Consider the following 84,362-nt stretch of genomic DNA (forward strand, 5'->3'; position numbering starts at 1 on the left):
ATTCAGGCCTTCCACGCGATATCGACGGTGGACGGGTCGAAGTAGGAGCTGCCCGGCGTCCAGCCGCGCGGCCGGCCCTTCCGGGTCCGGTGGACCGTCACCGTCATCAGCGTGTCGATGACCGCCCGGCGCCGGTGTAGGTCGAGCCCTTCCCACGCCGTGCCGGGGTCTGTCGCACCGACCAGGCCGGCCAGGGCGTTGCCGCGGCCGGCGGTGGCCAGCTGGTCCTCAACTGCGGCGAGGCGGGCGCGTAGCCTCTCGGAGCCCTCGCGCAGCTGCCGGACGTCGATCGCGCCGTCGGCGTACGCGGCGGCCAGGCCGTCGAGTCGTTGGCGCAGCCCGGCAGCGTCGAGCTGGAGCGCGCCGGTGTTGGGGCCGCCGGTCGCGCTGAGCAGCTCGGCGACGTCCGGCCGGGACAGCCGCTCGACGACCACCGCGCCGATGTACGCGTCCAGCTCTTCGGCGTTCCGGCTGACGCACCGCTGCGCCTTGCAGGTGTACGACGGGACGCCGCGGCGAGCGCTGTTCTGCAGGGTGGCGCGCATCGGCTCGCCGCACACCCCGCACACCGCCAGCCCGCTTAGCAGCCATCGGCGGGCCGACGACCACTGCGTACGGCGGCCGGGGTGGGTCAGCGCGGACACCAGCGCCCGCCACCGGTCCTCGTCGACCACTGGCGGCCACGCGGCCGGCCCGACGATTTCGCCACGATGCTCCCGTAGGCCAGCGTTCCGGGCGCGCAGCAGCACCTTCCGCAGCTCGGTGGCTGTCCACGGCCGCCCGGTCGAGGTGAGCAACCCCCGGGCGTTCATCTCGGCCGCCTGACCGCGCAGGCTCCCGCCGGACAGGATCGCGTCGGTGGCCTCGGCAACCGCCCGGGCCTCCTCCGGCCGCAGGGTGACGCCGTCAGGCTCGTACCCGTACGGCCGCCGGCCGCCGCCCCATCGCCCATCGGCGGCGGCCTGGAGCTTTGCCCGCTGCTGCCGCTCGATCTGGTGCTCAATCTCGTACCGGGCCACCGCGCCGAGCTGCCGCGCCACCATGCGGCCGCTGGGGGTGCTCAGGTCGAGCGGGCCGGCCTTGACGGTGAAGGTGGGCAGGCCGCGCGGCTCGCAGGCTGAGATGTACTCCTCCAGCTCGGTGGGGGAGCGGTGGAGCCGGTCGGTGTGCCAGGCCAGGACGGCGTCGATGCGGGCGGCGGCGATGTCATCGAGCATCCGCCGGTACGACGGGCGCGGCTTGCCGCTGTAGGCGGATAGGTCGTTGTCGCTGTAGAGCTTCGCTACGGTCAGCCCGTGCCGCTGGGCCAGCTCCCGGCAGTCGGACTCCTGGCGGGCCACGCCGAGCCCGCCTCCCTCGCGGTCCCGGCTGATCCGGACATAGATGGCGGCTCGCGTCACGGCGCTGAGTATGGCATGACTTCACCTTCGTAGTTTCGAGCGCGGAGCCGTACTTGGGCGCGTCGGTCGAGAGTAGCTGAGGGGTGCGATGGCCGTGCGGACGCGTCCCGGGCCTCGTGTAGCGCGGTGTCGGGCAGGCCGGTGATCACCACGCCGGGCAGCCCGGGGGCCAGGTCCGCCTCGACCTCCACCACGTGCTCGGCCGTCCCGACCAGGCCCACGCAGAGCACCCTGGCGTAGCTCATGTCAGAACGCGCTCCTCAGGTGCTCGCCTGGGCCAGCCGGCGACCGGAAGCCGGACCGCGAGGACGTCGAAGTGGACCTCCTCGGCGGCCGTGCCCGTCGCGGCGAGCCAACGGGCGGCCAGCCCGCGCAGCCGGCGCGCCTTGGCCCGCACGACCGCCTCGGCCGGGCTGCCGAACTCCTCCGTACGCCGGGTCTTCACCTCGCAGAAGGCGAGCACCGGCCCGTCCCAGGCGATGATGTCGATCTCCCCTTCGGGGCACCGCCAGTTGCGGGCGACCGGGCGCAGCCCCGCCTCGATCAGGTGCCGGACCGCGCACCGCTCGCCGTACGCCCCGACGGCCTGGTTCCGCTTCGTCATGCCGGCCAGCGTGGGGCGGTCGGACCGGCGGCGGGTCCCGAGCGGGGCGCCCTGTGGACGACGGGCCGCCCTGTGGACGGACCGACGATCATGCGTTCGCTGTGCTAGCGCCTGATCGGCCAGTCACCGATGACCCGGCTGCGCGGCGATGACCAGCGGCGAGGTTCCGGGCGGCCCGGATGGCGCGCGTGGTGGCGGTCGCATACGGTGCCGGTCGTGGACGGACGACGGAGCTTTCCCGAGGATCAGCAGGGGTCGCACTGGGGTGACCGCGGGCACGAGGCGGAGTGGCGCGCCGCCGGCGAGCCGCGCTACCGCGACGACGACTTCCGTGCCCCGGAGCAGCGCACGGGCGAGAACCCGTACGGCGATCCGGGCCGGTTCGGGACCGCCGACCCGCTGAGCGACGACACGGACAGTTGGCGGTCGCGCCGGCCGGCCGACCCGGTGGAGACCTCCGGCGAGTTGCCGGGGGAGCGCGGCGGCCGGCGGGCGGCCCGCGAAGCCGCCGAACCGCTCGGCGCGGCGCCGCACAACGCCGGCGACCAGTTCGCCGGTGTCTCCCGCAGCAGCGTCGAGGCGTTCGGCGCGGGCCGGCTCGGCGCGGACCGCGTCGTCGACCCCCCGCGTCCCGCCCCGCTGGGCGGCTACCCGGTCGTGGAGTCGGGGCGTCCCGTCGAGCCGGCCCACGCCGGCCTGCCGCCGACCGGTCCCGGTGCGGCGACCCCGCTGATCGTCGGGGAGCGCCCGGGTGTCCCCGCGCCGGAGACGGCGGCCGGGCCGAATCCGCACCCGCTGGAGATGCCGACCGGCCCAATGCCGTCGGTCGCGCCCCGGTTCGACGGTCCGCCGCCCGGCGACGGCGTCTACCGGACCCGCCGTCCGGCCCTCGCGGTGCTGCTGGCGGTGATGGTGCTGGTCCTGGAGGTCCCCGCGCTGCGGGTGCTGCTGCGTGGCCTGGTCGGTGACCCGGTCTCCACGTCGCACGTCGTGGTGGGCACGTTCCTGGTGGTCGGGTTGCCGATCTTCGGCACCGGCCTGTACGGGCTGCGCACCGGAGGGTTGGCGCTCGCCGACGGCAGCCGCGGCTGGCTCCGCCCGCCGACCGCCTACCTGACCGTCGGGCTGGTGCTCTTCCTCGCCGCCGCCCTCGCCGCCCGCTGACCGTCGGCGGCCGGACCCCCCGCCCGCACCCGCCACTTTCGGCCGTCTCCGACCCGTCAACTCCAGGGGATGGCGGCGAGGGTGCCCTGAGGCGTCCGGAAAGGGTAAGGATGGGGGGTTCCCGAACCCCGGGACCGGGGGGAGGTGCAGGGGCGTACACTGGTCGACTGGCGACCGCCTTGCGCGGTCGACCTCGCGCGCCCTCTCCACGGACCTCTCGTGGAGCGACGGCCTCCCTGGTCCCGATCTTGATCGGGCCCACCCTGGCCGACGACCGGGCGCCAGGCGTCCGGCCGCCGGCCGGACGGGACAACCAGGGATGAACAGGGAGTACCCACCATGGCCGTCGTGACCATGCGCCAGCTGCTGGAAAGCGGTGTCCACTTCGGGCACCAGACCCGGCGCTGGAACCCGAAGATGAAGCGCTTCATCTTCACCGAGCGCAACGGTATCTACATCATCGACCTGCGCCAGACCCTCGACTACATCGAGAAGGCGTACGAGTTCGTGCGCACCACGGTGGCCGGGGGCGGCAGCATCCTCTTCGTCGGCACCAAGAAGCAGGCCCAGGAGGCCATCGCCGAGCAGGCGACCCGGGTCGGCCAGCCGTACGTCAACCACCGCTGGCTCGGCGGCATGCTGACCAACTTCCAGACGGTGTACAAGCGGCTCCAGCGGATGAAGGAGCTGGAGGCTCTGGGTGACCTGAGCGGCACCGCCGCCGGTTACACCAAGAAGGAGACCCTTCAGCTCTCCCGCGAGAAGGTGAAGCTGACCAAGACCCTCGGCGGCCTGCGCGACATGCAGAAGCTTCCGGCCGCGGTCTGGATCGTCGACACCAAGAAGGAGCACATCGCCGTCGACGAGGCCCGCAAGCTGGGCATCCCGGTGATCGCCGTGCTCGACACCAACTGCGACCCGGACGAGGTCGACTTCCCGATCCCGGGCAACGACGACGCGATCCGCTCGGCCGAGCTGCTGACCAAGGTCGTCGCCGCCGCCGTCGCCGACGGTCTGATCGCCCGCTCTGGTCGTGGCCGTGGCGGCGACGAGAAGCCCGAGCCGGGCCAGGTCGGCGCCGACGAGCCGCTGGCCGAGTGGGAGCGCGAGCTGCTCGAGGAGCCGAAGAAGGCCGACGAGCAGCCGGCGACCGCCGCCGAGCAGCCGGCGACCGCCGAGCAGCCGGCGACCGCCGAGCAGCCGGCGACCGCCGAGCAGCCGGCGACCGCCGCCGCGGAGTGATCGCGCCGTCGCGTCCCCACCGTCCAATTTCCCGGCCGGTGGGGCGCGACGGGTACGCCGGGCAGAACCGGGCCGGATCCGGGTAACCGGCAGCCAGACCATCCCACGCAGTCTCAAACACCGAAGAGAGAGTCATGTCCAACTTCACCGCCGCGGACGTCAAGAAGCTCCGCGACCTCACCGGCGCCGGCATGATGGACTCCAAGAAGGCGCTGACCGAGGCCGAGGGCGACTTCGACAAGGCCATCGAGATCCTGCGCGTCAAGGGTGCCAAGGACGTCGGCAAGCGGGCCGGGCGCACCGCCGCCAACGGCCTCATCGCCCACGCCGGCCAGGCGCTGCTCGAGCTCAACTGCGAGACCGACTTCGTCGCCAAGAACGACGCCTTCATCGCGCTGGCCCAGCAGCTGGTCGAGCACGGCGTGGCCAGCGGCGCGACCAACGCCGAGGAGCTGCTCGCCAGCACCATCGACGGCAAGAGCGTGGCCGACCTGATCCAGGAGCAGTCCGCCAAGATCGGCGAGAAGCTGGTGCTGAACCGCTTCGCCAAGCTCGAGGGCACCACCGCGGTCTACCTGCACCGCAAGAGCCAGGACCTGCCCCCGGCGGTCGGCGTTCTGGTGCAGTACTCCGGCAAGGCGGACGAGGCCGGCGACGCGGACGCCCGCGGCGTGGCCATGCAGATCGCGGCCATGCGCCCGAAGTACCTGACCCGCGACGAGGTTCCGGCCGAGACGGTCGAGTCGGAGCGGCGCATCGCCGAGCAGACCGCCCGCGAGGAGAACAAGCCCGAGGCGGCGCTGCCGAAGATCGTCGAGGGCCGGGTCAACGCGTTCTTCAAGGACTTCGTCCTGCTGGAGCAGGCGTCGGTCGCCGACAACAAGAAGACGGTGAAGCAGCTGCTGGCCGACGCCGGCATCGAGGTCACCGGCTTCGTGCGGTTCGAGGTCGGCCAGGCCTGAACCGCCGCGCCGGACGCATGACGCGCCCGGGCGCAGGGAAAACTTCGACGAGGAGGCCGCCGGTGTATGTGACAGGCACCGCGGCCTCCTCGTCACATAGGGTCTGCAGCGGCAGGTACGCGGTTCGCGGCGCCCACGAGGTGCGCGACGGAAGGGGCGGGGCGGATGACGCAGGTTGTGAGTGACCGGAGCCTGGCGGCGGATGATCCGACCGCCCCGCCGCCCGGTCGGGCCCGCCGGGTGGTGCTGAAGCTCTCCGGTGAGGTCTTCGGTGGCGGCGCCATCGGCGTCGACCCCGACGTCGTGCAGGCCATCGCCCGGCAGATCGCCACCGTGGTGCGGCGCGGCGTGCAGGTCTCCGTGGTGGTCGGTGGCGGCAACTTCTTCCGCGGCGCGGAGCTGCAGAAGCGCGGCATGGACCGGGCCCGCGCCGACTACATGGGCATGCTGGGCACGGTGATGAACTGCCTGGCCCTCCAGGACTTCCTGGAGAAGGAGGGCATCGAGACCCGGGTGCAGAGCGCGATCACCATGGCCCAGGTCGCCGAGCCGTACATCCCGCTGCGGGCGATCCGGCACCTAGAGAAGGGGCGCGTGGTCATCTTCGGCGCGGGCGCCGGGATGCCCTACTTCTCCACCGACACGGTCGCCGCCCAGCGGGCGCTGGAGATCCGCGCCGACGTGGTGCTGATGAGCAAGAACGGCGTGGACGCCGTCTACACCGCCGACCCCCGGATCGACCCCACGGCGAGCAAGCTCGACTCGATCACCTTCTCCGAGGTGCTGCGCCGCAACCTGCGGGTGGCCGACGCCGCGGCGTTCAGCCTCTGCATGGAGAACGGCCTGCCGATGCTGGTCTTCGGCGCCCAGGGCGACGACACGATCGTCCGTGCCGTCAGCGGTGAGAAGATCGGCACGCTGATCACCGCCTGACCGGCCTCCGCCGAGCCGGCAGCGGTCCTCCGACCCACCAGCACCAGCACAGCCCACGACGAGCGACAGAAGGAGGCGAGGAGACCGGTGATCGACGACACCCTCCTCGAGGCAGAGGAGAAGATGGAGCGTGCCATCGAGCACGCCAAGGAGGAGTTCGGCGGCATCCGCACCGGCCGCGCCAACGCCGCGATGTTCTCCCGGATCGTGATCGACTACTACGGCAGCCCGACCCCGCTGCCGCAGATGGCGTCCATCGCCGTGCCGGAGCCGCGCATGGTGATCATCAAGCCGTACGACAACTCGCAGATCAACGCCATGGAGAAGGCGATCCGCGACTCGGACCTCGGGGTGAACCCGAACAACGAGGGCAACCAGCTGCGCATCGTGCTCCCGCAGATGACCGAGGAGCGGCGCCGCGAGATGATCAAGGTGGCCCGGCACAAGGGCGAGGAGGCGAAGGTCGCCGTCCGCAACATCCGCCGCAAGGGCAAGGAAGAACTGGACCGCCTGGTCAAGGACGGCGAGGTCGGCGAGGACGAGGGCCGGCGCGCGGAGAAGGAGCTGGACGACCTGACCCAGCGCTTCGTCGCCACCGTGGACGAGCTGGTCAAGCACAAGGAGAACGAGCTGCTCGAGGTCTGAGCGCCCGCATACCCGCCACGGCACCGGTGTGCCGCCGCCCGCCACGGGTGGCGGCCCGGTGCCGTCGTCGTGCCGGGCGGCGTCCGCCGTGCGGGCTTCCCGGGTGCAGTAGGCTCGGCACGATTCCGCCCACCACCGGGTGAACGGCGGGGATCGGCCGGCCGTCGGGTCGGTCAACCGGAACGGCTCGCGGCTGTAGGGGATGGTCTTGGTCTTGCGTCATGTGGTGGCTCCCGTACCGCCTGCCGGTGCGTGATGTCCCACCCCGACCCCTACGGCAACGCCGAGCCGCGCGGCTGGGACCGCCCGGCCCCCTCGCTGCCCTGGCCGGAGACCGACCTGGAGCCCGGGCCCTGGCGTCGGCCGGGCGCCGGCCCCGAGGCGTACGCGCGTCCGCCCGGCCGCCCCGCCGCCGACCCGTACGCCCGGCCGGGTGACGGCTACGACGGGCCGCGCGGCCGCCGGCCGTACGACGGACCCCCGCCCCCCGAGCGGAGCTGGCGCGACGAGCCGGCGCCCCGCGGCCCCGGCCACCTGGACGCCGGTCCCGGCGGTCGCCGGCCGACCCGGGGCGCGGAGCGCGACCCGTGGGAGCGCGACCCGCACGAGCCGGGCTACGGCCCCGACCCGCGCGACTCGGGCTACGGCCCCGACCCGCTCGACTCGGGCTACGGCCCTGACCCGCGAGAGCCGGGCTACGGCCCCGCCCCGCGCGAGCGCGGGTTCGGCCGGCCCGACGACGAGTACCCGACCGCCCAGATCGCTCCGGTACGGGACGAACCGACCACTCAGCTCGCGGCGGTGCGGGACGAGCCCGCACCGGACCCCGAACCGTCGGCCGGCCGCCGGTCGAGGGGCCGGCGACGGGCCAGCGCGGACCGTCCCCCGACCGTCCAGCCGAAGACCTCCAAGGCGGGCCGCAACCTGCCGGCCGCGATCGGTGTCGGGTTGGCCCTGGGCGCGGCGATCGTGCTGCCGCTCTTCTTCTACCTGCCGGCGTTCCTCGCCGTGATCGCCGCCGCGGTGGCGATCGGCTGCTGGGAGATGGCCCGCGCGGTACGCCGCAGTGGCGCCCACCCGCCGCTGGTGCCGCTGATGGCCGGTGGCGTGATCACCATCGGGCTGGCCTGGTTCGCCGGGCCGGACGCACTCTGCCTCGGGCTGCTGGTCACCGTGCTGGGCACGATGATCTGGCGGCTGGGCGACGGCCCCGGCAACTACCAGCGCGACCTCACCGCGGCCACCCTGATCGCGGTCTACGTGCCCTTCCTCGGCGGTTTCGCGGCGATGCTGGCGGCCGCTCCCGACGACGGGCACCTGCGGGTGCTGGTCACCCTCGTCGCCGTGGTGCTCTCCGACACCGGCGGCTACGCGGCCGGCGTCGCCTTCGGCAAGCACCCGATGGCCCCTACGATCAGCCCGAAGAAATCCTGGGAGGGCTTCGCCGGCTCGGTGACCGCGTCCGCGGCGGGCAGTGCCCTGCTGCTCTGGCTGCTGCTCGACGTGGCCCCCTGGTGGGGCGCGCTGTTCGGGGTGGCGATCTCCGGCGCGGCGGTGCTCGGCGACCTCGCCGAGTCGATGATCAAGCGCGACCTCGGGGTCAAGGACATGAGCAACCTGCTCCCCGGGCACGGCGGCCTGATGGACCGGCTCGACTCGATCCTGTTCGCGGTGCCGACCGCGTACCTGCTGCTGGCGCTCTTCGTGCCGATGGCGGGCTGAGTCGTGAATCACGTGGGTGGCGCCCCCTCGGCCGGCCGGCCGGGGCCGATTCGGCACCCACGGACAGGTGCGTCCCGCGTTCGGCGTGTCAGACTGGACGCGCCATGACGAGCCTCCCGCTGATCTCCGTAGACCCCGACGCCCGCGGCCGCCGGCCCGCGATGCCACCCCGTCACCTCGCCGACCTGGACCTGCCGGGCCGGCAGGCGCTCGTCACCGAGCTGGGGGAGCCGGCGTTCCGCGCCAAGCAGGTCTCGAACCACTACTTCGGCCGCCTGGTCCGCGACCCGGCCCAGATGACCGACCTGCCGGCGGCGACCCGCGAGCGGCTGGCGGGCACGCTGCTGCCCACCCTGCTCAACCCGGTACGCGAGATGGCCTGCGACGACGGCGCCACCCGCAAGGCGCTCTGGCGGCTGCACGACGGCTCGCTGGTGGAGAGCGTGCTGATGGGCTACCCGGACCGGGTCACCGTCTGCATCTCCAGCCAGGCGGGCTGCGGCATGGCCTGCCCGTTCTGCGCCACCGGCCAGGCCGGGCTGACCCGCAACCTCTCCACCGCCGAGATCGTCGACCAGGCCGTCTACCTGGCCGGGGTGGCCGCGTCGGGGGCGGTGGCTGGCTCCCCGCCGCGCCTGTCGCACGTGGTGTTCATGGGCATGGGCGAGCCGCTGGCCAACTACTCGCGGGTGGTGGCGGCGATCCGCCGGCTGGTCGCTCCGGCTCCGGAGGGGCTCGGCCTGTCCCAGCGGCACATCACCGTTTCCACAGTCGGCCTGGTCCCGGCCATCCGCCGACTGGCCAGCGAAGACCTCTCAGTGACTCTTGCGTTGTCGCTGCACGCCCCCGATGATGAGCTGCGCGACGAACTCGTGCCGGTCAACCAGCGCTGGAAGGTGTCCGAGGTGCTGGACGCGGCGTGGGACTACGCGGACACGACGGGGCGTCGCGTGTCCATCGAGTACGCGATGATCAAGGACGTGAACGACCAGCCGTGGAGAGCCGATCTGCTCGGGCGGCTGCTGGCCGGCAAGCTGGCCCACGTGAACCTGATCCCGCTCAACCCGACTCCGGGCAGCCGCTGGGACGCCAGCCCGAAGCCGGTCGAGCGGGAGTTCGTCCGGCGGTTGCGCGATGCCGGGGTGTCCACCACCGTGCGGGACACCCGGGGTCGCGAGATCGACGGGGCGTGTGGGCAGCTCGCCGCCGCCGAGGACAGGGACAGCGACCCACGCGCCGCAACGGCGTGACGGCGTAGCGGTAGAGACCAGGAGACATAGTGGCGAGTCAGGGTCAGCGTTTCCGGCGTAAGGCGCTCCGCCGGGGATACAAGGTCGACGAGGTGGACGCCTTCCTGGACCGGGTGGAGGCGACACTCGCCGGCCAGCCGGTCGGCGCGCCCGTGGCCTCCCAGGAGGTCCACGACGTCGTCTTCCGGGTCCGTTTCAACGGCTACGACGAGTGGCAGGTCGACCTGCACCTCGACCGGGTCGAGCGGCAGCTCGCCGAGCTGGAGGAGCGCGGTGGCGCCCCCGGCGGGCGCGGTGGCGACCCCCGGATGGCCGACCGGCTCGGCCCGCCCATGCGCGACGACCGCGGCCTCTCGCCGGTGCCGCAGCCCCCGATGCCGCCCCGGCCGATGCCCGCGCAGGCCGGTCCGCCCGCCGATCGCTACGGCAACCGCTACGACGAGCCGACCGGGGCGTTCGCCGGCGGCTACGACGGCCCGCGCGGCGGCTACGACGCACCCCGCGGCCCGGGCGCCCCGGGTGGCCCCGGCCCGATGGGCCCGGGCGCCCCGATGGGGCACGGCGGCCCGCCGTCGCGCGGCCTGCCCCCCGGCCCGGGCGGCTACGGCCAGGACGAGCGGTTCGACGGCTTCGAGGCCGGCCGGCACGGCCACGCCGACATGACCGCCGAGTTCCGGATGCCGGAGCGGGACCTGCGCGACCCGCGCGGCCGTGGCCCGGCCGGCCCGCCGCCGCTGCCGCAGCAGGGCTACGGCCCGGACCAGGGTTACGGCGGCCCGGAGCAGGGCTACGGCGGCGGCCCCGGCATGCCCGGCCCGCCGATGGCCGGCCCGCCGGTCGGTGGCCCGCCCATGGTCGGCCCGCCGATGGCCGGCCCGCCCGGCAGCGACCTCTACCGGGTGGACCAGATCCGCCGCAGCTTCCAGGTGCGCCGGTTCGGCAGCGGGTACGACCCGGACCAGGTCGACCGGTTCTTCGAGACGCTGCTCGGCGGCATGCAGGGCCGCAACCCGATGCCGGTGAACCCGAAGGACCTGGACACCCTGCGCTTCGGGCTGGTGCCCGGCGGCTACTTCGAGGCAGAGGTCGACGCCGCGCTCAAGGACGTGCAGGACATCCTGCTCGGCCGCTGAGCCCGCGCACGACGACGAAGGGCCCGTCCCCGATCGGGGGCGGGCCCTTGCGCGTACCGGCCGAGTGGGCGCCGGTCAGGACCGCAGGCCGTTGCGGCGCAGCACGGCGTCGCCGATGACGATGGCCAGCAGCAGGGCCGCGAGCCCGAACAACCAGATGTTCTCCACGTTGCCCTCGTGGTTGCCGCAGAGCGCCATGAGCACCAACACCGCCGCCGACAGCACCGCCCCGATCCGTCCGGACTTGCGGTGTCCGGGCCTGTGCTGGTCTGGCGCGGTTACCGGCTCGCTTCCTGCCACTGTCGGTCCTTCCCTCGCGATCGGATCTCCGGTTAGTCTGGCACGCCCCGTGCCGGGCCCGGCGCAGGGTCCGGCCTGATGGGGGACGCATGACCCGCGAGGACGATCGGAAGCTGCTCAAGGCGGCGTACGAGGCGTGGGACGCGGAAGACTGGGCGATCGCCGGGGAGCGGCTGGAGCGGCTGGTGCGGCGGCACCCGGACCATCGGCGGGCGCCGGTCTGGTGGTACGACGCGGCGCTGGCCCACAAGTTCCTGCGCAACTGGGCGAAGGCGTACGAGCTGGGCCGGGAGGCGGCCGCGCGGGCGAAGCGGGGTGCCGAGGACCCGGCGTTCTGGAACCTGGGCATCGCGGCGACGATCATGGAGGACTGGGCGACGGCGCGGGAGGCCTGGCGCGGCTACGGGCTGACCGTGCCCGACGGTGACGGCGAGATCGTGGGCGACTTCGGGGTCACGCCGGTCCGGCTGAATTCGGCTGCCGGGGGAGAGGTCGTCTGGGCCCTGCGGCTCTGCCCGGCCCGGGCCCGGGTGCTGAGTGTGCCGACGCCGGAGTCGGGTCGCCGGTTCGGCGAGGTCGTGGTGCACGACGGGGCCCCGAACGGCGAGCGGACGGTCGACGGACAGGTGTTCTCCGTCTTCGACGAGCTGTTGCTGTTCCGGGGCTCCGACCTGCCCACCGCGACCGTCGAGGTCGCCGCCGCCACGCCGGAGGACGTCCGGGCGCTCTCCGCGCTCTTCCACGAGCAGGGGTACGCGGCGGAGCCGGCCAGCGGCGTCCGGCCGATCTGCGCCTGCTGCAGCGAGGGCGGCCTGGATCAGCATCCCGACCACCAGGTCGCCGGTGGGCAGCAGGTGTACGTCGCGGCGCCGGCCGACCGGATCGCCGGACTGATGGACGCCTGGTGCGCCGCCGAACCGGAGCGCCGGAGCTGGTCGGGATCGGTGCGGGCCTGACGCCCGGGCCGTTGGACCTGCCCGCCCGGGGCGGAAGGTCACTACCGGCGTCGCGGAACGGTGACCACACTGCCTCCGGTAGCGTCTTGACGTACGCCTGATGTCTTTTTGAGGGGGACTGCGGTGCGAGTGACCGGTACGGGCCATGCCAGCATGCGGATCGACACGGCCGCGGGCAGCATCCTGTGCGACCCGTGGGTCAATCCCGCCTACTTCGCCTCCTGGTTCCCCTTCCCGGACAACTCCCAGCTCGACTGGGCGGCCCTCGGCCAGTGCGACTACCTCTACGTGTCGCACCTGCACCGGGACCACTTCGACGCCAAGCACCTGCGGGACCACATCTCCAAGGACGCCACCGTCCTGCTCCCCGAGTTCCCCACCTCGGAGATGGAGGACGAGCTGCGGGAGCTGGGCTTCACCAAGTTCCTGAAGGCCCCGAACGAGCAGGTCGTGGAGCTGCCCGGCGGTCTGAAGATCATGATTCAGGCGCTGACCAGCCCGACCGACGGCCCGATCGGCGACTCCTCGCTCTGGGTCGAGTACGACGGAGTCCGGCTGCTCAACCAGAACGACGCCCGCCCGACGGACCTGAGCGTCTTCGCCGAGCTGGGCCACGTGCACGCCCACCTGCTCCAGTTCTCCGGCGCGATCTGGTACCCGATGGTCTACGAGCTGCCGCAGGCGGCGAAGACCGCGTTCGGCAAGCAGAAGCGCGACCGGCAGTTCGACCGCACCTGGCGCTACATCGACGACCTGAAGGCCGACCACGTCTTCCCGATCGCCGGGCCGCCCTGCTTCCTCGACGACGAGCTGTTCCAGTTCAACGACGTCTTCGGCGACGAGGGGAACATCTTCCCCGACCAGTCGGTGTTCCTGGCCGAATACGCCAAGGTCGGCGGCACCAACGGCATCGTGCTGCTGCCGGGCAGCGTCGCCGAGGTCACCACCGAGGGCGCGACCACCACCCACCCGGTGCCGGTCGAGGAGTTCTTCGCGAACAAGCGCGCCCACCTGGACGAGATGCGGGAGCGCAAGCGCCCGATCATTGAGGCGGAGAAGGCGTCCTGGCGGCACCCCGAGGTGGACGTGCTCGGCGAGATGAAGCGCCGGATCGAGCCGCTGCTCGACGAGTCGATCTACCTGGCCAAGGGTGTCGGCGGCCCGGTCCGCTTCGACCTGGTCGGCTACGACGGCGAGAGCGTCGAGTCGATCGTGGTGGACTTCCCGGGCAAGGAGGTCCGGCCGTACGCGGACGAGAAGGTCCGCTACCGGTTCCGTACCGAGCGGGCGCTGGTCGAGCACCTGCTGCACATCGGCGAGGTGGACTGGGTCAACTCGCTCTTCCTCTCCTGCCGGTTCTCGGCGGCCCGGATCGGCCAGTACAACGAGTTCGTCTACGCGTTCTTCAAGTGCCTCTCTGAGGAGCGCCTCCAGTACGCCGAGGGCTGGTACGACGAGCACGAGCGGGCCGTCGACGCCGAGGACATCACCATCGACGGCTGGGTGGTACAGCGCCGCTGCCCGCACCTCAAGGCCGACCTGAGCCGGTTCGGCATCGTGGAGGGCGACCAGCTCACCTGCCAGCTGCACGGCTGGAAGTTCGACATGCCGAGCGGCCGCTGCCTCACCAGCGTCGGGCACAAGATCCGCGCCCACCGGGCGGACGCCGACACCCCCGCCCCCGCGGGCGAGGCCGTCAGCTGAGTTTCCCCCGCACGCCGCCCCCGCCAGGTGACCATCAGGTCGGGAAGGGGGCGGCGTGACGGACGCGGACGCGAGGGAGAGGAACTACCGCTACCGGCGTGACCGGGAGATGGACCGGGACGCCTCCCGGGTGGAGACGTTCAGCGACGGCGTCTTCGCGGTCGTCCTGACGGTGATGGCCGTCGAACTGCTCCAGAACGGCCCGGCCCGGGATCCCGGGAGGGAACTGCCGGAAGCCCTCGTCCACGCCTGGCCGACCTACCTGGCCTACGTGATCACCTTCGGGATCGCGGGCCAGATCTGGCTCGGCCATCACAACATGTGGCGGTACGTGGTCCGGGTCGACCAGGTGCTGCTCATGTTCAACCTGCTCGTGCTGCTCTTCGTGGCGGCGATCCCGTTCACCGCCGACCTGCTGTCGGACAACCTGCGCGGCAGCGCCACCGAGCAGCGGCTGACCGCCGCCCTCTACCTCGGCACTGTGCTGGGCGAGTCGCTCTTCTTCAACCTGAGCTGGTGGTGGGCCCGCCGGCACCGGCTGCTCCACCCCGACCTGGACCCACAACTGGCCCGGGCGGTCTCGCGGCGGCTGGTGGTGCGCCCGCTGCTCTACACGATCGCCTTCGCCTTCGTCTTCGTCGACCCGATCTTCAGCCTGCTCCTCTACCTGCTGCTGCTCGTCGGCCTCTCCCTCGTTCGCCGCCCCGGCGACCTGCCCCGTTTCCCCGCCGAGGCCGGCGGCGAGGTCAGCGACCGAGGTCGCTGAGGATCCGCTGAGCGGCGTTGTGGCCGGCCGCGCCGATCACGCTGCCGGCCGGGTGGCAGCCGGCGCTGCCCGCGTAGACGCCGTCGATCCCGGTGGCGTAGGGCATCCGATCGGTGAACGAGACGGTGTTGTCGACGTGGTGGATGTGCCCGCCGGTGATGCCGAAGTGCGCCTCGATGCCCGGCGGGGGCAGCGGCACCGCGTCGGCGATCAGGTCGCGGGTGCCGGGGGCGTACCGCTCGCAGATGTCGATCAGGCGGTCGACGTAGCCGGGCAGCGCCGCGTCCCAGGTGGTGCCGGCCAGCTCGTAGGGGACCGACTGGACGAAGAGCGCCGACGAGTGGTGCCCGGCGCCGTCGGAGAGCGACGGATCGACCGTGGTGTGCAGGTACCACTCGATGGTCGGTTCCTCGGGCAGCCGCCCGGCCTGCACGTCCGCCCACATGGCGCGCAGCGCGGCCATCGGCGGCTCGCCGCCGGCGCCGACCAGCGAGGCCGAACCGGGGAGCAGGTGGATGGTGGAGCCGAACGGGCTCGGCGCGTCCGCCGGCAGGCAGCCGAACCGGGGCAGGCCGGTGAGCGCCAGGTTGAGCTTGAGCGTGGTGCCGGGCCGGCGGACCGCCGCCATCCGGGCGTCCAGCTCCGCCGGGAGCGCGCCGTCGGGCAGCAGCTCCATCAACCGGTACGGGTCGCAGGCCCCGAGCACCACGGAGGCGGCCACCTCCCGCCCGTCGGCCAGCACCACCCCGCCAGCCGCACCGCCGTCGAGGGTGACCGCGGTGACCGGCGCGCCGGTCACGATGCGGGCGCCGGCCGCGCGGGCGGCCTCGGCGAAGGTCCGGGAGACCGTGCCCATGCCGCCCTGGGCGATCATCCAGGTGCCCTCAGAGCCGGGCAGCCGGCACATGTTGTGCACCAGGAAGTTGTGCCCGGTGCCCGGGTCGTCCGGGCCGGCGTTTAGCCCGGAGAGGCCGTCGGTGACCGCGTACATGCTGACCAGCAGCTCGGAGCGGAAGTCGAAGCGGGCCAGGTAGTCGGCCACCGAGCCGCGGACCAGGTCGACGAAGACCTGCCGGAGGGCGGGCCGGACGTACCGCTCGGCGGTCTCCGCCACCGGCAGCGGCTCGGCCAGCCAGGCGGGCGCCAGGTCCTCCCGGAGCTGGGCCAGCTCGGCCTGGAGCGCGTCGTCGGCGGCCACGTCCGCGGGGGAGAAGAACTCCGCGAGCTGCCGTCGGGTGCTCGCCGTGTCACTGCCGAAGAGCAGGTACGGCGAGCCGAGCCCGCCCGGGGTGGGCAGGAAGTAGTGCGGGTCGCGGCGCAGCACCGGGATCGTCACGTCGAGGGTGGCGAGCAGCTCCGGCGGCATCAGCCCGAGCAGGTACGAGCCGGTGGAGTGCCGCAGCCCAGGCACCTTCGGGAACGGGTTCTCCGTGCGGGTGGCCCCGCCGATCACCTCGGCCGCCTCCAGCACCAGCACGTCGAGGCCCGCGCGGGCCAGCAGGATCGCCGAGACCAGGCCGTTGTGCCCGGAGCCGACCACGACGACGTCGGCGCGGGACGGCAGCTCACTCGCTTCGCTCATGCCCGAGCAGCCTAGTGCGGTTCGGTGGCCGGCGGGAGGGAGCCGCTGATCGAGCTGTCGGCCGGCCCGCCGCCGGTCAGGCGCGGGCCGCGAGCCGGGCGGCCCGCCACCGGCTCAGCGCCAGGGTGGCCGAGTAGCCGGCCAGCACGATCACGTGGAACAGGTAGAGCCAGAGCAGCACGGCCACCCCGCCGCCGATCTCGTCGAACCCGCCGAACGGCGCCCCCAAGTCAAGGGGCAGCGAGCAGAACAGCACGAAGCCGTGCAGGAAACCGGAGAGGTTCGCCGCGGTGAACGAGCCCAGGCCCAGTGTGGCGAGCCAGTCCGGGGAGGTCGGCCCGACCACCCGGAACAGCCAGACCAGCACCGGGGTGAGCACCAGCCAGGTCGCCAGGAAGGAGAGCACCACACCGAGCGCCCCCAACCAGCCGCCCTGCCTGACCAGGTGGGTGGTGAGCGGCAGCCCCAGCAGGACCGACAGCAGCAGCGCCGGGGCCGGGGCGAGCAGCGGGAGCAGCAGCAGCCGACCCCGCCAGCCGACCAGGGTTTCCGCCTGGCCGGGTGGGGTGGCGACCGAGACGAACGCCCGGCGCAGCCCCTCACCGTAGAGCGACGCCGGCAGCAGCGAGGTCAGCGCCAGCAGCGGGGTCAGGCCCAACCCGGCCTCCACCAGCGCCGCCACCGCCCGGTTGGCGCCGATGTCGGTGGGCAGCGTGTCGATCGCGTACGTGGCGAGCCGGCGCACCCGCTCGTCCCCGGCCACCAGCCCGGTGAGCCAGATCGCCAGCAGCGCCACCGGCACCACGGCGATCGCCCCGTAAAAGGTGATCGCGGCGGCGTGCAGCGAGAGGTCCCGCCCGCGTACCGGCCGGAACGCCGCGCCGGTGATCCGTCTCGACCGCTGCCACCGCTCGCCCATCGCACCCTCGTTCCCCCTGGGGCGACCCGGCACGCATTACGATCCGGCGTGTGATCACCTCGACCGAGCGGCTGGTCGTCCGCGACTGGACGGAGTCGCCGGACGACCTGGCCCGGATCTACGACATCTACTCCCGCCACGAGGTGATGCGCTGGCTGGGCGGCGGCGCCGGGCGGATGACCGACCCCGCCGAGGCGCGCGAACGGGTGCACTCCTGGCGCGAGCGCTACGCGCCGTACGCCGGCCGCTGGGGTCTCTGGGCGATCGAGCCGCGCGAGGCCGGCCGGGCCGTCGGCAGCGTCCTGCTCAAGCCGCTGCCCGGGCGCGACGGGGTCACCCCCACCGACGACATCGAGGTCGGCTGGCACCTGCACCCCGACGCCCAGGGGCACGGCTACGCCACCGAAGCGGCCCGGGCCGTGCTGGAGCGCGAGTTCGCCACCGGCACCCGGCAGGTCTACGCCGTGGTGATGGCCGGCAACGAGCCGTCCATGGCGGTGGCCCGCCGACTCGGCATGACCCACCTCGGCACCCGCACCGACTGGTACGGCGGCGCGGACCTGGAGACCTTCGTGCTGGCCCGCCCGGCGTAGCCGTCCGGCGAGCGGCGGCCGTATCGTGTCCGCTCGTGCTGATCACCTTCATGACGCAGCCAAATCGGAGGCTGCTCGGCGTCGCGCTTCGCCGGGCCTTCCGCCGGACCCTGCTCCTGTACTGGGTCTGCGCCGGCGTGACGGCGCTGCTGGCTCTCCTGGCGTGGTCCGTGGGTGACACCCCCGGGGTGGTGATCGCAAGTGCCGGTTCCGTCGCGCTCGCGCTGATCGCCTGGTGGGCCGACCGCCGCACGGTCAGCATCAACTGGAAGGTCTACGGCCGCCCCATCCTCTGGGCTGTCGGCGACGAGGGGGTGCGCTACGACGGCGAGCTGATGGACTGTCTGGTCCGCTGGCCCGCCGTGGAACGGGTCGAGCCCGTCCCGTACCACCTGATCTTCCGGATCGGCCGTTACCAGGTGCTCCCCGCCCGGGTCGACGGGCTGGACGCGGAGCAACGCGACGAGCTGCTCGCCTTCCTGCACGCACGGGGCCTGCTCGGCCAGCCGGCGGAGGAGGCCGCCCGTCGCATCGCCGCCGCCGGGTAGGGCGTGCCGGATCTTGGAGACCTACCGTTCGCCACGAACGGCAAGTCGCCGCCGTACCGCGGCACCGGTATCGCGCTCTGCCTCCTTGCCGTGGTGCAGCTGATCCCGGAGCGGCTGCCTGTAGCCCTGATCCTCGCCGCGACCGTCGCCTGAACTCGTCGGTAGCGGACAGGCTGTGCGATCCGGCTCTGAGCGGGCAGCGCCGCTGCTGCGGTTCTCCGGTGGTGGCCGGTCCGCAGTCGACGTGAGCCAGGCCGTCATGCTCGGGGAGATCGTGTCGCCCGGCAACCGGCGCAAGGACGTCATCGACCGGCCGCGGGAGTACGCCGCCGCCGGCGTGCCGTTCTTCCTCCGGGTCGATCTACGTAACCGGGTGCCGGCGCTTGCCCTCTACGAGTTGGCCGAGGGGGAGTACCGGCCCCTCGCCGCCGCCGCGGCCGGCGCCACCTTCGTCATGCGGCAGCCGTTCGAGTTCAGCGTCGACCCGGCCGACCTGCTCGACGAGGAGGCGCCGGCGGAGGAGGTCGGACGCGGGGGAGTGAGGCTCCCAGCGGGCGCTCAGGAGGGCTGGGGAAGAATGGGCGGGTGACGTCTCCCCGATCCCTCGTCCTGCTCGGCTCGACCGGCTCGATCGGCACCCAGGCCATCGACATCGTCCGGCGCAACCCGGACCGGTTCCGGGTGGTGGCCCTCGGCGCCGGCGGCGGCAACGTGGAACTGCTCGCCGCGCAGGCGCTGGAGCTGGGCGTGGAGGCGGTCGGGGTGGCCCGGGCGTCCGCCGCCCAGGATCTCCAGCTCGCGTTCTACGCCGAGGCGAGCCGGCGCGGCTGGGCCACCGGCGACTTCAAGCTCCCCAAGATCGTGGCCGGGCCGGACGCGATGACCGAGCTGGCCGGGTGGCCCTGCGACGTGGTGCTCAACGGGGTGGTCGGCTCCCTCGGGCTCGCGCCGACCCTGGCCGCGCTGCGCGCCGGGCGTACCCTCGCCCTGGCCAACAAGGAGTCGCTGGTGGCCGGGGGCCCGCTGGTCAGGGCCGCGGTGACGCGGCCGGGGCAGATCGTCCCGGTCGACTCGGAGCACTCGGCGCTGGCGCAGTGCCTGCGCGGGGGCACCCGGGGTGAGGTGCGCCGGCTCGTGGTGACCGCCAGCGGCGGGCCGTTCCGGGGCCGGCGGCGCGACGAGCTGACCGAGGTCACGCCGGAGCAGGCGCTCGCCCACCCGACCTGGAACATGGGGCCGGTGGTGACGATCAACTCCGCCACCATGGTCAACAAGGCCCTCGAGGTGATCGAGGCGCACGAGCTGTTCGACGTGCCCTACGCCGACATCGAGGTGATGGTCCACCCGCAGTCGGTGATCCACTCGATGGTCGAGTTCGCCGACGGCTCCACCCTGGCCCAGGCCAGCCCGCCGGACATGCGGTTGCCCATCGCCCTCGGCCTCGGCTGGCCGGACCGGGTGCCCGGGGCCGCCGCCGCGGTCGACTGGACAAAGTCCCACAGCTGGGAGTTCTTTCCGCTCGACGACGCCGCCTTCCCGGCGGTGGCGCTGGCCAAGGCGGCCGGCGAGGCCGGGCGCTGCCGGCCGGCGATCTACAACGCGGCGAACGAGGAGTGCGTGGCGGCTTTCGTGGCCGGCCGGCTGCCCTTCCTGGGCATCGTCGACACCCTCGAGCGGGTGTTGGAGGACGCTCCGGACTTCGCCGAACCAGGTACCGTCGAGGACGTGCTCGCCGCCGAGTCGTGGGCACGGGCGCACGCCCAGACGATCATCGTCGGGTCGCTGGAAGGAGCCTGATGGCAAACCTGCTCGGGGTCGTGCTGTTCGCCGTGTTCATTCTCGTCTCGGTGAGCCTGCACGAGGCGGGGCACATGATCACCGCCAAGGCGTTCGGGATGAAGGTCACTCGCTACTTCGTCGGCTTCGGCCCGACGCTCTGGTCGTTCCGGCGCGGCGAGACCGAATACGGCGTGAAGGGCGTCCCGCTCGGCGGCTTCTGCAAGATCGTCGGCATGACCCCGCAGGACGACGACGTCGAGCCGGGGGACGAGAAGCGCGCCATGTGGCGCTACCCGGTGTGGAAGCGGACGATCGTCATGTCCGCCGGCTCCATCACCCACTTCGCCCTGGCTCTCGGCGCGCTCTGGGTGATGGCGGTCTCGGTCGGGTTGCCCAACCCCAAGGCCCCGACCACCTCCGAGGGTCTCAAGACCGAGCCGGCCGTGATCGTCCTGGCCCCGTGCGTGGTGGTGGAGAACGCCAACCGCACCTGCCAGGCCGGCGACCCGGCCAGCCCCGCCAGCAAGGCCCAGCTCAAGGACGGCGACCGGATCACCGCCGTGAACGGCAAGCCGGTCTCCACCTGGGGCGACATGCTTGACGTGGTCCGCACCACCCCGCCCGGCCTGGCCACCATCGACTACGTCCGGGACGGCGCCCCGGCCACCGCCAAGGTCGACCTGGCCGCGGTGCAGCGCCCGCCGCTGAACGACCCGAAGGGGGCCACCTCGCCGGTCTCTGCGCTCGGCGTCATGCTCCAGCCCACCACCCCCAGCCGGATCGAGTACGGGCCGGTCGCCGCGTTCGGCGCCACCGCCGACTTCACCGGCAACATGGCGGTGCAGACCGCGCACGCCATGCAGCGGATCCCGCAGAAGGTCCCCGCCCTCTGGACCGCTGTCACCGGCGGCGAGCGGGACATGGACACCCCGATCAGCGTGGTCGGCGCCAGCCGGCTCGGTGGCGAGTTCGTGGCGAACGACGCCTGGTACGGGTTCTTCATGCTCTTCGTCTCGCTGAACTTCTTCATCGGCGTGTTCAATCTGCTGCCGCTGCTCCCGCTGGACGGCGGCCACATCGCCATCGCCTGGTTCGAGCGGGCCCGCTCCTGGCTCTACGCCCGGATCGGTCGTGCCGACCCGGGCCGGGTCGACTACCTCAAGCTCATGCCCCTCACGTACGCGGTGATCCTCATCGGTGGCGCGTTCACGCTGCTGACCGTCACCGCGGACGTCGTCAACCCCATCACGCTCTTCTCAAGGTGAGTGCCTGAAGTGACCGCTGTCAGTCTCGGTATGCCCCCTGTACCGCCGCCGCCGCTCGCCCCGCGCCGGGCCAGCCGCCAGATCATGGTCGGTTCGGTGCCGGTCGGTGGGGGCGCGCCGGTCTCGGTGCAGTCCATGACCACCACCCTGACCGCCGACGTGAACGCCACCCTCCAGCAGATCGCCGAGCTCACCGCGTCCGGCTGTCAGATCGTCCGGGTGGCCGTGCCGTCCCAGGACGACGTCGAGGCGCTGCCCGCGATCGCCAAGAAGTCGCAGATCCCGGTGATCGCCGACATCCACTTCCAGCCGAAGTACGTCTTCGCGGCGATCGACGCCGGCTGCGCCGCGGTCCGGGTGAACCCGGGCAACATCCGGCAGTTCGACGACAAGGTCAAGGAGATCGCCCGGGCGGCCGGCGACGCGGGCGTGCCGATCCGGATCGGCGTGAACGCCGGCTCGCTGGACAAGCGCCTCCTCGCCAAGTACGGCAAGGCCACCGCCGAGGCGCTGGTCGAGTCGGCGCTCTGGGAGTGCTCGCTCTTCGAGGAGCACGGCTTCCGCGACATCAAGATCTCGGTCAAGCACAACGACCCGGTGGTGATGATCCGGGCGTACCGGCAGCTCGCCGAGAAGTGCGACTACCCGCTGCACCTGGGTGTGACCGAGGCCGGCCCGGCCTTCCAGGGCACCATCAAGTCCGCGGTGGCGTTCGGCGCGCTGCTGGCCGAGGGGATCGGCGACACCATCCGGGTCTCGCTCTCCGCCCCGCCGGTCGAGGAGATCAAGGTCGGCACCGCGATCCTGGAGTCGCTGGGCCTGCGCGAGCGGGGCCTGGAGATCGTCTCCTGCCCGTCCTGCGGCCGCGCCCAGGTCGACGTCTACAAGCTGGCCGAGGAGGTCACCGCCGGCCTGGAGGGGCTGCCGGTGCCGCTGCGCGTCGCCGTCATGGGCTGCGTGGTGAACGGCCCGGGCGAGGCCCGCGAGGCCGACCTCGGCGTCGCCTCCGGCAACGGCAAGGGCCAGATCTTCGTCAAGGGCCAGGTCGTCAAGACCGTGCCCGAGGGTCAGATCGTGGAGACGCTGATCGAGGAGGCGCTGCGGATCGCCGACGAGATGGGCGCCGAGATCCCCGAGGAGCTGCGCGGCCTGGTGCCGGGCGCCACGGTGACCGTGCACTGACGCACCCGCTCCACCGACACCGTGCGGCCGTCCCCACCCGGGGACGGCCGCACGTGTCGTCTCAGGCCCGCGCCGCCGGCCTGGGCACGGCGGCGAACTCGGAGAGTGTGAACCACCGGGGCAGGGCCCGCCGGCTGACGGCGGCGCCGGCCGGGGTGGCGGTCCCGTGGCCACCCCGGCCGGCGAACGCTACGCGCGGACTCACTCGGATTCGGCGAGGATCGCGTACAGCTTGCGCCGGGTCTCGTCGAGCACCTGGGCGGCGCGCGCCCGCTGGTCGTCGGTGCCGGTCATCATCACCTGCCGCAGCGCGTGCATGGCCTGCGCGCCGGCGTCGCGGATGTCGTGCCAGCTGTTCACGGTCTGCTCGGCGAACTCGCCCCAGGGCGGGGTCTGTGCCGCCTCGGCGGCCTCGGCCTGCCCCTGGTCGGTGAGGGCGAAGCGCTTCCGCCCGCCGTCGGAGTCCGCGGCGGCGGCGATGACGCCCTCATCCTCCAGCAGTTGCAGCGTCGGGTAGATCGAGCCGGGGCTAGGGCGCCAGGCCCCGCCGGTCCGGGAGTCGATCTCCTGGATCATCTCGTAGCCGTGCATCGGCCGCTCGGTGAGCAGGGCCAGCACGGCGCCGCGCACGTTGGGTCGGCGGCCGCGCCCGCGGCCCCGCCCACCCCGGCCGTGGCCGTGACCGTGCGGTCCGGGCGGGAACGGCGGCGGGCCGGGGGGTACGGGCGGGAAGCCGAAGCCCCGCATCCGCATCTCGTCGTGCACGGCGTGCATCCGGCGGTGGAAACCCATCGGGTCCTCCCTCTGTCGTCGTATCGCTGATGCATCAACGATATATCGGCAATGCATCGTCGACAAGACAGAATGTGGGACGAGGAGGGAAACCGTACGTACGTCTTGCTAGGGTCTGGGCGTGCGCCTGCTTCCCGAACCGGGTCCGTCCCGGACCCTCGCCCTCTCCACCCTGATCAACACCGTCGGCCGGGGCACCTGGCTCACCGCCAGCGCGCTCTTCCTCACCCGCTCGGTCGGGCTCACGGTGGCCCAGGTCGGCCTCGCTCTCACGATCACCGCGCTGGTGAGCCTGGTGACCAGCACGCCGATGGGCTACCTGGCCGACCGGCTCGGCCCACGCGGCCTCCAGCTGACCGCGCTGCTCGCCTCCGCCGGTTTCACCGCCGCCCTGGTGGCCGTCCGTTCCTTCGCCGGGTTCCTGGTGGTCGGGATGCTGATGGCGGTCGCCGACTCGGCGACCCGGGGCGCCCGGGGCGCGCTGATCGCCGGCGCGGTGCCGCCGGACCAGCGGGTACGCACCCGGGCCTACCTGCGGGCGGTCACCAACGTCGGGATCTCGGTCGGCACGGTGCTGGCCGGCTTCGCCCTGGCCGCCGACACGCGGACCGCGTACGTGTCACTGATCCTGCTCGACTGCGCCACCTACCTGCTGGCCGCGGCGGTGCTGCTCCGGCTGCCGCCCGTGCCGCCGGTGCCGGCGCCCACCCACGGGCCGCGGCTGATCGCCCTGCGGGACCGCCCGTTCCTCGCCTTCACGGTGCTCGACGGGCTGATGTCGATGCACTTCAGCCTGATCAACATCGCCCTGCCGCTGTGGATCGCCGGGCACACCACCGCGCCGCGCTGGCTGATCTCCGCCTGCCTGCTGGTCAACACCGTGGTGGTGATCCTCTTCCAGGTCCGCGCCTCGCGGGGCACGGAGGACCTCACCGGGGCCGGTCGGGCGGCCCGCCGGGCCGGCGCGCTGATCGCGGTCGCCTGCGCGCTCTTCGCGGCCGGCGGGGGCGTGCCCGTCGCGGTGGCGGTCCCGCTGCTGCTCGGCGGCGCGCTGGTGCACGTGGTGGGGGAGTTGTGGCACGCGGCAGCCGGCTGGGGTATCTCGTTCGGGCTCGCCCCCGCGCACGCGCAGGGTCAGTACCAGGGCGCGTACGGGATGGGCATGCAGCTCGGCTCGATGGTCGCCCCGGTGGTGGTGACCACCCTGGCGATCGGCTGGGGCGTGCCGGGGTGGCTGCTGCTCGGCGGGATGTTCCTGGTGCTCGGGGTGCTGGTGCCGCCGGTGGTGCGCTGGGCCGCGCGGACCCGGCCCGCCGTGCCGGACGCGGAACCGGTTCCGGTCGGCTGAGCCGCCACTCACCACCGATCGTCCGGCGTCTTCAGGTCGGCCCGCGCGGGGCCGGGTGCATCTGGCAGGCTGGTATCCGTGCTCACGCTGCCGGTACGCCAACTCGGGGAGTCCGAGCGCCGTGCGGTCGAGCGGCTGCTCGACCTCGACCCGTACGCCGGCGCGCAGGTCGCCGAGCGGGTGGCGGCGCGCGGGCTGGCCTGGTGGCGGGCCGAGGGGCGGATCCTCGGCTACGGCCCGCGCCGCAACCTGGAGTCGATCTGCTGGCTCGGCGGCAACCTGACGCCGGTGCTCGCCTCGGAGGCGGCGGTGGCCGCCTTCGCCGAACAGCTGAGCGCCGAGGAGCGGCTCTGCTCCTCGATCGTGGGCCGCGCCGACGCCGTGCTGGGGCTCTGGGACCGCCTCGCCGCCTACTGGGGGCCGGCCCGGGACGTACGCCCGAACCAGCCGCTGCTGGCCACGGACGCGCTGCCCGTCGTGGCGCCCGACCCGGAGGTCCGCCGGGTGCGCGGCGGTGAGGTCGACCGGCTCTTCCCGGCCGCGGTGGCGATGTACACCGAGGAGGTCGGGGTGTCGCCGCTGCTCGAGGACGGCGGGCGCGGCTACCGGCGGCGGGTGGCCGACCTGGTCCGCGCGGGCCGGGCCTACGCCCGGTTCGTGGACGGCGAGGTGGTCTTCAAGGCCGAGTTGGCCGTGGTCACCCGGCGCACCGCGCAGGTGCAGGGGGTCTGGGTCGCGCCGGAGTGGCGGGGCCGGGGCATCGCGACCGCGGCGATGGCGGCGGTGGTGCGGGACGCGCTGGAACGGGTCGCGCCCACGGTGAGCCTCTACGTCAACGACTTCAACCTGCCCGCCCGCCGGGTCTACGAGCGCTGCGGCTTCCGAGCGGTGGGCACGCTCGCCACCGTGCTGTTCTAAGGCCCCGGCCTCCCTCGACGACCCGGCATGGCCGGGATCACGTCCCCTCTGATTGCGCCGAACCGGACAACCGACGCTATGCTCGGCATGTTTTTGTACTGACCAGTCAGTCTAGATGTCGGGACACGGTGCGATGAAGATCGTCGAGGCCAGCGGGCTGGGGCTGCGCACCCGCCGCGGGTGGGTCTACCGGGATGTCGACCTCAGCGCCGAGGCCGGCGAGCTGCACGCCGTCACCGGACCGCCGGGCAGCGGGCGCACCTCGCTGCTGCTCGCCCTGGCCGGGCGCTTCCCGCACACCCACGGGGAGCTGCGCCGCCGCGGACCGGCCGCGCTCGGGCAGGTGGCCGGGGTGCACGAGCCCGATCCCACCCTCACCGTCGCCGAGCACATCCAGGAGCGGCTGCTGCTGCTCGGGCCGGTGCCGCGCCGCCGCCGGCAGCTCGTCCCGGTCGCCGCCGTGCGGGCCCGGCGGGCCTACCGGCGGGACGCCTTCGCCGCCGCGATCGCCGGCGCCGGCTTCACCGACGCCCCGCTCGACCCGGACCGGTACGGCCGCGACCTCACCCCCGTCGAGCGGCAGGTGCTCGGCCTGGTGCTGGCCAGCCTCGGCGGCCCGAACCTGATCGTCGCCGACGACGTGGACGCCGGCGCCGACGCGCCCGAGCGGGCGTGGATCTGGGCCGCCCTGGCCCGCCTCGCCGACCAGGGGTACGCCGTGGTCGCCAGCGCCCGCGCCGTCGATCCGGCCGCGACCGCCATCGTGCACCGGATCGGTGACCCGTCCCTGCCCAGCCCGGCCCTGACCTCCGAGGTGACCGCATGAGTGTCGTTCGACTCGCGCTGTTCGAGCTGCGCCGGATGACCCGGGGCCGGCTGCCGCGCGCCGCGCTCGCCGTCCTCACCGTCATCCCGCTGCTCTACGGCGCCCTCTACCTCTACGCCTTCTGGGACCCGTACGGGAACCTCGACCGGATCCCGGTGGCCCTGGTCAACGCCGACCGGCCGGCGAAGGCCGGCGACGGCAGCGAGGTGCACGCCGGCCGGGACCTCACCGACGAACTGCTCGACCGGAAGGTCTTCGGCTGGACGGTGACCGACCAGGACGACGCCACCGAGGGGCTCCGCGACGGCCGCTACCACCTGGTCTTCTCCATCCCGGCGGACTTCTCCGCCACCCTGGCGGCCAGCCCGGAGCCCGATCGGCCGGCCCGGCGGGGCGAGCTGAAGGTGGTCAACGACGACGCCACCAACTACCTCTCCGGGCTGCTCGCCCGCTCCGCCTTCAGCGAGATCCGGGCCGCCGCCGCGGAGAGCACCGCCGCGTCGTACTTCGACCGGATGCTGATCGGGTTCACCGACGCCAAGGCCGAGACCGGCCGGGCCGCCGACGGCGCCGGCCGGATCCACGACGGGCTCGGCACCTCCCAGCAGGGCGCCGGGCAGCTCGCCGACGGGCTGGGCACCGCCGAGGACGGCGCCGGGCAGCTCGCCGGCGGGCTGAACACCTCCGTGCAGGGCGCCACCAGGCTGGCCAACGGACTGGACCAGCTCTACACCGGGGCGGCCCAGATCGCCGACGGCGCCAACCGGGCGGCCACCGAGACCCGCGCCGCCGCGAAGCAGGTCGACGCGGCGGCGGACAGATACGAGCCGCTGCTCCGGCGCAACGCCGCCGACATCCAGCGGGCCGCCACGCTGGTCGCCGAGGGCGCGCAGGCGCTCGCCGACGGCCTCGACGCGCTGCCGGCCAGGGCCGACGAGGTGGTCGGCCAGGCGGAGAAGGTGCGCGACCGGCTCGACGCGCTGGTCGAGGAGCACCCGGAACTGGCCGACGACCCGAACCTGGTCGCCGCGCGCAGGGCCGCCGACCAGGCGGTAACCGCGGCCCGGGCCGTGGTCGCCGCGTTGGACAGGACCGACCTGGCCGCGCTGAAGAAGCAGATGACCGAGGTCGCGCAGACCGCGCGGGAGGTGGCCGCCGCCGCGCCGCACCTGGCCGACGACGTCGCCACGGCCCGGACCAAGGTCGACCAGCTGGCCGGCGGCCTGACCACCCTGGCCCAGGGCAGCGCAAAGCTCCGCGACGGGCTCGGCGACGCCGCGGACGGCGCCGACCAGCTCCGCGGCGGCCTCTACCGGCTCGCCACCGGCGCCCGGCAGCTCGACGGTGGCCTGGCGCAGCTCAGCAGCGGCAGCAACCGGCTCGCCGACGGGCTGACCAAGCTGGAGGGTGGCGCCGGTGACCTCGCCGACGGGCTCGCCGCCGGGGAGAAGAAGCTGCCCGGGTACGACGACGCGGACAGCCGCGCCGACGTCCTCGGCGACCCCGTCGGGCTGATCCGCCACTCCGACCACCCGGCCGGGTCGTACGGGGTCGGCTTCGCCCCGTACTTCCTGGCCCTGGCGCTCTGGGTCGGCGCGATGATCACCTACATGCTGCTGCGGCCGGTGAACCGGCGGCACGTGATGTCCGGCGCGCCCGGCTGGCGGGTCGCGCTCGCCGGCTGGCTGCCCGCCGCGGCGATCGGGCTGGCCCAGGTCGCGGTGCTCTACACCGTTGTCACCCTGGCCCTGGGCCTCGACCCGCGGCACGGGCCGGCCACCTTCGGGCTGCTCGCGCTCACCTCGCTGGCGTTCACCGCCATCATGCAGCTGCTCGGCGTGGCGCTCGGCCCGGCCGGCCGGCTCGCCGCGCTGGCCCTGCTGATGCTCCAGCTCACCTCCTCGGGCGGCACCTACCCGGTGCAGACCTCGCCCGGCTTCTTCCAGGCCGTCCACCCCTGGCTGCCCATGACGTACGTGGTGGGTGGCCTGCGGCACACGATCAACGGCGGGCCGTCCGGGCCGGTGGTCACCTGGGCGTTGGTGCTGCTCGCCTTCGGGGTGGGTGCCCTGGCGCTCACCGTCGGCGCGGCGCGCCGGTCCCGCCGGCTCACCCCGGCCAAGCTGCACCCCGAACTGACCATGTGAGGATGGGCGGGTGACGGACGGACGGACCCGCCGGCGGGAGGACACCCGCCAACGCCTCTTCGTGGCGGCGGTGGAGCTCATCGCCGAGCAGGGTTTCTCGGCCACCACCGTGGACGACATCGCGGCCCGGGCCGGGGTGGCGAAGGGGACCGTCTACTACAACTTCGAGTCCAAGACGGTCCTCTTCGAGGAGCTGCTGCGGCACGGCATCGGCCTGCTCACCGCCGACTTCCGGGCCGCCGTCGCCGGGTTGCCGCCGCGCGAGGCGCTCGCCGCGCTGGTCCGCGCCGAGCTGGAGTACATCCGCCGCTACCGGGCCTTCGCCCAGCTCCTGCTCTCGGAGATGTGGCGGACCAACCGGGAGTGGCAGCAGACCCTGCGGCTGCTGCGCGGCGAGGCGATCGAGGTGATCGCGGAGACCGTACGGGCCGGGGTGGCCAGCGGGGACCTCCCCGCCGACCTGGACGTGCGCACGGCCAGCTCGGCCCTGTTCGGCGTCGGGCTGGTGGTGGCCGTCGACTGGCTGGTCTTCCAGCCGGACCGGCCCATCGAGGACGTGCAGGAGGCGCTGCTCGGCATCGTCCGCCGGGTCGCCCAGACGTGACGCCCCGCCGGTAAATCGTTTGAGTGGCCGGGGCCGCCCGGGTGAGGCTGGGGGCACCGCCCCACCGACCCGAGTCCGGAGGACTGTCCATGCGCCTGCTCCGCGATCTCCGGGCCACCGCACCACGCCGGATGACGCTCGTCCTGCTGCTGATCGTGCTCGGGGCCGGGGGCCAGGCGGCCGCCTCGGCGCTGGCCGGGCCGGTGCTGGTGCACCGGTCGCCCGGCTGGTTCACCGCGCTGGCCGTGGCGCTGGTCGCCGCCGTCGTGTCCGACCTGCTCATCGGCCTGCTGATGGCCGGCCTCACCGCCGACTGGTCCGCCGACGTCCGCCGCCGGCTCTGCCGGGTCGCGCTCGGGCAGGACCTGCCCACCCTGGAGACCACCCCGGTCGGCGAGCTGCTCGACCGGATCGACAACGACGTCTACCAGGTCGCCGCCGAGATGCGGAACACCGGCGTACGGCTCGTCCAGGGGGTCGCCGTCTGCCTGCTCGCCACGGTCAGCGCGCTGGTCGTCTGGTGGCCGGCCGGTGTCGGGATGATCCTGCTCATCGCGCTGCTCGGCGTGGCGCTGCGCCGCCCCACGGCCCGGATCGCCCCGGCCCGGATGGTGGAGGAGGAGGCCTGGTCCGACCTGGCCGCCGTGATGGAGGAGGCGGTGCACGGCCAGGACGACGTGCGCACCAGCCTGGCCCGCCCGTACGTGCTGCGCCTCTACGCCCGGCGGGCCGCCGAGGTGATCGCCCGGGGCGGCCGGGTCTTCCGGCTCTCCGCCCGGGTCACCGCGCTGGCCGCCGGCGGCGTCCGGGTCGGCATCGCCGCCGTGGTCCTGGCCGGGGCGTGGGCGCTCGCCACCGGCCGGGTGGACGCCGCCCGGCTCACCGCGATCTGGCTGCTCGCCCTCGCCTTCGGCGCGACCGTCGAGCACATCGCCCGCTGGGTGCCGCACCTGCAACAGGCGCTCGGCGCGTGGGCGCGGGTGCAGTTGCTCGCCGACTCCCGGCAGGAGCCGACCGGCGGCGCCGTCCCGGTCGAGGGGGACCTGACCATCCGGGGGCTCACGTTTCGCTACCCCGCCAGCGGCGAGGAGCGCGGGCCGGCGCTGCGCGACGTCACGCTCGCCTTCGCCCGCGGCCGGTCCTACGCCCTGGTCGGCCGGACCGGATCCGGCAAGTCGACGCTGGCCAAGGTGCTCACCCGGGCCGTGGACGTGCCATCCCGCACCGTCTTTCTCGGCGACACCGACCTGGTCGACCTGGACATCGAGGCGCTGCGCCGGTGGATCGCCGTGGTGCCCCAGCGCACCGAGATCCTGGCCGGCACCCTCGCCGAGAACGTCGCGCTCTTCGACCCGGACCTGCTCGGCGACGCCACCCGGGCGCTGGAGGAGCTGGGGCTCGCCGGCTGGATCGCCGAACTCCCCGACGGGGTGCACACCCGGCTCGGCGAGGGCGGGCACGTGCTCTCCGCCGGGCAGGAGCAGCTCGTCGCGTTCGCCCGGATCCTGGTCCGCGACCCGCACGTGGTGATCCTCGACGAGGCCACCGCCCGGCTCGACCCGGTCACCGAGAACCGGGTACGCCAGGCCACCGAACGACTGCTCACCGACCGGATCGGCATCGTCATCGCGCACCGGCTCTCCTCGGTGCGCCGCTGCGACGAGGTCGTGGTGATGGCCGACGGCGCGGTGCTGGAGGCCGGGCCGCTGCGCGAGTCGGCCCGATTCGCCGAACTGCTCGCCACCAGCCACGCCAGCGCCTACGCGGGCGCGAGCGCCCGCCGGGGCGGGGTGGAGCTGCTGGACGGCCCCGACGGGTGGCCCGACGAGCCGGCCGAGCCGGCCGCCGCGACCACCGCGCCGCGCCAGGTCGCGGTGCCGCGCACCGACCCGCCGCCGCTGCCCGACCCGCCGCCCGCGCGGACCCTGCGGGAGATCCTCCGGCTCGGCACCAACGACCCGCGGTACGGGCTGCTCTCCGTCTGCCTGTTCGTCGTGATGACCCTGCTCGGGCTGGACGGCTCGGTGCTGCCCTGGCTCTGGGCCGAGGTGGTCGGCGGGGGAGACCCGTGGCTGCCGGCGCTGGGCATCGTCGCCGCGCTGCTGGTCGTGCTGCCGCTGCCGTACCTGACCAACCTGTGGTTCCCGCAGTGGTGGATCCGGCAGATGCTGCGGATCAGCGCGCGGCTGGTGCACGGCCAGACCGGGGCGCGCCGGGTCAGCGGGCACACCCCGGCCGAGGTGGTGGCCCAGGGCGGCGACACCGACCGGGTGGTGCAGCTCGCCGACAACCTGATGGACCAGTTCATCTCGCTGGCCATCGTGATCACCATGACCCTGGTGACCGGCAGCTTCGTACCGGCGCTGTTCTTCGTCGGGACGATGGTGGTCTCCGGGCTGGCGGCGACCCTGTTCGGCCCCCGGCTGGAACGCACCGCCGGCGGCACCGTCAAGGCCCGCGCCGCCTTCGCCACCGCCCTGGTCTCCTCGCTCTCCGCCGCCCGTACGGTGAAGCTGGCCGGCGCCACCCGCCCGGTGCTGGACCATCTGGCGAAGCTGGACACGGTCCGCAGCGACCGGCAGCGGCGGGAGATCGCCATGCAGGTGTGGGCCCGGTCCACCCCGTCGATCGCCAGCGGCCTGCTGCCGATCGGCGCGTGGGCGCTCTACCTGGCCGGCGGCCTCTCCGCCGGGGCCACCCTGGTCGCGGTCTCCACCCTCGGCGCGGCCCGCTGGTTCGCCTGGACCACCGCCTCGCTGGTCTCGCACTACCCGTCCGCCCGGGTGTGGACCAGGCGGACCGTGGCGATGAGCGGGGTGGCCACCTACTCGGCGACGGTGCCCGGGCTGGACCTGGCCGCCGGCACCGCCCCGGCGCCCGAACCGCCGCTGCGGCACCCGCTGCGCCGGCTGGAGCTGGCCGGCTTCGGCGCGCTGCACTCGGACGGCACCCTCGCCGTCCGGGACGTCGACCTGACCGTCGAACGCGGACAGTTGGTGCTGGTGGTCGGGCCGGTCGGCGCCGGCAAGTCCTCGCTGCTGCGGGCCCTCGCCGGGATCGTGCACCACACCGGCACGCTTCGCTGGAACGGCGAGCCGGTCACCGAGCCGGAGCTGTTCCTCCGCCCCAACCAGGTCGGGTACGTCGGGCAGCTGCCCCGGGTGCTCTCCGGCACGGTGGCGGACAACATCGCGCTCGGCCACCAGGTGGACGCCGCCGACGCGGTGTCGACCGCCCAGCTGGACCACGACCTGGCGGCGGCCGGGGGCGGGCTCGGGCTGCTCATCGGGCACAAGGGCACCCGGCTCTCCGGCGGGCAGCTCCAGCGGCTGGCGCTGGCCCGGGCGCTCGCGCCGCGTACCGAGCTGCTGGTCGCCGACGACGTCTCGTCCGCGCTGGACGTGACGACCGAGCTGGCGCTCTGGGCGGCGCTGCGCGATCACGGGGTCACGGTGGTCGGCTCGACCGCGAAGCGGGCCGCGCTGGTCCGCGCGGACCACGTGGTGGTGCTGGTCGACGGCGCGGTGACGGCCCAGGGCCCGTGGCCCGACCTGGAGCCCCGCTGGGGCCACCTGGCGGGCTGACCCCTCACGCCCGCCCGCCCCCAGGCAAGGCGGGGCAGGCGGGCAGGGCAGGGGGTCAGGAGGCTCGGGCGTACTGGTTGGGCCAGGTGGGGTTCTGGGTGAGCTTGGCGGCGGCGCGGTGGGGCCAGTAGGGGTCGCGCAGGAGTTCGCGGCCGAGGAGGACCAGGTCGGCCTCGCCGGTGGCGACGATCTGCTCGGCCTGCTCGGGTTCGACGATCAGGCCGACGGCGCCGGTCAGCACGCCCGCGTCGCGGCGGATCCGCGCGGCCAGGGGCACCTGGTAGCCGGGGCCGACGGGGATGCTCGCGGCGGCGGAGGCGCCGCCGGAGGAGGCGTCGACCAGGTCCACGCCGGCGGCGGCCAGCTCACCGGCGAGCACCACGCTGTCCTCGATGGTCCAGCCGCCGTCCGTCCAGTCGGTGGCGGAGATCCGGGTCAGCACCGGCACGGCCTCGCCGACCGCGGCGCGCACCGCCCGGGCCACCTCCAGGGTCAGCCGCATCCGGCCGGCCCGGTCGCCGCCGTAGCCGTCGGTCCGGTGGTTGGTGAGCGGGGAGAGGAACTCGTGCAGCAGGTAGCCGTGCGCGGCGTGGATCTCCACGGCGGCGAAGCCGGCGTCGAGCGCCCGGCGGGCGGCGGCGGCGAACGCCTCGACCACTGCGGCGATGCCGGCCTCGTCCAGCGCCGTCGGGGTGCGGTAGTCGGGCACGAACGGTTCGGCGCCGGGGCCGACCGGGGTCCAGCCGCCCGCGGCGTCCGGTACGCCGCCCCGGTGCTCGGCCCACGGCCGGTACGTGGACGCCTTGAATTCGGCGTGCGCGAGCTGCACCGCAGGCACCGCCCCCTGGGCCGCGATGAACGCGGTGATGGGCCCCCACGTGTCGACGTGCGCCTCGGACCAGAGCCCGGTGTCCTGCGGGCTGATCCGCCCCTCGGGGAGCACGGCGGTCGCCTCGGTGATGATCAGTCCGGCGCCGCCGACCGCGCGGGAGCCGAGGTGGACGCGGTGCCAGTCGGTGGGCAGGCCGTCCGGCCCGGCGCTGTACTGGCACATCGGGGCGAGCGCCACCCGGTTGGGCAGGGTGACGCCGCGCAGGGTCAGCGGGGTGAAGAGGGCACTCATGTGGTCATCCTTCAACAGGCGTCGGGGGGAGGGCCGAAGCCCTCCCCCCGGGAACGAAGTGCTCAGACGGCTACCGGAGTGAGCCGCTCGCTCTCCGGAGCGTCGACAGCGTCGACCAGGTCACGCCTACCGGCCGAGTCGTACGCGGCGCGGTCGAGGGTGCCCTCACGGGCGGCCACGACGGTCGGCACGAGGGCCTGACCGGCCACGTTGGTGGCGGTGCGGATCATGTCCAGGATCGGGTCGATGGCCAGCAGCAGGCCGGCGCCGGCCAGCGGCAGGCCCAGCGTGCTCAGGGTCAGCGTGAGCATCACGATCGCGCCGGTCAGGCCGGCCGTGGCGGCCGAGCCGACCACCGAGACGAAGGCGATCAGCAGGTAGTCGGTGACGCCCAGGTGCACCCCGAAGACCTGCGCCACGAAGATTGCGGCGAGGGCGGGGTAGATGGCGGCGCAGCCGTCCATCTTCGTGGTGGCGCCGAACGGCACGGCGAAGGAGGCGTACTCGCGGGGGACGCCGAGGCGCTCGACCGAACGCTGGGTCACCGGCATGGTGCCCACCGAGGAGCGGGACACGAAGGCCAGCTCGATGGCGGGCCAGGCGCCGGCGAAGAAGCGCAGCGGGTTGAGCCGGCCGGCGGCCACCAGCACCAGCGGGTAGACCACGAACAGCACGATGGCGCAGCCGACGTAGACGGCGGTGGTGAACTTCGCGAGCGGGGCCAGCAGGTCCCAGCCGTACGAGGCGACGGCGTTGCCGATGAGGCCGAGCGTGCCGATCGGGGCGAGCCGGATGACCCACCAGAGCGCCTTCTGCACGATGGCCAGCACCGAGCGGTTGAGGCTCACGAACGGCTCGGCGGCCTCGCCGATGAGCAGCGCCGCGGCGCCGACCACCAGGGCGAGGAAGACGATCTGGAGGACGTTGCCCTCGACGAACGCGCCGACCGGGTTGGTGGGCACGATGCCGGTGAGGAAGTCGGTCCAGGAGCCGGTCTTCTTCGGCGCGGTGGCGCCGGCCACGTCGAGGGTGACGCCCTTGCCGGGGTCGGTGAGCAGGCCGAGGCCGATGCCGATGCTCACCGCGATCAGCGCGGTGATGCCGAACCAGAGCAGCGTCTTGAGCGCCAGCCGGGCGGCGTTGGCCACGCCGCGGAGGCTGACCACGCTGACCACGATGGCGGTGAAGACCAGCGGCGGCACGGCCAGCTTGAGCAGCTGGACGAAGAGGCCGCCGACGGTGTCGAGGGTGCTGGTCAGCCAGGCGAGGTCGTTGGCGCGGGCCAGGAAGCCGAGCGCCACGCCGAGGACGAGGCCGAGCAGGATCTGCACGGAAAAGGGGAACTTGCGCAGGGCGGAAGCCATGGGGATCTGTCCAAGGTCTGGTGGTGGGTGAACGGGGCAGCGTCAGGAGAGCGGCTGCGCCGGACAGATGCCGCTGGCCTGCCGTCGGAGGTCGACGTACAGGCGCACGGTGAGGTGCCAGACGTTGGTCATCGCCTGCCGACGCTACTCCCGGCCGGCTCCTGGCTGGAAGGAGTGCCGGGCGTGACGATCCTTACAGGCAGGGTTCACGCCCGGATGATCCGTTCGTCACGATCGGCGGTGCGCCAAGCCCAGGACCGCGGCGGTGGCCAGGCCCCACCCGGCGGCCACCGTGAGGAGCAGCCGCTCCAGCACCCCGACCACGCCGCCGCGTCCGACCAGCAGCATGGCCAGCCCGATCGCCCCGGAGAGCGGCAGCGCCAGGGCCGCGCCGACCGCGGCGACCCGGCGCAGCGCCCGGCCCGCCGCCGGGGAGAGCAGCACCGCCACCATGGCGAAGACCACCGCGGCGGTGGCCGCGATGCTGGCGCCGCCGTGCACGAGGTCGGCCACCGTGGCGGCCTCGAACGGCGGCAGCGGGCAGCCGGTGGAGCAGGTCACCGCCGCGGAGAGCCCCGTGCCGGCGGCGCCGGCCACGAGCAGCGCGGCCGCCGTCCGCAGCGCCGGGGGCAGCGCCGCGGCGAGCAGCAGCAGCGCCGCCGCCAGGGCGAGGACCCCGATCCGGTACGCCCCGGCGTAGCGGCTGTCGGTGACGCCGGCCTCGCTGACGTACCCGGTCAGGCCCGGACCGGGACCGGCGGCCACGGCGACCGTCACGGCCACCATCCCGGCCACGGTGCAGCCGGCCGCGGCGGACGCGGCGGCGGCCCGCAGGACGTTCCGGTCAGCCACGCCCGTGCGGCGTGGTCCAGCCGGACAGGTCCGGACCGAGCGGCACGATCCGGGTCGGGTTGATCATCTCGTGGGTGGCGTAGTAGTGCCGCTTGATGTGGTCGAAGTCCACCGTCTCGCCGAAGCCCGGGGTCTGGAACAGGTCCCGCGCGTACGCCCAGAGCACCGGCATCTCGGTGAGCTTCTGCCGGTTGCACTTGAAGTGCCCGTGGTACGCCACGTCGAAGCGGACCAGCGTGGTGAAGAGCCGCACGTCGGCCTCGGTGATCTGCTCGCCCATCAGGTAACGCCGCCCGGACAGCCGCTCCGACAGCGCGTCCAGCCGGGCGAACAGCGCCGTGTACGCCTCGTCGTACGCCTCCTGGGAGGTGGCGAAGCCGCACCGGTAGACGCCGTTGTTGACGTCCCGGTGGATCTCCGCCATCAGCGCGTCCATCTCCGGGCGCAGCTCGACCGGGTAGAGATCCGGTGCGCCCGGCTTGTGGAACCGCCGCCACTCGGTGGAGAAGTCGAGGGTGAGCTGCGGATAGTCGTTGGTGACCACCCGGCCGGTCAGCGTGTCGACCAGCGCCGGCACGGTGACCCGGCCGGTGTAGTCGGGGTCGGTGGCCAGGTACGCGTCGCTGAGGTACCCGATGCCCAGCACCGGGTCGAAGCCGTCCTGGTCGAGGCTGAACCGCCAGCCCCGCTCGTCCCGGATCGGGTCGACCGTGCCCAGCGAGATCACCTCGTCCAGCCCGAGCAGGCCGCGCACGATCCGGGCCCGGTGCGCCCACGGGCACGCCCGGCACCAGATCAGCCGGTAGCGGCCCGCCTCCAGCGGCCAGCGGCCCTGGTCGTCGGGGCCGCCACCCTCGGGTGAGGTGGAGTGCGGGGTGACCTGACCGGTGAAGCGGTTGGGCTGGCGGACGAAGGCGCCCCCGCCGGCGGTCTCTGCGCTGAACTGGGCCCGGGCCATGCGGCCAACCTATCCGTTCCGGGCGCGGATATCCTGGCGCCGGGCGTCCCCGTGACCCGGCGGGCGACCCGCCACCCCCGCCCACCCCCGAAGGACTGAGCGCCGATGACCGTCGCATACCTCGTGGCCGGTGTCCGCACCCCGATCGGCCGGTACGCCGGCGCCCTCGCCGGGGTGCGCCCCGACGACCTGGCCGCGCACGTGATCCGCGAGCTGGTCGCCCGCCACCCCTCGGTGGACTGGGCCCGCACCGACGACGTGATCCTGGGCTGCGCCAACCAGGCCGGCGAGGACAACCGCAACGTGGCCCGGATGGCCGCGCTGCTCGGCGGGCTGCCGGAGGAGGTCCCGGGCAGCACGGTCAACCGGCTCTGCGGCTCCGGCCTGGACGCCCTGGCCACCGCGGCCCGCGCCGTCGTGGCCGGCGAGGCCGACCTCCTGGTCGCCGGCGGGGTGGAGAGCATGAGCCGGGCACCCTTCGTGATGCCGAAGGCCACCACCGCGTTCGCCCGCACCGCCGAGGTGTACGACACCACCATCGGCTGGCGGCTGGTGAACCCGCTGATGAAGAAGCAGTGGGGCATCGACTCGATGCCGGAGACGGCGGAGAACGTCGCCGCCGACTTCGGCGTCGACCGCGCCGCGCAGGACGAGTTCGCGTTCCGCTCCCAGCAGCGCGCCGCCAAGGCGCAGGCCGACGGCCGGCTGGCCGAGGAGATCGTGCCGGTGACCGTGCCGGCCGGCAAGCGGGAGACGAAGCTGGTCGAGGCCGACGAGCACCCCCGGGAGACCTCGCTGGAGAAGCTCGCCGCGCTGCCCACGCCGTTCCGCGAGGGCGGCACGGTGACCGCCGGCAACTCCTCCGGCGTCAACGACGGCGCGGTGGCCCTGCTGGTCGCCTCCGCGGCGGCCGTCGACCGGTACGGCCTCACCCCGCTCGCCCGGGTGACCGGGGCGGCGGCGGCCGGCGTGCCGCCGCGGATCATGGGCATCGGGCCGGTCCCGGCCACCCGCAAGCTGCTCGACCGGCAGGGCCTGGGCCTGGCCGACCTCGACGTGATCGAGCTGAACGAGGCGTTCGCCGCCCAGTCGGTGGCGGTGCTGCGCGAGCTGGGGCTGCCCGAGGACGCCGAGCACGTCAACCCGAACGGCGGGGCGATCGCGCTGGGACACCCGCTCGGCGCCAGCGGAGCCCGGCTGGCCCTCACCGCCGCGCTGGAGCTGCGCCGGCGGGGCGGGCGGCGGGCCCTGGCGACCATGTGCATCGGTGTCGGGCAGGGCATCTCGCTGCTGCTGGAGGCGGCCGGCTGACGGCCGGCGGGCCGGCACCGTCGAAAGTGGATGTCCCGTTCGCGGGTGTGCGCGCCTAGAGTGGTGTGGACCACACGAATTCCTGCGGGTCGCCCGCGTCGGGCTCCCCGCGGACAGCGGCGACGACCTGGGGGACCGAGCGATGCAGACGCCGGACGGACTTCCCGCCGAGATCGACCTGAACCGGCCGAGCGCGGCCCGGGTCTACGACTACTTCCTCGGCGGCGCGCACAACTTCGAGATCGACCGGCAGCTCGCCGAGCAGATCGCCGCCATGACGCCGAACCTGGCGGCCACCATGCGCTCCGGGCGGGAGTTCCTGCGCCGGGCCGTGCGGGTGCTGCTCGACGCGGGCATCGACCAGTTCCTCGACATCGGCTCGGGGATCCCCACGGTCGGCAACGTGCACGAGGTGGCCCAGGCGGCCAACCCCGAGGCCCGGATCGTCTACGTCGACATCGACCCGGTCGCCGTGGCGCACAGCCGGGAACTGCTCGCCGGCAACGACCGGGCCACCGCGATCCTCGCCGACCTGCGGGAGCCGAAGCTGATCCTGGACCAGGCCCGGGCCAGCGGCCTGATCGACTTCGACCGCCCGGTCGGCATCCTGCTCGCCGGGGTGGTGCACTTCATCCCCGACCAGGACCGGCCGGGCGACATCCTGGCCACCCTGCGGGCCGCCGCGGCGCCCGGCAGCTTCCTGGTCATCTCGCACTCCACCTTCGAGGACCAGCCGCAGGAGATGCTCGACGCGCAGCGGCTGTCGGCGCGTACCGCCACCGAGATCACGCTGCGCTCGCGGGCCGAGATCACCGGTTACTTCGGCGACTGGATGGTGCTCGAACCAGGCGTGGTCCACATGCCGCTCTGGCGACCCGACTCGCCGTCCGACGTGGACGAGCACCCCGAGCGGTTCGGTGCGTTCGGTGGCGTCGCCCGGTACGACCGCACCGCCGGCTGACCCGACATGCGCGCCCCGGACCCCGACGGGGGCGACCTCAGCCGGCCGGGCGCCGCGGCGTACGCCGCCGAGTGGGCCCGGGCGGTGCGGCGCATCGGGTTCGTGCCGCTGAGCGCGGCCGAGACCGAGCGGCTGCTGCTGGCGCACACCGTCCGGCTCGGCCAGGCCCTGCTCGCCCCGGCGTTCTCCGCCCAGCCGGCCGAGGACGCCGGGCGGGCCCTGGTCGAGGCGCACCTCACCGAGCCCGGGGTGCTCGACTGGTCGGTCCGGGCGCTCGGCGACCGCTTCCTGTCCTGGGTGCTGCCCGGCCGGGTGGAGCTGCCCGAGGTGCGGGAACGGATCGCCGCCATGCAGGGCGCCTTCGCCGCCGGCTTCGGCCGGGCGCTGCGCGACCGGGTGTTCAGCCAGCAGGAGCGGATCGCCCGCTCGGCCTGGCAGGCCCGGGACGCGGTGGAGCAGGCGCTGCGGGACAGCGAGGCGCGGTTCCGGGCGGTCTTCACCGGGGCGGCGATCGGCATCGGCATCGCCGGGGTGGACGGGCGGATCATCGAGGTCAACCAGTCGTTCGCCGACATGCTCGGCTACACCGCGGCCGAGCTGCGGGAGCTCACCGTGGACGGGCTGTTCCACCCCGACGACGCCGCCGGCATGTGGGAGCTGTACCAGGAGCTGATCGAGGGCAAGCGGGACAGCGCCCGGATGGAGAAGCGCTACTACCGCAAGGACGGCACCGTGGTCTGGACCGACCTCGCCGTCTCGCTGATCCGCCACGACGACGGCCGCCCCCGGTTCACCGTGGCGATGATCGAGGACATCACCGAGCGCTACCAGCTCCAGCAGCGGCTGCGCTTCCAGGCGCTGCACGACCCGCTCACCGGCCTGCCCAACCGGACGCTGTTCTTCGAGACGTTGGGTCAGGTCTTCGACACGGCCGCGCCGGAGCAGCGGGTGGGGCTCTGCTTCATCGACCTGGACGGCTTCAAGGCCATCAACGACAGCCTCGGCCACGATCTCGGCGATCGGCTGCTCAAGGTGATCTCCCGGCGGCTGGCCGACTGCGTGTCCGGCCGCGGCCACCTGGTGGCCCGGATGGGCGGCGACGAGTTCGTCATCCTGGTCGACTCCGACGGCGGCCTCGACGACGCGGTGGAGGTGGCCGAGCTGGCCCTGGCCGCGGTCTCCGCCCCGGTGCACGTCGGCGACCAGCAGCTCGCCGTTTCGGCGAGCATCGGCATCGTGGAGTGCCCGGCCGCCGAGACCAGCGTCTCGGAGCTGATGAAGGCTGCCGACACCACGCTCTACTGGGCCAAGGCCGAGGGGCGGGGCCGCTGGGCGGTCTACGACCCGGAGCGCAGCGCCGCCGACATCGCCCGCTCGGCGCTGGCCGCGAACCTGCCCGCCGCGCTGGACCGGGGCGAGTTCGTGCTGCACTACCAGCCGATCGTCTCGCTGCTGGACGGCTCGATGGTGGCGGTGGAGGCCCTGGTCCGCTGGCAGCATCCGGAGCTGGGCCTGATCGGCCCGGACCGGTTCATCGGGCTGGCCGAGGAGACCGGCCTGATCGTCCGGCTCGGCGCCTGGGTGCTCCGGCAGGCGTGCCGGGACGCCGAGAGCTGGCGACGGGCGTACCCGGAGGTGCGGCTGGTGGTCAGCGTCAACCTGGCCGCCCGGCAGGCCGACGACCCGGCCATCGTGGAGACCGTCGCCGAGGCGCTGCAGCACACCGGGCTCCCCGCCGAGCTGCTGCAACTGGAGCTGACCGAGAGCGCCGTGATGGGCAGCGCCGGAGAGCCGCTGCGCGCCCTGCACCAGCTCGCCGACCTCGGGATCCGGCTGGCCATCGACGACTTCGGCACCGGCTACTCGAACCTGGCGTACCTGCGGCGGCTGCCGATCCACTGCCTGAAGCTGGCCGGCCCGTTCGTCGAGGGGATCCGGGCCGACGGCACGGACGCCGCCTCCGACCACCGCGACGAGCGGATCGTCGACGCGCTGGTCCGGCTGGCGCACGCGCTGGAGCTGTGGGTGACCGCCGAGGCGGTGGAGACCGAGGTGCAGGCCGAGCGGCTGCGGTCGCTGCGCTGCGACACCGGGCAGGGCCGCTGGTTCGGCTCCCCGATGCCGGCCCGGCAGATCTTCGAGCGGCTGGGCGGTGGGGAGGCGGCGTGAGTCTCACGGATTCGCAGGCGGTGGTGTCGGTGGTGGCGGCGCTGGCCATCCTGGCCGGGCTGGCCGGGGTGGTGGTGCCCGGGCTGCCGGCGCTGCCGCTCTGCTGGGGCGGGGTGCTGGTGTGGGCCCTCTTCGGCGACGCCGGGCCGGGCCGCTGGGCGGTGCTGGCCGCGGCCACCGTGGTCGCCGTCGGCGGCGGCGTGGTCAAGTACCTCTGGCCGGGCCGGAACCTGAAACGGACGGGCGTGCCCACCTCGTCGCTGCTGGCCGGTGGGCTGCTCGGCCTGGTGGGCTTCTTCGTCATCCCGGTGATCGGCCTGCCGATCGGCTTCATCGGCGGGATCTGGGGCGCGGAACGGCTGCGGCTGGGCAGCAACCAGCTCGCCTGGCCGGCCACCGTGCAGGCGCTCAAGGCGGCCGGGCTGTCCATGCTGGTCGAGTTCCTGGCCGGCCTGGTCATCGCGGTGCTCTGGGTGGCCGGACTGCTGTTCGCCTGAGGCGTGAGAGCGGCGGCGCGGGAGCGTCCGGGGGTACGGCGAATCGCCGTACTTCAGTGAGAGAGAGGTGGACGCCCCGCGCCGCCGCGGTCCGGGCGTTGCCGAGCGCCCGGCGGTTGGCCCGTCGCGATCGGGCCTGGTCACGGGCTCAAGGATGCCCGGAACGGGCTCGCGCGGCAACGCAATTAGCCGTGCCGGCCGTGAGATTCCCACGCCTGTCGTATTGACCGTCTTGATCGACGGGATCACACTTTGCCCACTCGCAACCGGGGAACCACCTCGAGGAGGTGTGCAGTGGCCACGACGCCCGCGCCGACCGCCGAGCAGCCGATGGACGACGACGCCCGACGACTCGCAGAACTCGGCTACAAACAGGAGCTGCACCGCAAGTGGAGCGGCTTCTCCAACTTCGCCATCTCGTTCTCGATCATCTCGATCCTGGCCGGTTGCTTCACCACCTTCGGTCAGGCGTGGAACAACGGCGGTCCGGTCGCCATCTCCTGGGGCTGGCCGCTGATCTCGCTGTTCATCCTGATCATCGGCTTCTGCATGGCCGAGCTGGTGTCCGCCTACCCGACCGCCGGCGGGATCTACTGGTGGGCCGCGACCATGGGGCGGCCGGTGCACGGCTGGTTCACCGGCTGGCTCAACCTGATCGGCCTGGTGGCGGTGACCGCCTCGGTCGACTACGGCTGCGCCACCTTTCTCAACCTCACCCTCTCCGCGCTCTTCGACGGCTGGGCCGGCACCGCGCACCAGACCTTCGGGCTGTTCGTGGTGATCCTCGCCCTGCACGGGCTGATCAACATCTACGGGCACCGCGTCATCGACATCCTCCAGAACGTCTCGGTCTGGTGGCACGTGGCCGGCGCGGCCGCGGTGGTGCTCATCCTGGTCCTGGTCCCGGACGACCACCAGAGCTTCAAGTTCGTCTTCACCGAGCGGTTCAACAACTCCGGCTTCGGCGACGGTGACAGCGGTGGGCTCACCTTCTGGTTCTACGTGCTGCCGCTGGGCTTCCTGCTCACCCAGTACACGATCACCGGCTTCGACGCCTGCGCGCACGTCTCCGAGGAGACCCGGGGCGCCTCGAAGGCCGCCGCCCAGGGCCTCTGGCGGTCGATCTTCTATTCGGCGGTGGGCGGCTGGATCCTGCTGCTCGCCTTCCTCTTCGCGGCCACCGACGTGGACGCGATCAATTCCGCGGGTGGCTTCTCCGGGGCGATCTTCGAGTCCGCGCTGACGCCGTTCTTCTTCAAGGCCGTCATCATCATCTCCACCATCGGCCAGTTCTTCTGCGGGATGAGCTGCGTGACCTCGATGTCCCGGATGGCGTACGCGTTCAGCCGGGACCGGGCGGTCCCGGGCTGGCGGCTCTGGTCGCGGGTGGACCGCAACGGCACCCCGGTCAACGCGATCATCGCGGCCACCCTGGCCGGGCTGGTGCTCACGCTACCCGCGCTCTACCAGAAGGCCGGCGTGCCGGTCGCCTTCTACGCGGTGGTCTCGGTCGCGGTGATCGGGCTGTACCTGTCCTTCCTCATCCCGATCTTCCTGCGGCTGCGGATGGGGGACCGGTTCGTCGCCGGCCCGTGGACGCTGGGCCGGAGGTACAAGCTGCTCGGCTGGATCGCGGTGATCGAGATCGCGATCATCTCCGTCTACTTCGTGCTACCGATCGTGCCGGCCGGCGTGCCCGGCAACGCCGAGTTCAGCTGGACGGCGGTGAACTACGCCCCGCTCGCCATCGGCGGCGTGCTGCTCGGCGTGGCCATCTGGTGGTACGCCTCGGCCCGGAAGTGGTTCACCGGCCCCCGCCGTACCGTCGACGTGCCGGAACAGCGCCCCGCGCCGGCCGACGAACCGGCCTGATCCCTCCCCGCCGGCGCCGGATCACCCGGCGCCGGCGGGGAGGGCCGGGGGCCGGGGCTGCCGCGGCCCGGCCGGGAAGCGGAGGATCCGGTCGTCGTCCGCAGCCGGGCTGCCGCGGCCGTCCCGGTTGCTGGTGGTCACCCACAGGGCGCCGTCCGGGGCCCGTTCGACGGTACGCAGGCGGCCGTAGGCCCCCTGCAACACGGCGGTGGGGGTGCCGACCCGACCGGCGGGATCGACGGGTACGGCCCAGAGCCGCGCTCCCCGCAGCGCCGCGACGAACAGCGTGCCGGCGGCGAAGGCAGCCCAGCTCGGGGACGCCTCCGCGGGTGACCAGACGACGACCGGGTCGCGGAACCGGGGATCGCCGCTGCGGCCCTCCACGACCGGCCAGCCGTAGTTGCCGCCCGGCACGATCCGGTTCACCTCGTCCCAGGTGCTCTGGCCGAACTCGGTGGCGAACAGCCGCCCCCGTCGGTCCCAGGCGAGACCCTGCACGTTGCGGTGACCGTAGCTGTAGACCAGCGAGCCGGGGAACGGGTTGTCCGCCGGCACCCGGCCGTCCGGCCGCATCCGCAGGATCTTGCCGTTCCGGCTGGCCAGGTTCTGCGCGTTGGCGGGGACGACGGCGTCACCGATGCCGGCGTAGAGCATGCCGTCCGGGCCGAACGCGATCCGGCCGCCGTCGTGGGCGGCCGCCCGGGTGACACCGCTGAGGATCACCTGGAGGGACTGTGGCGCGTACAGCCGGAACCGCGCGATGCGGATGTCCGAGGCGGTCGTGTAGCAGACGTAGACCAGCCGGTCGCGCCGGAACGTGGGGGAGACCGCCAGCCCGAGCAGGCCCGCCTCCCCACCGGCGACCACGCCGGGGATCCGGGCGACCTCACGGGGCGCGGCGCCGGGCCGGACCCGTACGACGGTGCCCCGGTTGCGCTGGGCCACCAGCGCGCTGCCGTCGGGCAGGAAGTCGAGCCCCCAGGGCACCTCCAGCCCGGTGGCGACCACCTGCGGGTTCGCGAAGTCGAAGCGGGCTGTGGCGGGTGGTTGTCCCCGCCCGGCCGGCGGCTGCCGGTCCGCCCGGGCGTCGGTGACGCCCATCCCGACGGCGAGTAGGGCGGCGACCGCGGCGACGATCCGACGCATCTGGACTCCTCGGGGCTCGTCCCGGACCGCGCCGCGGAAGTGACGGTGATCCGGTTTCCCGGTCGACCCTCGGGTGCGGCCTCCTGCTGGGCAAAACGCCCCTGACCTGGGAAGAGTTGCGGGTCACCCCGGCCCAACTCGCCAGGGTCCCGACCCCGGTGGGAATGGCCGAAAGTACGACGCCTCGGGCGCCGGTGTGGACTTGTGGCCGAGGGGCCGGGACCGTCGCTCGGCCAGGCTCGGGGCATGTCATGGAACGGTGTGGGAGACGTCGGCACGATCGACGGCAATCGGCCGCGATCCGCCGTGCCCCGGGCGCGGCAGCGCATCGTGGCGCTCGATGTGCTTCGGGGCTTCGCCCTGTGCGGGATCCTGCTGGCGAACGTGAAGCCGATCGCCCACCGCGGCGGCGAACTCGGTACCGCGCACCTGGCGGAGACGACCGCGGCGACGGTGCTGCATCTGCTGGTCGACCAGCGATTCTTTCCGATCTTCTCGTTGCTGTTCGGCGTCGGCTTCTCGCTGTTGCTGGAGTCCGCGCAGGCGCGGGCCCGGCAACCGCGAGTGGTGCTGCTCCGCCGGATGCTGGCGCTGCTGGCCGTGGGTCTTCTCCACTTCCTGCTGTTGTGGAAGGGCGACATCCTCACCGTGTACGCGGTGCTCGGCCTGCTGGTCCTGCTGCCCTCCACGTGGCTGCCGCGTCGCGTCGTGGCGATCGCCGCCGGGGTGCTCATCGTGCTGTCGGTGGCCCTGCTCGGCGGCGGGTACACGGTGATCCCCGGCCTGTTCCTGCTCGGTTCGGCACTGACCAGGTACGGGGTGGTCAGAAGCATCGGCTCGGGTCCCCGTACCACGGCGGTGTCGGGGTTGGTCCTTGCTCTTGCCGCCGTGCCCGCGACGGTGATCCAGTTGCGCGCGGGCACGGGCAGCGCGGCGGCGAGGATCGCCTATCCGGCGGCCGGGCTGCTGACCGCCGGCGCCTACGTGTGCGGGCTGTTGCTGCTGCTCAGGACTCGGCTGGCCGGGCCGTTGACCGCCGTGCTCCGGCCGCTCGGACGGATGGCGCTGACGAACTACCTGACCGCGACGGTCCTCGTGCTGGCGATCTCCGGTGTGGTCGGCGACGCGGACCGCTGGTCGGTCGGCGCGGTGGTCGCGGTCGCCGCTGCGGTCCTCGTCGTCCAGTGGGGCTGGTCGGTAGTCTGGCTGCGCCGGTGCCACCAGGGGCCGGTCGAGTGGCTGTGGCGTTGGGTGACGTGGTGGCAGCGGCCGCCGCTGCGGCGTTCCGGACGACGAGGCGCCGCGGCGGACCGGGCATGAGAGGCATCATGATTCTCGCTGGCAGGCGCATCGCCCTGCGCCGGCCCGGCCTGCCGGGCGTGCTGGTCGAGGCCGCGTTCGGCGTGCTGCTCGCCGCCGGTGTCGCCCTCGAGACGGCGGCGGTGCTGAGTCGCCGCCCGGCCTGGCCGGTGGGTGCCGTGTTCGTGCTGATCACGGCAGCGGTGTGCGGGGTGGCGCTGCTGCGACGACGGTTCCCCGGTCGGGCGGCGGCGGTGGCGATCGTCCTGTGCGGGGTCGCCGAGCTGGTCGACTGGCGGAACGGCCGGCAGGGCCAACCCGCCCCGATCGCCTGCCTCGCGCTCCTGGTGGTGGTCGCCTCCGCGGTGCGTCACCTGCCCGGTCCGGCGGGCGCCGTCGCGGTCGCCGCCGGCTCCGGGGTGGTCGCCGCCGGCACCATCGAGCGGTACGCGACCTACCTGACCCAGGACATCCCGAACGCGACAACGGGCACGAAAATCATGGTGTCCGGCTGGGCGGTCGCGGTCGCGGTGGGCCTGTGGCGGCGGCTCGGCGACGCGCGGCGGCGGGCCCTGGTCGACGGGATACGGCGTACCGAACGGCTGGCCCTCGCCCGTGACCTGCACGACGTCGCGGCCCATCACCTGACAGGCCTGATCATCCAGGCTCAGGTCGCGCAGCTCGCCACCGATGCCGACCCGCCCACGACCCGGGCCACCCTCACCGGGATCGAGACGGCCGGCGCGCAGGCGCTCGCCTCCCTGCGGCAGGTCGTGCGGCTGCTGCGGGACGACGAGCCGGAGATCGCGCCCGTGCCGGATTCGCTGGCCGAGCTCATCGAGCGATTCGACGGCACCGGCATCCGCGCGAACCTCCACCTGCCGAACGGCCCCGTGCCGGCCGACTGGCCGTCGGAGACCACGGTCGGCATCTACCGGCTCGTGCAGGAGGCGCTGACCAATGTGGCCCAGCACGCGCGCGACGCCCGTACCGTCACCGTGACGCTCGCCCACGACGGGCGGACCATCCGGCTCCGCGTCGCCGACGACGGACAGCCCGGCCGCGCCACCCGCCCCGCCGGCCACGGCCTGCTCGGCATGCGCGAGCGAGCCGCCGCCCTCGGTGGTGAGCTGAGCGCCGGTCCGGGCACACCGGCCGGCTGGACGGTCGAGGCCACCATTCCCGCACCGGGAGGGTCATGACCATCCGCGTGCTCGTCGCCGAGGACCAGGCGATCGTCCGCCGAGGTCTCCGGCTGCTGCTGGAGAGCCAGCCCGACATCACGGTGGTCGGCGAGGCCGGCGACGGCCCGGAGGCCATCAGCCTTGCCCGGGACCTCCGCCCGGACGTCTGCCTGGTGGACCTCCAGATGCCACGACTGGACGGCGTCGACGTGACCCGCGCGCTCGCCGGCGCCGCCGTACGCGACCCGATGCGGGTCGTGATCATCACGACCTTCGACCTGGACGAGTACGTGTACAGCGCGCTTCGGGCGGGAGCCGTCGGGTTCATCCTCAAGGATTCCGGGCCGGCCCTGCTGGCCGAGGCGGTGCGGGCGGCGCACGCCGGTGACGCGATGATCTCGCCGTCGATCACGATGCGGCTGCTGAAGCAGTTCGGGCCGATCGCGGTCCCATCGCCGCGCCGCCCTGCCACACCGCTGACCGACCGGGAGATCGAGCTGATCAAGCGCCTGGCCCGGGGACGCACCAACCAGGAGATCGCGCAGGAGCTGTTCATCTCGCTGAGCACGGTGAAGGCCCACGTGGCCAACATCCAGGACAAGCTGCAGCTGCGGAACCGTACCGAGATCGCCGCCTGGGCCTGGGAGAACCGACTGGTGACGGAGACCTGACCGACGCGGGCGGCTGGACCCGGTCGAGGCGGTCGGAGCCGGGAGAGCGGAAAGCGCCTCGCCCACCGCGGTGTTGACGCACGGCCCGGGGTGGTCGGTCGATCGCGTTTGCCACGGTGTCCGCAGGGGGCATTGACGGTGATCCGGTTCTGCCAGTAGACCTTGGTGATGGAGGCTCGCCGATGAGGAAAGCTCCGCTCACGCTCGAAGAACTGCGGGTCGCCATCCGGGGCGGCGAGATCGACACGGTGGTGCTCGCCCTGACCGACATGCAGGGCCGGTTGCAGGGCAAGCGGTTCCACGCGCCCTACTTCCTCGACGAGGTGGTCCGGCACGGGAGTGAGGGCTGCAACTACCTGCTCGCCGTCGACGTCGACATGAACACCGTCGACGGGTACGCCATGTCGAGCTGGGAACGCGGCTACGGCGACTTCGCCATGCGGCCCGACCTGGCCACCCTGCGCCGGGTGCCCTGGCAGCCGGGCACCGCGATGCTGCTGGCCGACCTGGAGTGGCTGGACGGCTCCGGCCCGGTGGTCGCCTCGCCCCGGCAGATCCTGCGCCGCCAGCTCGACCGGCTTGCCGCACACGGGCTGACCGCGTACGCCGGCACCGAGCTGGAGTTCGTGCTGTTCCGTGACTCGTACGAGGAGGCGTGGCGGCGCGGCTACCGCGAGCTGACCCCGGCCAACCAGTACAACGTGGACTATTCACTGCTCGGCACCGCCCGGGTGGAGCCGCTGCTGCGCCGGATCCGCACCGAGATGGCCGGCGCCGGGCTGACCCCGGAGAGCGCCAAGGGTGAGTGCAACCTCGGCCAGCACGAGATCGCCTTCCGCTACGACGAGGCGGTGGCCTGCGCCGACCACCACGTCATCTACAAGAACGGGGCGAAGGAGATCGCCGCCCAGGAGGGCATGTCGATCACCTTCATGGCCAAGCCGAACGCGCGGGAGGGCAACTCCTGCCACATCCACTTCTCGCTGCGCGGCGCCGACGGCCGCTCGGCCATGCTCGGCGACGGGCCGGCCCACCTGTCGCCCACCGGGCAGCGGGTGCTGGCCGGGCTGCTCGCCAGCATGCGCGAGTTCAGCATCCTGTTCGCCCCGAACGTCAACTCCTACAAGCGCTACCAGCCCGGCTCGTTCGCCCCGACCGCGCTGCGCTGGGGCACCGACAACCGCACCTGCGCGCTGCGGCTGGTCGGGCACGGTCAGGGGATGCGGGTGGAGAACCGCGTGCCCGGCGCGGACGTCAACCCGTACCTGGCGATCGCCGCGCTGGTGGCCGGCGCGGTGCACGGCATCGAGCGGGAGCTGGAGCTGGGCGAGGAGTGCGCCGGCAACGCGTACGACGACGGGGACGCCGAGCGGGTGCCCTCGACGCTGCGCGACGCCCTGACGCTCTGGGAGGGCTCGCCTCTGGCGAAGGAGGCGTTCGGCGCCGAGGTGGTCGCCCACTACGCCAACAACGCGCGCGTCGAGCTGACCGCCTTCGACGCCGCCGTGACGGACTGGGAGCTCATCCGTGGCTTCGAACGCCTCTGACCTCCGCGCGATCTTGCACTTTCGGCCCGCGGTCAGCGCCGATGAGCGGTTTTTGTCCGGGCAGCAACTGCAAGATCGGCGAGGAGAGGGAGGGCGGAGCGCGTGAGTGAGGTGCGGAACCCGGCGACGGGGGAGGTCGTGGCGAACGTCGCCGCGACCTCGCTCGCGGAGACGGACGCGGCGATCGGGCGGGCGGCGGCGGCCTTCGAGACGTGGCGGGCGGTGGGGCCGGGGGACCGGGCGCGGTTGTTGCGGCGGTTCGCCGCCGTGGTGGACGCGCACCGGGAGGAGCTGGCGCTGCTGGAGGTGCGCAACGCGGGCCACACCATCGGCAACGCGCGCTGGGAGGCCGGCAACGTCCGGGACGTGCTCGACTACTACGCGGGCGCGCCGGAGCGGCTGACCGGGCACCAGATCCCGGTGCCCGGCGGGCTCGACGTCACCTTCCACGAACCGCTCGGCGTGGTCGGCGTGATCGTGCCGTGGAACTTCCCGATGCCCATCGCCGGCTGGGGCTTCGCCCCCGCGCTCGCCGCCGGCAACACCGTGGTGCTCAAGCCCGCCGAGCTGACCCCGCTCACCGCGCTGCGCCTGGCCGAGCTGGCACTCGACGCCGGCCTGCCCGAGGGCGTGTTCACCGTGCTGCCCGGGCAGGGCAGCGTGGTGGGCGAGCGGTTCGTCACCCACCCGGCGGTCCGCAAGGTCTGCTTCACCGGGTCGACCGAGGTGGGCACCCGGATCATGGCCGGCTGCGCCGCCCAGGTGAAGCGGGTGACGCTGGAGCTGGGCGGCAAGTCCGCCAACCTGGTCTTCGCCGACGCCGACCTGGCGAAGGCGGCGGCCACCGCCCCGGCCGCGGTCTTCGACAACGCCGGCCAGGACTGCTGCGCCCGCTCCCGGATCCTGGTCCAGCGATCGGTGTACGACCGTTTCCTGGAACTGCTCGAACCGGCCGTGCGCGCGTTCCGGGTGGAGGACCCGGCCGCCGAGAGCGCCGAGATGGGCCCGCTGATCTCCGCCGGGCACCGGGACCGGGTCGCCGGGTACGTCGACGGGGCGAAGGTGGCCTTCACCGGCGCCCGCCCCGACGGCGCCGGCTTCTGGTACGCCCCGACCGTGCTGCTCGCCGACTCCCCGGCCGACCGGCACTGGCGGGAGGAGATCTTCGGCCCGGTGGTCTCGGTGCTCCCGTTCGACGACGAGGCGGACGCGATCCGCCTGGCCAACGACACCGAGTACGGGCTCTCCGGCTCGATCTGGACGCGGGACGTGGGCCGCGCGGTCCGGGTGGCCCGGGCGGTCGAGGCCGGCAACCTCAGCGTCAACTCGCACTCCTCGGTGCGCTACTGGACCCCGTTCGGCGGGATGAAGCGCTCCGGCCTCGGCCGAGAGCTGGGTCCGGACGCGCTGCACGCCTTCACCGACGTCAAGAACGTCTTCATCAGCACGGAGGAGTGAGATGCAGGGACGGCTTCAGGACCGGGTCGCCGTGGTGACCGGGGCGGGCAGCGGCATCGGCCTGGCCACGGTGCGGCGGTTCGCCGCCGAGGGGGCCCGAGTGGTCTGCGTGGACATCGACGCCGAGGCGGGCAAGCGGGCCGCCGACGAGGTGGCCGGCGAGTTCGTCGCCGCCGACGTGGCCGACGAGGCGGCGGTCCGGGACCTCTTCGACGGGGTGGCCGAGCGGCACGGCCGGGTGGACGTGGCCTTCAACAACGCGGGCATCTCGCCGCCCGACGACGACTCGATCCTGGAGACCGGGCTGGACGCCTGGGAGCGGGTGCTGCGGGTCAACACCACCAGCGTCTACCTCTGCTGCAAGTACGCCATCCCGCACATGCGGCGGCAGGGCAAGGGTTCGATCATCAACACCGCCTCGTTCGTGGCGCTGATGGGGGCGGCGACGTCGCAGATCGCGTACACGGCGAGCAAGGGCGGGGTGCTGGCGATGACCCGGGAGCTGGGCGTGCAGTTCGCCCGGGAGGGCATCCGGGTCAACGCGCTCTGCCCCGGCCCGGTCGCCACCCCGCTGCTGCTGGAGTTGTTCGCCAAGGACCCGGAGCGGGCCGCCCGCCGCCTCGTCCACGTGCCGATGGGCCGGTTCGGCAACCCCGAGGAGATCGCCGCCGCGGTGGCGTTCCTGGCCAGCGACGACGCCTCGTTCATGACCGCCGCGCAGTTCGTGGTGGACGGCGGGATCACCGGCGCGTACGTGACCCCCCTATGAGCCGGCGGCCGGTGATCGGCATCACGTCGTACGTCGAGCCGGCCGGCTGGGCGGTGTGGCGGGACGTGCCGGCGGCGCTGGTGCCGCAGGCGTACGTCCGGGCCGTGACGGCGGCGGGTGGCCGGGCCGTGGTGCTGCCCCCGGACGACGCCGACGCCGACGTGCTGCGGGTGCTGGACGGGCTGCTGCTGGCCGGCGGCGCCGACGTCGGCCCGGAGCGGTACGGCCGGTCGCCCGACCCGCGCACCGAGAGCCGGCCGGACCGGGACGCGGGCGAGCTGGCGCTGCTGACCGCCGCGCTCGCCGCCGACCTGCCGGTGCTCGGCGTGTGCCGGGGCATGCAGCTGCTCGCGGTGGCCCACGGCGGCACGCTGCACCAGCACCTGCCCGACGTGGTCGGGCACGACGGCCACCGCCCCGCCCCCGGGGTGTACGGGTCGCACCCGGTCCGGTTCGCCGACGGCAGCCTGGCCGGGGCGGTGATGGCCGGGGTGGAGCGGGTCAACTCGTACCACCATCAGGGGGTCGCCGACCCGGGCGGCCTGGCGGTGACCGGCTGGGCCGACGACGGGGTGGTGGAGGCGCTGGAGGATCCGGCGCGGCGCTTCCTGCTCGGCGTGCAGTGGCACCCGGAGAACGACGCCGATCCCCGGCCGGTCGCCGCCCTGGTCCGCGCGGCGGCCGACACCGCTCCGGCCGGCCCCCGGCCCCGCCCGACTCGCCGCCGGCCGCCGGTTGCGTCAGGATGAGGCGTAGGTAACCAGCGTCCCACCGTCGGTATGCGTTACGTTGCTCCTCCGTCGGGGTAGTAGGCGGGGACGACCGGCGTGATCGCGCCGGTCGTCGTGGACATTGGCCCGAGCGGGAGGTTGCATGGGCTCGGCCCAGGGGGGCGGGGACGATCGTCATTCGTCCTCGGGGACCGGGGAGGCGAAACTCTCTCCACTGCTGACCGCGGCGTTCGCCGCCGGCGGCGAGATGGGCGAGCGGTTGCGCGGCTTCGACTGGTCCACCACCCCGCTCGGCGGCCCGGACATCTGGCCCCCGGCGCTCGCCCACGCGATCAGCACCATGCTCTCGTCCCGGGCGCAGATCGTCCTGTTCTGGGGCGAGGACTACCTGGCCTTCTACAACGACGCCTACCGGCCGACCATCGGCGACAAGCACCCGGCCGCGATCGGCCGGTCCGCCCGCGAGTACTGGGCGGAGACCTGGGACGTCCTCGGGCCATTGCTCGACGGGGTACGCCGCACGGGCGTGCCGTACCAGGCGGGGAACCACCCCTTCGTGCTGAACCGGCACGGCTTCCTGGAGGACGTCTACTTCGACATCTCGTACGACCCGATCCGGGACGCCGACGGCAGCGTCAGCGGCGTGTTCTGCTTCGTCAACGAGACCACCGGGCGGGTGGTCGGCGAGCGCCGGCTGCGGACCCTGGCCGAGCTGGGCACCGAGCTGGCCGACGTGCGGAGCACCCTGGAGCTGGGTCGTTCCGTGGCCCGGGTGCTCGACCGGCGCCGGGCCGACGTGCCGTTCAGCGCCATCTGGCTGCACGACGAGGACGGCGTCCCGGCGCTGGCCGGCTGCGCCGGGGTGGACCTGAGCACGGTTGCCGGCGGGCCACCGGCCCTCGGCGCCGGCGACACCCCGGACGCGGCCCGCTGGGTCGCCACCGCGGACCTGCCCGGGGTGGTGCCGCCGGACGCCGCCGACCGGGCGCTGCTGCTGCCGCTCACCGCCGTCAACGAGCCGGCCGGCGTGCTGCTGCTCGGGGTGGCCCGCCGGCTGCCCTTCACCGACGACTACCGCCACTTCGTCGACCTGGTCGCCGCCCAGGTCTCCCGGGCCGTCGGCAAGCAGCGGGCGTACGAGCAGGAGCAGGCCCGCGCCGCCGAGCTGGCCACGCTCGACCGCGCCAAGACCAACTTCTTCGCCAACGTCAGCCACGAGTTCCGCACCCCGCTCACCCTGGTGCTGGGGCCGCTGGAGGACCTGCTCGCCGACCGCGCTCTGCCCGATGCCTACCTCGACCGGCTCGCCGTGATGCACCGCAACGCGCTGCGGCTGCTCAAGCTGGTCAACACCGTGCTCGACTTCTCCCGGCTGGAGTCCGGCCGGCTGGCCGCCCGCTACCAGCCCACCGACCTGGCCGACTACACCTCCCGGCTGGCCAGCACCTTCCGCTCGGCCACCGAGCGGGCCGGGCTGCGCCTGGTGGTGGACTGCCCGCCGCTGCCCGCGCCGGTCTACGTCGACCGGGACATGTGGGAGAAGATCGTCCTCAACCTGGTGTCGAACGCGGTCAAGTTCACCTTCGACGGCGAGATCCGGGTCCGGGTCCGCGCCCGCGACGACGTCGCCGTGCTGGAGGTCGCCGACACCGGGGTCGGCATCGCGCCGCAGGAGCTGTTGCACGTCTTCGAGCGGTTCCACCGGGTGCCCGGAGCCCGAGCCCGCACCCACGAGGGCACCGGCATCGGTCTCGCCCTGGTCCGCGAGCTGGTCGAGATGCACGGCGGCACGGTCGAGGCGGACAGCGTCGTCGACCGGGGGACCACGTTCCGGGTCACCGTGCCGTTCGGGTACGCGCACCTGCCCGCCGACCGGGTGGCCGCGCTCGCCCCGACGCCACCCGGCGAGCCGGAGCAGGCCCGGCTCCACGTCGCCGAGACCGAGCTCTGGACCGACGAGGTGGCGCGGCCCGGCGGGCTGCCGGAGCTGGCTGGTGTGCCGGGCGGGGCGGGCCGGATCCTGGTCGCCGACGACAACGCCGACCTGCGCGAGCACGTCAGCCGGCTGCTCTCCCCGTCGTACGAGGTGGTCGCCGTGCCGGACGGCGTGGAGGCGCTGCGGCTGGCCGTCGACTCCCCGTTCGACCTGGTCCTGACCGACGTGATGATGCCCCGGCTGGACGGCTTCGGGCTGGTCACCGCGCTGCGCGCCAACCCGGTCACCCGACACCTGCCGATCGTGCTGCTCTCCGCCCGGGCGGGCGCGGCGGAGGAGGTCGCCGGGCTCTCGGTCGGCGCCGACGACTACCTCACCAAGCCCTTCTCCAGCCAGGAGCTGATCGCCCGGGTCCGGGCCAACGTCGAGCTGGGCCAGCTCCGCGGCCAGATCATCCGCCGGCTGCGGGCGCTCGCCGACGCCGCTGTGGCGATCAACACCGCCCGCTCCACCGGCGACGTGGTGCGGGTCGCCGCGCGGCACGCGCTCAGCCTGGCCGAGGCCGCCCGGGTGGTGGTCACCGCCACCGGCGCCCGTTACGAGGCGGATGGCGGCGGGGACGTGTCCGCCGAGCCGTCGGTGGTGCTGCCGCTGACCGGCACCACCGACGAGCAGCTCGGCGAGCTGCGGGTCTGGCGCCGGGAGGGCGGCGGCACCGAGCAGGCGGCGCTCACCGAGCTGGCCCGGCTGGTCGGCGTACGGCTGGAGAACGCGCAGCTCTACGAGGCCGAGCACCGGATCGCCACCACCCTCCAGCACAGCCTGCTGCCGCGTACCCTGCCGCAGCTCCCCGGCGCCGTCGTGGCCAGCCGCTACCTGCCGGGCAGCACCGACGTCGAGGTCGGCGGCGACTGGTACGACGTGATCGGGGCCGCCGACGACGAGCTCGTGCTGGTGATCGGTGACGTGGTGGGCAAGGGGGTGCGGGCGGCCGCCGCCATGGGCCAGCTCCGCAACGCGCTGCGGGCGTACGTGCTGGAGGGCTACGACCCGGGCGAGGCGCTGACCCGGCTCAACCGGCTGGTCGGCTCCACCGAGGGTGGCTCGTTCGCCACAGTGGTCTGCCTCCGTTTCTCCCCGCGCACCGGCCGGCTCCGGTACGCCAGCGCGGGTCACCCCTCGCCGCTGCTGATCCAGGGAGACGACGCCGTGTTCCTGCACGACCGGGCGCTCGGACCGCCGGTCGGGGCGATCCCCGGCACGACGTACCGGACCGTCGAGGGCGAGCTGGCCCCCGGCGGCCGGCTGCTGCTCTACACCGACGGGCTGATCGAGGACCGGCAGGCCGGCATAGACGCCGGGCTCGGCCAGCTCCGGGCGGACGCGACCACCCAGGGGGAGCACGTGGCCGACCTGGTCGACGCGGTGGTCGAGCGGGTCGCCGGGCGGACCCGGCACGACGACGTGGCGGTGCTCGCCCTGGAGGCGACCGAGCTGAACCGCTTCGCGCTGCGGCTGCCGGCCGACCCGACCCGGCTCAGCGTGCTGCGCAAGCGGCTGGAGGACTTCCTGGTCGCCCACCACGTCGGCGAGACCGACCTGTTCGACCTCACGGTGGCCATCTCCGAGGCCGCCGCCAACGCCATCGAGCACCCGGTCGCCCCGGCCGAGCCGATGATCGGCGTCGAGGTGACCATCGAGGGTCGCACGGTGATCGCCACGATCCGCGACAGCGGCCGGTGGCGGGAGTCCAGCGGGTCGAGCTTCCGGGGCCGGGGGCTGGCGCTGATCCAGGCGCTCGGTGAGATGACCGTGACCCGCACGGACGACGGCACCGAGCTGGTCCTGCGCCGGCGGCTGGCGGACTGAGGCCGCGGCGGCGGCTCAGACCGGCGGCAGCCAGTCCTGTTCGCCCAGGCCGGAGATCTCCAGCACCCGGCGAACCTGCCGGGACGGCAGCACGGTGAGCGTGCCGGGGAAGCGCTGGGCCAGCCGGACCACCGCGTGGATCGCGGCCGAGTCGAAGAAGGTCACCGCCCGCAGGTCGAGCGTGACGTGCCGGACGGGCTCCCGGAGGACGGTCTGGTACATGGTGTCGGCGGTCGCCATGTCGACCTCGCCGGCCACCCGGACGCGCAGTTGATCACCGTCGAGCTCCGCGGTCGCGGAGAAGACGGGCGGTGCGCCCCCTTGATCCACGGAGCAACAATGGCACAGCGGTTGCGGCGCGGCAACAACCCGGGCGAGCGGGCCGTGGCGGGGGTCACCAGGGGTGCGGCGATAGGCTGTAATCATGACCGTCCGTGCGCCGCTGACCCCAGGCACGCTCTCCCCGTGGCGGGCGGTTCCCGCCCACATCCCGCGTCCCGAGTACGTGGGCAAGACGCGCCCCCAGGAGTGGCGCGGCTCGCACGTGCAGACGCCGGAGACCATCGAGAAGATGCGGATCGCCGGCCGGCTCGCCGCCCAGGCCACGCAGTTGGCCGGGGAGCACTGCAAGCCGGGGGTCACCACCGACGAGATCGATAAGGTGGTCCACGAATTCCTCTGCGACCACGGCGCCTACCCGTCGACGCTGGGCTACAAGGGCTTCCCGAAGTCCTGCTGCACCAGCCTCAACGAGGTGATCTGTCACGGCATCCCGGACTCCACCGTGCTCCAGGACGGCGACATCATCAACGTCGATGTGACCGCGTACATCGGTGGGGTGCACGGCGACACCGACGCCACCTTCTGCGTGGGTGAGGTGAGCGAGGAGGCCCGCCTGCTGGTCGAGCGGACCCACCAGGCCATGATGCGCGGCATCAAGGCGGTCGCCCCGGGCCGGCAGATCAACGTGATCGGCCGGGTCATCGAGTCGTACGCCAAGCGGTTCGGCTACGGCGTGGTGCGCGACTTCACCGGCCACGGCATCGGCGAGTCCTTCCACAGCGGCCTCTACGTGCCGCACTACGACAGCCCGCGCCCCACCGACGTGATGGAGCCCGGGATGACCTTCACCATCGAGCCGATGATCACCCTCGGCACCCACCAGTACGACATGTGGGACGACGGCTGGACCGTGGTCACCAAGGACCGCCGGTGGACGGCGCAGTTCGAGCACACCATCGTCGTGACCGACGACGGTTACGAGATCCTGACCCTGCCGTGACCGAGACCCCGGCGGCGCTGCGCGAGGCGCACCACGCGGACGTGTCCGGCGGCTGGCTGCGGCCGGCGGTGTTCGGGGCGATGGACGGGCTGGTCACCAACATCGCGCTGATCGCCGGCGTCGGCGGCGGCGGAGTCTCCCCGCACAGCGTCGTGCTCACCGGCGCGGCCGGGCTGGTGGCCGGCGCCATCTCGATGGGGCTGGGCGAATACACCAGCGTCCGCTCGGCGAACGAGCAGGTGGCCGCCGAGGTGGCCAAGGAGCGGCGCGAGCTGGAACGGCACCCCGAGGCGGAGGCCCGCGAGCTGGCCGACGCGTGGGTGGCCCGGGGGCTGCCCCGGGACCTGGCCACGCAGGTCGCCGAGGCCGTCCGGCGCAACCCGGAGGAGGCGCTGCGGATGCACGTCCGGGAGGAGCTGGGCGTCGACCCCGACGAGCAGCCCAGCCCGTGGGCGGCGGCGATCTCGTCGTTTCTCTGCTTCTCGGTCGGCGCGCTGGTGCCGCTGATCACCTACCTGCTCGGCTTCACCAGCCTGGCGCTGGCGCTCGGCGTCGGCGGGGTGGGGCTCTTCGTGGCCGGCGCGATCGTGGCCCGGTTCACCAACCGCACCTGGTGGTCCAGCGGGCTGCGGCAGCTGCTGCTCGGCGCCCTCGCGGCCGGGGCCACCTATCTGGTCGGCGCCCTGATCGGCATCCAGGGCGGGATCGGCTGACGAGCCCGGCGGCCCTCAGCCGCCGAGCAGCTCGTCCACGGTGCCGTCGACCGGGCGGCCCCGGGCGGCCAGTTCCTCGGCCTGGCGGGCCAGCACCGTGCCCACCTCGGTCATGTCGGCCCCGGCCAGGCCGGTGCGCCGCACCGCGTCGCCGGGATCGCGGAAGTAGGTCCGGCTGAGCAGGCCCTGCACGGTCGCCGCGGCCAGCCGGGCCTCGCCGAGCATGAGCAACGCCGGGTCGGTCTCGTACCACTCGGCCAGCCGCAGCGCCCGGGCGTGCGCCGCGCTGCCCCGGTACCAGGCCTGCCGGGCCGCGGCGCTGAACTCGGCCGGCCGGGCCCGGGCCAGCCGGGCCAGGTGCTCGTCGCGGAGGGTACGCAGCCAGCCGGTCGGGTCGTGCAGGGCGCGGGTGGTGACGTACCGGTCCGCGGTGAGCGGCCAGAGCGCGGTGATGGTGGTGGCCTGCCGCACGTAGTCGTCCGCCCCGGCCACGGTGAGGTCGACCAGCACGCCGTCCACCCGGCGGGTGGCCGGGGAGGGCCCGCCGCCCGGCCGGTAGGTGGCCACCAGCAGCCCGACCTCGCCGGTCCCGCCGCCGTCGTCGTCGCCGTGCGCGAGCGGGCCGTGCACCGCGACGGCGAGAATGTCCGCCGGGAACCGGCGCAGCGCCGCGTCGCCCACCCGCTCGGCGACCCGCCAGCGCGGATCGTCCAGGTACCGGTCGGTGTCCAGCTCGGCGCCGCTGGCGTCCACGGTCCACCTCCGTTCCGCGCGCGCCTCACCCGGCGGCGGCCCGGCACGCGTCGACCGATCTCCACCCTAGCCAGCCGGACCGGGCGCGCCGGCTCGCCGCGCCCGGGGTCAGGTGGCCGGCTCGCCCACCGGGACCAGCCGGAACACCCGGATCTCCCGGCCGCCGGCCCGCTCCACGTACGTGCGGTAGGCCGGCCACTCGTCGACCAGCCGGGCGAACAGCCGCTCCCGCTCCGCGCCGCTGACCGGCTCGGCGCGCACCGGGACCCGGCGCCCCTTGACGTCGACCTCGGCGGCCGGCTGGGCGAGCAGGTTCAGCGACCAGGCGGGCTGGTGCTGCTGCCCCCAGTTCGAGCCGATCACCACGTAGGCGTCGCCGTCCGGCACGTAGAGCAGCGGGTTGCTGCGCGGCTTGCCGGAGCGGCGGCCGGTGGTGGTGAGGACCAGCGAGGGCACCAGCCCGAAGGCGACCACCCGCCCCTTTGTCAGCCGGCCGACCAGCCGGTCGGCGGGGACGAACAGACGCATGGTGGCGGCGAACCACTTCTGGTGACCGAGACGACGGGTGAGGGATCCCAGGGCGGACACCCGCCCAGTGTGCCGCCCCGCACCCCGCCGGCGACACCCCCCGACCGGTCCGACCGGATCGAGCGCCGTCAGTCCAGCCGGCGCTCCACCGGCAGCCGGGACCGGGTGAGCAGGGCCGCCCCGAGCATGGCCACCAGCGGCACCACCACCAGCACGGTCAGGGTCGACCCGGGCACCACCAGCGGGTACGGCGGCTCCACCGGCCAGGACTGCGCGTACCGCCGGTTGAGCGAGACCAGGATGATGGCCGCGGAGCCGAGACCGGCCAGGATGCCGAGCACCGAGCCGAGCACCGCGATCACCCCGGCCTGGCAGAGCGACAGCATCCGGCGTACCCGGGGGTCGGCGCCGACCGCCGCGAGGGTGGACAGGTCCCGGCGGCCCTCGGCGGCGGCGAGGCCGGTGGCCACCGCGGCCGAGCCCAGGGTGATCAGGCCGGCGGCGCCGGCCAGCAGGAGCAGCAGCGGGCGCTGGTCGGACGGCGGCCCGGCCGCCGACACCTGGACCGCCAGCGGGGCGACCCCGGACAGCTCGGTCGCCAGCCGGTCCCGCTGGCGGGCGGTGGGCGGGTCGACGGTGTCGACCAGGTAGCCCAGCGGCACGGCGACGAGGCCGAGCGTGGCCGCCGCCGCAGGGGAGACCACCAGCCGGTCCACCGGGAGGCCGCCGCGCAGCACGTACCCGGGCAGTGTGCCGGCGGCCGCCAGGCCCTCCGAGCCGTGGCTGACCTCCACCCGCACCCGCCCGTCCACCAGTTGCCGGGGATCGGTGACCACCACCCCGCCCGCCTGGAGGGTCCGGCGGGCCGCGGCCACCTCCCCGGCCGGGGCGCCGGTGAGCGCGGGCAGCCCGGTCCCGTCGTCCACCAGCGTCGGCAGGTAGAGGTCGCTCGGTTCACGGAACGGCCGGACGCAGCGCGGGTCGGTCCGCGCCGCGGTGGACACGGGGTCGATCGGATCGATCGGTTCGTAGGGGCAGAGCTGCTCGGGCGGGCGCATCGCGCTGGCGACGCAGTAGTCCTCCGGGCCTGCGGGCCGGGCGCACTCCAGGGCGGCGAGCGGGACCACCGTGGCGGACGGCAGCACCGCCCGGACCCGCTCCGCCACCTCGCCGGCCGGAGGCAGCGCGCCGGTGGCCGGCCCGTCGGTGCGCTGGAGCAGCACGTTGCCCGGGGGCAGGCCGGGCTGCCAGGCCGCCCGCTGCCGGGCGTCGTCGCTGGCCACGTAGACGCCCAGCGCCACGCTGCCGGCGACCGCCGCCATCACCGCCGAGATGGCCGGCGCGGCCGACGAGCGGTTGCGGCTGGCGTCGCGCAACGCCAGCCGGGGCGCCAGCGGCAGCAGCCGGCCGGTCCGGGCCAGCAGCCCGATCAGCGTCGGGGTGCAGAAGACCAGCCCGAGCTCGCCCAGGACCAACCCGGCCAGCACCCCGGTCGGGGTGGTCCGGGTGGCGCCGTACGCGGCCAGGGCGGCGCCGGCCACGGTGAGCAGCGCCCCGAGCACCAGCCAGCGGCGGCGTGGCCGGGGCGGCTCCCGCCGGCCGGCCAGCCCGGCCACCACGTCCTGCCGAGCCGCCGCCCAGGCCGGGGCGAGCGCGGCCAGCACGCCCGCCAGCACCGCCACCGCCACGATCGCCAGGAGCGCCGAGGGGAAGAGCCGGTACGCCCCGGACCGCGCGCCCATCACGTACTGCTCGACCAGCGGCCGGCCGGCGAACGCGGCGCCGACGCCGAGCAGCAGGCCGACGGCGGCCCCGCCCGCGCCGAGCACCACCCCGTCGGCGAGCACGATCCGGCGCAGGTGCGCGGCGTCCCCGCCGGCGACCGCGACCAGGGCGAGGTCCCGCCGACGGCGGCGGACGCCGACCGCGAAGGCCGGGCCGACCAGCAGCACCACCTCCAGCAGGCCGAGCCCGCCGACCAGCACCGCGTTGCCGGCCTCCTCGGCGTCGGGCAGGTCCGGTCCGGTGGCCATCTCGTCCCGTCCGGGCAGCGGGGTCCGGGCGGCCACCAGGATGCCGCGGGCGTTCAACCGGTCGGCCAGCGCCGCGTCGACGGGCCCGGGCAGGTCCACGAGCCAGTTCTCATCGGCTGCGGCGAGCGGACCGGGTGGGATCTCCGGCCGGAGCGCGACAACCTCCCGCAGGTTGTCCGGGAACTCCACCACCCCGACCACCCGGTAGGTCGTGCCGTCGACGGTCCGCACCGGCTCGTCCAGGCGCGCGTCCAGCCGGCGCAGCGCGGCCGGGCTCATCGCGATCTCGTCGGGGCGGGTCGGCCGCCGGCCCTCGCGCAGGGTCGCCAGCGGCCGGCTGAGCGGGTCGTTCAGGTCGACGGCGCGGGCGTCGAACGACTCGGTCTTCCCGTCGATCCGCACCTCGAACGGCACCCACCGGCGCAGCCGGGTGAGCCGGCTGCCGGCGGGCAGCAGCGCCCGCAGCTCGTCGGCCGTCACCGCGCGGCTCCGGGGCACCGGGTCGCCCTCGACCGGCCAGGAGCTCTCGCCCCAGGCGTCCTGGGCGATCGCGTTCAGGTCGATCCAGCGCAGCTCCGCGTCGGCCCCGCCCAGCTGCCGGTCCATCCGCTCGGCCCGGGTCAGCTCGGCCATGTCGTAGCTCACCGCGGCGAAGCTCAGCCCGAGCACCGGCAGCGCGATCATCACGAGCACCAGGGCGGTACGCCGACGGGCCCGGCGGGCCTCCCGCCGGGCGATCCGCAGCGCGGTCCGCCACGACCCGACCGTGGCGGCCAGCCGGCCCCGGCTCACCGACCGCTGCCGCTGAGCAGGTGCTCGACGCCGATCAGCGGGGCCGTCGAGTCGACCAGCACCCCGTCGCGGAGGAAGACCACCCGGTCCGCCCAGCCGGCGTGCCGCGCCTCATGGGTGACCAGCACCCCGGCCGCGCCCGCGTCCACCCGGCGGCGCAGCAGGTGCAGCACCGCCTCACCGGCCTGCGAGTCCAGCGCGCCGGTGGGCTCGTCGGCGAGGACCAGGCGGCGCTCGCCGACCAGGGCCCGGGCGATCGCCACCCGCTGCTGCTGGCCGCCGGACATCTGGTCGGGGAACCGGTCCGCCAGCCCGGCCACGTCCACCTCGGCGAGCGCGGCCAGGGCCAGCCGGCGGGCCGCCCGGACGCCGGCGCCGTCCAGTTCCAGGGGGAGCGCCACGTTCTCCGCGGCGGTGAGGCTGCCGAGCAGGTTCAAATCCTGGAAGACGTAGCCGATCCGGCGGCGGCGCAGCCGGGCCAGGTCGCGGGCCGGCAGGCCGCCGAGGGACTCCCCCTCGACCAGCACCTCGCCGCCGGTCGGCCGGTCCAGCCCGCCGGCCAGCGCGAGCAGGGTCGACTTGCCGGAGCCCGAGGGGCCCATCACGGCCACCAGTTCGCCCGCCGACACGGTGAGGCTCACCCCGCGCAGCGCGTGCACGGTCGCCTCCCCGGAGCCGTGGGTCCGGTGCACCGCCCGCAGTTCCAGCACTCCGCCCATCGGGTCACCTCCCGCCGTGCCGGCCGCCGTCACCGGCGGGCCTCCTCGTCGGCCCGGTCCACCGCCTCCGGGTGGGTGACCGGCCGGCTCGGCGCCGGGCGGTGGCGGACCAGGCTGGTCTCGCAGTGGTCGAGCCAGCGGACCTCGGCCTCGGCCTGGAAGATCATCGCGTCCAGCACCAGGCGCCAGGGCAGGTCCTCCGGCTTGTCACTGGCGTACTTCAACCGGGTGAACTCCTGCAGGGCCCGCATGGTGGCGCTGCGCTGGGTCTGCACCACCGCGCGGACGTCCACGCCGGGCGTGGTGAGGGCCAGGGCCAGCTTGATCGACAGCTCGTCGCGGGGCCGGTCGGCCCGGCTGATCGGGGTGGCGAACCAGAGCGCCAGGTCCGCCCGCCCGGCGTCGGTGATCTCGTACGGCCGCTGCCCCCCGTCGCTCTCCGGCAGCGAGCGGACCAGGCCGTCGCGTTCCAGCCGGGACAGGGTGGTGTACACCTGCCCGATGTTCAGCGGCCAGGTCGATCCGGTCGACTCCTCGAACGCGGAGCGGAGCTGGTAGCCGTACATCTGGCCGCGCTCGAGCAGGGCGAGCAGGCCGTGGCGGATGGACATGGCGTGGAGTATGCATACCTGGTATGCGGTCCGCAACCGCAGGGTTCCGGCGGGTGACCGGGGCCTCCGCTCAGGCCTGCCGGCCGGGGAACGGAACGGTGACCGGGGTCACCCCGGCGGTGCGCCGCCAGCGGGTGGCCCGCAGCGCGCAGTCGGTGAGCGCCGCGAGGGCCTTGTTCCGGTCCGCCCCGGTGGTGTGCGGCAGCGCCGCCCGCCAGTGGCCGGCGGTCCGCTCCTCGACCTCCACGGCCAGCTTCAGCGCGCTCGCCCGGTCGGTCACCGGGTAGGGCAGCGCGTAGCCGGCCCGGTCGGCCGGGACCTGGCCCCCGCCGGCGCTGAGCTGGAGGATGAGGCCGTCCCGGCGGGACCGGTGGGCCGCCTCGGCGGTGCGGGCGGCGGTGCGGGCCGCCCCGGTCAGGTGCACGCCGATCACCCCGTACGCCCAGATCGCCGCGTACTCGGCGGCGAGCGCGTCGCCGAGGGCCTGGGCCGGGCCGCTGGTCGGGTTCACTTCAACGCCTCCACGTGGGTCGCCCGGGCCGCCGCGATCGAGCCGAGCAGCGCGGCCCGCTCGGCGGGCGCGGCGGCGCAGGCCTTCGCGGCGTTCTCCCGCCCCTCCTGCTCGGCCTGCCGCAGCTCGGTCAGGACCGTGTCCGGGTCCATGGCGGCTCCCGACGGGCCCGCGGCCGGGCTGCCGGACGGGGCCGGCCGGCCGATCACCTTGCGCAACTCCTCGGCGTGCGCCCGGTGCGCGTCGGCGATCGCGGTGAGCCGCTCGGCCAGCGCCGGGACGGCGGAGGCGGCGGCCCGATAGCGGGCCTCCAACGCGGTGGCCTCGGCCGCGAGCGGTTCCAGCGGATCCGGGGGCCGGGACTTTTCGTCGCGGTCGAAAAGATCACAGCCGGTCAGCGGCACGGCCGCGCCGCCGAGCGCCACCAGGGCCCCGGCGCGCAGCAGCGTCCGCCGGGAATGCCCCGGTGCGCCCTGGTTCGATGTCGTTCTGCCGGTCGCCACCGGACAAGTCAACACCATCTCCGCCGTCCTGTGGGCCAGTGGCTGTCGGTGCGCCGCCCGGGCCGCCGCCCGGCCCGCGCGTTACGCTCTGCGCAGCCACCGGGCGCGAACGCCCCGGTGGCGTGCCGGCATGGCGGGCCGACCCGGCTCGCCCGAGCAGCGACACGACGGGCCTCCGTGCCCGCGGCAACAGCAGAGAGGTGCGCCGAATGACGCAGCGTGGCCGTGCCACCCGGGCGACGGGGCCCTCCGGGCGACCCCGCCGGCCCGACGGCCCCCGTGGCGCGGACCGGGGCGGCGCACCCCGCGGCGACCTGAACGCGCGCCGGGCCCGGCTGCGCGAGGTGATCGAGCCGGTGGTCACCGCCGCCGGCTACGACCTGGAGGACCTCTCCGTGTCCCGCGCCGGCCGCCGGCACGTGGTCCGGGTGATCGTGGACGCCGACGGCGGGATCAACCTGGACGCGGTCGCGGACGTCTCCCGGGCGGTCTCGGCGGCGCTGGACGCCGCCGAGGAGGCCGGCGGCGACATCGTGGCCGGCGAGTACCAGCTCGAGGTCAGCTCGCCCGGCGTCGACCGCCCGCTCACCCTGCCCCGGCACTGGCGGCGCAACGCCGGTCGGCTGGTCAAGGTGACCGTCCACGGCCCCGAAGGGGACCGGCAGGTCACCGGCCGGATCGCGGCCGGCGACGACGAGCGCGTGGCGCTGGAGACCGACGCCGGCCGCGTGGAGCACCCGTACGCCGAGCTGGGACCCGGCCGGGTCCAGGTGGAGTTCAACCGCCTGGACGAGGTGGCCGACGAAGACTTCGGTGACGACACCGACATCGACGACGACGAAGATCTGGAGGACGAGGAGAGGTGAACATCGACCTCGCGGCGCTGCGCGCACTGGAGCGCGAGCGGGAGATCCCGTTCGACACGATCCTCGCGGCGATCGAGACCGCGCTGCTGACCGCCTACCGGCACACCGACGGCGCCGAGCCGCACGCCCGGGTGGAGATCGACCGCAAGACCGGGACCGCCTCGGTGTACGCCCAGGAGGTGGACGCCGACGGCACCGTGGTCCGGGAGTGGGACGACACCCCGCACGACTTCGGCCGGATCGCGGCCATGACCGCCAAGCAGGTGATCCTCCAGCGGCTGCGGGAGGCCACCGACGAGGTGCACTTCGGCGAGTACGTCGGCCGCGACGGCGACCTGGTCACCGGCGTGGTGCAGGCGCACGAGGCGCGGGCCGAGAAGGGCATCGTCAGCGTCGACCTGGGCAAGCTGGAGGGCGTCCTGCCCCAGTCCGAGCAGGTCCCCGGCGAGCGGTACGTGCACGGCGAGCGGATCCGCTGCGTCGTGGTGCACGTGGCCAAGGGAATGCGCGGCCCGCAGATCACGTTGTCCCGGTCGCATCCGGGCCTGGTGAAGAAGCTCTTCGCCCTGGAGGTCCCGGAGATCGCCGACGGCACCGTGGAGATCGGCGCCATCGCGCGTGAGGCAGGTCACCGGACGAAGATCGCGGTGCGGTCGACGGCTCCGGGGGTCAACGCCAAGGGCGCCTGCATCGGCCCGATGGGCCAGCGGGTCCGCGCGGTGATGAGCGAGCTGCACGGCGAGAAGATCGACATCATCGACTGGTCGGACGACCCGGCCACCTTCGTCGGCAACGCGCTCTCGCCGGCCAAGGCGCTCCGGGTGGAGGTGGTCGACCTGGCCAGCCGGACCGCCCGGGTCACCGTCCCGGATTTCCAGCTCTCGCTGGCGATCGGGCGGGAAGGGCAGAACGCCCGGCTTGCGGCCCGGTTGACCGGTTGGCGGATCGACATCCGCTCCGACGCGGAGCAGAGCGGAGCGGCCGGCCGGGGCGGAGCTGATCACGTTCCCGAGGCGGGCGGCGCGATCTCGAGCAGCTAGGGGTAGACTTCCTCCAGTGGTACGACGCGCGCTGCCGGAGCGCACCTGTGTGGGCTGCCGGAAGCGAGCGCCGGCCAGCGAGTTGCTGCGAATCGTCGCGGTTGGCGACGAGGCTGGTCATTACAGCCTCCGGCCCGATCCGGCGCGCAGACTGCCGGGTCGGGGAGCGAACATGCACCCGGATCCGGCCTGCTTCGCGCAGGCGGTGCGGCGCCGCGCCTTCGGGCGGGCACTGCGCATCACCGGGGTCGTCGACCACGGTGTGCTCGCGGAGCACGTTGACGCGCAAACCCCGACGACCGGTCAACCCGACCGGTCGAGGGTCGCTAGCAAGGTAGGACGACCGACATGAGCACACGATGAAGTCCCTGAAATGACCAGGCTTCAAGTGCACGAGTGAGGTCGCTGCGGGTGCTGCCCGCACGACCTCGGAGTGAGGAGTGCAGTGGCAGGAAAGGCCCGCGTACACGAGCTCGCCAAGGAGCTCGGGGTCGAGAGTAAGACCGTTCTCGCCAAGCTCAAGGAGATGGGCGAGTTCGTGAAGTCCGCGTCCAGCACCGTCGAGGCGCCCGTCGCCCGACGGCTGCGTGGCGCATTCGTCGCGTCCGCCGGTGGTTCCGCGGCGTCGGCCGCCCCGTCGGCGGCCGCACCGAGCCCGGCAACGACCCCGACGCCGTCCCCGACCCCGGGCGCCCCCCGGGTCTCGGCCAAGCCGATGCCGCCCCGGCGGCCGGCCGCGCCGACCCCTGGACCGAAGCCCAAGGGCCCGGTCCCCGGCCCGCCGCAGCCGGCGACTCCGGTCGCCAAGCCGGCGAGCGCGCACGACATCGAAGTGGCGGCCGCCGAGGCGCGCGCCGCCGCACTCAAGGCTGAGCAGGAGGCCGCGGTCAAGGCCGCGCAGGCCGCCCGCCAGCAGCAGCGGGAGAACGTCCGCCGCGAGCCCCCGACCGAGGGTGGTCCCCGTCCGGGGCCGCGTCCGGGTCCGAACGCGGCGCCGCCGCGTCCGGGTGCCCCGGCCGCCGGCCGTCCCGGTGGCCCGACCCCGGGTCCGGGTGCCCGGCCGGGCGGTCGTCCGCCGGCGCGCGGCGCCGGCAACAACCCGTTCGGTATCCAGGGTGGCCAGCAGCAGCGGCCCCCGGCCGCCGGTGCGGGCGGTCCCCGGCCGAGCCCGGCGGGCATGCCGCCGCGGCCCAGCCCGGCCTCCATGCCGCCCCGGCCCAGCCCGGCCTCCATGCCGAGCCAGCGGCCGACCACGGGTCGCCCCGGCGGTCCCGGTGGCGGTCGTGGCGGTCCCGGTGGCGGCGGCGCGGGTCGTCCCGGTGGCGGCGGCGGTGGTTTCCGCGGCGGTCCCGGTGGCGGTGGCGGCGGCGGTGGTTACCGCGGCGGTCCCGGTGGCGGTGGCGGCGGCGGTGGCTTCCGCGGCGGTCCCGGTGGCGGCGGTGGCGCTCCCGGTGGCGGTTTCCGCCCGGGTGCTCCGGCCGGCGGCGGTGGCCGTCCGGGTGGTGGCGGTCGTGGCCGTGGCGGTGGCGCCGCGGGTGCCTTCGGGCGTCCGGGTGGCCGGCCGACCCGTGGTCGCAAGTCGAAGAAGCAGCGCAGACAGGAGTTCGACAACCTGTCGGCCCCGACCATGTCCTCGGGTGCCCCCCGCGGTCAGGGTCAGGTCGTCCGGCTGTCCCGTGGCGCCTCGCTGTCGGACTTCGCCGACAAGATCAACGCCAACCCGGGTTCGCTCGTCCAGGAGATGTTCAACCTGGGCGAGATGGTGACCGCGACGCAGTCCTGCTCCGACGACACCCTGCTGCTGCTGGGTGAGCACCTCGGCTTCGACGTGCAGATCGTCAGCCCGGAGGACGAGGACCGCGAGCTGCTCGCGCAGTTCAACATCGACCTCGACGCCGAGGTCGCGGCGGAGCGTCTGGTCAGCCGTGCGCCGGTGGTGACCGTCATGGGTCACGTCGACCACGGTAAGACCAAGCTGCTCGACGCGATCCGCAAGGCGAACGTCGTGGCCGGCGAGGCGGGTGGCATCACCCAGCACATCGGCGCCTACCAGGTCCACGTCCCGCACGACGGCGTGGACCGCGCGGTGACCTTCATCGACACCCCGGGTCACGAGGCGTTCACCGCCATGCGTGCCCGTGGTGCCCAGGTGACGGACATCGTGATCCTGGTGGTGGCGGCCGACGACGGCGTGATGCCGCAGACCATCGAGGCGCTCAACCACGCCAAGGCGGCGGACGTGCCGATCGTGGTCGCGGTCAACAAGGTCGACAAGCCGGAGGCGAACCCGGACAAGGTCCGCCAGCAGCTGACCGAGTACGGCCTGGTCGCCGAGGAGTACGGCGGCGACACCATGTTCGTCAACGTGGCGGCCAAGCCCGGCATCGGCATCGAGGAGCTTCTCGAGGCCGTGCTGCTGACCGCCGACGCGTCGCTGGAGCTGACCGCTCCGATCGACGGGCCGGCGCAGGGTGTCGCCATCGAGGCGCACCTGGACAAGGGCCGTGGTGCGGTGGCGACCGTGCTGGTGCAGAAGGGCACCCTCCGGGCCGGCGACTCGATCGTCGCCGGTGGGGCGCACGGCCGGGTCCGGGCCATGCTGGACGAGAACGGCAAGCCGGTCGACGAGGCCGGGCCGGCGCGTCCGGTCATGGTGCTGGGTCTGACCACGGTGCCGGGTGCGGGTGACACCTTCCTGGCCGCCGAGGACGACCGCACCGTGCGGCAGATCGCCGAGCAGCGGCAGGCGCGACGGCGGGCGGCGGCATTCGCCAACTCCCGCGGCCGGGCCACTCTCGAGACGCTCATGGAGCAGCTCAAGGAGGGCGAGAAGACCTCGCTCAACCTGGTGCTCAAGGGCGACGTCTCCGGCTCCGTGGAGGCCCTCGAGGACGCGCTGTTCAACCTCGACATCCCGGAGGAGGTCCAGCTTCGGATCATCCACCGGGGCGTGGGTGCGATCACCGAGAGCGACGTCATGCTCGCGAGCGCCTCGTCCGAGGCGGTCACGATCATCGGCTTCAACGTGCGGGCCGCCAACAAGGTCCGCGAGATCGCCGACCGCGAGGGCGTGGAGATCCGGTACTACACGGTCATCTACCAGGCCATCGAGGAGATCGACGCCGCGCTCAAGGGTCTGCTCAAGCCGGAGTACGAGGAGGTCGAGCTGGGCACCGCGGAGATCCGCGACGTCTTCCGCTCGTCCAAGATCGGCAACATCTCCGGCTGTATCGTCCGGTCCGGCCTCATCCGCCGCAACGCCAAGGCGCGGCTGCTGCGGGACGGGGCGGTCGTGGCGGACAACCTCACGATCAGCTCCCTGAAGCGGTTCAAGGACGACGCGACCGAGGTCCGCGAAGGCTTCGAGTGTGGTCTGACGCTGGGCGGTTACAACAACGTCCAGGTCGGCGACATCATCGAGACCTTCGAGATGCGGGAGAAGCCGCGCGCCTGAGCGGTGTGAACACGGCGACGGCCGGGGCCTTCGGGCCCCGGCCGTCGCCGTTTCCGCAGGCTGCGACAATCTCCGGCGTGATCGGGTACGCGCTTCTCCTCGCCCCCTCCGCCAACCGCGTCTACGCCGACGCGGCCGCCCGGCTGGCCCGGGCCGAGCTGACCGTGTTCGCCGGGTCGGGGGTGCTCGACGCGGCGCCCGTCGACGCCGCCGTGGAGCGGATCGGCGGGGTGGAGTACCTGACCTTCGCCGTCCCGGAGCCCGGCCTCGGCGCGCGGGACCTGGCCCACCTGGCCAACCTGTCGGCGGCGTACGCGCTCTTCGAGCGGGTCGGTGACGACCTGCTCCGGCCGGTGCCGCTGCACCCTCTGGCCCGGTACGACTCCGACCTCATCACCATCCCCAAGTACGCCGGGAAGACCAACGAGCAGTTCACCCGGCTGCTGCTCAACGTCACCCTGCTGGCGTCGGCGTCGGCGCCCCGGATGCTGGACGCGCCGCTCGTGGTGCTCGACCCGCTCTGCGGCCGGGGCACCACCCTCAACCAGGCGCTGATGTACGGCTACGACGGCATCGGCGTGGAGCAGGACGGCAAGGACGTGGACGCGTACGCGGCGTTCCTGCGTACCTGGCTGCGCCGCAAGCGGCTCAAGCACACCGCCGAGACGGTGCCGGTGCGGCGGGACCGCAGGCTCCTGGCCCGGCGCTTCGAGGCGGTCCTCGCGCCGTCCCGGGACGCGCACCGGGCCGGGGCGACCCAGCGGGTCACCGTGCTGCACACCGACACCACCCGGGCCCGCGAGGTGCTCCGTGCCCGCTGCGCCGACGTGATCGTCACCGACGCCCCGTACGGGGTGGCGCACGGCAGCCGGACCGACGCGGGACTGTCCCGCAGCCCCCTGGATCTGCTCACCGCCGCCGTGCCGGTCTGGCGGGAACTGCTCCGACCGGGCGGGGCGCTGGGGCTGTCCTGGAACACCCACGTCGCCCCCCGGGCGGCGGCCGAGGCGGTGCTGGCCGACGCCGGCCTACGGGTGGTGGACGGGCCCGGCTGGGGGGACCTCGCGCACCGGGTCGACCAGGCCATCGAGCGGGACGTGGTGGTGGCGGTCGCGTCCGACGGCGACTCCGGCTCGGCGCGTCCGACGCCGCGCGGCGACCTGGAGCCGTCGCCGGAAAACGGGTGACCGGGGAGCTGCTCCTGCCGTACCGTTGCTCGCCGTGTATACCGGAACCGCGCAGTTCGACCTGTTGCTCCCGGGGGACTCCCGGTCCCTGAAGGCCAAGCGGTCGTACGTCCGGCCGATCGTCGCGGCGCTGCGCCGGTTCGAGGTCTCCGCCGCCGAGGTCGGGACGCTCGACCTGCACGGCCGGGCGCAGATCGGGGTGGCCGTGGTGGCCGCCGAGCCGGCGCACGTCCGCGAGGTGCTCGACTCCTGCGAGCGGCTGGTGGCCGCCCGGCCGGAGGTCGAACTGCTGTCGGTCCGCCGCCGCCTGCACGGCGAGGAGGACTGACCGGGCCGCTCACCGGCGGCACCGGCGGCCCCGCGCGGGGGCGGCGATCGCGCGGGTAGTGTTCGAGATGTTGAGCGGTCGGACCCGGCGGCGCCCGCGCCGTCCGTCTCCGGCCGACGGCTCCAGCGACGGCTTCAGGTCGCAGCGCGGCGTCAGACGCGCCGAACTGAAGTCGTCGTAGCGGCGCGGCGTCAGACGCGCCGAGCCGGAGTCGTCGTAGCAGGCACGAAGCCCTGGAGGTGGGGGACATGACGGATCCGGCCAAGGTACGCCGGCACGCGGAGCGCATCCGTGAACTGGTCGCGTCGGTGGTGCGGAGCCAGATCAAGGACCCCCGGCTCGGCATGATCACCATCACCGACGCCCGGATCACCGCCGATCTGCGCGACGCGACCGTCTTCTACACGGTGCTCGGTGACGCGGCGGCCCAGGCCAGCACCGCCGCCGCGCTGGAGAGCGCCAAGGGCCTGCTGCGCAGCACCGTCGGCAAGGCGCTCGGGCTGCGCCACTCGCCGACCCTGACCTTCGTCCTCGACGACGTGCAGGACCAGGTCAAGCACATCGACGACCTGCTCGCGGCGGCCCGCAACGCCGACGCCGAGGTGCAGCGCCTGGCCGCCAAGGCCCAGTACGCGGGCGAGCCCCAGCCGTACCGGGTGGAGGACGAGGACGCCGAGGTCGAGGAGACCGAGGCCGAGGACACCGAGGCCGCGGTCGACGAGTCGCGCGGCGGCGACCGCCGGTGACCGGTTCCGCCGCGGGCGGCTCGCCGGCCGGTGCCGGCCCGACCGACACCGACTGGGCGGCCGCCGTCGCGGCGGTACGCGAACTCCCCGCCACCGCGCGGGTGCTGCTCATCTGCCACGTCAACCCGGACGGCGACGCGCTGGGCAGCATGCTCGGCTTCGGGCTGGGCCTGCGCCGGCTCGGCGTACGACAGCTCCAGGCGACCTTCCCCGGGCCGCCGGAGGTGCCCGAGCCGTTCCGCTGGCTGCCCGGCTCCGACCTGCTGGTGGCGCCGGACGACGCGTACCCCGATCCGGACCTGGTGATCTGCTTCGACGTGGCGAGCGAGTCCCGGCTGGGCGACCTGGTCGACCGGCTGGACAAGGCGGGCAGCGCGCTGGTGCTGGATCACCACGCCTCGAACACCGGGTTCGGTGGCATCCACCTGGTGGACCGGCACGCGGCGGCCACCTCGGTGGTCGCGCTCGGGCTGCTGGACCGGCTCGGGGTGGCGCTGGACGCGGAGATCGCGGCCTGCCTCTACGTGGCGCTGAGCACCGACACCGGCTCGTTCCGCTTCGAGGCCACCACTCCGGCCGTGCACGAGCTGGCGGCCCGGCTGCTGGCCACCGGGATCCGGCCGGGGGAGATCTCCCGGAAGGTCTTCGACACCCGGCCGTTCGGCGCGGTCCGCCTCTTCGGCGAGGTGCTGGGCCGGGCCCGGCTGGAGCCGGCGGCCGCCGCCGGGCGCGGGCTGGTCTGGACCTACGCCACCCGCGCCGACCTGGCCCGGCACGACCAGCCGGCGTACGTGCTGGAGGCCCTGATCGACTCGGTGCGCTGCACCGCCGAGGCGGACGTCAGCTGCGTTGTCAAGCAGGCCGGCGACGCCGAGTGGGCGGTCTCGCTGCGCAGCAAGGGCGCGGTGGACGTGAGCCGGGTGGCGATGGCGCTCGGCGGCGGCGGGCACCGGTTCGCGGCCGGGTTCACCGGCCGGGGCACGGTCGACGAGGTGGTCGAGCGCATCCGCGCGGAACTCTCCGGCGCACTGCTGCCCGCCTGACCCGGGGTGAGAACCGGGGGTGACTCCGGGGCGTGCCGGTCTTCCGGCGTTCCGTGACGCTGGGGACAATCGGGTGATGGATCACCCCCGTGAGCTCACCGTCGAGGCGCCCCGGGTCTGGGACCGGCCGGTCGTCTCCGTGCCGGTGTTGATCTGCCTCTCCCTGGTCGGCGGGCAGCTGCCGTCCTTCTCCACCGCGGCCAACCTCTACACCCTGGGCACCGGCGGGGCGTTGATCTGGGTCGGCCTGAGCAACCGGGTGCCGCCCCGGCGGCTGGCGCCGCGTCGGCTGCCGCCCGGCGCGCTCTGGTGGCTGCTGCCGGTCACCGTCTTCGGGGTCCTGGAGGGCGCCACCTTCGTGCTGTCGGTGGGGGACGAGTTCCCCACCTTCTCCCGGCTGGCCGACCCGATGCTGGAGGACCAGTTGGTCCGCTCGGCGGCCTGGTTCGCCTGGCTGACCGCCTTCTGGGGACTGGTACGCCGATGATGCGCGCCCTGGCAATCGGCGGCTTCCTGGCCGCGCTGCTGCTCTTCGCGGGCGTCGAGTGGGCCGCCCGGCGGGAGGGCTCGCGGATCCCGTCCCTGGCCGACGTCTGTGCCTTCGTGATGCGCTACGAGGTCGGGCCGGTCCCGGTCGGGCGGATCGGCCTGTTCGGTTTCTGGTGGTGGCTGGGCTGGCACTTCCTGGCCCGCTGAGCCGCACCCCGACACGCTCCGTGCTGTCCGTATCGCGGGAACAGTGGGCAGCATGTGGAAAGTGAACGTTAATTTGGGTGGGGCCGGCGTTTCGGCGCTGGTCACGGGCGGTGGTGCCACACCCGGTGCCGCCTCCCTCCAGGGTCAGACCGACCCGGGCTCACGCTGCCAGGGAGCCGCTCCGGTGATCCCGGACCGCTGCCGGCGCTCAGCAGACCGACGGCTCCAGGCCGCGGCGCGGCGGAAGACGCGCCGAGCTGGAGTGTCGGACCGACGGCTCCAGGTCGTGGCGCGGCGGAAGACGCGCCGAGCTGGAGTGTCGGATCGCCCTCAGGGCCGCCGTGCGTCGGTGGTCCGCACCCTGGAAGGGAACTCCCATGGCGACCAAGCGCAAGCCGCAGACCGAGAACACCACCGACGAGGCGCGCGAGCAGATGCGCCGCGCTCTGCAGACCTCGATGGACACCCGTCAGTGACGGTGGCCGCCCGGCGGTGACGCCGTACCCACGACGTCACCGCCGCTCCGGTCGCCCCGTGCCCGCGTCCGGCGCTACCGTCGCCCGGTGCGCCGCATCCTGATCGTCGGCAGCGCGGGCGCCGGCAAGAGCACGCTCGCCCGCGAGGTCGCCCGCCGGCTCGACCTGCCGCTGATCCACCTCGACCGGCACTACTGGCTTCCCGGCTGGGTGCCCGCCGGGGAGGCCGACTTCCGCGCCGAGGTCGCCGCGCTCGCCGCCCGCCCGGCCTGGGTGATGGACGGCAACTACGGCGGCACCCTCGATCTCCGCCTGCCCCACGCCGACCTCCTGGTGCTCTGCGACCCGCCCCGACTGCGCTGCCTGGTCCGGGTGCTGCGCCGCCGCTGGGCGTACCGGGCGACGCCCCGGCCCGACCGCCCGGAGGGCTGCCCCGAGCAGATCGACCTCGAGTTCCTCCGCTACGTCTGGAACTACCCCCGTCGCTCGCGCCCCCGCATCTTCGCCGCCCTCCGGAACACCGCCCCCACCCTCCCGGTGGCCCACCTCCGCACCCGCCGCCAGATCCGCCGCTGGCTGGCCACCCTCCCCGCCCCGCCCCATCGATCATGAGGTTGACGGCGGTTTCGGAGATCCAGACCGGCGCCAACCTCATGATCGACGGAGGGACGCGGCCGGATCGGTAAGTGATGGTCGGGGTTGCGTTCCTTACTGGGTGCGTGCCAGGATCGGCGGCGATGAGTCAGACCGTCGCCTCCGCCACCCAGTCCGCCACGGCCCGGCGGATCGCCGCGCTCGCCCTGCCGGCGCTGGTGGTGCTCGCCGCCGAGCCGCTCTACGTCCTGGTCGACACGGCGGTCGTCGGGCACCTGGGCCGGGTCCCGCTCGCCGCGCTCGCCGTCGGCGGCACGGTGCTGACGCTGACCGCCTGGCTCGGCACCGTCGTCGCCTACGGCACCACCGGGCGGTCGGCCCGGCGGTTCGGCTCGGGGGACCGGGCCGCCGCGGTGGCCGAGGGCGTGCAGGCGTCCTGGCTCGCCCTGAGCGTCGGAGTGCTGGTGGCGCTCGCCATGCAGGTCGGGGGCGGGTGGTTGGCGCGTACCCTCGTCGGCGGGCCCGGCGAGGTGGCCGACGCCGCCGCGACCTGGCTGCGGATCGCGGCGCTCGGCGCGCCCGGCCTGTTGCTCGCGGCGGCCGGCAACGGCTGGCTGCGCGGCATCCAGGACACCCGCCGGCCGCTGCTCTTCGTGCTCGCCCCCAACCTGCTCTCCGCGCTGCTCTGCCCGCTGCTGGTCTATCCGGCCGGGCTCGGCCTGGCCGGCTCGGCGGTGGCGAACGCGCTGGCGCAGACCCTCTCCGGTGGCCTCTTCGCGGCGGCACTGGTCCGTGAGCAGGTCCCGCTGCGCCCCCGACCTCGGCTGATCGGCCAGCAGTTGGCGCTCAGCCGCGACCTGCTCATCCGGGGCGTCGCCTTCCAGGCCAGCTTCCTGTCCGCGACCGCCGTAGCCGCCCGGTTCGGCGCCGCCGCGGTCGGCGCGCACCAGATCGCCGTACAACTCTGGTTCTTCACCGCCCTGGTGCTGGACGCCCTGGCGATCGCCGCGCAGTCGCTGATCGGCGCGGCGCTCGGCGCCGGCGAGGCCGCCGCGGCGCGCGCCCTCGCCCGGCGGATCGCCCTGCTCGGCGGCCTCTGCGGGGTGGCGTTCGCGGTGCTCATCGCCGCCGGGGCCGGCCTGGTGCCGTCGTGGTTCAGCTCCGATCCCGAGGTACGCGAGCAGGCCATGGTCGCCTGGCCCTGGTTCGTCGCGCTCCAGCCGATCGGCGGCGTGGTGTTCGCCCTGGACGGCGTGCTGATCGGCGCGGGGGACGTCCGCTACCTGCGCAACCTCACCATCGTGGCGGCGCTGGGCGGCTTCCTGCCGGCGATCTGGCTGGCCTACGGGCTCAACCTCGGGCTGGGCGGGATCTGGGCCGGGCTGACCCTGTTCGTGGTGCTCCGGCTGGTCGCCCTGCTGCTGCGGCTGCGCTCCGGCGGCTGGGCGGTGGTCGGCGCGGTCCGCTGACCGTCAACACGGCTTGAACGAGCCCGGCCCGCCCATCCACGGCTCCACCGTCCAGAAGCCCTCCGCCAACCGGGCACAGTCGACGTTACTGGTGCTCGCCTCCGCCGACACCAGCCAGAGCCCTCGCTCCGCGGCCGGCAGCGCATCCGGCCGGGGCACGTGCCACACGACCTTGTCGCGGATCGCCGCCAGGCCCGCCGCGCCGGGCGTCGTGCGCGGCACGTCGAAGGCGTACAACCAGACGTACTCGGTGGTGATCTCCAGCACCGGGACGCCGTTCTCGTTCGTGGTGGCCCGGTAGCGCATCGTCCCCCGGGCCCTGACCTCCTCCGCCCGGTCCTGGGAGCCGATCCGCGTGGCGTAGTGCAGGAAGGTGTCGCCGTCGAAGTCGTGGATCCGTTCCCGGCGGGCGGCCGGTGCCAGGAGTGCCAGGAACGGCTCCGGGTCACCGACGATCATGCTGGTGTCGAGCCGGGCCGCCACCAGCGCGGACCGGACCTGGGTCAGGGCCGCGGTCACCTCCCGGGCGGTGAACGGTCCCTGCGCGGCGGCCCGGGGCAGCGTGATCCCCGCCTCGCCGACCGCGTAGTCCGCCGCGACGGTGCCGGCGAAGAGGTCGCGCGGCTCGCCGACCTGACTCAGCGGCACCGGCGACGGCGTAGGAGACGCCGCGGGCCGGGACGTGCCGGCCCGGATCCGCTCGACCGTGACCCGGCCGAGCGTGGCTGCCCCGCCGACCAGCGCCAGCGCGATCAGCACGACGACGGCGGTGTGGCGTTTCCCGCTCTGCCGGGCCCAGGCCAGCCGGGCCCGTTCCCCGCGGGTCAGCGGCGTCGCCGCGTCCTCGCCGGTCATCCAGCTCGGCAGCCGGACAGCGTCACCGCGGGTGGCGACGGTGTACCGGTCCGGGGCCATCGGCGGGGCGGTCTCGTCTTCGGTGGTCATCAGGCATCCCAGACATACGGAGGGTTGGCCGTCGCACCCGGAAGGGCGCGTCCGGTCAGATCTCGCGGTTCGTGATCTTGTAGAGCAGGTAGAGCGTGCCGACCACCAGGGTGGTGGCCACCACGGCCACCACCACGAAGGACGTGATGGCGGAGACCACCGGGTGCCGCTCGCTGAACCGGGTGCGGTCCCGCCACGCCCAGAGCCGGCGCCGCGCCGCCGCCAGCGCCGGCACGCCGTCGACGAAGTCGGAGACGCGGCGGCCGAGGGTGCGCCGCGGCGGCTCGGGGTTCCGCATCCAGTCGGGCAGGTCGACCCGGGGGCGGTGCTGGTGGGACGGCGGGGTGGTGCTCACTCGGGGCTCCTGGGGGTGGGGCGATGAAGGGGGGTGGCGGCAGTGTGCCGGAACGGGGCCCACGCCGCGACCCCGTGCTCCTGGCCGGGTCAGCAGGTGTCCGGGATGTCCAGCGAGCGGTCGGGGTCGTAGAGAGAGTCGGGGTCCGGCGTGGGGGTGGCGACCACTTTCCCGTCGTGCCACGTGCCGACATTCAGCAGTCCCTTGTCGGAGGCCGCGCAGTCGACGTTCGCGGCGTACGAGCGCATGTCCCGGAGCCAGAGACCGTTCGCGCGGGCCGGGACGTCGCCCGGGTGCGGCACGTGCCAGACCAGCGTGTCGTGCACGACCACCACCCCGTCGCCGGGCACCACCTGCGGGCCGTGGAAGGCGTACGCCCAGACGAAGTTGGTGGTCACCTCGAGCACCCGGGTCCCCTGTTCGTTCCGGGTCGCCCGGTAGGTGATCCGGCCCTTCACCCGGGGCTGGTCCGGCAGCAGCCGGGCCCCGGGCGCGAGCCGGGTCGCGAGGTTGGCGAAGACGGCGTCGGTGAGGTCCGCCCGGACGTAGCGGCGCTCGTCCGGCGCGAACTGCCGCACCAGCCGCTCCCGGTCCTTCGCCGTCATGAACGCGCGGTCGAGCCGGGCGGTCACCAGGGCGGCCCGGATCTTCGTGAGCGCGGCCGACACCTGCTTCGCGGTGAAGTCGCCGGTCGCCTTCGCCGGGGGCAGCGTGATCCCGGCCGCTCCCTCGGGGTACGCGGCCGCCGGGGTGCCGTCGAACGGGCCGGCGGCCGGGGGCGGCGAGGCGGAGGTGGTCGCCTGGATGCCGGGGGGCGGGCTCACCGTCGGGTACGCCCGGGGCTGCTCGGCGGGGCGCCGGACGTACCGGTATCCGGCCGGGGCGAGGTAGGCCAGCAGCGCGAGCACCAGCACCGCGCCGACGCCGACGCGCAGCCCGCGGGCGTGCCGGCCGAACCAGATGCGCAGCCGGGTGGCCGGTCCGACCCGGATCTCCCGCTCCAGTTGGCGTACCCAGTCGGGGATCTCCTCCGGGCCGGGTGAGGGGCGGTCGAGCCGCGGTGGCTCGGGGGTGAGGTCGTCGCTGCTCATCATGCTTCCCGGGCAGAAGTGGGGCGAGGGGCGCACGATCTTGACACCCGGCTCGATCAGGGCGGTATCCCCCGCAGGGGCGACCACCGCCGTCTGGCAGGCTTGGCGGTCGTGAGCGCAGACGGTCTGATCGTGGTCGACAAGCCCGGCGGCATGACGTCGCACGACGTGGTGGCCCGGATCCGGCGGCTGGCCCGGACCCGGCGGGTCGGCCACGGCGGCACGCTGGACCCGATGGCCACCGGCGTGCTGGTGATCGGTGTGGGCCGCGCCACCCGGCTGCTCACCTACGTGATCGGCGCGGGCAAGAGCTACACCGCGACGATCCGGCTCGGCCAGGCGACGGTCACCGACGACGCGGAGGGCGACGTGATCGCCAGCACCCCCGCCGGGGCGGTCACCGACGACGCGGTCCGCGCGGCGCTCGCCGCGCTCACCGGCGAGGTCGACCAGGTGCCCAGCGCGGTCAGCGCCATCAAGATCGACGGGCAGCGGGCGTACAAGCGGGTGCGTGAGGGGGAGAGCGTCGACCTGCCGGCCCGGCGGGTCACCATCTCCCGGCTGGACGTGCTGGCGATCCGCCGGGACACCCCGGACGTGGTGGACGTGGACGTGGACGTGACCTGCTCGTCCGGGACGTACATCCGGGCCATCGCCCGGGACGCGGGCCTGGCGCTCGGGGTCGGCGGCCACCTCACCGCGCTGCGCCGCACCGCGGTCGGCGGGTTCACCCTGGCCGAGGCGGCCACCCTCGACGCGCTGGAGCAGCGCGCGCCGGAGGTGGTGAACCTGCCGCTGGACGCGGCCGCCGGCCGGTTCTTCCCGCGCCGGGACGCCACGCCCGAGGAGGCGAAGGTGCTCTCCCACGGCGGGCCGCTGGACCCGGCGGGCATCGCCGGGCCGTACGCGGTCTTCGGCCCGGACGGCGGGTTGATCGCTATCGTCAGCGAGCGGGACGGGCGGGCCCGCGCGGAGATCGTGCTGGCCCCCGCCTGACGGCGCGTGGGCGGACAGGGGAGGAGCGGCATGCAGCGGTGGCGGGGGTACGAGGCGGCGCCCGGCGGCTGGGGACGGTCGGTGGTCACCATCGGCGTCTTCGACGGCGTGCACAAGGGCCACCAGGCGACCATCGGCCACGCCGTGGCGCGCGCCCGCGAGCTGGGCGTCAAGTCGGTGGTGGTGACCTTCGACCCGCACCCGGCCGAGGTGGTGCGCCCCGGCTCGCACCCGGCCGTGCTGACCGAGCCGGCCCGCAAGGCGGAGCTGATCGAGGCGCTCGGCGTCGACGTGCTCTGCGTGGTGCCGTTCACCCCGGAGTTCTCCCGGCTGCCGGCCGAGGAGTTCGTGCACGACATCCTGGTCGAGCACCTGCACGCCGCGCTCGTGGTGGTCGGCGCCAACTTCCGGTTCGGGCACAGGGCGGCCGGCGACGTGGCGCTGCTGGAGCGGCTGGGCCGCACCTTCGGCTTCGGCGTGGAGGGCGGCCCGCTGGTCGCCGAGGCGGGCACGGTCTTCTCCTCGACCTACATCCGCTCCTGCGTCGACGCGGGCGACGTGACCGCGGCGGCCGCCGCGCTGGGCCGGCCGCACCGGGTGGAGGGCGTGGTGGTCCGCGGTGACCAGCGCGGGCGGGAACTGGGCTATCCGACCGCCAACCTGCTGACCCACCGGTACGCGGCGATCCCCGCCGACGGGGTGTACGCAGCCCGGCTGGTGCGCCGGGGCGGGGAGCCGCTGGCCGCGGCGGTCTCCATCGGCACCAACCCGACCTTCTCCGGCCGGGAGCGCCGGGTGGAGGCGTACGCGCTGGACTTCACCGGCGACCTCTACGGCGAGCGGCTGGCCCTGGACTTCGTGGCGCACCTGCGGGAACAACGGACGTACGACGCGATCGAGCCGCTGGTGGCCCAGATCGCCGAGGACGTGGAGCGGACCCGCCGGGCGGTCGGCTGAGCGTGCCGGAGCGCCCCCCGGGCGCTTCGCGGCCCTTCACCGGGCGGTTCCCCGTCGGGCTGGTAGTCTGGCGGGGACGTCGGCTGACCGACGTGGGGCCTCGCGTGCCTGCACGACGCCGCGGGTGCGAGGAACCGGTCCGTTCCCCGGTCACTCCGACCGATCCGACGGACCTCATCGAACGTTCCACGAAACAGGGAGAACATGGCGCTCGACCAGGAAGCCAAGGCCAAGATCCGTGCGGAGTACGCGACCGCCGAGGGCGACACCGGTTCGCCGGAGGTGCAGGTCGCGGTCCTCACCAAGCGGATCGCTGAGCTCACCGAGCACCTGAAGGTGCACAAGCACGACCACCACAGCCGCCGCGGGCTGCTGCTGCTGGTCGGCCGTCGCCGCCGGCTGCTCAACTACGTCCAGAAGAAGGACATCAACCGCTACCGGTCGCTCATCGAGCGGCTCGGCCTGCGCCGATGACGCGACGGGGGAGTGGCCACTCGGCCGCTCCCCCGTTCCGGTACCACCGAAGAATCCGGCCGCGCGACAACCCGAGAGGGAGCCGGTCAGCACCGGTCTCCGGTAGTGGCCCCCGGGAATCCCGGCATCATGCCGGCCACCCGGGCGCTTCGATCGAAGACCGGCCGCCTGAGCAGTTCCCCGTGTCGTGGGCCGACGACGCGAAGGAGCACCACAGCACATGACCGAGACCAACCTCGGCACCGAATCCCGCACCGCCGTGATCGACAACGGGTCGTTCGGCACCCGCGAGATCACCTTCTCCACCGGCCGGCTCGCCCGTCAGGCCGCCGGCTCCGTCATCGCCCAGCTGGGCGAGACGGTCGTCCTCTCCGCCACCACCGCCGGCAAGCAGCCCCGGGAGCAGTTCGACTTCTTCCCGCTGACCGTCGACGTCGAGGAGCGGATGTACGCCGCGGGCCGGATCCCCGGCTCGTTCTTCCGCCGCGAGGGCCGGCCCAGCGAGGACGCCATCCTCACCTGCCGGCTGATCGACCGGCCGCTGCGCCCGTCGTTCGTCAAGGGCCTGCGCAACGAGGTCCAGGTCGTCGAGACCGTGCTGGCGCTCGACCCGCAGCACCCGTACGACGTGGTGGCGATCAACGCCGCCTCGATGTCCACCAAGCTCTCCGGCCTGCCGTTCTCCGGCCCGATCGGCGCGACCCGGGTCGCGCACGTCGACGGCCAGTGGGTCGCCTTCCCGACCCTGGAGGAGCTGGCCCGGGCCACCTTCGACATGGTCGTGGCCGGCCGGGCGCTGGCCGACGGCGACGTCGCGATCATGATGGTCGAGGCCGAGGCCACGCCGCACGCCGTGGCCCTGATCGCGGACGGCGCCACCGCCCCGACCGAGGAGATCGTGGCCAGCGGCCTGGAGGCCGCCAAGCCGGCGATCCGCGAGCTGTGCCGCGCGCAGAGCGAGCTGGCCGAGGTGGCCGCCAAGCCGGTCGCCGAGTTCCCGGTCTTCCTGGACTACTCCGACGACGCGTACGAGGCGGTGGCCGACCTGGCCCGCGCCGAGGTCGCCGAGGCCCTCAAGATCGCCGGCAAGGCGGACCGTGAGGAGGCCCTGGACCGGGTCAAGGCCAAGGTCGCCGAGGAGCTCGGCCCGCGTTTCGAGGGCCGCGAGAAGGAGCTCTCCGCCGCCTTCCGCTCGCTGACCAAGTCCGAGGTGCGCAACCGGGTGCTGCGCGAGCAGGTCCGCATCGACGGCCGCGGCCCGCGCGACATCCGTCCGCTGACCGCCGAGGTCGGCGTGCTGCCGCGGGTGCACGGCTCGGCGCTGTTCGAGCGGGGCGAGACCCAGATCCTGGGCGTCACCACGCTGAACATGCTGCGCATGGAGCAGATGGTGGACACGCTGTCCCCGGAGAACCGCAAGCGCTACATGCACAACTACAACTTCCCGCCGTACTCGACCGGTGAGACCGGCCGGGTCGGCTCGCCGAAGCGGCGCGAGATCGGTCACGGCGCTCTCGCGGAGCGGGCGCTGATCCCGGTGCTGCCGTCGCGCGAGGAGTTCCCCTACGCCATCCGGCAGGTCTCCGAGGCGCTCGGCTCCAACGGCTCCACCTCGATGGGCTCGGTCTGCGCCTCGACGCTCGGCCTGCTTTCCGCGGGTGTGCCGCTGAAGGCGCCGGTCGCCGGCATCGCCATGGGCCTCATCTCCGACGAGGTCGACGGCAAGACCCAGTACGTGACGCTGACCGACATCCTCGGCGCCGAGGACGCTTTCGGCGACATGGACTTCAAGGTCGCCGGCACCCGGGACTTCGTCACCGCGCTGCAGCTCGACACCAAGCTCGACGGCATCCCGTCGGACGTGCTGGCCGCCGCGCTCCAGCAGGCGAACGAGGCCCGGCAGACCATCCTCGACGTGATGCAGCGGGCCATCGAGGCCCCGGCCGAGATGTCGGACTACGCCCCGCGGGTCACCACCGTGAAGATCCCGGTCGACAAGATCGGCATGGTGATCGGCCCGAAGGGCCAGACCATCAACGCCATCCAGGACGAGACCGGCGCCGAGATCTCCATCGAGGACGACGGCACCATCTACGTCGGCGCGACCAACGGCCCGTCGGCCCAGGCCGCGGTCGAGCGGATCAACGCGATCGCCAACCCGACGCTGCCGAAGGTCGGCGACCGGTTCCTCGGCACCGTGGTGAAGACCGCCGCCTTCGGCGCCTTCATCTCGCTGCTCCCGGGCCGCGACGGCCTGCTGCACATCTCCAAGGTGGGCGACGGCAAGCGGGTCGAGAAGGTCGAGGACTTCCTCAACGTCGGCGACAGGGTCGAGGTCGAGATCGCCGACATCGACCAGCGCGGCAAGATCTACCTGGACAAGGTCCGCCCGGAGGGCGCCGAGGCGCCGGCCGCGGCCGAGGCCGAGGGCGAGGGCGGCGAGCGTCCGGCCGGCCGGGACCGCGGCGGCGACCGTGGCCCGCGGGACCGCGGCGACCGTGAGCGCGGCGGCGACCGCGAGCGCGGCGGCCGCGGCCCGGAGCGCGGCGAGGGTGGCGGCGAGGGCGGCGGCGACGGCCGTCCGCGGCGCCGGACCCGGCACAGCTGATCCACTC

77 protein-coding genes and 3 pseudogenes (1 of these 80 only partly in view) are annotated in these 84,362 nt (G+C 73.9%); 55 read left to right on the forward strand and 25 right to left on the reverse strand.

The window, feature by feature from the left end; all coding sequences use genetic code 11:
- The 4 genes and pseudogenes from AB0F68_RS16045 to AB0F68_RS16060 all read right to left on the reverse strand — a co-directional run.
- Nucleotides 1-15, reverse strand: a pseudogene (locus AB0F68_RS16045) (DNA-processing protein DprA); its annotated part reaches 1,083 nt to the left of the window's first position; the annotation flags it as partial.
- Complete coding sequence (locus AB0F68_RS16050; protein ID WP_357338081.1) at nucleotides 3-1,400, reverse strand: recombinase family protein; 1,398 nt, start codon at nucleotides 1,398-1,400, stop codon at nucleotides 3-5. The pseudogene AB0F68_RS16045 and the gene AB0F68_RS16050, both read right to left, overlap by 13 nt.
- The gene (locus AB0F68_RS16055) at nucleotides 1,397-1,645 is read right to left on the reverse strand and encodes a hypothetical protein (protein ID WP_357338297.1); all 249 of its coding nucleotides are present in this window, start codon (nucleotides 1,643-1,645) and stop codon (nucleotides 1,397-1,399) included. Before AB0F68_RS16055 ends, AB0F68_RS16050 begins: the two co-directional genes overlap by 4 nt.
- Before the next feature lies 1 nt (nucleotide 1,646).
- Nucleotides 1,647-2,004 (reverse strand): annotated as a pseudogene (locus tag AB0F68_RS16060) (YraN family protein).
- Nucleotides 2,005-2,183: 179 nt separating this feature from the next.
- Between AB0F68_RS16060 and AB0F68_RS16065 the strand changes: the two are divergent.
- The 8 genes and pseudogenes from AB0F68_RS16065 to AB0F68_RS16100 all read left to right on the forward strand — a co-directional run bounded on the left by AB0F68_RS16065 (nucleotide 2,184) and on the right by AB0F68_RS16100 (nucleotide 11,055).
- Nucleotides 2,184-3,168, forward strand: a pseudogene (locus AB0F68_RS16065) (hypothetical protein).
- Between the two features lie 339 nt (nucleotides 3,169-3,507).
- Entirely contained in the window at nucleotides 3,508-4,410 is a 903-nt protein-coding gene (rpsB, locus tag AB0F68_RS16070; RefSeq protein WP_357338084.1) for a 30S ribosomal protein S2, read from the forward strand.
- Nucleotides 4,411-4,544: 134 nt separating this feature from the next.
- Complete coding sequence (tsf, locus tag AB0F68_RS16075) at nucleotides 4,545-5,372, forward strand: translation elongation factor Ts (protein ID WP_357338087.1); 828 nt, start codon at nucleotides 4,545-4,547, stop codon at nucleotides 5,370-5,372.
- Between the two features lie 165 nt (nucleotides 5,373-5,537).
- Nucleotides 5,538-6,305 carry a UMP kinase gene (pyrH, locus tag AB0F68_RS16080; protein WP_350930800.1) on the forward strand — a complete coding sequence of 256 codons (768 nt, stop codon included), beginning with the start codon at nucleotides 5,538-5,540 and terminating at the stop codon, nucleotides 6,303-6,305.
- A gap of 87 nt (nucleotides 6,306-6,392) precedes the next feature.
- Nucleotides 6,393-6,950, forward strand: a complete 558-nt coding sequence (gene frr, locus AB0F68_RS16085) for a ribosome recycling factor (RefSeq protein WP_091268662.1) — start codon at nucleotides 6,393-6,395, stop codon at nucleotides 6,948-6,950.
- 255 nt (nucleotides 6,951-7,205) lie between these two features.
- Entirely contained in the window at nucleotides 7,206-8,672 is a 1,467-nt protein-coding gene (locus tag AB0F68_RS16090) for a phosphatidate cytidylyltransferase (protein ID WP_357338091.1), read from the forward strand.
- 104 nt (nucleotides 8,673-8,776) lie between these two features.
- Nucleotides 8,777-9,922 (forward strand): 23S rRNA (adenine(2503)-C(2))-methyltransferase RlmN, encoded by a 1,146-nt coding sequence (rlmN, locus tag AB0F68_RS16095; RefSeq protein ID WP_254331751.1) that lies wholly within the window; start codon nucleotides 8,777-8,779, stop codon nucleotides 9,920-9,922.
- Nucleotides 9,923-9,951: 29 nt separating this feature from the next.
- Nucleotides 9,952-11,055, forward strand: coding sequence for a DivIVA domain-containing protein (locus tag AB0F68_RS16100; protein WP_357338095.1), 1,104 nt, complete (start codon nucleotides 9,952-9,954; stop codon nucleotides 11,053-11,055).
- A 75-nt stretch (nucleotides 11,056-11,130) separates the two neighbouring features.
- Here the strand turns inward: AB0F68_RS16100 and AB0F68_RS16105 are convergent, their stop codons facing one another.
- Complete coding sequence (locus AB0F68_RS16105; RefSeq protein WP_262281393.1) at nucleotides 11,131-11,355, reverse strand: DUF2631 domain-containing protein; 225 nt, start codon at nucleotides 11,353-11,355, stop codon at nucleotides 11,131-11,133.
- 89 nt (nucleotides 11,356-11,444) lie between these two features.
- On the opposite strand from AB0F68_RS16105, the gene AB0F68_RS16110 reads away from it, so the two are divergent.
- From AB0F68_RS16110 to AB0F68_RS16120, 3 genes are all read left to right on the forward strand, one after another.
- Nucleotides 11,445-12,311: a hypothetical protein gene (locus tag AB0F68_RS16110; protein WP_357338097.1), complete on the forward strand. Its 867-nt coding sequence runs from the start codon at nucleotides 11,445-11,447 to the stop codon at nucleotides 12,309-12,311.
- A gap of 123 nt (nucleotides 12,312-12,434) precedes the next feature.
- A complete protein-coding gene (locus AB0F68_RS16115) occupies nucleotides 12,435-14,015 on the forward strand; it encodes a Rieske 2Fe-2S domain-containing protein (RefSeq protein ID WP_357338100.1) in 1,581 nt (526 codons plus the stop codon).
- A gap of 109 nt (nucleotides 14,016-14,124) precedes the next feature.
- Complete coding sequence (locus tag AB0F68_RS16120; protein WP_357338285.1) at nucleotides 14,125-14,781, forward strand: TMEM175 family protein; 657 nt, start codon at nucleotides 14,125-14,127, stop codon at nucleotides 14,779-14,781.
- On the opposite strand, the gene AB0F68_RS16125 is transcribed toward AB0F68_RS16120, so the two are convergent.
- Entirely contained in the window at nucleotides 14,762-16,363 is a 1,602-nt protein-coding gene (locus AB0F68_RS16125) for an NAD(P)/FAD-dependent oxidoreductase (protein WP_357338102.1), read from the reverse strand. The genes AB0F68_RS16120 and AB0F68_RS16125 overlap by 20 nt on opposite strands.
- Nucleotides 16,364-16,439: 76 nt before the next feature.
- A complete protein-coding gene (locus AB0F68_RS16130; RefSeq protein ID WP_357338104.1) occupies nucleotides 16,440-17,282 on the reverse strand; it encodes a YhjD/YihY/BrkB family envelope integrity protein in 843 nt (280 codons plus the stop codon).
- A gap of 50 nt (nucleotides 17,283-17,332) precedes the next feature.
- Here AB0F68_RS16130 and AB0F68_RS16135 point away from each other — a divergent pair, with 50 nt between their 5' ends.
- From AB0F68_RS16135 to ispG, 7 genes are read left to right on the forward strand one after another with little or no spacing between them, the layout of a single operon-like run.
- On the forward strand, nucleotides 17,333-17,875 hold the full coding sequence (locus AB0F68_RS16135; protein WP_357338107.1) for a GNAT family N-acetyltransferase: 543 nt from the start codon (nucleotides 17,333-17,335) through the stop codon (nucleotides 17,873-17,875).
- Nucleotides 17,876-17,910: 35 nt separating this feature from the next.
- The gene (locus tag AB0F68_RS16140) at nucleotides 17,911-18,423 is read left to right on the forward strand and encodes a YcxB family protein (RefSeq protein ID WP_357338110.1); all 513 of its coding nucleotides are present in this window, start codon (nucleotides 17,911-17,913) and stop codon (nucleotides 18,421-18,423) included.
- A gap of 3 nt (nucleotides 18,424-18,426) precedes the next feature.
- Nucleotides 18,427-18,576 carry a hypothetical protein gene (locus tag AB0F68_RS16145; RefSeq protein ID WP_357338112.1) on the forward strand — a complete coding sequence of 50 codons (150 nt, stop codon included), beginning with the start codon at nucleotides 18,427-18,429 and terminating at the stop codon, nucleotides 18,574-18,576.
- Nucleotides 18,577-18,598: 22 nt separating this feature from the next.
- Nucleotides 18,599-19,012, forward strand: a complete 414-nt coding sequence (locus AB0F68_RS16150; protein WP_357338114.1) for a hypothetical protein — start codon at nucleotides 18,599-18,601, stop codon at nucleotides 19,010-19,012.
- Entirely contained in the window at nucleotides 19,009-20,220 is a 1,212-nt protein-coding gene (gene dxr / locus AB0F68_RS16155; protein ID WP_357338117.1) for a 1-deoxy-D-xylulose-5-phosphate reductoisomerase, read from the forward strand. Before AB0F68_RS16150 ends, dxr begins: the two co-directional genes overlap by 4 nt.
- Complete coding sequence (locus tag AB0F68_RS16160) at nucleotides 20,220-21,467, forward strand: site-2 protease family protein (protein ID WP_357338119.1); 1,248 nt, start codon at nucleotides 20,220-20,222, stop codon at nucleotides 21,465-21,467. Before dxr ends, AB0F68_RS16160 begins: the two co-directional genes overlap by 1 nt.
- Nucleotides 21,468-21,476: 9 nt before the next feature.
- Nucleotides 21,477-22,649, forward strand: coding sequence for a flavodoxin-dependent (E)-4-hydroxy-3-methylbut-2-enyl-diphosphate synthase (gene ispG, locus AB0F68_RS16165; RefSeq protein ID WP_357338121.1), 1,173 nt, complete (start codon nucleotides 21,477-21,479; stop codon nucleotides 22,647-22,649).
- Nucleotides 22,650-22,710: 61 nt separating this feature from the next.
- Here ispG and AB0F68_RS16170 read toward each other — a convergent pair whose 3' ends face one another.
- Nucleotides 22,711-22,854: a hypothetical protein gene (locus AB0F68_RS16170; RefSeq protein ID WP_357338123.1), complete on the reverse strand. Its 144-nt coding sequence runs from the start codon at nucleotides 22,852-22,854 to the stop codon at nucleotides 22,711-22,713.
- Complete coding sequence (locus AB0F68_RS16175; RefSeq protein ID WP_357338125.1) at nucleotides 22,851-23,441, reverse strand: PadR family transcriptional regulator; 591 nt, start codon at nucleotides 23,439-23,441, stop codon at nucleotides 22,851-22,853. The genes AB0F68_RS16170 and AB0F68_RS16175 overlap by 4 nt, the downstream gene beginning before the upstream one ends.
- A gap of 121 nt (nucleotides 23,442-23,562) precedes the next feature.
- On the opposite strand from AB0F68_RS16175, the gene AB0F68_RS16180 reads away from it, so the two are divergent.
- The 6 genes from AB0F68_RS16180 (at nucleotide 23,563) to AB0F68_RS16205 (ending at nucleotide 32,868) form a co-directional block, all read left to right on the forward strand.
- Nucleotides 23,563-24,789, forward strand: a complete 1,227-nt coding sequence (locus AB0F68_RS16180) for an MFS transporter (RefSeq protein ID WP_357338130.1) — start codon at nucleotides 23,563-23,565, stop codon at nucleotides 24,787-24,789.
- Between the two features lie 78 nt (nucleotides 24,790-24,867).
- On the forward strand, nucleotides 24,868-25,707 hold the full coding sequence (locus tag AB0F68_RS16185) for a GNAT family N-acetyltransferase (RefSeq protein WP_357338134.1): 840 nt from the start codon (nucleotides 24,868-24,870) through the stop codon (nucleotides 25,705-25,707).
- Nucleotides 25,708-25,840: 133 nt separating this feature from the next.
- Nucleotides 25,841-26,533: an ATP-binding cassette domain-containing protein gene (locus tag AB0F68_RS16190; RefSeq protein ID WP_357338136.1), complete on the forward strand. Its 693-nt coding sequence runs from the start codon at nucleotides 25,841-25,843 to the stop codon at nucleotides 26,531-26,533.
- On the forward strand, nucleotides 26,530-28,680 hold the full coding sequence (locus tag AB0F68_RS16195) for a YhgE/Pip domain-containing protein (RefSeq protein ID WP_357338138.1): 2,151 nt from the start codon (nucleotides 26,530-26,532) through the stop codon (nucleotides 28,678-28,680). The genes AB0F68_RS16190 and AB0F68_RS16195 overlap by 4 nt, the downstream gene beginning before the upstream one ends.
- 10 nt (nucleotides 28,681-28,690) lie before the next feature.
- Nucleotides 28,691-29,284 (forward strand): TetR family transcriptional regulator, encoded by a 594-nt coding sequence (locus tag AB0F68_RS16200; protein ID WP_107074560.1) that lies wholly within the window; start codon nucleotides 28,691-28,693, stop codon nucleotides 29,282-29,284.
- 89 nt (nucleotides 29,285-29,373) lie between these two features.
- Nucleotides 29,374-32,868 carry an ABC transporter ATP-binding protein gene (locus tag AB0F68_RS16205; RefSeq protein WP_357338141.1) on the forward strand — a complete coding sequence of 1,165 codons (3,495 nt, stop codon included), beginning with the start codon at nucleotides 29,374-29,376 and terminating at the stop codon, nucleotides 32,866-32,868.
- Nucleotides 32,869-32,923: 55 nt separating this feature from the next.
- On the opposite strand, the gene AB0F68_RS16210 is transcribed toward AB0F68_RS16205, so the two are convergent.
- The 4 genes from AB0F68_RS16210 to AB0F68_RS16225 form a co-directional block, all read right to left on the reverse strand.
- On the reverse strand, nucleotides 32,924-33,991 hold the full coding sequence (locus tag AB0F68_RS16210; RefSeq protein WP_357338143.1) for an NADH:flavin oxidoreductase/NADH oxidase: 1,068 nt from the start codon (nucleotides 33,989-33,991) through the stop codon (nucleotides 32,924-32,926).
- Between the two features lie 62 nt (nucleotides 33,992-34,053).
- Nucleotides 34,054-35,343 (reverse strand): dicarboxylate/amino acid:cation symporter, encoded by a 1,290-nt coding sequence (locus tag AB0F68_RS16215; RefSeq protein WP_357338288.1) that lies wholly within the window; start codon nucleotides 35,341-35,343, stop codon nucleotides 34,054-34,056.
- Between the two features lie 240 nt (nucleotides 35,344-35,583).
- Nucleotides 35,584-36,207 carry a DUF998 domain-containing protein gene (locus AB0F68_RS16220; protein ID WP_357338145.1) on the reverse strand — a complete coding sequence of 208 codons (624 nt, stop codon included), beginning with the start codon at nucleotides 36,205-36,207 and terminating at the stop codon, nucleotides 35,584-35,586.
- Nucleotides 36,200-37,165 (reverse strand): glutathione S-transferase C-terminal domain-containing protein, encoded by a 966-nt coding sequence (locus AB0F68_RS16225; RefSeq protein WP_357338147.1) that lies wholly within the window; start codon nucleotides 37,163-37,165, stop codon nucleotides 36,200-36,202. Before AB0F68_RS16225 ends, AB0F68_RS16220 begins: the two co-directional genes overlap by 8 nt.
- Before the next feature lie 105 nt (nucleotides 37,166-37,270).
- Here AB0F68_RS16225 and pcaF point away from each other — a divergent pair, with 105 nt between their 5' ends.
- The 5 genes from pcaF to AB0F68_RS16250 all read left to right on the forward strand — a co-directional run bounded on the left by pcaF (nucleotide 37,271) and on the right by AB0F68_RS16250 (nucleotide 43,975).
- A complete protein-coding gene (gene pcaF / locus AB0F68_RS16230; protein WP_357338149.1) occupies nucleotides 37,271-38,476 on the forward strand; it encodes a 3-oxoadipyl-CoA thiolase in 1,206 nt (401 codons plus the stop codon).
- A gap of 142 nt (nucleotides 38,477-38,618) precedes the next feature.
- Nucleotides 38,619-39,437: an SAM-dependent methyltransferase gene (locus tag AB0F68_RS16235; protein WP_357338152.1), complete on the forward strand. Its 819-nt coding sequence runs from the start codon at nucleotides 38,619-38,621 to the stop codon at nucleotides 39,435-39,437.
- Between the two features lie 6 nt (nucleotides 39,438-39,443).
- Nucleotides 39,444-41,606, forward strand: coding sequence for an EAL domain-containing protein (locus tag AB0F68_RS16240; RefSeq protein WP_357338154.1), 2,163 nt, complete (start codon nucleotides 39,444-39,446; stop codon nucleotides 41,604-41,606).
- Complete coding sequence (locus tag AB0F68_RS16245) at nucleotides 41,603-42,103, forward strand: DUF456 domain-containing protein (protein WP_357338157.1); 501 nt, start codon at nucleotides 41,603-41,605, stop codon at nucleotides 42,101-42,103. The genes AB0F68_RS16240 and AB0F68_RS16245 overlap by 4 nt, the downstream gene beginning before the upstream one ends.
- 294 nt (nucleotides 42,104-42,397) lie before the next feature.
- Nucleotides 42,398-43,975 (forward strand): amino acid permease, encoded by a 1,578-nt coding sequence (locus tag AB0F68_RS16250; RefSeq protein ID WP_357338161.1) that lies wholly within the window; start codon nucleotides 42,398-42,400, stop codon nucleotides 43,973-43,975.
- Nucleotides 43,976-43,996: 21 nt separating this feature from the next.
- On the opposite strand, the gene AB0F68_RS16255 is transcribed toward AB0F68_RS16250, so the two are convergent.
- Complete coding sequence (locus AB0F68_RS16255; RefSeq protein WP_357338164.1) at nucleotides 43,997-45,121, reverse strand: PQQ-dependent sugar dehydrogenase; 1,125 nt, start codon at nucleotides 45,119-45,121, stop codon at nucleotides 43,997-43,999.
- A 246-nt stretch (nucleotides 45,122-45,367) separates the two neighbouring features.
- Here AB0F68_RS16255 and AB0F68_RS16260 point away from each other — a divergent pair, with 246 nt between their 5' ends.
- The 8 genes from AB0F68_RS16260 to AB0F68_RS16295 all read left to right on the forward strand — a co-directional run bounded on the left by AB0F68_RS16260 (nucleotide 45,368) and on the right by AB0F68_RS16295 (nucleotide 56,585).
- On the forward strand, nucleotides 45,368-46,441 hold the full coding sequence (locus tag AB0F68_RS16260) for a DUF418 domain-containing protein (protein ID WP_357338168.1): 1,074 nt from the start codon (nucleotides 45,368-45,370) through the stop codon (nucleotides 46,439-46,441).
- On the forward strand, nucleotides 46,438-47,622 hold the full coding sequence (locus AB0F68_RS16265; protein ID WP_357338170.1) for a histidine kinase: 1,185 nt from the start codon (nucleotides 46,438-46,440) through the stop codon (nucleotides 47,620-47,622). The genes AB0F68_RS16260 and AB0F68_RS16265 overlap by 4 nt, the downstream gene beginning before the upstream one ends.
- Nucleotides 47,619-48,275, forward strand: a complete 657-nt coding sequence (locus tag AB0F68_RS16270; protein WP_357338179.1) for a response regulator transcription factor — start codon at nucleotides 47,619-47,621, stop codon at nucleotides 48,273-48,275. The genes AB0F68_RS16265 and AB0F68_RS16270 overlap by 4 nt, the downstream gene beginning before the upstream one ends.
- Nucleotides 48,276-48,457: 182 nt before the next feature.
- Complete coding sequence (locus tag AB0F68_RS16275) at nucleotides 48,458-49,822, forward strand: glutamine synthetase family protein (protein ID WP_357338182.1); 1,365 nt, start codon at nucleotides 48,458-48,460, stop codon at nucleotides 49,820-49,822.
- 102 nt (nucleotides 49,823-49,924) lie between these two features.
- Complete coding sequence (locus AB0F68_RS16280) at nucleotides 49,925-51,280, forward strand: aldehyde dehydrogenase family protein (RefSeq protein ID WP_357338187.1); 1,356 nt, start codon at nucleotides 49,925-49,927, stop codon at nucleotides 51,278-51,280.
- Between the two features lies 1 nt (nucleotide 51,281).
- Nucleotides 51,282-52,049 carry a 3-oxoacyl-ACP reductase gene (locus AB0F68_RS16285; RefSeq protein WP_091268577.1) on the forward strand — a complete coding sequence of 256 codons (768 nt, stop codon included), beginning with the start codon at nucleotides 51,282-51,284 and terminating at the stop codon, nucleotides 52,047-52,049.
- Nucleotides 52,046-52,798: a gamma-glutamyl-gamma-aminobutyrate hydrolase family protein gene (locus tag AB0F68_RS16290; protein ID WP_357338191.1), complete on the forward strand. Its 753-nt coding sequence runs from the start codon at nucleotides 52,046-52,048 to the stop codon at nucleotides 52,796-52,798. Before AB0F68_RS16285 ends, AB0F68_RS16290 begins: the two co-directional genes overlap by 4 nt.
- Nucleotides 52,799-52,922: 124 nt before the next feature.
- Nucleotides 52,923-56,585: a SpoIIE family protein phosphatase gene (locus AB0F68_RS16295; RefSeq protein WP_357338194.1), complete on the forward strand. Its 3,663-nt coding sequence runs from the start codon at nucleotides 52,923-52,925 to the stop codon at nucleotides 56,583-56,585.
- Nucleotides 56,586-56,600: 15 nt separating this feature from the next.
- Here the strand turns inward: AB0F68_RS16295 and AB0F68_RS16300 are convergent, their stop codons facing one another.
- The gene (locus tag AB0F68_RS16300; RefSeq protein WP_357338201.1) at nucleotides 56,601-56,915 is read right to left on the reverse strand and encodes an STAS domain-containing protein; all 315 of its coding nucleotides are present in this window, start codon (nucleotides 56,913-56,915) and stop codon (nucleotides 56,601-56,603) included.
- Nucleotides 56,916-57,009: 94 nt separating this feature from the next.
- On the opposite strand from AB0F68_RS16300, the gene map reads away from it, so the two are divergent.
- Complete coding sequence (gene map / locus AB0F68_RS16305) at nucleotides 57,010-57,867, forward strand: type I methionyl aminopeptidase (protein ID WP_357338204.1); 858 nt, start codon at nucleotides 57,010-57,012, stop codon at nucleotides 57,865-57,867.
- Nucleotides 57,864-58,580: a VIT1/CCC1 transporter family protein gene (locus tag AB0F68_RS16310; protein ID WP_357338206.1), complete on the forward strand. Its 717-nt coding sequence runs from the start codon at nucleotides 57,864-57,866 to the stop codon at nucleotides 58,578-58,580. Before map ends, AB0F68_RS16310 begins: the two co-directional genes overlap by 4 nt.
- A 15-nt stretch (nucleotides 58,581-58,595) precedes the next feature.
- Here AB0F68_RS16310 and AB0F68_RS16315 read toward each other — a convergent pair whose 3' ends face one another.
- The 7 genes from AB0F68_RS16315 to AB0F68_RS16345 all read right to left on the reverse strand — a co-directional run bounded on the left by AB0F68_RS16315 (nucleotide 58,596) and on the right by AB0F68_RS16345 (nucleotide 64,973).
- On the reverse strand, nucleotides 58,596-59,333 hold the full coding sequence (locus AB0F68_RS16315) for a nucleotidyltransferase domain-containing protein (protein WP_357338209.1): 738 nt from the start codon (nucleotides 59,331-59,333) through the stop codon (nucleotides 58,596-58,598).
- A gap of 108 nt (nucleotides 59,334-59,441) precedes the next feature.
- The gene (locus tag AB0F68_RS16320) at nucleotides 59,442-59,921 is read right to left on the reverse strand and encodes a nitroreductase family deazaflavin-dependent oxidoreductase (protein ID WP_357338211.1); all 480 of its coding nucleotides are present in this window, start codon (nucleotides 59,919-59,921) and stop codon (nucleotides 59,442-59,444) included.
- Between the two features lie 68 nt (nucleotides 59,922-59,989).
- Complete coding sequence (locus AB0F68_RS16325) at nucleotides 59,990-62,686, reverse strand: FtsX-like permease family protein (protein ID WP_357338214.1); 2,697 nt, start codon at nucleotides 62,684-62,686, stop codon at nucleotides 59,990-59,992.
- Nucleotides 62,683-63,405, reverse strand: coding sequence for an ABC transporter ATP-binding protein (locus AB0F68_RS16330; protein ID WP_357338216.1), 723 nt, complete (start codon nucleotides 63,403-63,405; stop codon nucleotides 62,683-62,685). Before AB0F68_RS16330 ends, AB0F68_RS16325 begins: the two co-directional genes overlap by 4 nt.
- A 29-nt stretch (nucleotides 63,406-63,434) precedes the next feature.
- Entirely contained in the window at nucleotides 63,435-64,016 is a 582-nt protein-coding gene (locus AB0F68_RS16335) for a PadR family transcriptional regulator (RefSeq protein WP_357338219.1), read from the reverse strand.
- Between the two features lie 70 nt (nucleotides 64,017-64,086).
- A complete protein-coding gene (locus AB0F68_RS16340; protein ID WP_357338222.1) occupies nucleotides 64,087-64,527 on the reverse strand; it encodes a ferritin-like domain-containing protein in 441 nt (146 codons plus the stop codon).
- Nucleotides 64,524-64,973: a hypothetical protein gene (locus AB0F68_RS16345; RefSeq protein WP_357338290.1), complete on the reverse strand. Its 450-nt coding sequence runs from the start codon at nucleotides 64,971-64,973 to the stop codon at nucleotides 64,524-64,526. The genes AB0F68_RS16340 and AB0F68_RS16345 overlap by 4 nt, the downstream gene beginning before the upstream one ends.
- 266 nt (nucleotides 64,974-65,239) lie before the next feature.
- Here AB0F68_RS16345 and rimP point away from each other — a divergent pair, with 266 nt between their 5' ends.
- The 12 genes from rimP to AB0F68_RS16405 all read left to right on the forward strand — a co-directional run bounded on the left by rimP (nucleotide 65,240) and on the right by AB0F68_RS16405 (nucleotide 76,929).
- Nucleotides 65,240-65,896: a ribosome maturation factor RimP gene (rimP, locus tag AB0F68_RS16350; RefSeq protein ID WP_357338230.1), complete on the forward strand. Its 657-nt coding sequence runs from the start codon at nucleotides 65,240-65,242 to the stop codon at nucleotides 65,894-65,896.
- A complete protein-coding gene (gene nusA / locus AB0F68_RS16355) occupies nucleotides 65,893-66,936 on the forward strand; it encodes a transcription termination factor NusA (RefSeq protein WP_357338233.1) in 1,044 nt (347 codons plus the stop codon). Before rimP ends, nusA begins: the two co-directional genes overlap by 4 nt.
- Before the next feature lie 16 nt (nucleotides 66,937-66,952).
- Nucleotides 66,953-67,288 (forward strand): YlxR family protein, encoded by a 336-nt coding sequence (locus AB0F68_RS16360; protein WP_357338239.1) that lies wholly within the window; start codon nucleotides 66,953-66,955, stop codon nucleotides 67,286-67,288.
- A 93-nt stretch (nucleotides 67,289-67,381) separates the two neighbouring features.
- On the forward strand, nucleotides 67,382-70,390 hold the full coding sequence (gene infB / locus AB0F68_RS16365; protein WP_357338241.1) for a translation initiation factor IF-2: 3,009 nt from the start codon (nucleotides 67,382-67,384) through the stop codon (nucleotides 70,388-70,390).
- A gap of 77 nt (nucleotides 70,391-70,467) precedes the next feature.
- Entirely contained in the window at nucleotides 70,468-71,577 is a 1,110-nt protein-coding gene (locus AB0F68_RS16370) for an SAM-dependent methyltransferase (RefSeq protein WP_357338243.1), read from the forward strand.
- Nucleotides 71,578-71,611: 34 nt separating this feature from the next.
- Nucleotides 71,612-71,905, forward strand: a complete 294-nt coding sequence (locus AB0F68_RS16375) for a DUF503 domain-containing protein (RefSeq protein WP_357338245.1) — start codon at nucleotides 71,612-71,614, stop codon at nucleotides 71,903-71,905.
- A gap of 248 nt (nucleotides 71,906-72,153) precedes the next feature.
- Nucleotides 72,154-72,651, forward strand: a complete 498-nt coding sequence (rbfA, locus tag AB0F68_RS16380; protein ID WP_357338247.1) for a 30S ribosome-binding factor RbfA — start codon at nucleotides 72,154-72,156, stop codon at nucleotides 72,649-72,651.
- A complete protein-coding gene (locus AB0F68_RS16385; protein WP_357338249.1) occupies nucleotides 72,648-73,694 on the forward strand; it encodes a bifunctional oligoribonuclease/PAP phosphatase NrnA in 1,047 nt (348 codons plus the stop codon). The genes rbfA and AB0F68_RS16385 overlap by 4 nt, the downstream gene beginning before the upstream one ends.
- Before the next feature lie 76 nt (nucleotides 73,695-73,770).
- Nucleotides 73,771-74,181, forward strand: coding sequence for a hypothetical protein (locus AB0F68_RS16390; protein ID WP_357338252.1), 411 nt, complete (start codon nucleotides 73,771-73,773; stop codon nucleotides 74,179-74,181).
- Nucleotides 74,181-74,390, forward strand: a complete 210-nt coding sequence (locus AB0F68_RS16395) for a DUF6186 family protein (protein ID WP_357338293.1) — start codon at nucleotides 74,181-74,183, stop codon at nucleotides 74,388-74,390. The genes AB0F68_RS16390 and AB0F68_RS16395 overlap by 1 nt, the downstream gene beginning before the upstream one ends.
- A gap of 563 nt (nucleotides 74,391-74,953) precedes the next feature.
- The gene (locus AB0F68_RS16400) at nucleotides 74,954-75,478 is read left to right on the forward strand and encodes an AAA family ATPase (protein WP_357338254.1); all 525 of its coding nucleotides are present in this window, start codon (nucleotides 74,954-74,956) and stop codon (nucleotides 75,476-75,478) included.
- A gap of 125 nt (nucleotides 75,479-75,603) precedes the next feature.
- Entirely contained in the window at nucleotides 75,604-76,929 is a 1,326-nt protein-coding gene (locus AB0F68_RS16405) for an MATE family efflux transporter (RefSeq protein WP_357338257.1), read from the forward strand.
- Nucleotides 76,930-76,932: 3 nt separating this feature from the next.
- On the opposite strand, the gene AB0F68_RS16410 is transcribed toward AB0F68_RS16405, so the two are convergent.
- The 3 genes from AB0F68_RS16410 to AB0F68_RS16420 all read right to left on the reverse strand — a co-directional run bounded on the left by AB0F68_RS16410 (nucleotide 76,933) and on the right by AB0F68_RS16420 (nucleotide 79,320).
- Nucleotides 76,933-77,874 (reverse strand): hypothetical protein, encoded by a 942-nt coding sequence (locus AB0F68_RS16410; protein WP_357338262.1) that lies wholly within the window; start codon nucleotides 77,872-77,874, stop codon nucleotides 76,933-76,935.
- A gap of 55 nt (nucleotides 77,875-77,929) precedes the next feature.
- Entirely contained in the window at nucleotides 77,930-78,229 is a 300-nt protein-coding gene (locus tag AB0F68_RS16415) for a hypothetical protein (RefSeq protein ID WP_357338264.1), read from the reverse strand.
- 89 nt (nucleotides 78,230-78,318) lie between these two features.
- Complete coding sequence (locus AB0F68_RS16420) at nucleotides 78,319-79,320, reverse strand: hypothetical protein (protein ID WP_357338266.1); 1,002 nt, start codon at nucleotides 79,318-79,320, stop codon at nucleotides 78,319-78,321.
- A 111-nt stretch (nucleotides 79,321-79,431) separates the two neighbouring features.
- Between AB0F68_RS16420 and truB the strand changes: the two genes are divergently transcribed.
- From truB to AB0F68_RS16440, 4 genes are all read left to right on the forward strand, one after another.
- Nucleotides 79,432-80,316, forward strand: coding sequence for a tRNA pseudouridine(55) synthase TruB (gene truB / locus AB0F68_RS16425; RefSeq protein ID WP_357338268.1), 885 nt, complete (start codon nucleotides 79,432-79,434; stop codon nucleotides 80,314-80,316).
- A gap of 30 nt (nucleotides 80,317-80,346) precedes the next feature.
- Nucleotides 80,347-81,273, forward strand: coding sequence for a bifunctional riboflavin kinase/FAD synthetase (locus AB0F68_RS16430; RefSeq protein ID WP_357338271.1), 927 nt, complete (start codon nucleotides 80,347-80,349; stop codon nucleotides 81,271-81,273).
- Between the two features lie 204 nt (nucleotides 81,274-81,477).
- Nucleotides 81,478-81,747 (forward strand): 30S ribosomal protein S15, encoded by a 270-nt coding sequence (rpsO, locus tag AB0F68_RS16435; RefSeq protein WP_043962418.1) that lies wholly within the window; start codon nucleotides 81,478-81,480, stop codon nucleotides 81,745-81,747.
- Between the two features lie 220 nt (nucleotides 81,748-81,967).
- Nucleotides 81,968-84,355, forward strand: coding sequence for a polyribonucleotide nucleotidyltransferase (locus AB0F68_RS16440; RefSeq protein ID WP_357338274.1), 2,388 nt, complete (start codon nucleotides 81,968-81,970; stop codon nucleotides 84,353-84,355).
- Nucleotides 84,356-84,362: the final 7 nt, after the last annotated feature.

This window comes from Micromonospora sp. NPDC023966 (genome assembly GCF_040639095.1).
GTDB lineage: Bacteria > Actinomycetota > Actinomycetes > Mycobacteriales > Micromonosporaceae > Micromonospora.

What these genes read in the sequence shown, in the direction of transcription:
- AB0F68_RS16270 (WP_357338179.1), top strand. Translation starts at nt 47,619, where the DNA reads ATGACCATCCGCGTGCTCGTCGCCGAGGACCAGGCGATCGTCCGCCGA.
- AB0F68_RS16275 (WP_357338182.1), top strand. Translation starts at nt 48,458, where the DNA reads ATGAGGAAAGCTCCGCTCACGCTCGAAGAACTGCGGGTCGCCATCCGG.
- AB0F68_RS16130 (WP_357338104.1), bottom strand. Translation starts at nt 17,282, where the DNA reads ATGGGCGAGCGGTGGCAGCGGTCGAGACGGATCACCGGCGCGGCGTTC.
- rlmN (WP_254331751.1), top strand. Translation starts at nt 8,777, where the DNA reads ATGACGAGCCTCCCGCTGATCTCCGTAGACCCCGACGCCCGCGGCCGC.
- AB0F68_RS16160 (WP_357338119.1), top strand. Translation starts at nt 20,220, where the DNA reads ATGGCAAACCTGCTCGGGGTCGTGCTGTTCGCCGTGTTCATTCTCGTC.
- AB0F68_RS16420 (WP_357338266.1), bottom strand. Translation starts at nt 79,320, where the DNA reads ATGAGCAGCGACGACCTCACCCCCGAGCCACCGCGGCTCGACCGCCCC.
- tsf (WP_357338087.1), top strand. Translation starts at nt 4,545, where the DNA reads ATGTCCAACTTCACCGCCGCGGACGTCAAGAAGCTCCGCGACCTCACC.
- map (WP_357338204.1), top strand. Translation starts at nt 57,010, where the DNA reads ATGACCGTCCGTGCGCCGCTGACCCCAGGCACGCTCTCCCCGTGGCGG.
- AB0F68_RS16190 (WP_357338136.1), top strand. Translation starts at nt 25,841, where the DNA reads ATGAAGATCGTCGAGGCCAGCGGGCTGGGGCTGCGCACCCGCCGCGGG.
- rpsB (WP_357338084.1), top strand. Translation starts at nt 3,508, where the DNA reads ATGGCCGTCGTGACCATGCGCCAGCTGCTGGAAAGCGGTGTCCACTTC.
- AB0F68_RS16295 (WP_357338194.1), top strand. Translation starts at nt 52,923, where the DNA reads ATGGGCTCGGCCCAGGGGGGCGGGGACGATCGTCATTCGTCCTCGGGG.
- AB0F68_RS16210 (WP_357338143.1), bottom strand. Translation starts at nt 33,991, where the DNA reads ATGAGTGCCCTCTTCACCCCGCTGACCCTGCGCGGCGTCACCCTGCCC.
- rbfA (WP_357338247.1), top strand. Translation starts at nt 72,154, where the DNA reads ATGACGGATCCGGCCAAGGTACGCCGGCACGCGGAGCGCATCCGTGAA.
- AB0F68_RS16265 (WP_357338170.1), top strand. Translation starts at nt 46,438, where the DNA reads ATGAGAGGCATCATGATTCTCGCTGGCAGGCGCATCGCCCTGCGCCGG.
- AB0F68_RS16260 (WP_357338168.1), top strand. Translation starts at nt 45,368, where the DNA reads ATGTCATGGAACGGTGTGGGAGACGTCGGCACGATCGACGGCAATCGG.
- rpsO (WP_043962418.1), top strand. Translation starts at nt 81,478, where the DNA reads ATGGCGCTCGACCAGGAAGCCAAGGCCAAGATCCGTGCGGAGTACGCG.
- AB0F68_RS16120 (WP_357338285.1), top strand. Translation starts at nt 14,125, where the DNA reads ATGGACCGGGACGCCTCCCGGGTGGAGACGTTCAGCGACGGCGTCTTC.
- AB0F68_RS16330 (WP_357338216.1), bottom strand. Translation starts at nt 63,405, where the DNA reads ATGGGCGGAGTGCTGGAACTGCGGGCGGTGCACCGGACCCACGGCTCC.
- AB0F68_RS16235 (WP_357338152.1), top strand. Translation starts at nt 38,619, where the DNA reads ATGCAGACGCCGGACGGACTTCCCGCCGAGATCGACCTGAACCGGCCG.
- AB0F68_RS16440 (WP_357338274.1), top strand. Translation starts at nt 81,968, where the DNA reads ATGACCGAGACCAACCTCGGCACCGAATCCCGCACCGCCGTGATCGAC.
- AB0F68_RS16195 (WP_357338138.1), top strand. Translation starts at nt 26,530, where the DNA reads ATGAGTGTCGTTCGACTCGCGCTGTTCGAGCTGCGCCGGATGACCCGG.
- pcaF (WP_357338149.1), top strand. Translation starts at nt 37,271, where the DNA reads ATGACCGTCGCATACCTCGTGGCCGGTGTCCGCACCCCGATCGGCCGG.
- AB0F68_RS16290 (WP_357338191.1), top strand. Translation starts at nt 52,046, where the DNA reads ATGAGCCGGCGGCCGGTGATCGGCATCACGTCGTACGTCGAGCCGGCC.
- rimP (WP_357338230.1), top strand. Translation starts at nt 65,240, where the DNA reads ATGACGCAGCGTGGCCGTGCCACCCGGGCGACGGGGCCCTCCGGGCGA.
- AB0F68_RS16090 (WP_357338091.1), top strand. Translation starts at nt 7,206, where the DNA reads ATGTCCCACCCCGACCCCTACGGCAACGCCGAGCCGCGCGGCTGGGAC.
- AB0F68_RS16285 (WP_091268577.1), top strand. Translation starts at nt 51,282, where the DNA reads ATGCAGGGACGGCTTCAGGACCGGGTCGCCGTGGTGACCGGGGCGGGC.
- AB0F68_RS16175 (WP_357338125.1), bottom strand. Translation starts at nt 23,441, where the DNA reads ATGGGTTTCCACCGCCGGATGCACGCCGTGCACGACGAGATGCGGATG.
- AB0F68_RS16055 (WP_357338297.1), bottom strand. Translation starts at nt 1,645, where the DNA reads ATGAGCTACGCCAGGGTGCTCTGCGTGGGCCTGGTCGGGACGGCCGAG.
- AB0F68_RS16225 (WP_357338147.1), bottom strand. Translation starts at nt 37,165, where the DNA reads ATGGCCCGGGCCCAGTTCAGCGCAGAGACCGCCGGCGGGGGCGCCTTC.
- AB0F68_RS16395 (WP_357338293.1), top strand. Translation starts at nt 74,181, where the DNA reads ATGCGCGCCCTGGCAATCGGCGGCTTCCTGGCCGCGCTGCTGCTCTTC.
- AB0F68_RS16390 (WP_357338252.1), top strand. Translation starts at nt 73,771, where the DNA reads ATGGATCACCCCCGTGAGCTCACCGTCGAGGCGCCCCGGGTCTGGGAC.
- pyrH (WP_350930800.1), top strand. Translation starts at nt 5,538, where the DNA reads ATGACGCAGGTTGTGAGTGACCGGAGCCTGGCGGCGGATGATCCGACC.
- AB0F68_RS16125 (WP_357338102.1), bottom strand. Translation starts at nt 16,363, where the DNA reads ATGAGCGAAGCGAGTGAGCTGCCGTCCCGCGCCGACGTCGTCGTGGTC.
- AB0F68_RS16205 (WP_357338141.1), top strand. Translation starts at nt 29,374, where the DNA reads ATGCGCCTGCTCCGCGATCTCCGGGCCACCGCACCACGCCGGATGACG.
- AB0F68_RS16405 (WP_357338257.1), top strand. Translation starts at nt 75,604, where the DNA reads ATGAGTCAGACCGTCGCCTCCGCCACCCAGTCCGCCACGGCCCGGCGG.
- AB0F68_RS16240 (WP_357338154.1), top strand. Translation starts at nt 39,444, where the DNA reads ATGCGCGCCCCGGACCCCGACGGGGGCGACCTCAGCCGGCCGGGCGCC.
- AB0F68_RS16110 (WP_357338097.1), top strand. Translation starts at nt 11,445, where the DNA reads ATGACCCGCGAGGACGATCGGAAGCTGCTCAAGGCGGCGTACGAGGCG.
- AB0F68_RS16410 (WP_357338262.1), bottom strand. Translation starts at nt 77,874, where the DNA reads ATGACCACCGAAGACGAGACCGCCCCGCCGATGGCCCCGGACCGGTAC.
- AB0F68_RS16430 (WP_357338271.1), top strand. Translation starts at nt 80,347, where the DNA reads ATGCAGCGGTGGCGGGGGTACGAGGCGGCGCCCGGCGGCTGGGGACGG.
- AB0F68_RS16335 (WP_357338219.1), bottom strand. Translation starts at nt 64,016, where the DNA reads ATGTCCATCCGCCACGGCCTGCTCGCCCTGCTCGAGCGCGGCCAGATG.
- AB0F68_RS16255 (WP_357338164.1), bottom strand. Translation starts at nt 45,121, where the DNA reads ATGCGTCGGATCGTCGCCGCGGTCGCCGCCCTACTCGCCGTCGGGATG.